Here is a 115,343-nt window from a genome sequence, read left to right on the forward strand (position 1 = left end):
ATTATAAGGGTTATTTTTCGATTCATTGTGTTTAATAAAGTTTAAAAATACACAAAATAATTATATTTTTAAAAACGCAGGTCCTTCCTGGCTTACCTCTGCTCTTATTTTACTAAGAATATGGGACTCACCGGATATCTTTTTATATTTCCCCATCAGCTGTTTTGAAATACCTAATTTACCTGACGCTGAATTTTTAATTATACTTTGTATCAATGCTTTTTTTTCTGATTTCAGTGCATACGGAAGATTGGGATTCATGATCTTGGTTTCGATGGTAAGATCACTATACCGGGTGTAATCTACTTTATCTAGAGACTGTTTGCCGTCGTGTACCACTTTGCTGCCGGGGACGAGAATGATTTTCTTTTTATGGAAATGAAGCCTGTTGACATATTCGTTATCCTCGCCGTAATGAAAAAAATAAGGATTGAAGCCGCCTACAGTTTCTATTGTTTTTTTAGGCAGCAGCCAATGGGCGGCATTGACAAAATTAATTTCATAATAAGGCTTCAGGGTCTGAAAATACAGATCAGAAATCAGTCTTGTTTTTTCGTAATTATGCGCAATGTATTTATCTAAAAACAGATCAAGCCTCTTTTCGGTCCCGTCTACATGGATAGGGCTTATGATGCCTATTTCTTCTTTATTGGGATGGGAATGGTAAACTTCCAGCAGCTTTTTCATGCTGTCTTCATACAGCCATGCGTCCTGATTCATCAGATAAAAAAAATCCGCTCCTTGTCTGTATGCTGTTTCTATCCCGATATTATTAGCTTTTCCAAATCCGAGATTCTGCTCAGACTGTATAAAATGAACCTCAGGGAAATGGGTTTTTATATATTCCTGCGAGCCGTCCGAAGAGCCGTTGTCTATCACAATACACTGTACCGGAACCGATGAATGCTTTAAACTGGTAAAACATCTCTCGGCCCATTTCATGGCATTGTAGGTAACAATAATAACGTGGATACTGAACATACCGGGTTTTTAAATATACTTTCGGGTTATAGATTCCAGATACGCCTCAGGATTTATTCCCGAAAAGAACGCTTCCGTATCTTCATCAAAATTGACTTTATAAAAATCACCTTCATCAATCTCTGAATAGCAGGCTGTGTCTCCGGTTTCTTTCTCTATGGCACCGATAATCTCTTTCAGATCATAATAATAAGGGAAGGCGAAACTGAGCGTCTTATTATTCAGTCCCAAACAGTGGGAGTCTAAAAATTTTGAAATATCTTCAATATCTACAAGCAGCCTTCTTGCTTTAAGGTGCAGGGAGAATTCTTTTTTCGCTGCAATCTGTGCCTTCAGAAAATTGAAAAGCGTATTCGGATTTCCTCCTTTGCCTACAATATTTCCTATTCTTAAAATAAGAAAACTGCCGGCATTGCTTTCAATATAGTTTTCGACGGACTTTTTGTGAATTACATAAGGACTTTCCTGTTTGGACTGGTCGTAAATGCTTAATGTAGAAAAATAGATCAGTTTTTTATCTTTATTTTCTTCATGTACGGCCTTTAAAAGGGAAAGTTCTCTTTCAAATTCTGCGTCTCTGGTTTCCAGGGAGTTTGAAACCCCGGAAGCAAAGAAGATCGTGTCATTTCTGTCATAAGATTTTACAGCGTTGGCTATAATACCATTTCCGATAATCATACGTTGGTTTTTTTCATTAGTTGTGTTATATATAAGGAACAAAATTTCATGTCATGTCTTGTGAATCAGCGGTTTTTTATTTTAAAAAATCAAATATATGAAAATAGTATTTCATTTTTATTTGGGTTATAAAACGATCAGGAAAAGAGAGCTTTTCAAGATAGTCCCTGTATTTTTTGTGGCAGTAATGAATGTAATCTAAAGTCAGATCAGCATTTAAATTTAATCCGGAAACTGCTTTTTTCACAAAAGGAAATCTTTTGAATGCTATAAAAAGATCTTCACGGCTCAGCGGTTTTTCATCTTCAGCAGAGAACTTTGTGAAGGTATTAAACCCGATATTCTGTTTGGGATGAATTCTGTATTCCCCCAGGACCGAATTCTCGATCCAGACCGAATTTGTATCACTGGCAAGGAGGAGCAGTTCATAATCGTGAATGATTGTTTCATTGAGTCTTTTCAAAGGTAAATGCTGTTTGAGAAAGATATTCCGGACGGCCATGCCCATTCCCGGGAATACATTCCCCTGATACAGTAAGCGCTTAACGATTTCCTGCGAATTTTTAAAATGTTCAGGATTAAAATGTTCAATATCCCAATAGGTGAGGTCCTTCCGGCTGTCCAGAGATTCACCGAAAAGTTTAGTGTTGTGGCATACGGCATTCATGTCCGGATGTTTTTCGAAGATCCCGGTGATCACTTCAGTTTTATTGTTGTACCAACGGTCGTCCTGATCGCATAGCAGTACAATATCACCGGTGCATAAGCTCAGTGCTTTTTCAAAATTCCGCACATATCCCAGATTTTCAGTGTTTTGATTCACCTTAATGATCTCCGGGTACTGTTCTGCATAATGGGAAAGTATCTTTAATGTGCCGTCTGTAGAGCTGTCGTCACAGATGATGATCTCAGAAACCGGCAGAGTCTGGCTCAGAATACTGTCCAGCTGTTCGGCAATATAAGCTTCGCCATTATAGGTGCATAGTGCTACAGATGAGGTCATAATATATAAATTTCTCAGTTTTTTTTCTGAAAAAGGCTGTAATAATATCTTTTCAGGGCAAGGTATCCGGAAACTACCCTGCCTCCGGTTGCTTTATTAAATTCGTACTTCAATTGTGAAAGCTGAGTCATTTGAAAATTGATCATATGATAGGCAAGCCTGTCGTGAAGATCTTCTCCATACAGTTTCTTTACTATGGGAAGCAGACCTGTTCTTTGGCGCAGGACTTTGTAGGGATCGGAGGATAAGCTTTTTTTATCATCTTCTTTCCGGTAATGGGCCAGCGGTTCATCAATCAGAAGAACTTCGGGATTATTTTTCGTGATATACATCCACATCAGCCAGTCTTCGTTAATGCTTAGAGAAGTGTCAAATGTAAATCCTTCAAGAAGTTCCCTGGAAATTAAAGCACAGTGTATAGGAATCGTAAATTGAAGATTCCACCCGAATACAATATTTTCAAATGTTGCAAAATCTTTTTCAATACGGTTATAGCCGGGATAATGAATGTTATTTTTATACATCGTGAACTGGCTTATAATCAGAGGATAATCTTTGTCGTGGGCGAGACTTTTTGTAAACTTTTGACGATCTATGATATCGTCAGCATCCAGAAACTGTATATAGCCTCCGGAAGCTTTTTCAAGCCCGGCATTCCTCGCAGAAGATATCCCTCCATTTTCTTTATATACATAATGAAATCGGGGATCTTTATCGGTCCAGTTTTTTGCTGAAGCCTCTGTATTGTCGGTAGAGCCGTCATTGACGATAATACATTCCCAGTTCATATAGGATTGCTCTGATACGGACAGCAGGCATTCATCAAGATAAGGCCCTTGATTATAGCATGGTACTATGATGGATATTTTTGGAGACATTTCTTTTTGATGTAATAAATTTTTTTGAGTGCTTTTAAAAAAGTTTTAATTTTTAAATGTTTAAGGTAATAGAAAATTACTGTATAACGGGCATTGTATTTTTTGTAATAACTAAAATTTAAATAATCTTCCACCACTTTTGACATAAACGGATAGTCAAACAATGAAGAGTATTTTGAGATAAGTATTTCTCTTAATTCAAAATAGGCTTTTTGTTTTTCGTCAGACAAATATAATGATCCTGAAATACTTGATCCTGAAATCCGGACCTTTACGATACTGTTTTTAATATATAAAATAGAATTCCCGGCAGCGAATAAAAGGATGGCCAAATCATCACTTCCCCAGGCTAATGTTATTTTTTCAAATTTAATTTTTTTATAAATATCAAGTTTAAAAATATTCTCGGAAAGACTGCTCTGTATTTCGTGGTTGTATTTTTTGATAAAAAACTCTGAAGGTTTCAGCTCTGAAAAATGATAAGCAAAATTTTCTATGACCTTATTTTTCTCATCAATCCACTGATGGGAAAATTTCATGACAGATATATTTTTAGATGTTGCGGTTTGAAGATGATTATAAAATTCTTCTACAAAGTTTTCGGAAATAACATCGTCATCACCCAGAATCTGAAACCATTCTTCTTTTACATTTTCTAAAACTCTCTCCCACTGCAGAGCCAGATTTTTACCGCCTACGTTGTCTTTATATTCAAAATAATGATAACTTTCAGGGGGAAGGTGTTTTTCAATGATGCGGGCAGGATCATCCGGGCTGGCATCATTTCCTATATACAAAACAAAATTTTTGTTAGTCTGTGCAGCAACAGATTGTATTGTTTCCTCAAAAAAATCTATTTTATAGTAAGGAATAACTATGGCAAGCTTGTTTTGATGGATCATTTTATCAGATTTTTATACGTTAACATTCTTTTTTCGATCAGATGCCACGAGCCGTATGCAAAGATGCAGGTAATAACGATATTTGCCAGCATAAGCCTTATAGTTCCTAATCCAAAATAATACATTAATGTTTGCTGTATGATGAATGCATAAATATAAACTCCATAAGAAATATCTCCTGTTTTTGAGCCTATACTGCTTATATACCGGGTTTTGTGAACACCGATGAGTAAAATTAATAAAGGCAAAAGGACAGGACTTACGTATTTATAGAATTCAAAATATAAAGAGATTATTAATGCTAAAAAAAGCATAAGAAAATCGAAATTATTACTCCTGTTAATTTGTGTAGCGATATTCATTCTTTTTTACGAAAGTAATTGATTAATTGTTTCTTATGAAAATAATTAATATTAGGATTTTTAGGCTTTGTCATTTTATAAACAAAATATTTTCCGAGTAATGACATGTTTTCTGTAAAACTATAATGTGAAAATGCTCTTTTATCAATCGTTACAAGAAGTTTTTCATTCTCACCGTTATAATATCTGTCCGGGTTAGGCATCCGGTAAGTATGTTCTTTCTTGTCTATTATTTGATAAAGCTCCTGAATACGGGATTTCCATACTTCTATACTGTAACTGTTCAGGATATATCCGTGTTGTTTCTGTGAGGTTTCTTTTCTGTATTCCTTGTCCCGAATCAGCTTTCTGATATTGGAATGCCATTCGTCCAGATTTTTTGGATACACTATATGATGCTCATTATTGTCACTGAAAAGTTTAAATAGAGGGAGTGGATTATAGTGAAGAGCAAAAGGGATCTTACGTAAAGCAGCCTGAAGTAGAGCTGTAAAAGAAGGCATAGGATAACCTTCAATATAAATGTCTGTTGTTTTTTCAATTTCAGCTAATCTCTGCGGAGATACAATTCCGTGTAAAACAATCCTTTCATGCTGATATTCTTTAGCATACTCATAATCGGAATCAATCCCTACAATATGAAATATGACATCAGGATTTTCCTCTGCAATTTTATAAGCCTCTCTCAGAAAATTGTAATGCTCATTAGGATTGTATTTGTAAGCCGTTCCCGTGCTTAGCAGGTTGATGAAATGAGTTTCGTGGCCAGTATTTTCTTCTTCCATCTGATGAACAGTTTCGATAGGAATTGGCAAAAAAAACTGTCTTTCCTTCAGAATATCCCGTCTTTCCTCATCAACCGGTATGCTGGATTCTCTGATTTGAAGGACAATATCTGCAACAGATGTTCCCAGCCAGAATACATGATCTGCATGGTTGATAAAACATACAGGTGTTGTGATGTCTTTTTGAGATAAAACTATATTGGTAATCGTTTCGTCCGGATGAATATGAAGCGCTATCGCATCGTAACCGTTTAGAAGCTGCCGGTTTAAAAGCTTGGCCGACTCTATTTTAGATGGGGATTTTACGCTGATATGCTCCGCATCAATATGGTCTGCCAGATAGAAATGACTAATTTCTGTTAATTCTTCAAGGGAAAGGCGCGTACTTAAAATAGTATGCTTTTTTGAAGAGTCGTTTTTGATCCAGTTATAAAGCAATTTAGAATGTCCGCCCGATGTATAAACTATAGAGCAGATATGAAGTATTTTATTTGTTTTTTTCTGTTTTTTCTGATGAGATGCTGGTGGTAAAATCTTTTGCTGAATTTTGGCTAAAAGTACTTCCAAAGGCCCGCTCTTGTAATACCCGGAAAAATTAAACCATCCGAAAGAGGCGGTTTTTTCAATATAATTTATACAATCCTCATAAAGCTTTTCTTCAAATAATTTTTGTGCAATCCGGATGCATGATTCGAAATACACCTTATTTGAGTATAATGCCTTTTCTGGATCGTTATGTACATCTTTTTCTGCCAAGCTCTTGCGTTTTTGAACGTTTATTGATATTGATTTTAGAATCATCACCGGAGGAACACGACAGCATTATCAGAATTGAATATTCCTCCGGACTAATTTTGGTAAGTATGATCTCCGCAGTAACCTTTTGTAGTTTTAATCCTTTATGTTGTTTCCGGAATCAGTTTAAAGTATTTTAAAATCAAATTCAGGTCTGATAATTCCCGGAAGAAGTGCAATGTTTTTTCCAAGCTTTACATTTTCAACTTCAAAACCGATTATACTGGGAGCAATATATAACGGAATTCTTTGATCCTCACCGAAAATCAATTTGAAATAATAGTTCCCTGCATTTAATAAATGCTTTGGAAGGGTGAATTCTACACTGTATTCTTTCGCTTCCGAATCATTATTGGTCGTAATTAAAGCTCCTGTATGAAAAACGGGAACCTCTTCGTAGGTTCTGAGCTCAAATGTAGTATCCAGATTGATTCCTGCTCTTGAATTAAAGAATCTTAACTTTATCAGAATCCCGGATTCTATATCTATTAATTCGCCTTGAGCCGGCTCGGCAGAGAATTCAAGGATTCTTATATTTTCATTGCCCATTGCTGTTTCAACAGTGCCTTCGTGTAGATATCTGCTTTGGGTATCAGAGTTTTTTTGGTATTCTACAATAGTATCAAGTATGCTGCCGCTGTAGGTCAGCTGCCCCTGGTTCAGCAATATCCCGGTACTGCAAAGCTCTTTAATGGCCGTCATATTATGGCTCACAAACAAAATGGTTCTTCCTTCACCTTTCGTCACGTCACCCATTTTTCCGAGGCATTTTTTCTGGAAATCTGCATCTCCCACTGCTAAAACCTCGTCGACAATTAAAATTTCAGATTCCAAATGTGCTGCCACGGCAAACGCCAGACGCACATACATTCCCGAAGAATATCTTTTTACCGGGGTATCTATATATCTTTCCACTCCTGAAAAAGCGACAATTTCATCAAATTTTCTTGTGATCTCTTTTCGGGTCATCCCGAGAATGGCTCCGTTGAGAAATATATTTTCACGTCCTGTCATTTCAGGGTGAAAGCCTGTTCCTACCTCCAGTAATGAGGCAATTCTGCCGTTGGTGTAAATTTTCCCGGTAGTGGGTTGCGTTACTTTACTCAGGATTTTCAGCAGGGTAGATTTTCCTGCTCCGTTTCTGCCAATGATGCCTACGGCACTTCCTTGCTCGATTTCAAAGTCGATATCACGAAGTGACCATATGTATTCAGATTCTCCTTTCGTTGTTCTGTCATTAACTTCCCCGATTTTTAAATACGGATCTTCTTTGCCTCTTACTTTGTGCCAGAATCTGTTCAGATCGTGAGAAAGCGTCCCTGTTCCCACCTGTCCCAGACGGTATTGTTTTGATATGTTTTCTGCTTTTAAAGCCAGCATAGTTTAATTGGAATTTAAATTAATAAAAGATGATGGTTCCTAAACGGTGTCCATGAACGTTTTTTCAACCTTATTGAAAACGACAACGCCTATCATCAGAAGGATCAGGATAATCACTGAACTGATTCCCAGCATTGCAGGTGAAAAATCTCCGGCACCGATCCATGCATATTTAAAGCATTCAAAAATACCCGTCAGCGGGTTATAGTATGCCAGCTTTCTGAAAATACCTGTCAGTGCAGATACCGGATAAATGACCGGAGTTGCATACATATACAGGCTTATCCCGAATCCCAGCAACATGCTGAGGTCTTTGTATTTTGTAGTAAGTGAAGAAAAAATCATTCCTACCCCTAAAGCGAAGAAAGCCATAAGAATAATAAGGAATGGCGTGGCAAGAATCCAGATATTCGGGTGAACTTCTCCTTTAATGAGATAGTATACCCAGGCGAGGATAAATAAAAGGAACTGTACCCCAAACCGCATCAGATTGGATATTACGATTGACAACGGTGTTACAAGCCTTGGGAAATAAACTTTTCCGAACATTCCTGCATTTCCTGCAAAGGTATAAGAAGTGGTAATAAGGGATGTGGAAAAATAATTCCAGAGGGTAACTCCTGCAAGATAGAATAAAAGAGGAGGTCCGTCTGTAGGAAGTTTGGCTATTCCACCGAAAATAACCAGGTAGACAATCGTAGTCAAAATAGGATTGATAAAAAACCAGACCGGCCCCAGCACAGTTTGCTTAAAGCTGGAAACAAAATCTCTTTTTACAAACATATAGACCAGGTCTTTATATCTCCAGACCTCTTTAAGCTTCAGATCGAATAAAGAATGATCAGCACCAATCGTCTCTGTCCACTTCTGTTGTGGTTCATTCATTTGTGTAAGTTTTTGCAAATTTAAAATATTTAATTCTTATTTAACTTTTCGATCAGTGAATAATCATTCACATAAAACAGAAAGTAACAACTAATATATTAATATTTGTCATTATGAACAAAAAACTATTAACTGTAAAGCTAATAGTTGTTGAAATTTATAATAAGAATCTTATTTGTTCACGAATTATTTGGGATATTCACTGTGGCAGATTCTTAGAACTTGACCTGCTTACAGTCTTGATTATTGATTCTAAAATTCGTTAACTGCTTTTATAATGGACTGGATCTCCGCCTCTTCTAAAACAGAAGAAATAGGAAGGCTAAGCACTTCATTGTGCATTTTTTCAGTAATTGGGAATGAAAGACCGCTATATTCTTTGTATGCTTCCTGCTTGTGAGGCGGGATAGGATAGTGGATGATGGTACTAATACCTTTTTCCGTTAAATAAGCCTGAAGTTCATCTCTTTTTTCAGTTCTTACTACAAAAACATGCCATACATGCTCATTTTCGTCAGCCGGATTTTCAGGAAGGATGATCTTAGGATTGTTGATTTCAGAGATAAATCTTTTGGCGATTTCTCTTCGGGTACCGTTTTCGTGGCCGATGTATTTCAGCTTTACATCTAAAACAGCAGCCTGAATCTCATCCAGTCTGGAATTTAAGCCTTTGTAAATATTGACATATTTCTGGTTTGAGCCGTAGTTGGCTATAGCGCGTATCGCCTCAGACAATTCTTTGTCGTTCGTAGTTACTGCTCCGGCATCACCTAAAGCTCCGAGATTTTTTCCGGGATAAAAACTGAAACCCGCAGCATCGCCAAGATTTCCTGATTTGATACCGTTCCATTCTGCGCCGATGGCCTGTGCGTTGTCTTCTACGATCTTTAGATTATACTTTGATGCTATATTTTTCAGATCTTCTGAAAAAACAATTCTTCCCTGAAGGTGAACAATGAGAATGGCTTTTGTTTTCGGCGTTATTTTTTCTTCAATTTTTGCAATATCAATATTGTATGTATTGACGTCCGGTTCCACAAAGACAGGGATCAATCCGTTGTCTGATAAAGCCAGAACCGAAGCAATATATGTGTTGGCCGGAACAAGAACTTCATCGCCGGGCTCCATGATACCCAGTTCAATATAGGCGCGGAAGATAAGACGCAGGGCATCCAGTCCGTTGGCCACTCCTAAAGCATATTCTGAACCGATATATGATGCAAGGTTGGTCTCGAAATTTTTAAGCTCGCCTCCCATCAAATACCAGCCGCTGCGGAAAACACTTAAAAGCTTGTTCTCAATTTCTTCCTGATATGTAAGGTTTATTTTTTTTAAATCTAAAAAATTAATCATTTTAGTAACCGTTTTTAATTTTCAATTTTTAAAGCCCTCACTTTCCCAAGGCATATTTCTTGAGAAATGATAAGGTCATAAATAAAGAGATTGATCTGAATTTTGGTTTAAGTTTTAGTATTTCTTTAACCCTTATCTGTCGTCTTTTTAAATTCTTCATAATCTCTGAAGTAATCCTCCTCATCATAAACTTCCGAAGCCAGGCACAACAGGACAGCATTATGCGAAAACTGAATGTCTCTCCATACCAGTTTTGGAATATATAAACCTTTTGTAGGGTGGTCTAAAGTAAAGATTTCTTTGCTGCCATCTTTATCCTCTGTATTAAAGGTAATGGTTCCTGAAACAGCAAATATGAACTGATGTAATGCCTTGTGGGCATGCCCTCCTCTGGTTACATCATGAGGTGTGTAATAGGTCCAGTAGACACGTTTTATCTCAAAAGGAACATTTTTCTGCGTTTCGGCTATGGTTATATAGCCCAGCTGCGATGATCCTATTTTGTCAAATGTGATGATTTGCGGTTTATCGTATTCCATTAATGTTTATAAAAAATTCTTTAAGCCCTCAAAGTTAATTATAAAATTACTATCGGAGTATGTCCTGCTCTTATTATGTAACAGTGCATAAAAATTTACATCAAATAAGTATTCCGGATTAGAGAAAATATGAGATGATCTTGTATTAAAAAACTATCGGCTATAAAGCCAATAGTTGCTGGGATTTATAATAATATAAAATTATTTCCTGACGAGCTGCTTAAGGTATTCGCCATAACCGCTTTTACCATATTTTTCAGCGGTTTCAAGCAGTTTTTCTTCGTTGATGAATTTATTCCGGAATGCAATTTCTTCAATGCAGCCTATCTTGAAGCCCTGTCTTTTTTCAATAACGCTTACGAATTCAGAAGCATCATTAAGAGAATCAAATGTTCCGGTATCTAACCAGGCTGTTCCTCTGTCCAGAACCCCGACTTCAAGTTTTCCTTTTCTTAGATACACATTGTTGACATCGGTAATTTCAAGCTCTCCTCTTGAAGAAGGCTGAATGTTTTTTGCTATCTCCACTACCTCATTATCGTAGAAATATAAGCCGGGAACTGCATAATTCGATTTTGGCTTTAAAGGTTTTTCCTCAATAGAAACAGCCTTGAAATCATCATCAAATTCTACAACACCGTATCTTTCCGGATCGGAAACATGATAGGCAAAAACCACCCCGCCATCCGGATTGGTCTTATTCCTCAGTAAAGTGCCCATTTCAGAACCGTAGAAAATATTGTCGCCCAAAACCAATGCAACAGGATCATTGCCGATGAATTGATCACCCAAAATAAAGGCCTGTGCCAAACCGTCCGGGCTTGGCTGTACAACATACTTTATATTACATCCGATCTGAGAACCATCACCTAATAGTTTGACAAATCCTGCCTGGTCGTGAGGAGTTGTAATGATCAGGATATCTTTAATCCCCGCCAGCAACAAAGTGGAAAGAGGATAATAGATCATGGGTTTGTCGTAAACAGGCATCAGCTGCTTGCTTACGGCGATTGTAAGAGGGTAGAGTCTTGTTCCTGATCCTCCGGCTAATATAATTCCTTTCATATTTTGTGTTTGTTAATTATACTGATTTTCGTAGTATTTTTGATAATCGCCGCTTGTAACATTTTCCAGCCACTCTTTATTTTCAAGATACCAGTCGATGGTTTTTGAAAGCCCTTCCTCAAAAGTCACAGATGGCTTCCAGCCTAAATCTTTATTAAGTTTAGTGGCATCAATAGCATAACGCTTGTCATGTCCCGGTCTGTCTTTTACGAAAGTAATTAGTTTTTCAGAATGGCCTTCAGGTTTTCCTAGTTTGGAATCCATTTGTTTGATTAATTCTTTCACTAAATCAATATTTTGCCACTCGTTGAAACCTCCGATATTGTACGTTTCTCCGGTTTTAGCTTCATTAAAGATCTGATAAATACCTTTTGCATGGTCAATTACAAACAGCCAGTCTCTGGTGTACTTTCCGTCCCCATAAATTGGCAATGGCCTTTCATTGATAATATTTGAAATACAAAGCGGAATTAATTTTTCAGGAAAATGATTCGGCCCGTAATTGTTTGAGCAATTGGATATGATGAACGGCATCCCGTAAGTATTTCCATAAGCCCTCACCAAATGGTCGGAAGCAGCTTTTGAAGCAGAATATGGGGATTGCGGATCGTAAGCCGTAGTTTCCAGAAAGAATCCTGTTTCACCAAGACTTCCATATACTTCATCCGTAGAAACGTGGTAAAACAAATTGTTTCTTTTTTCATCAGGAAATCTTCCATGGGTATGATCAGGATTCAGGGTCCAGAATTCCTTACACAAATTAAGAAGGTTGGCGGTTCCATTTACATTGGTGTTAATAAATGCCATCGGATCCGTGATACTTCTGTCTACATGACTTTCTGCTGCCAGATGCACAACGGCATCGGGATTATATTTTTCGAATACTTTTCTTAATTCTTCAGGTTTTGTAATATCTGCTTTTTCGAAAACATAATTAGGTTCATTTTCAATGTCCTTCAGGTTTTCTAAATTTCCGGCGTAGGTGAGAGCATCAAGATTGATAATGGTGGTGTCAGGATTGTTTTTCACAAATTCTCTTACAACATGAGATCCGATAAATCCGGCTCCTCCGGTAATAATTATATTTTTCATCTATTTATTTTCTATGGTCTTTCTTCCTATACTTTTATAATGAAATCCATTCTGTTCAGTAATTTCCAGCGGATACATATTTCTTCCGTCGAAAATGACTTTATTTTTCATTTTCTTAGCCATCAGTTCAAAATTCGGATTTTTAAATTCAGGCCATTCCGTAGCGATGAATAAGGCGTCTGCATCTTCAAGGGCATCATACATTCCTTTTGCGTAATGTATTTTGTCACCAAGAAGTTTCCGTACATTTTTTTCTGCTACCGCGTCATACGCAGCAATTTTTGCGCCTTTTTCCAATAATAGAGCAATATTGTCCAAAGACGATGCCTCTCTGATATCGTCCGTGTTGGCTTTAAATGCCAGCCCCCACATGGCAATTTTCTTTCCGCTGATGCTGCCTCCGAAGTATTTCTCGATCTCTGAAACCAGAATTACTTTCTGTGAAGTATTTACTTTTTCCGTGGCCTCAAGGATCTGGAAATTGAAATCTTCCTGTATTCCGGATTTTATAAGCGCCTTTACATCTTTAGGAAAGCAGCTTCCGCCGTATCCTATACCCGGGAATAAAAACCGGTGCCCGATTCTGTCATCACTTCCCATTCCAAGTCTTACTTTGTCCACATCGGCACCTACTTTCTCACAGTAATTGGCAATTTCGTTCATGAAAGTGATTTTTACGGCAAGAAATGAGTTGGCTGCATATTTCGTAAGTTCAGATGATTTCTCATCCATAAAGATGATCGGAATTCCTGTATTGGTAAATGGCTGGTAAATCTTAGCCATAATAGTTTTTGCTTTTTCAGAGCTGGCGCCCACGACTACTCTCGAAGGATTCATGGAGTCTTCTACAGCAAAGCCTTCCCTCAGGAACTCCGGGTTGGAAACCACATCAAAAGGAATGTCTGTCTTAGAAGCGATCACTTCTCTTACTTTGTCTGCGGTTCCTACGGGAACGGTGCTTTTATTTACGATGACTTTATATTCTGTCATCATTTCTCCGATATTATTGGCAACCTGGATGACATATGAAAGATCAGCAGAACCGTCTTCTCCCGGTGGCGTTGGTAGCGCCAGGTAAATGACTTCACTTTTGTCTAAAGCTTCTTTAAGGTTGGTGGTGAAAAATAATCTTTCAGATTGGATGTTTCTCAGAAACATTTCTTCAAGGTTCGGCTCATAGATGGGAACAATGCCGTTTTTCATACCTTCTACTTTCTTTTCATCAATGTCAACACAGTATACTGAATTGCCAAGTTCTGCCAGGGTAGTACCTGTAACCAGCCCTACATAACCTGTTCCTACAATTGTTATATTCACAATGTTTGTTTTAAATTTTAGGACAAAAATAATAAAAATACTTTCACCTGTCCGTTTAATTTACTTTAATGGAAATTTAAAGGTATTTACTTGATAACGAACTAGATTTTGCTTTTTTAGAAAAAATGCGTATATTTGCAGAGGATTTACGGGAAAAATGAGAAGGCTTCGGAAGAAAGCCTTTTTTCGTACTGGTAAATCAAGATAATTAATGTATGGAGTTTAGAAAAAGAATTGAAGAATTATTAAACGAATTCCTTGAGACCAGAGAGGATTTGTTTCTTGTTGATCTGAAGATTTCTGCAGGGGATGATATTACTGTGATCCTGGATGGAGATAATGGAGTGACTCTTCAGGACTGCCTTGATGCAAGCCGTGCGATAGAGTTTAATATGGACCGTGAAGAGCATGATTTCAGCCTTCAGGTAATGTCTGCGGGACTAAGCGAGCCGCTTTCCGCTCCGAGACAGTTCAGGAAAAATTTCGGAAGAGAAATAGAAGTATTGCTGAATGATTCTTCCAAAATTGAAGGCGAGCTGGCAAAAGTGGATGATGAAAAAATCACACTTATTTTACGCTACCGGAAACCGAAAGATGTCGGAAAAGGGAAAGTGGATGTGGAGGAGGAAAAAGAAATTCCGTACTCTGAGATGAAAAAAGCATTAGTAGTAATTAAATTTTAAAAGAAAAAAAAATAGATGGATAATATAGCGTTGATTGAATCCTTTGGTGATTTTAAAGACGAAAAAGGGATCAGTAAGATTGATCTTATGGCAATTATTGAAGATTCACTGAAGACCCTTTTGAGAAAAAGATTTGATTCAGACGATCATTTTGATGTAATTGTGAACCCTGATAAAGGAGATTTTCAGATATTTTTAAATAAAACGATTGTAGAGGACGAAATGTCTGAAGATGATGATCTGGAAATTGAGCTTTCTGAAGCTAAAAAAATTGACCCTACTTTTGAAGTAGGTGAAGATTTTACGATGGAAATTCCTGTTGCCCAATTGGGTAGAAGAAATATTCTTACCTTAAAGCAGATCCTGGCTACAAAACTTCAGGAGCATAATAATGCAATGCTTTACGAGCAGTTCAGAGATAAAATCGGGGAAATCGTTATCGGAGAGATCCACCACATCCGTCACAAACATGTGATCTTACTGGATGATGAGGAGAACGAATTCATTTTGCCAAAAGAAAACCAGATCCCGTCCGACTTCTTTAAAAAGGGCGAAAATATCAGAGCTATTGTTGAAACAGTAGATTTTAAAGGTTCAAAACCACAGATTATTATTTCCAGAACTGCACCTAAATTCCTGGAGAAATTATTAGAGCTGGAAATTCCTGAAATCCAGGACGGAACCATCATGCTTAAGAAAGTAGTGAGAATTCCTGGTGAAAAGGCGAAGATTGCAGTAGATGCTTATGATGACAGAATAGATCCTGTAGGTGCCTGCGTGGGAGTGAAAGGATCCAGAATTCATGGGGTTGTAAGAGAGTTGAGAAATGAAAACATCGATGTGATTCAGTGGTCTAAAAACCCTGAAATCATGGTGAAGAGAGCTTTAGGAAATGTTACCATCAACAAGATTGACATCAACGAGGATGCAAACTATGCGTTAGTTTATACTCCGGTTGAAGAAATTTCCAAAGTAATCGGAAAACAGGGACAGAATATCAGACTGGCTTCCTGGTTATCCGGATATGAAATAGATGTTTATAGAGAATCCAGCGAGGATGACGATGTTGATTTGAGAGAATTTAATGACGATATTGAGCAGTGGATTTTGGATGAATTTAAGAAAGTAGGTCTTACTACTGCGAAGTCAGTATTGGATAAGGATACCGAAAGCCTCCTGAATATGGTAGATCTTGAAGAAGAAACCATTGAAGATGTAAAACGTATTCTGAAAGAAGAATTTGAAGATTAAGATTTTAATGAATTTTAATAAACAGTAAAAAGAAATACTTTAATTTTAAGAATTAAAAAAAATAGTAAATAATATAGATGCCAAAAATAAGATTAAATAAAGCGGTTAAGGAATTCAATATCTCGATGTCCAGATTAGTAGAGTTTTTACAGTCAAAGGATTTCGAAGTTGAAAGCAATCCTAACGCTCAATTAGAAGAAGCGGCATATTCTGCATTGGAGGCTGAGTTTGCCAAAGACGGTGAACAACGAAAGGCTTCCCATGAGGTGGTGATCACTAAAGTTCCGGAAGAAAAACTGGAAATTGAAGAAAAGAAAACCCCTGAAGTAATAAGAGCTAAAGCAAACAAACCGGAAACTAGAATTTTAGGTAAAATAGATCTTGAATCTAAAACCCCTGAAGTTGAACAAACTCCTGCAGCCCCAGCACCTGTAGCAGCCCCACCGGTTGAAGAAAAGAAAGAAGAAGTTGTGGCTGAACCGGAAGTTAAAGCAGCTCCTGAAAAACAGGAATTCAAAGTTCTGGATAAAATTGATCTGTCCCAGATAGAATCCAGAAATAGACCTGTAAAAAAAGATAAACCCAAAATGGAGGAGAAAAAAGAAGAGGAAAAACCGGCAGAACCTGTGAAAGAAACTCCAAAACAGCCAGCACCTGTTGCTGAAAAGAAAGCAGAACCTCAAAAACCAGCTGAGCCTGAATCCCAGGAACCTCAGAAAATAGAAACTGTTTATCAGAAGCTTGACGGTCCTAAGATCGTTGGTGAAAAGATTGACTTAACGCAGTTTGCACCAAAACCTGGTTCAGGAGCTAAAAAGAAAAGAAAGAGAATTGAAAAACCCGGAGGTCCAAACCAACAGGGCCAGGGTAACAATCAAAACTCTGGAAATAATAACAATAACCAGGGAGGTCAGAACCGTCCACAAGGACAGGGAGGTCCGGGAGGCAATCGTCCACCAGGACAAGGCGGCCCGGGAGGTAACCGTCCGCCAGGCCCGGGAGGTCAGGGAGGCAACCGTTTTGGAAATAACCAGGGAAGCCGTCCACCAGGTCAGGGAGGCGGATTCAAAAAAGGTCCGGGCGGAAATACCAATAACAGACCAGGGCAAAGAACAATGCCTGTTGAGCTTACCGACGAACAGGTTAAAAACCAGATCAAGGAAACTCTTGAAAAATTAACCAATAAAGGAGGTAAGTCTAAATCTGCGAAACACAGAAAAGACAAAAGAACTTACCGTAGAGAACAGGATGAACGCCAGCAGGAAATTGATGCTCAGGACAGAACGTTAAAAGTAACCGAATTTATCACAGTAGGTGAACTGGCCAGCTTAATGAACGTTTCTCCTACAGAAGTGATCTCTGCTTGTTTCTCACTTGGTGTAATGGTAACCATGAACCAAAGACTGGAAGCTGATACCTTATTATTAGTTGCCGACGAATTTGGATTTAAAATTGAATTCTCAGATGCTGATCTGGAAGAAATAGAATCTGAAGAAGATATGGATACCGAGGAGGATCTTTCTCCAAGAGCACCAATTGTTACAGTAATGGGTCACGTTGACCATGGTAAAACATCTTTACTTGACTACATCAGAAAAACCAACGTTATTGCCGGTGAATCAGGAGGTATTACCCAGCACATTGGAGCATACAACGTAAAATTAGAAAACGGACAAAGAATCACATTCTTAGATACACCTGGTCACGAAGCGTTTACCGCGATGAGAGCCAGAGGTGCTCAGATCACCGATATTGCCATTATTGTAATTGCTGCCGATGATGATGTAATGCCGCAAACGAGAGAAGCAATTTCTCACGCACAGGCTGCAGGAGTACCAATGATTATTGCACTGAACAAAGTGGATAGACCAAGTGCCAATCCAGATAATATCCGTCAACAACTTTCCGGGATGAATATCCTGGTAGAAGAATGGGGTGGAAATGTTCAGGCACAGGAGATTTCAGCTAAGTTTGGTAACAATATGGATGTTCTGTTGGAAAAAGTATTACTTCAGGCGGAAATGCTTGATTTAAAAGCTAATCCCGATAGAGCCGCTCAGGGTGTTGTTATTGAAGCTTCATTGGATAAAGGTAGAGGATATGTTGCTACAATGCTAGTGCAGGCCGGTACCTTGAAGGTTGGAGATTATGTAGTTGCCGGTAAAAACCACGGTAAGGTAAAAGCAATGCTTGATGAAAGAGGCAGAAACCTTAAAGAGGCCGGTCCTTCAATTCCTGTTACTATTTTAGGTTTAGATGGAGCACCGACTGCAGGTGATAAGTTTAAAGTATATTCTGATGAGAGTGAAGCTAAAACTATCGCTAATAAGAGAGAACAGTTGCAAAGAGAACTTTCAATAAGAACTAAGAAGCATACAACACTTGAAGAACTTGGAAGAAGAATTGCATTAGGTGAGTTCAAGGAATTGAATATTATCCTTAAAGGTGACGTGGATGGTTCTGTAGAAGCATTGTCTGATCAGTTACAGAGATTATCTACAGCAGAGATCAATGTCAATATCCTTCATAAAGGAGTTGGACAGATCACTGAATCTGATGTTAACTTAGCCACTGCTTCCGATGCGATTATCATTGGATTTAATGTAAGGGCCGGTGCTAATGCTAAAGAGTTGGCTGATAAAGAAGAAATCGAGATCAGAACATACTCGGTAATCTATGCTGCGATTGATGAGGTTAAAGAAGCCATGGAAGGCATGCTTTCCCCTGAGATCAAAGAACAGGTCATCGGTAATGTTGAAATCAGAGAGGTATTCAAAATCTCTAAAGTGGGTACGATTGCAGGATGTATGGTTCTTTCAGGAAAAGTAACCAGACAGTCTAAAGTAAGAGTACTGAGAGATGGCATCGTTAAATTTGACGGAGAGCTGGAAAGCTTGAAGCGTTTCAAAGATGATGTAAGAGAGGTAACCAAAGGTTACGAATGCGGACTGAACCTCAAAGGCTATAACGATATTGAAGTCGGAGATATTCTTGAAGTTTACGAAGAAGTAGCTGTTAAGAAGAAGCTAAAATAATAGCTTTTAACTATATGAAAACCACTTTTTTATAAAGTGGTTTTTTTTATTTTTAACTGATTTTAATTTATAATGATTCTAAATAATATTTCTATTTTTAGAAAATATATGTTAAATGTTTTTTTTGATATAAAAAAAATACATTTTATGAAATAATAACTAACTATTATTGTTGAATCCTATTTGTTTTGTATGAAATTTAGAGTTTGCATTAAAAAAAACTAACATATATATAGTTAAAAAACTTGCAAGTGTTAATATTTATTAACATATTTGCCCATTAAATATATTAAAATTTGTTAATATGAATGTTAAACTACGTGTATTAAGTGCGGGAGCTCTGTTTTTCTTAGGACAGGCTGCTTTTGCACAAACGACGAAAAAAGACACAGCTACTACTAAAATTGATGAGGTAGTTGTTGTTGCTTTTGGTAAGCAAAAAAGAGAAGCACTTGTTGGTTCAGTTTCAGTTATCGACAAAAAGGTATTGGAAACTCAGCAGCTAACATCCGTTACTTCAGCTATTCAAGGAAGTGTTCCGGGAGTTCAGCTTATTAGTGCGGGAGGTCAGCCTGGAGAAAATCCGCAAATTAAAATCAGGGGTACTGCATCTATTAATGCATCAACTAACCCTTTGATTATTCTTGATGGTGTACCGTATAACGGAAATATAAACTCTATTAGCCAGGATCAGGTTGAATCAATCAACGTTTTAAAAGATGCATCATCTACTTCACTGTATGGGTCTAGGGGTGCGAATGGTGTAATTTTGATTAATACCAAAAAAGGTAGAAAAAATCAAAAACCTCGTTTAGAGTTTTCTGCTCAAACAGGTATTTCTTCACCAGCAGTAAAAATGTATAAGTTTGTTGATGGTGCAAAATATATGGAATTATATTGGGAAGCATTAAGGAACTCTAGAGTGGTAGCAGGAGACGCTCCTGGAGTTGCTGCTACTTACGCGACGAACAATTTGATTCCTAATTTAGGTTACAACCCTCTTGGTGTAAATAATCCAGTTGGTTTGGATGGGAAAATAGTTCCTGGAGCTAAAATGCTTTGGGATACAGATTGGGAGAAGGAAATATTAAATACTGCTTCTGTAAGAAATGACTACAGATTGTCATTACAGGGCGGAAGTGAGAATACAACTTACTTTTTCTCAACAGATTACCTTGATCAAGAAGGTTCAGTAGTAAGTTCTTATTTTAAAAGATTTACAACCAGACTTAACTTAGAAACTCAGGTTAATAACTGGTTAAAGGCTGGGGTTAATACCTCTTTCGGGGTGTCTTCACAAAACTATCCTACTCAGTCAGGAAATTCATTTACTTCTGCAATCCAGTGGATTTATAATGTAGCAAGTATTTATCCTGTTTACAGAAGAGATGAGAATGGGAATATGATGACAGATGCTAAAGGTAATCCTATCTATGATTATGGAGCTAACGGAAACGGTCAAAACCAAAACAGACCGGTTTTCAACAACGAAAACGTACCGGGAGTATTTTATAATAACAAAATCAATAACAAAAGATACGATATTAACTTATCAGGATACCTAGAAGCTGAAATCTTCAAGGGGTTAAAGAATAAACTACAGGTAGGATACCAGATGTATACATTTGACGGATATTCATATGATAACAGTTTGTATGGTGCAGCGGCTAGTGTAGGCGGAAGAGTTACAACTAACAGAGATATTACTCAGACAATCAACTTAACGAACATCTTGAACTATCAAAAGTCATTCGGAGATCACAACTTCAATATCGATGGGATCTTTGAATCTTACCAGTTAGATTATTCTCCAATCGGGGCGCAGACAACAGGTTTCCTACCTGATGTTTACTATCATTCTGGATCTACTAAACCGGAAAGTGTTTATGGAAATTTATCTAAAGACAGAATTGTTTCTGTTTTAGGAAGATTAGCCTATAACTATAAAAACAAATATTTCATTGAAGGATCTTACAGAAAAGATGGATCATCAAGATTCTCTGCAGATACAAGATGGGGTAGCTATTACTCAATCGGTGGTTCTTGGGTAGCTTCAAAAGAAGAATTCTTTAAAAATAATGCAGTTACTTACCTTAAATTCAGAGGTTCTTATGGTGAACTTGGAAATAATGGTACTTTAAATGCACAAGGAGCTGCGAACTCTGAAGGTGCTACTTCTTCAGAATTTTTCCCTTACGTAAATGGATATGGTACAGGATATTCCAACCTGGACCAGGCGGGGATTTATATGTTGAATACTAGATACCCTGGTTTAACTTGGGAAACTACTTCTTCATTAAACGTCGGTGTTGATTTGGAATTATTCAAAAGAGTAAATGTAACGGTAGATTATTATAAAAAAGCATCTGTTGATCTATTATATCCTAAACCACTTTCTCCTTCAGTAGGATTCTCTTCAATCCTTCTTAACACAGGAAAAATTGAAAATTCTGGTTGGGAATTTGGAATCAACTCTACCAATATTAAGAATGATAATATTACATGGACTACCAATCTTAACTTCTCATTTGATAAAAATAAAATTACAGAACTTGAAGGTGGTAATTTTGTAAGTGGAACAAAAAGATGGGAAGTTGGAAGAAGTTTATATGATTTCTGGATCCAGGAATATGCTGGGGTAGATCCAAACGATGGATTTATGATGTGGTATCAGGACGTTAAAGATGCAGGTGGTAATGTAACTGGTAGAAAAACAACCAAGGTATATGCAGATGCAACAAGATACTTCAATGAGAAAAGTGCATTACCTGACATTCAGGGTGGTTTCTCAAACTATTTTAAATATAAGGCATTCGATTTAAATTTCTTATTTAACTATAGTTTTGGTTCATATATCTTGGATACTCAATATGCAAACCTGCTTGTGGCAGATAGTCCAGGAAGGCAAATTTCTGCGGATATTGACGGAAGATGGCAGAAGCCTGGTGATATCACTGATATTCCAGTTTTACTTTCAGCACAAAATGACTTTAGTAGTTCTTCAACAAGATGGTTGTTCAAAAATGATTATATCAGATTGAAAGCTATTACTCTAGGATATAATATTCCTCATCAGTATGTGGAGCAACTTGGTATAAGTGATCTTAGACTATATGTACAAGCTGATAACCTTTGGACATGGCAGTCTCATAAAGGGATTGACCCTGAGCAGTCGTTTGCAGGAACAGTAAATAATAGATCATATAACCTTAAGACGATCTCTTTTGGATTTAAACTAGGGTTCTAATCTTTCTAAATTTAATTAACAATGAAAAAAATAATTTTAATAATAGGTGTAGTAGCTTCTTCTCTTGGAATGACGAGCTGTTCAAATGACTTTTTGGATGAGCCTACTGCTACAGACATGGTTAGTGAACAAGTGGCATTTGGTTCTAGAGAGGGAATTACTGCTGTTATGGCAGGGATAATTAGACAGTCAAGAGGTCAATATACCAATGTAGATACAGCAAACCTTGGATCTATTTTCTTTACCAGATCTCTTAAAGGAAACGACCTTATCCAGTCTAATAACTGGTTTGGAAGTGATTACGAACAGATCAATAGGGAACCTACCTATAGAAGAACCCTATTTACATGGCAGTTTCCTTACGAGCTGGCAAGTAGATTCACTCTATTTATTGAAGGAGTACAGAAAAGTACAGCTGATATTACAGAAGAGGAAAGAAATGCTTTCTTGGCACAGGGATATGCATACCGAGCTTTTTATTATTTCCAGCTAGGTTTAGAATTTCAGCAGACTTATACTTATGATCCTAACTTACCGGCACCTCCTATATACAAAGAAGGAGGATCTCTTGAGGGTAGACCAATGTCTACAATGAAAGAGTTCTATGAATTTATTTTATCTGATTTACAAAAGGCTGTTGACCTGGGTTCAGAAGATAGGATAGATAAATCTTATATGAACAAGGAAGTTGCTTACGCATTACAGGCACAGGTATATCAGGTAATGGGTAACTGGGCTAAAGCTGAAGTAGCTGCTCATAATGCTTATGGAGGAGATCCCGCTGATGTACTTAACGCAGGTCAGTACGGAGGTGGATTTAATGATATGGATAATGATGAATGGATTTTTGCATCACCCCAAAGTGATGATCAGTCTGCTTATTATTACACTGCTATATTCCCTTTTACAGATTTTACAACAACAGGATATAGAACAACCTATGTGAATAGTAATTTTGTGAATCTTTTCTCCAATACAGATGTTAGAAAACTATTTACTAAAATGCCTCAAAATGACTGGAGATCTTACACTACTACTAAATTCAAATTTAATTTTGGATCTGATGTACCAATCATTAGAACTCCTGAAATGATCTTAATTGAAGCTGAAGCTATGCTACAACAAGGAAGAGATGCTGATGCTCATACTTTGTTATATGCATTACAAAAGAATAGAGATGCGGCTGCAGTGAAATCTACAAATACAGGTGCTGCTTTGCGTGAAGAAATTCTTGTTGAAAGAAGAAAAGAACTGTATGGAGAGAATGGTGTTGAATGGTTCGATGCTAAGAGATTAAGACGAGGAATTACAAGATCTTCTAATCACAGAACGGTTGTAAATCTTACTCCGGATGATAAGAGGTTTGTACTGAAAATACCTCAGGCAGAAATCGATGCGAACCCAAATATCGATGAATCGGTAAACATTGGTAAATAAGTTATAATTATCATAATATACACCCCTGCTCAAAGCAGGGGTTTTTTATTTCCTTTTATTTCTTATTTTTGCCTTACAATAAAGAATAATGAAGTACATCCTTTTTATAATAATCTTCTTCGGTATTATTGCCAGGGCTCAGGTCGTTAATAAAACAGATATTAAAAGCCCGCAAACAGAAGAAGATACCCTTGTCATAGACTCAGGTAAAAAAGATTCCCTGAAAATTTTTAAACCTACCATTAATGATTATCAGTATCAGACTCAGTTTTCTGAAAAGAAGTTTTTTGATACTGTGATGACTTTTGATAAGACGCATATCTTTTCACAATATAACAATACAGACAACTTTGGAAGAGCTCAGGTGGCAAATATTGGGGCAGGATTCAATCCTTTGATTTATGAAGTAAATCCGGAACAGAACCTGTCTTTACTTCCTTCCAACAAAGCATATATGATCATCGGAGCTGATGACGTAAAATACTATGACGTAAAAACACCTACTGCCGCCTTCATTTACCATACAGCCATGAAAAATGGAGCAGCATTGAAATCTACCTATACTCAGAATATCGGGAAAAGATTCAATTTTGCTCTTGAGTATATGGGGCTTCGTTCCCAGGGATTTTACAGAAATTCATTAGCTTCCAATAACAATACTCTATTTTCAGGGCATTACATTTCCAAAAGTGGAAATTATGAATTGTTCGCTCATTATCTTCATCAGAATGTCAATAACCAGGAAAGTGGGGGGATCACAGAAGATAATCTCTTTCAGAGTGGTGACAGCAACTATAAAAACCGACAGAACGCCCAGGTTAATCTGGCTTCATCAAGCTCTCAGTATTCATACAGAAGATATTATTTGAGCCATCAGTTTACGCCATTCAATTCAGAAAAATTTCCTTTCAGCATAAGACATACACTATCTCATCAGGGGAATAAATATTTTTATAATCAGGGAGCAGCAGAAACCTATTGGTATGATAACGTTTCGGAATTAACGAACGGTTTTCCCCTTACCACAAAAAAATATTCAGATAACTTCAGCAATACCGTAAGTCTTGTTTTTAATAATGAGAAATTCAAGCTTGACGGAGGAGTACGTTATCAGATGCTGAAATTTGGAGTGAGAGATATTGCTACAGTCAACGGAACAACGCTTCCGGGTGAACTTAAAGAAAATAGAATTGGAGCCGTAGGAAACCTTCAGGTAAAGCTTTGGGATAAGTTCCAGCTGAAGTCCTTTCTGGAATTTTCAAACGGAAGCCAGTTCGGAAGCTATCTGAGAACAGCCAATAATATAAAGTTTGAGCCGATAAAAGATTATTTCGTGAATGCCAAAGTGAACTTCCAGAGTTCATATCCTTCATTTAATTATCTTTTAAACACTTCTGTTTACAATAAATACAATTACTATCTGGAAAACGCCAAAAACCAAACGGTAACAGAAATTGGAGGAAGTATCAACCTGAAATGGTTCAAAACAGAAATTTTCGCCAACTATTTCAGGATAGATAATTACACTTATTTCAATGCTGACGGAGCTCCGGCACAGAGCAGCAACTCACTGAACATTTCCCAGATCGGGGGAGATGCTACATTCAGTTTCGGAAAATTCCACCTGAATACAAGACTTCATTTCCAGAATGCGCTGACCAATAAAGAGCTTCTTCCAATGCCAGGTTTCATAGGAAGAGCCAATTTCTTCTTCCAGAGCCAGGCATTTAAAAAAGCAGCCGAAATCCAGGCAGGTTTGAAAATCTATTATTTCTCAAAATTTGCCTCAAGAGATTACTTCCCGATTTTAAACGAATACATTCTGCCTAATGCAGATTCATTCTCCATCGGCGGACAGCCTATTGCCGATCTTTATATTAATATGAAGGTGAAAAAAATGTTCTTCTATGTAGAAGGCCAGCAGATAGGAACCGTTATTTCCAGCAATAAAGCATACGCATTTCCACATTATCCTGTTTACGATTTTAGGCTGAACATCGGAATTGTGTGGTATTTGTTCAACTAAAAGCAAAACAGCGTTGAAAACAATAAATAAGATATCATTTAACGATATAGAAAGCATTCCTCAATTGGTAAAAGATTTTCTGAATCAAAAAATTGAGGGCTTTGAAGACAATACCTTTTCTTTAGATCACTTTAAAGATCAGATTCATCTCAAACAGAATTCGTTTACACAGGATCAAAGGAATATCCTCTCTGATGTACTGGAAAAACAGCTTTCAGGTCTTACACTTTCCTCAATACAGAAAGAAAACCTGGAAAACCTGAAGTCACCCAATACATTTACCATAACCACCGGACACCAGCTAAACCTGTTTTCAGGTCCTGTTTTCTTTGTCTATAAAATTTTGCAGACCATTAAAACATGTACTTATCTGAAAGAAAACTTTCCGGACTTTAATTTTGTTCCCCTCTACTGGATGGCGTCGGAAGACCATGATTTTGCCGAGATCAATCACTTTAAAACAGAACATAATTATTATGAGATCAACGAAAAATCCGGCGGACCGGTAGGCAGAATTACCATCAGTGATACCTTTTTTATTTCAGAGTTTGAAAAAGAATTTAAAGATTCCGTATTCGGTACAGAACTGATCCTGATGATGAAAGAAGCCTATAAAGTGGGAAATACACTCACAGAGGCTATTAAAATCTTGGTAAACAGACTTTTTTCTGAATTTGGATTGCTCATTGTCGATGGCGACTCCAAAGAACTTAAAAACCAGATCAAAGATATTTTCAAAGATGAGCTGCTGAACTTCAGCCTGCAGAAAAACTCAAAGGAAAAAGTAGATTTTCTGACAGAGAAATATGGAAAGGTCCAGGTGAATCCCCGTGATATTAACCTTTTCTATCTTTCTGAAACCAGAGACAGAATCGACTTTGACGGAGAAAAATATAATATAGTAGATACCGGTAAAAAATTTACAGAGGAAGAAATACTTCAGGAACTGGAAAACCATCCCGAAAAATTCAGTCCTAATGCTTTAATGCGTCCGGTTTATCAGGAAAAAGTGCTTCCCAACTTAGCTTACATTGGAGGGAATGCTGAAATCATGTACTGGCTGGAGCTTAAAGACTATTTTAAATCGATCGGAATTCCATACCCTGTTTTGATTCCAAGAAATTCCATGCTTTTCATTAAAGAAAAAACAGTTGGAAAAATTGAGAAACTGGATCTTAACATTCAGGACTTTTTCGAAAGCTTCACGGCCATTACCAATCAGAAAATTCTCAAAGACAGCATTGTAGCATCGCTGCTTGAAGAAAAAGAAATACTTTTAGAGAAAAATTTCTCTGAACTGAAGGCTGTAGCAGAAACTACGGAACGCTCTTTCGGAAATATGGTAAAGGCAGAAGAAGTAAGGCAGTTGAAATCATTTAAGAGAATGAAAAAACGTCTGCTGCATGCAGAAAAAATAAAGCAGAGTGAATTGCTTGAAAGGCTGGAGAATCTTTTTTTAGATGTTCATCCTCTAAAAACATGGCAGGAAAGAATCTATAATTTCAGCGTATTCTTTTCAGACTACGGCTATTCATGGCTTGAAAATTGTTGGGAAGAGATGGTGGTTCAAGAATCCAAATTAATAATTGTTGCCATTTAATTTTAAAGAAGTATTTTTGTAAATTATAATTATCGAATATGATAAAAAGGTTTTTTATTTTGTCCAGTTTATGTATGGTTTTGGGAGCATCTGCTCAAAACTCACACACCGTTGTAAAAGGAGATAACCCTTATAATATTGCAAAAAAATACGGAATTACTGTAGATGAACTGTTAAAGCTGAACCCAAAATTCAAAGACGGTAAGCTGGCAATAGGAGATGTGGTTACGGTGAAAGCCGAAAAGCCTGCTGCTCCGGTTTCCAAACCTGCAGTCGCAGAAAAAGCAAAACCAAATCCTTCAGGTGCCCAGGTTGGAAAAATCATCCTGCAGCCTAAGCAGACCATTTACGGAATTACAAAACAGTACCGTATTTCTGAGACAGATCTGAGAAAATTGAATCCAGAGCTCGATGGTCATATGAAAATCGGGGATGAGATCATTTTACCACTGGACAGTATTAAAAAATATGGAGGAGATCAAGTAAGTATAGATCCTAAACCGGCGGAACCTCATAGTGGGATTCCGGCAACTTCTTCTGTAGAAGGAGAGCTTTATATGATCCAGTCAAAAGATAATTATTACAGAATTACAAAACAGTTTGGGATCAGCCAGCAGGAACTTTTTGCTTTAAATCCCGGATTGGAAGAAAAAGGTCTTAAGCCTGGGGAAACCATTAAAGTAAAAAAAACAAATACGGATGCAGCTGTGGTTTCCGAACCCGTAAATCCGAAAACAAAAATAGATTCCGGTAATGAAAAATCTACAGCAACTGTAACTACAGTAGTTGACGATTATGTTACCTATACCGTTCAGCAGGGAGACACCGTGTTCTCTATTGTAAACAAATTCGGAGTTTCAATCGATGAACTGATCGCTTTGAATCCTGATCTTTCCAAAGGACTGAAAGCAGGAATGGTCTTAAAAATCAAAAAACAGGACCCTGCTTATGTAAAGAAAAACGGAGATGCATTGAGCGTTGTTTTAATGCTTCCTTTCGGATACAGTACCAACGAAACCCAATACAGGGCAATGGCACTGGATTTCCTTACCGGGGCTAAACTGGCTATTGAAAGAAATGCCAGAGGCGGACAGAAGCTGGATATTAAAATTGTAGATTCAGGGAATGAAGCCTCATTCAAAAATTCAATGACCCAGATCAATCCGGATAATACAGACCTGATCATCGGTCCCTTCTTTAAATCCAACGTGATTGACGTTCTTGATTTTACAAAGAATCAGAAAATTCCGGTTGTAGCTCCTTTTGCCAACTCTCCGGAACTGTACAATTATAACAACCTGATCATCGTTGAAACCAATGATCAGACGTACGCAGAGAAAATTGTAGAAGAAGTAAAAGCTGTTTATTCAAATCAGAAAATATATGTAGTGGCAGATACCAAAAAAGAAATTGCAAACTACATTAAAGGAGGTCTGGAGAAAGCGGTTAAAAATCCGAATATCATTATCGTTAACTCTCCCACGGAGATCCAGCTGGATCAGAATATGATGACAGGACAATCCGCTCCGGTTATTGCAATTCTTGCCAGTGATAATGATGCTGCCGGAGAAGCTTTTGCCAATAAAACCATTGCTCTTTCCAAAGAAGTACAGGGAATAAAAGCCTTCAGTATCTACTATTCTCCTGTTTTCGAGAAAAAAGTAGACGATCTGAGCCAGGCAAGCCTTGTCTATCTGATGGACAGAAAGATCAATGCAGACGGGAATTTTGAGAAAGAAATACTGGCCGCTTATAAAAGCAAGTACTGCAAAATACCTCCAAAATATGCAATCGTAGGTTTTGATGTTGTGAATGATATGCTGACGAGAGAAAACAAAAAAGGAGAGATCTTTAAACAGATGAATAAAGTTCAGACCCAGCTTGCTACCAAGTTTGAATTTGTAAAATCTAAAGCAAACGGGGCTTACGTAAACACCGGATACCGTGTGATCAGATTAGTCCCTTAACCGATTTAGGCCTTTTTTAAAGGAATATTTTTAACATTATCTTTATATTTGCATAATATTTAATTCAATACATGAAAGCACTTGTATTTCCTGGGCAGGGTTCTCAGTTCGTAGGAATGGGAAAAGAATTGTACGATTCTAGAAAAGACATTAAGGACTTGATGGAATCTGCCAATGAAATTTTAGGTTTCGATATTCTTTCGTTGATGTTCAACGGTACGGATGGAGATCTTAAGAAAACAGAGGTTACCCAGCCTTCAATCTTTATACATTCAGTAGCTGCTTTAAAAGCAGTGAACGGTCTTGGAGCCGAAATGGTTGCAGGGCATTCTTTAGGAGAATTTTCAGCCTTAGTAGCCAATGGAGTTTTATCCTTTGACGATGGTCTGAAACTGGTATTCGAGAGAGCAAAAGCAATGCAGGAAGCCTGTGATGCCAATCCAAGTTCTATGGCTGCCATTTTAGGTCTTGAAGACGCTAAGGTGGAAGAGATCTGTGCACAGATCAGCGGTATTGTGGTGCCTGCCAATTACAACTGTCCCGGACAATTGGTAATTTCAGGAGAAACCTCTGCAGTAGAGGAAGCCTGTGTAAAGCTTAAAGAAGCGGGAGCAAAAAGAGCACTCTTACTTCCGGTAAACGGAGCATTTCACTCTCCACTCATGCAGCCGGCACAGGAAAGACTGGCAGCGGCGATTGAAAAAACAAAATTCAGAAAAGCAACTATCCCCGTATATCAGAATATTACGACTACAGCAGTGATCAATCCCGAGGAGATCAAACAAAACCTGATCGCCCAGCTTACAGGTCCTGTAAAATGGACACAGTCTGTTCAGAATATGATCAAAGACGGTGCATCCAATTTCGTAGAAGTAGGTCCTGGAAAAACGCTTCAGGGGCTGATCAAGAAAATTGATGCTTCCGTAGATGTTGCTTCTGCAATCTAATTAAAAAAATATGAGCGGAATATTTTCACCGGGAAAGCTTATGCTTACTTCAGAATATTTCGCAATAGACGGAGCTCTTGTCCTGGCGGTACCCACTAAGCTTGGACAAGAGTTTTTCTTTGAAGAAAACGATGATGAAAGATCCCTGATCTTTTGGGAAGCCCATCATCAGAACAAATTATGGTTGAAGGCTGTCATTGATTATAAAAACTGGCAGATCCTCGAAACCAATCTTCTTTCAGGCGCTGAATTCATTCTGAAAACCCTAAAAAACGTTCAGCAGCTTTCTGAAACCAAATTCAGACATCATTTTACTTATCATCTGAAGACCAATCTTCAGTTTCCTGCAGATTACGGATTGGGCAGCAGCTCTACTTTAATGAATAACCTTGCGGAGTGGGCGGATGTTGATCCTTTCCATCTCAACAGTATTAGCCTGGGAGGAAGCGGTTATGATATTGCAGTTGCCAAAGAGAAATCCGCTGTTCTTTTCCAGAGCCAGCCCCAAATCAGTTATAAGAAAGTAGATTTCAATCCGCCGTTTAAAAATGAACTGATTTTTATTCATTTAAATCAGAAGCAGGACAGCCGGGAAGGAATCCGTTTTTACAAGTCAAAACAAAAGTCCCAAATCCTCATTGATGAATTTTCGGATATCACAAAGAAAGTTTTATTATGCAGTGAATTGGAAAATTTTTCTCAACTGCTGGTAACTCATGAACAGAAAATTTCAGAATTCCTTGAAATTTCCACAGTTAAGGACACATTTTTCCCAGACTGTCCCGTTTTTGTCAAAAGTTTGGGGGCCTGGGGTGGAGATTTTGTAATGAGTGCTAAATTTCAGGGTTATCATGACTATTTTTGGGGAAAAGGTTTCAATACTGTTTTTGAATGGTCTGATATAATTAATTTATAATCAGTAATTTACAGCTCTTTTTTTTTATTTGTCATTCTGACTTATATCATTATATTTAAACCACCTTTAACAAATAATTAATATTAATTTTGTTGAACCCAATAAAGAAATAGAAAATATAAGTAAAATGAAACACGCTAAAATCATCCAGGATTTAGAAAAATTAGGGATTAAAGGAAATTATGAGGTCGTCTATAACCCGTCTTACGAAGAGTTATATCAGGCTGAAATAGCTCCTGAAAATCAAGGCTTTGAGAAAGCTGAACTTACAGAATCCGGTGCAGTATCAGTAAAAACCGGAATTTTCACAGGTCGTTCACCTAAAGACAGATATATAGTTCAGGATGATGTTACAAGAAACACAATTTTCTGGGATGGGAAAGTAAATCTTCCTACTACAGCGGAAAACTTTGATTCCTGTAAAGGATTAGTGGTGAACCAGCTTTCTGAAGCTAAAAAAATCTATGTAGTTGATGCTTTTTGTGGTACCAATACAGATACAAGGCTAAAAGTAAGGTTCATCGTTGAAGTAGCGTGGCAGGCGCATTTCGTTACTAATATGTTTATCCGTCCGTCTCACTATGAGCTTGAAAACTTCGGGGAGCCGGATTTCACAGTAATCAACGGTTCCAAAACAACCAACCCTAATTGGGAAGCTCAGGGACTGAATTCTGAGAACTTCATCATGTTCAACCTTACAGAAAAGTTACAGATCATCGGAGGTACCTGGTACGGCGGTGAAATGAAGAAAGGAATGTTCGCGATGATGAATTACTACCTTCCATTGAAAGGAATGGCTTCTATGCACTGTTCTGCCAACGTAGGTGAAGAAGGTGATGTAGCTCTTTTCTTTGGTCTTTCAGGAACAGGAAAAACAACTTTATCTGCAGATCCGAAAAGATTCCTGATCGGAGATGATGAGCACGGTTGGGATAACAATGGGGTATTCAACTATGAAGGAGGATGTTATGCTAAAGTAATCGACCTTTCGGCAGAAAAAGAACCGGATATTTTCAGAGCGATCAAAAGAGATGCACTTCTTGAAAATGTAGTGGTAAACAACGGAATCGCTGACTATACTGACGGCTCTATCACAGAAAATACAAGAGTATCTTACCCAATTTACCATATCAACAAGATTGTTCTTCCTTCCAAAGCAGGACACGCTAAAAAGATTGTTTATCTTTCCGCTGATGCATTCGGAGTATTGCCTCCTGTTTCTATTTTGGATGATGATCAGGCACAGTATCACTTCCTTTGCGGGTACACTTCCAAACTGGCGGGTACAGAAAGAGGAATCACTGAACCTGAACCGTCTTTCTCTCCTGCATTCGGAGAGGCGTTTCTTACCCTTCATCCAACCATGTACTCTAAAACATTGATCGGGAAGATGAAAGAGCACGGTGCTAAAGCATATTTGGTAAACACAGGATGGAACGGAACCGGAAAGAGAATTTCTCTGAAAGATACAAGAGCAATCATTGATGCAATCATTGACGGTTCTATTGAAAACGCACCTAAAACTCAGGTTCCAATCATGAACCTTGAAATTCCTACACAGCTTCCGAATGTTTCTGAAGGCATCCTGGATCCGAGAGAAACTTACAGCAATGCTGCAGAATGGGAAGAAAAAGCAAGAGATCTTGCCGCGAGATATATCAAAAACTTTGAACAGTACTGCGATACAGAAGAAGGGAAGAAATTAATTTCTTCAGGACCTCAGCTTCAGCAGCAGACAACTTAATACAACAAAAGCCTCATCACTGATGAGGCTTTTTTATTTAGGTAAGCTCCGGTATTTTCGATTAAATATCAGTCTGTAAAATCAGCGGAAAATAAAAATCAGGATTGTAAGCTTAATAATGCTAGTCTGTACCCATCCATTCCAAAACCCGATAATACGGCATCTGTATTAGCTGCCGTTACAGACTTCTGCCGAAACTCTTCCCTTTTGTAAATATTGCTGATATGCACTTCCACTTTCTGTTTCTGAATATTCTTTAAACAATCGGCAATCGCATAAGAATAATGCGTAAAAGCTCCAGGATTGATCACCAGTGCATCAAAATCATCTTCCTGAAGACGGTTGATAAGCTCTCCTTCTATATTCGACTGATAATATTTTATTTCGTGAGAAGAGAATTCGGACTTTAATTTCTCCAAATATATTTCCATAGAAATATTCCCGTAGATCTCCGGTTCTCTTGTGCCTAAAAGATTCAGGTTGGGTCCGTTTACAATTAAAACTTTCATTCTATAAATTTAAAAAGTTTAGTTGGATTATGCAGCTTTTTTTGCATTAATGAGAGTTTTGGTTCATTACGTTATATGTAATGATATAATCGGAAAGTTATTGCCAGGGCTTTATGGCAGATACTTTCTACGATTATTTATTGATAACAGATTACCACTCCGTACGGAACTAAAGACAGTGGACGGAAGAGGACACTATATCTTTAATTTTCCCGATCAGACTGCTTTTGCCCCGAACAGTAAGTATTATCTGTTTAGTATTCCGCAAAAGGAGGTGGAGAATAACCCGAATTTGTAGTTTTAATTGGATTTGATTTTGAAAAAGCTACGATATTAAAACATCGTGGCTTTGTCATATTCTAATTAGTTTTCGCATCACGGATTATTATAAACTTCATAAATTAAAGGAATTTTATTTGAATATATTTGTCCTGTAAATATTGAACTTGTTTCTCCTTTGTGTCCTAATACTTTAAGATATTTAGAAATAATCTCATTAGGATTCTGTAAACTTATCTGAAAGAAATAAGTAGATTTATTTTTCAGATTAAAATATCTTCCTCTATAATAAGGGAAATCAATTTGGGTAATAAATGTTTTTTCTTCTTTGGGTTTTAGAGTTATTGTCTTTTTCGAAATTCTATAAGCGATTTTCATTTCATAGTCGTCAAAAGTTTTCCCGAATCGTTTATGAAAGTCCCGAAATTCTTTGGTATTTGTATCTTCTTTTTCAGAATAAATATTGCTGCCACCTCCAAAAGAGAGCATAGGGTTCAGTAATGTATTATTTTCATAAACATAATAATCAGGTAATCCTATAAAAAAGGGTTCTACTACATATTCGTCAGCCTCATTAAATTTTGCAGAATCTAAAATTAGCAGGTAGGTTTTGTTTGAATTATTTGTTATTGTATATGCAATATTGTTCCGATCATAATAAGAACCCTTTTTTATGGTATCATTTACGATTTTTATTTCGAGGTCATTTTGACCAAAACAATAATTGAAAAATAAAAAGATTAAAATGGTTAATAAAAATTTCATAAGTAATTTTTAGTATGATTTTTTTGGTGTATAGTTAATTTTATAAACGGTTCTAAGTTCATTTAATATACCCAAAAATCTTTAGGTATAAACTCTTCTAATTTAGAAATATCAACCTTCTCACTTTGCCAAAAGTGTTCAATTTTCATAAGTCTATCCAGATCTTTCCATAAGATCATCCTTCCCAAAATTTCCGAATAATATGTAGCAATATCTATTCTTATTTTTTCAATTCCTACATGATATTTTTTGATATCTGAATGAAGTGCTTCATCAAATTCAATTTTTTGGTTTTAGTCTATTAAATAAGGACTTTTCTTCAGGTATAAAATTGAAATTTTTAAAGTCAGTTTTAGGTAAATGAAAGCTACTAATAAGATATTGAGCTACTTTAGATGGTGCCATGATATTTTTAAAATAGCTTTGTAACTCATCCCAAGTAGTCCATCTGTTCCTGTCGAGAGAGAGGTTGATTAATCGAAGATAAGCATACAAAAATAGTAATTGCGAATAATTTATTTGAACTTTTTTCATGATAAAAATTAAAACTGTTTTTCCAACGATTAAAAAGTTGATTTCGTTTATTTATCTATTTTTTGAATAAAGTATTTAAATATCCTCCATCTACCTTAAAACCACCAAAGGGAACTCGAGGACATTAATTTTTCAAGATGATATTTTTACAATAGAAGGTCATCGAATCTTCAGCAATAGCTACTTTATATGTAACTCCATCTATTTGTGCAGACGATAAATCTTCTATAATTATAGAAGATTTGTCTGAACAAAAATAGTAATCTGAGTTTATATTAATACTAGATACTTTGTCAAAAAGTATCGCTTTTATACCAAACTCCACCGAATTAACTTTTATAAGTATCTCCAAATCACTATTCAAAATGGTGAAATTCTCAATAACAATTTCGAGAATCTTGAAATGACTATTTAATATCTCAATTATATTTTTCATAATTTACTTTTTTGTTTACTATCCCAAATTGCTGCTCTTCTCTAATAATTGGAATCAAATTTCTTCACAATTAATTATTACACTGTTTAATTCTTTATCGGTGAGATTATCTAAACCAAATGTAAAAAGACATTCGTTTTGTTCTGAAAAGTAAACATAATTATTTGTGAAATCCTGATCCCCACTTAAATTATAATTATATGGTTTGCCATTAAATAAAAGTTCAAACCATTTTTTATCATTTGTACTATTCACATAGGGAAATTTACTTAACAGATTATTATAAGGTTGATTCTCAAAATAACACAGTCTAATTCCGACAATCTCTGACTCAGAGAATCTGAGCCAATCAAAGAAACCTATAAAACCTTCATTTTCCTTTGAATTATAATCCTTATGGAAAAAGGAATTTTTAATTTTTATAATATCAGGTGATATTAATTCCTTTAAATAATAAAGTTTAAATGTATTTTCTAAAAAAAGTATGATTAGCATATGTTAACGTTTCAAAGTTCATTTAATATACCCAAAAATCTTTAGGTATAAACTCTTCTAATTTAGAAATATCAACCTTCTCACTTTGCCAAAAGTGTTCAATTTTCATAAGTCTATCCAGATCTTTCCATAAGATCATCCTTCCCAAAATTTCCGAATAATATGTAGCAATATCTATTCTTATTTTTTCAATTCCTACATGATATTTTTTGATATCTGAATGAAGTGCTTCATCAAATTCAAATAAGAGCTTGCAGCAATATAAAACTTCATTTTGTTTTAGTGAGAATGTTTTAAATACAATAGGTTTTAGTCTATTAAATAAGGACTTTTCTTCAGGTATAAAATTGAAATTTTTAAAGTCAGTTTTAGGTAAATGAAAGCTACTAATAAGATATTGAGCTACTTTAGATGGTGCCATGATATTTTTAAAATAGCTTTGTAACTCATCCCAAGTAGTCCATCTGTTCCTGTCTAATGAAAGATCAGTAAGCCGTAGATAAGCATACAAAAATAATAATTGTGTATAATTTATTTTTCTAATATAGACTCACAATGTTCTTTAAAAAAATCACTGCCTCCTGCTTTTTTTTAACATAAAAATAGGAAACATTCCATTTTTATGATATTCTGTTGATAGTCCATATAAATTAGAAATAAATTTATTCATATTTTCATCAATTATTTCTTTACCAATCGTTTCATCTTTTATTGAATTACTATTACAATTGATAAAAAAAAGCAGTAGAAATATAAGTTTCAGATTTCTAAAATTTCCAGCCATATTTGTATGATAAATTAATTGTTTCTTGATTTATTCCTGTAACCGTTCCAAATGTTTTCATTTCCCAATAACCTCCATAGTCTTTTTTTTTCACTTATTATCGGGGGCATCAGATGATAGAATATTGTAGGCTCTTCCCCAATGTACAAATTCGTGCAGTACTGTCACCGCTAATCTATTTTTACTTCCGACAGCTTCGTTTTTAATCATTAAAGCATTTCTTTTCCTTCTTGATCAAGCTTATCAATAATGGTAGTATTAGTAAAGCCATTATAATGCTCGTTTTCATATTTTGAAAGCCACTCATTTAATCTTTGTTTAATTAATAAACTTAAACCTAAATCTTCTGTGGCTATATAGCCTCCTTCATATTTATTTCTAATTCTATACCGCTTAATGCAGCATCTATAACTATATATTTCATTGTTCTGCAGAAGGAAGTAGGTAATAATCCAAAACTATAATAATTTAAATTTGATTTTTTAGCCATCATGTAGTGATGTGTTTTTTTTGGAAGAAATGTTAGTAAAAGTTCTGAATGGATTTTTAACGAACTTAGAATTATAAAGAAGCCTGCTTCGAATTTGCTAATTATTTTTTCATTGTTATCAATTAAAATTAAAGCGCATTTTATTTATATGTTTACAAAAAGATATTTATAAAACTTCAACATCATTTACATCAACTTTCCCTACATTATTTTCAACTAGCCAGCCAGTTGCAAAACTATTTTCAAAACCTTCTCCTTTGTTGCCTAGCAGATTAGTTCCTTTTTCGAAGATATTATTTCTTAATTCAATAACATTTTCAAATTGACAGTCAAAGAAATTTACAAAACCTGTAAAAATACTTCCATCAATCACAATAGGTTTTATATTGTGTCCCCCCATTTGGTAATCTACTGGTTTTTTGACGATAGTATTTTTTAATGATAGCCCGTTTGTAAACCAACAAGAATGAATCTCTAAATTATTAATAATACAATTTTCAATTATTAAATTTACATTTAAATCGAATACTCCAACTAAATCAATTGTGTTGATCAAGCAATTGATTAATTTATAAGTATTGTGCCCACTTAAATCTTCTTGATTTAGAATGTCTATATTTTGATTTTCCTTTACCATGTTACATTTCCAAAATTTATTACTGGTCCCTGAGTTACTCTATTAGAACCCCTGGATAAATATTTACCGATATGATCTGTCCATCTTTTACAAATGCTTTAAATGCTTTTGTATTCTATTTATATTACCAACTAAGGTATTATCTCCCGCTTTTAATAAAGGGAAGTTATTAAGCCCTTTAGCAGTAATTGTTTCAACTGACAAGCCTAAATCTACATGATGGGTTGCCAGCAAAAGCATGCTTGGTAAAACTCTCTGAAGCTCCATCTTTAAATGATAATTTATCAATGGTAATTAGTTCAAATTGTTCATTATCAGAATTGTGCTTTTATCCAACTAATTTTTGTTCAATAATTTCAACTTCTAGTTTCCCTTATTTCGGAACAGGAGGAGGCGTTCCTGTAGTAGTGGTTTGAGAAACTTTAGCAGTATTATTTAATGTCTAGGCACTTTTTCCTTGTGGCTATCGGTGCTCCTTTCAAAATAGTTCCTTGCGGAGCTCCTATTGTAGCTGACTGTACGTTTTTAAACACTTGACCTATGACCCTTGTGACTAAGGTGTGAATTTTTGAGTAAAGGAATTGTGTTTTTGCAAAAATAAATAATATCTGTATGAAAAATAGATAATAGTGATATAAATCATCTAAATAGGATATATAATATTCAAGGGGAAGTGGATAATATAGTTTTAATCAAAATCTCAATTTTATCAATAATATATTAAATCCCGCACAAACTTCCCGTTTTAGAAAAAAACTCTACCTTTGTCCATATGAATCTGTTAAGATGGATATTAGCATTCTATTTCATGGCATTATCACTGATGCCTTGCGAAGATGTGCACCGTCCTTCAGGAAAGACAAAAACTAAACTGTCATTCAATAGTAAGGAATCTCATTCAAAGGATGAAGATGATGTCTGTTCACCGCTTTGTGCGTGCAGCTGCTGTCAGATGGCAGTATCTTCTTTCAAAATGGATCCTTTATTAGAAATTCCGGTTCCGGCTTACTTTTCAAAGAAAATCCTTTTTCAGAAAAACAATTTCGCGTACCAGATGTATGACCATATCTGGCAGCCTCCTAAAATTTAATTTTTATTGATTATTAGAAAGTCAGGCTTTCTATCTGTTGAACTTTGCAATACCATTGCAGAGGTCTTCGTGATATTTTTGCAACGGCACTATTGCTGTATGCAGCTATTACCAATAAAAATTAAATACAGATCGTGTTAGATAAAATCATAAAATTCAGTATCAAAAACAAGGTGGTTGTGGGTATCATGACCCTGCTGCTCATTGTCTGGGGAGTGTGGAGTGCTACAAAACTTCCTATAGATGCTGTTCCTGATATTACCAACAATCAGGTGCAGATCATCACGGCGTGTCCCACATTGGCGGGGCAGGAAGTAGAGCAGCTTGTTACCTTTCCCATAGAGCAGAGTATTGCGAATGTTCCGGACATTGAAGAAACCAGAAGCATTTCAAGGTTCGGGCTTTCCGTGATCACTGTGGTATTCAAAGAAAATGTAGACGTTTATTTTGCCAGACAGCTGATTAATGAGCAGTTAAAACGGGCAGTGGAGGAAATACCAAAAGGAGTAGGAATTCCGGAACTGGCACCTGTAAGTACAGGCCTCGGAGAGGTATATCAGTACATTCTACACCCTAAAAAAGGAAGCGAAAAGAAATATTCAGCCAAAGAACTCCGTACCATGCAGGACTGGATCGTGCGCAGACAATTGAACGGAACTCCCGGTGTTGCAGAAATCAACAGCTTCGGAGGAGAATTGAAACAGTACGAAGTAGGTGTAAATCCTGACCGCCTTAAAGCGATGGGAGTGAGCATTACCGATATTTTTACAGCTTTGGAAAAAAATAACCAGAATACAGGTGGAGCTTATATAGACAAAAAACCAAATGCCTATTTTATCCGTGGAATCGGCTTTGTAACCTCACTGGAAGATATTAAAAACATTTCGGTTAAAAATGAAACAGGAAGCGTTCCCATTTTTATTAAAGATGTGGCAGATGTACGTTTCGGAAGTGCTGTCCGCTACGGAGCATTAACTTACAACGGAAAAGTAGATGCGGTAGGCGGTGTAGTAATGATGTTGAAAGGAGCCAACAGTAATGATGTTGTCAGCAGTATCAAAGCTAAAATCCCAACCATTCAGAAATCCCTTCCCGGTGATGTGGTCATAGAGCCCTTCCTGGATAGAACAGATCTTGTTGGAAGAGCAATCAATACCGTAGAGAAAAACCTCATAGAAGGTGCCCTGATCGTTATTTTCGTGCTGGTGGTTTTCCTTGGAAACCTGAGAGCAGGGCTTATTGTAGCTTCAGCCATTCCGTTATCCCTTCTTTTTGCTTTGGGAATGATGAATGTTTTTGGAGTCAGTGCCAATTTGATGAGCCTCGGAGCCATAGATTTCGGATTGATTGTAGACGGTGCTGTGATCATTGTAGAAGCTACACTTCACCATTTAGGCCTAAGGAAATCCGTACGGAATCTTACCCAAAATGAAATGGACGAAGAAGTTTTCCTGTCTGCATCAAAGATCAGAAGCAGTGCCGCTTTCGGGGAGATTATTATCCTGATTGTTTACATTCCGATCCTTACTCTTGCAGGTGTAGAAGGGAAAATGTTTACTCCAATGGCTAAAACAGTAGGATTTGCCATCTTGGGAGCTTTGATCCTATCCTTGACCTATATTCCGATGATGAGTGCCTTGTTTTTGTCTAAAAAAATATCGGGCAAAGAAACTTTTTCAGATAAAATGATGAATTTCCTGCAAAAGATCTATCAGCCTGTGTTGCAGAAAGCAATTAAAGTAAAGTATATCATTGTATCAGCTACGGTTTTCATTTTTATCATAAGTGCTTTCATTTTCAAAAATATGGGCGGCGAATTTATTCCGCAGCTTCAGGAAGGAGATTATGCATTCCATTGTATCCTGCCACAGGGCAGCTCACTCAGCCAGAGTATCGAAACCTCCATGCAGGCTTCAAGAATGATCAAACAGTTTGATGAGGTGAAAATGGTTGTCGGAAAAACAGGTTCCGCTGAGGTTCCTACCGATCCTATGCCTCCCGAAGCTACCGACCTGATAGTCGTATTAAAACCACAAAAAGAATGGAAATCCAAAAAATCATATACAGAACTGGCTGATGAGATCAGTGAGAAATTAGAAACTATTCCCGGTGTGTTTTTTGAAAAGAACCAGCCGATCCAGATGCGTTTCAATGAACTGATGACGGGGATCAGGCAGGATGTTGCGGTTAAGATTTTCGGTGAAAACCTCGATTCACTATCTATTTATGCAGATAAAGTAGGTAAGGTCATCCAGACTGTTGATGGTGCAACACCTCCTCAGATCGAAAGGATAAGCGGACTGCCCCAAATCAACGTAGAATACGACAGAACAAGAATGGCCAACTACGGCTTAAACATAGAAGATGTTAACAATGCTGTAAGTACAGCCTTCGCTGGAAAAGCAGCCGGACAGGTGTTTGAAAACGAAAGACGTTTCGATCTTGTAGTGCGTCTCGACAGTCTTCACAGAACCAATATCGATGATGTAAATAATCTAATGATCGCGACAGGCACGGGGGCACAGATTCCGCTTTCCCAGGTAGCCAATGTCAGCTATAAACTGGGTCCGGCACAGATCAGCCGTGAAGAAGGGAAAAGAAGAATCGTAATTGGATTTAATGTAAAAGACCGCGATGTGCAAAGCGTGGTAAAAGATATCCAGGTCAAACTGGATCAGCAGATCAAGTTACCTTCCGGATATTATTTTACCTATGGCGGGCAGTTTGAAAATTTACAGGAAGCCAGCAAGCGTCTGATGATCGCGGTTCCGGTTTCATTGTTTCTGATTTTTATGTTGCTCTATTTCACCTTCCACTCATTTAAGCAGGCTGCATTGATCTTTACAGCCATTCCGATGAGTGCTATCGGAGGTGTATTTGCCCTTCTTTTAAGAGATATGCCATTCAGTATCAGTGCAGGAATCGGGTTTATTGCTCTTTTCGGAGTCGCAGTGCTTAACGGGATCGTTTTGATCGGAACCTTTAACCAACTGGAAAAAGAAGGCGAAACGGATGTACTGAAAAGAGTATATGAAGGAACAAAAACCAGATTAAGACCGGTTCTGATGACTGCAACAGTAGCTTCACTAGGATTTCTGCCCATGGCAATTTCCACAGGAGCGGGAGCCGAGGTACAGAAGCCTTTGGCCACAGTGGTGATCGGAGGGTTGGTAACGGCTACATTCCTTACCTTATTTGTCCTGCCGATGCTCTATATTATTTTTAATTCAAAGATTTCAGGAAGAATGAATAGAATTAAGCCGGTCACTACGATTATCGTTCTTGGGTTTCTGATGTTGGGACAAACTTTCAAAGGGCAGACCAGGCAGATTTCTGTAGATCAGGCAGTAGAAATAGCTGCCGGAAATAATTTGATTTTAAAATCAAAAGATCTGAATATAAAATCTGCAGAAGCGCTGAAGGGCACAGCAAAAGAACTCCCCAAATTAAATTTTGAGGCCCAGCTGGGGCAGTACAACAGTCCAAAATTCGACCAGTCATTTGCTATTTCTCAAAGTATTCCTTTTCCTACACTATTCAAAGCCAGAAGAGAATTGATCACTGAAAATATTAGGGGCCGGCAGATGGATAAAGAGGTTTCGGCGAACGAACTGACCAAACAGGTAAGGAGTTATTATTATCAGATCGAATATCTTCAGTATAACCAATTCAAACTGAAGGAACTCGACAGTCTTTACCAGGGTTTTATCAGAATTGCAACCGTAAGATTTAAAGCAGGAGATATCAAGAAAATTGAGATTAGTACGGCAGAAACCCAAAAAGGAGAGATCAGTCTGTTATTGAAACAGAATGAAGTTTATTTAAACAATGCCTATAAAAATTTAAAGACCTTATTAAATACTTCCGAAGATTTTGAAGTTCCGTTTAAAAACAATTATGAACCTTTGAGAACAAAAAATATCCTCGACAGTTCATCTGTAGCCAACAATCCAACGGTTAAAGCTTTCTATCACGAAATGGAAATCGCTGAAAAGAATAAAAACGTGGAAAAATCACAGGGGCTTCCCGAATTCAGTCTTGGTCTGACGAGTCAGTCGCTGATAGGCTTCCATACCAAAAACGGGCAGGAAAAATTCTATAATGCAGGCGATCGTTTCAATTCGTTCTCTGTGGGTGTTGCCATTCCTTTGACCTTCGGAGCTACAAAAGCAAGAATGCAGTCTTGGGAATATGAAAAACTGGCGGCCGAAACCAATGCAAAGATGAAACAGACACAGCTTTCAACACAGCTTGAAAATGCTTTTGAACAATATCAGCAGGACCTACAGCAATACGAATATTATGTAAATCAGGCTATTCCTAATGCTGAAAAAATTGTAAAAGCAGCCCAGTTAGGCTACAAAACAGGAGAAATTTCTTACGTAGAATATCTTTTTGCCCTGCAGACCGCCACCCATATTCAGTTAAAATATTTGGAATCCATCCAGCAGGTCAATCAGTCTGTAGTTACCATTAATTCAATCATCAATAAATAACATGAAAATAAAGCACAATATCATATACCTCACCGTCATGGTTCTTTTACTTATAAGCTGCGGAAAAAAAGAAATGCCGGCAGAAAGCTCCGAAGTAAAAACTGAAAAAACAGAAGCTATTCATGAAGAAACCTCGAAGACAATTGCTTCATTAACGGAAGAACAGATCAAATCTGTCGGGATATCTTTAGGCCCTGTGGAAATGAAAGAACTGACCTCCACGGTCAAGGCAAACGGCCTTCTGAGGGTTCCGAACAATAATAAAGCAACTGTAACTTCCCTGTACGGCGGAGTCATTAAAACCCTGAATGTACAGGTAGGAAGCATCGTGAAAAAAGGACAGGTGATTGCAACCATCGCCAATCCTGAATTTATCCGGCTGCAGGAAGAATATCTTACTACCAACAGCAGAATCACCTATGCAGAACAGGAATACAGAAGACAGCGGGAACTTTTTGACAATGATGCGGGTACCAAGAAAAACCTTCAGAGTTCAGATGCAGAACTTAAAACCCTGAAAACGAAAAAAGCTTCCCTTTTAAGACAGCTTCAGATGATGGGAATTAATCCGGGGAAGGTAAATAACAGCAATATGAGATCAGGACTGGTCATTACAGCACCGATCAGTGGGACAGTCAGCAGTATTTCCGCACAGATCGGAAGCTATGTAGATGTTTCATCGCCTGTGGCGGAGATTATTGATAACAATTCTATCCACCTCGACCTGCAGGTTTTTGAAAAAGATCTTCCTAAAATGAGAGTAGGGCAAATCGTGCATTTCAAGCTGACGAATAATCCTGAAACGGAATATGATGCCAGGGTATACAGTGTAGGATCTTCTTTTGAGAACGAAAGTAAAACCGTTTCCGTACACGGCACGGTGACCGGAAATAAAGCAGGCCTGATTGACGGAATGAATATCACAGGTATTGTGAGCCTCGATAAAAATACAACACCTGCCGTTCCGAACGAAGCCATCGTAGAAGCAGACGGGAAATATTATGTCTTTATCCTTACAGACAAAAAACATGAGGAGCATGGAGAATCCGGAGACGATCACAAAAACGAAAAAGGAGAGCCTACACAACATGAAAAAAACTTGCAATTTGAAAAAGTTGAAGTCATCAAAGGAACTTCAGATATGGGCTATACAGCGATTACCCCAGTGCAGGAAATTCAAGCTGACACGAAAATAGTAGTAAAAGGAGCATTTTTCGTAAATGCGAAACTTTCCAATTCCGGCGAACATGAGCATTAAATATAGAAATGATTACGGATTTACAGGAACAGGCAGAACGAAGTACTGTTTTTTATGCCTAAATTAGAGGTGTTTACGGTCTTTTTTAATGTCAGATAGACAAGAAGGACACATACAACCAGTAAACCTTCAAATGGAAACAAAAGATCCTGTACATACAGGAAGTACATTTTAAAATTAATTGTAGAAATGAAAAAAGACATAGAAGCCAAACTTATTGATAAAAACACCAAGCCTACCAGCATGAGGATTCTGGTGTATGATTTTTTGAGCACCCAGGAAGCCGCACTGTCTCTTTCAGAAATTGAAAATCACTTTGATAATGCAGACAGGACCACAATTTACCGGACGTTGAAAACCTTTGAAGAAAAAGGGATTGTCCACAGCATACAGGAAAATACCACCACAAAATACAGATTATGTGATGACGGTTGCAACGAGAAAACACACAAAGACCGGCATCTGCATTTTTACTGTAAAATATGCAAACAGACAACATGCCGGGAAGATATTTCCTTTCCTGAAAATATACAGACCGATTTCAGAATCGATGAAATAAGACTTTTTGCCAAAGGAATCTGCGAAAATTGCCTTGAAAGTTTGCAATAGTATTGCATTGAGTATAACCCTAATTTTACATCAAAATAGTTTTTATGGAAGAATGTTGCAGTACAAAACCCAAAAAGAAAGAACAGCATACACACAATCATTCCGAAGGAGATGGGCATGATCATTCTCACGATACAGGAGACAAAACACCTTTTCAGATGTTTCTTCCTGCTATCATCTCTTTCCTGCTGTTATTGGCAGGAATAGCACTGGATAATTATATAAAAACAGAATGGTTTACAGGCTGGGTACGGTTTGTATGGTATCTGGCAGCCTATATTCCTGTAGGACTTCCGGTTTTAAAAGAAGCCTACGAAAGCATCATCCACGGAGATGTCTTTTCTGAATTTTTTCTGATGGGAATAGCTACTGTCGGTGCATTTGGAATAGGGGAATATCCCGAAGGTGTTGCCGTAATGCTTTTCTATTCCGTAGGGGAAGTATTCCAGGGAATGGCGGTTACAAGAGCAAAAGGAAATATTAAAGCATTGCTGGACCAGCGACCTGATGAAGTAACGGTCATTGAAGGGAGCCAGCCGAGAACCATTAAAGCAAAAGAAACCAAAATAGGAGATATTATCCAGCTGAAGCCCGGTGAAAAACTGGCTCTTGACGGTGAACTGATGACAGAATCTGCCTCTTTCAACACCGCTGCCCTCACAGGAGAAAGCAAACCTGATACTAAAGCAAAAGGTGAAACTGTACTGGCAGGAATGATTAATATGAACAGCATCGCTCTTGTGAAAGTAAATACCGCTTACGAAGACAGCAAGCTGAGTAAGATTTTAGAGATGGTGCAGAATGCCACCGCACAGAAAGCTCCGACCGAATTATTCATCAGGAAATTTGCAAAAGTATACACACCCATTGTCGTATTTCTCGCTATTGGTATTTGTCTTCTGCCCTACTTCTTTGTCAGTGATTATCAGTTCAGAGACTGGCTGTACAGAGCATTAATCTTCCTTGTGATCTCATGTCCGTGTGCATTGGTGATCTCCATTCCGCTGGGATATTTCGGGGGAATAGGAGCAGCAAGCAGAAATGGGATTCTGTTTAAAGGAAGCAATTTCCTGGACAGTATTGCAGAGATTCGCAATGTGGTGATGGATAAAACAGGAACCATGACAGAAGGGGTATTCAAAGTACAGGAAGTAAACATCAAACCTGAATTCAGTAAAGAAGATATTCTGAAACTGGTCAATGCCCTGGAAAGCAAAAGTACACATCCTGTAGCCACAGCCATTCACAACTATGCTGGTGAGATTGATCACTCTATTCCCCTGGAAAATGTGGAAGAAATTGCAGGGCATGGTTTAAAGGCTTCGGTCAATGGAAAAGATTTGCTGGTGGGTAATTTTAAGCTGATGGATAAATTCAGTATCAGCTACGATGTTAATCATGCCAATATTGTATACACACTCATTGCCATAGCTTATGATAAAAAATTTGCGGGCTACATCACCATTGCAGACAGTATAAAAAGCGATGCTAAGGATACTGTTGCCAATCTTCACCGGATGGGGGTAAAGGTAACCATGCTCAGCGGCGATAAAAGTACCGTTGTAAAATATGTGGCAGATCAGCTCGGGATCGAAAGTGCTTTTGGAGATCTGTTGCCGGAAGACAAAGTCAATAAAGTAAAAGAGATCAAAGCGAAACACCAAACTGTAGCCTTTGTAGGAGATGGAGTAAATGATGCTCCGGTAGTTGCGCTCAGCGATGTTGGAATAGCCATGGGAGGCCTCGGAAGTGATGCAACGATTGAAACCGCAGATGTCGTGATCCAGGATGATAAACCGGGCAAAATTCCAATGGCCATTAATATTGGAAAGCAGACCAAAAAGATAGTCTGGCAGAATATTGTGCTAGCCTTTGTTGTAAAAGCTGTTGTATTAGCTTTGGGAGCCGGTGGTCTGGCCACAATGTGGGAAGCCGTATTCGCAGATGTAGGAGTAGCGATGCTGGCTATTTTAAATGCAGTGAGGATCCAGAGGATGAAGTTTAGTTGAGTAGCAGGTTGCAGATGGTAAGGTTGCAGGTTGCAGGTGTCAGACAATAGATTTTAGGTTACTATAATTAAGTTACAAATTATTAGCATTAAAATTTTACCGGAGATAAAGCCTTGCGCCTTAAAACCACTTTTTGTAATATTCTTTGCGTCCTTGCGATTAAAAACATATCACCTGTTTGAAAATCAATCAATCAAACCTTATAGGTTTTCAAAACCTATAAGGTTTTTTTATCGCAGCAAAAAATCTGCATCATCCGCAGCAAAAAATATATCCAAACATACTCTGCTTATTTTCCCTAATCCCAAAAATAATCAATGACATTCATCATAAATAAGCCATAAACTCAATTTGAGTAGTATATTTGTACAACAGAACTGATCATTGAGACTTTTTATATCCATATTCATCATTTTTACCATTGCATTACGCCCTGTTTTGCCGTTGGTAAACTATGCCGTGAACTATGATTATATTGTAAAAAATCTCTGCGAAAACAGAAATGTTCCTCAGTCAACGTGTAAAGGGAAATGCTATGTCAGCAAAGAACTGGCTCAAACAGAAAAGCAGTCCAATAATTCCCAGGTGATCAAAATATCTGTACTGGATGTATTTGTTTCTCATAATACTTTTTCATTTTTAGTTCAGAAAGAAGCTGATACCAAAGCTAAGGCTGTACATTCGGATTATACTGTTGATCCTACTTCAGAATATTTTTCAAGGATATTCCATCCTCCTTTAGTATGATATTTCTTTAACTATTCTTTTAGTTTTTTCTCAAAATATCTTCGTATTAAGGCCTGATGTTGCTTTAAAAGCAGTGTGCGGTTAAAAACGGTGATTATTTTGCGTTAAGAATTCGCTTACCTATTTGTAACACTATCAATTTCAATTTAAAATGAAATCAAAAATTATTTTAACTGCATTATTGTCAGTTTCATTATTCGCCTGTGGCCAGGAAACCCCTAAAGTAAAGCATAAAAAAAGCACCACATCTTCAACATCGACTGTGAAAAAAGTAAAATTTGCCAATGCAGAAGATCCTATTTGTCACATGAAAACAGAAGATGATATGAAAGATACGGCAGTCTATAAAAATAAAACGTACGGTTTTTGCAGTAGCTACTGCAAGGATGAATTCAAAAAAAATCCTGAGAAATATGCCCAAAAATAATAAGACCAAAAACGGAACGAAAAGAAAGGTCATTATTCCGATTGCGATTTTTGCCCTGCTGTTTCTGGGAATAGGTGTTGGAATGGGATATTTTAAAAAGAATCTGTATACCGTAATGAAGGTTCCCAATTTTGAACTCACCGACCAGAATAATAAAAAGATCACCAATAAAGATATGCTGGGAAAAGTGTACCTGGTGGAGTTTTTCTTCAGCAGATGCCCAACGATCTGTCCTGTGATGAACCGTAACATGAGATTTATTGAAGATAAGGTGAACAGCCCTGAATTCGGGATTATTTCAATAAGCATTGATCCGGAAAACGATACGCCCACTGCACTAAAAGAACATGCTAAAAGTGTGGGAGCCAAATCCCCGGACTGGCATTTTCTTACCGGAAACAGAGATTATATCGGAAAACTCGCCGACCAGTTCAATATCTACGTCGGAGATAAGGAAGACGACAGTGAAAGCCTTAACCACAGTGGAATGATCGCTCTTGTAGACAAAGAGGGAAATATCCGGTGCAGATATAATAAAGATCATATGCCGATCCTGTATTATTCAGGGTTAAATTATGAAGACCCCGAAGGAAAGATTCCGAAGCTTAACGGGAAATACCATCCGGACCGGGAAATATTGATCGAGGATATTAAGAAATTATTGAAATAGAAGAAAAAAGCAGGAAGATGGAAGAATGAAGAGGATAACGATTGATGGAACCCATGCTTCCCTTCGATAAGCAAAAAATATTGTTAAACCATAAAACAAAACGTTATGAAGATTTTGAAAATTGCAGCTTTAAGTGCTGTATTTGCGGCGCAGTTCGCTTTTGCACAGTTTAAGCAGACTCCGCTGCCTTATGCGTACAATGCACTGGAAGGTTCGGTGGATGCACAGACTATGGAAATTCACTATTCAAAGCATGCCGCAGCTTATGTTGCCAATTTGAATAAAGCGATTGCCGGAACACCACAGGAAAAACAGACCCTGTTCCAGATCCTTTCCGGAGTTTCTAAACTTACCCCTGCGGTAAGAAACAATGCAGGTGGCCATTACAACCACGAGCTTTTCTGGACCGTTCTTACCCCCGTAAAAAACACACAGCCATCTGAAAAACTGGCTAAAGCGATCACTGAAACTTTCGGAAGCATGGATGCGTTCAAAGAAAAGATCAGCAAAGCGGGTGCAGACCGTTTCGGTTCAGGATGGGCATGGCTTTCTGTAGATAAGAGCGGAAAATTGTTTGTTTCTTCTACGCCCAATCAGGATAACCCTCTGATGGATGTTGTTGAGGAAAAAGGAACTCCCATCTTAGGAATTGATGTTTGGGAACACGCTTATTACCTGAAATACCAAAATAAAAGAGCAGACTATCTTAATGCCATCTGGAATGTGCTTAACTGGAAAGAAATAAGCAGAAGATATGATGAAGCCGTAAGCAAAAAATAATAGATGAACTTAATTTGCAGCATATTCCTTACTCTTTATATGGTGTTCAGGCCACTGATCCCACTGATAGAATATGCTGTAAATTATGATTATATTTCCACCGTTCTCTGTATCAATAAAAACAAACCTGATCTTCACTGTAACGGAAAATGCTACTTAAGCAAAGAGCTTGCAAAGACGAACGATTCCGGTTCTTCGCCTTTAAGCAAAACTAAAAATTCAGGGCAGAAAATTCTTGATATCTGTACACTTCCTGAAATTGCGTCCATAGATAAAGCGGAGAGATTTCTTTCTCTGAATTTCAATTTTCTCTACAAAACAGCCTATGCCTTTCTGTTTCTGAAACATATTTTCAAGCCACCGGTTTTTTAAGTCCAGTTTTAATCATTACAAAACCACAGAACTGATAAAGTTCTCTGAAACTTCAGAGTTCCTTAAGACAGTTTTTCAATATACTTTAAATAACTAAAGTGTCAAAAAAACTTTTGTGCTTTTTGTGGTTGAAAAAATTGAATGTTCACTCATTCAAAAGCATTTCTATTTAAAAAATTCAACTTAAAAAATCAACATGAAAATTTATAAATTTTTATCACTATTCTTCATTGCCTTCAGCTTATTCACCTTATCATCATGCCAGAACAGCGATGACGAAGATCCGCAGAATAGTACAACAGGAAATCTTCAGATAAAATTTGAGAACGGGTTCAATAACCTGGGGGATATTGTCTTAAACCAGACTGTACAGACTTCTGCTGCCGGACAGAAACATAATTTCTCAGCTTTAAAATATGTCATCAGCAATATCACACTGATTGATGAAGGCGGAAATGAATTCAAATACAATGAAAACAATCCGGATAAAGGTGCTTTCATCATAGATCAGGCAGATGCAGTGGCAGGGGTTGTCCATATTGACCTTAATAATATTCCTGCAAATAACTATAAAAAAGTAAAATTCGGGCTTGGGATAAGTCAGAAGGCTTATTTTCTCGGACAGGACGGACAGGCAGAATTCTGGACAAAAGCCAAGCAGAAAGGGATGTCGTGGTCATGGGCTGCCGGCTATGTCTTTGTAAAACTGGAAGGCAAGTACGGAACAGCCACAGCAGATACAGAATTCATGAACCATACGGGAAACATGGGAAATGTAACAGCCAATAATACACCGGATCTCTACCGGGAAATTACGTTGAATCTTCCTGTGACAGCCAGGGTAACGTCACAGATAAAGCCATCCATCCATATTCTTGCAGATTTTAATCAGTTTCTGAGCGGAAGCAAAACACTTTCCCTTACTACAGAAAACAATATGATGATGGGCTCAAGCCAGCATTTGGTAGATGTTACCAATAACCTTGCAGCGATGTTTAAAGTAGACCACGTTCACAATGATTAGGATCTTATTAAATGCAATACTGGCTGGCATTACTTTTCTGACTTGCTTATCCTGTGCAGATGAGGTGATTCAGCCACTGGAAAAAGATGAAGCCTATTCGCTGCAGTTTCCTTCCTACTTTCCTGAAATGACCTTCGATGCATCCGGCAATCCGGTTACCAAAAATGGAGTAGAGCTGGGGAGAAAATTATTTTACGAGGGAAGACTTTCAAGAAATAATACCATATCATGCGGTTTCTGTCATATCCAGGAAAATGCTTTTACACACCATGGGCATACCGTGAGCCACGGTGTTGATGACAGAATAGGTATCAGAAATGCACCACCGGTTCAAAATATGGCATTCCTGAAAAGATATATGTGGGACGGGGTGATCCATAATCTGAATGAACAGCCGATCAGTCCGATTACGGATGTGAATGAAATGGACAGCTCAATGCCTGAAGTGATTTCCAAATTAAAAGACGATCAGAAGTATAAAAAGCTTTTCATGGCAGCTTATGGTGATGAACATATTACCGGTGACAGAATATTAAAAGCCCTGTCGCAGTTTATGGCAAGTATGATCTCTGCCGACTCGAAATACGACAGGGTAAAACAGGGTAAAGAAACCTTCACAGCAGAGCAATCCCAGGGAATGGCTCTTTTTAACCAGAAATGTGCCTCCTGCCACAGCGGGGAATTATTTACCGATGAAAGCTTCAGAAATACGGGAATGTATTACAATATGCAGTTCAAAGATGCCGGACGTTATCGGGTCACCCTTGATCAGAACGACTGGATGAAATTCCGTGTACCCAGCCTGAGAAATGTAGAATATACTGCACCGTATATGCATGATGGAAGATTTTACACACTGGAAGCCGTTCTGGATTTCTATTCAGATCATGCAGAAGACAATCCCAATCTTGATCCGCAGCTGAAACAGAACGGACATATCGGAATTGCTTTGAATACACAGGAAAAACAGTTTATAATCGCTTTTTTAAAAACCTTATCTGATAAAGCATTTATTTCCAACCCAAAATTTGCAGAATGAGCATGACAAACATGAACAGAATAATTTTTGTACTCAGCCTGACATTATCAATGGTTTGTCAAGCTAAAACAATTAACGACAGTCTCTATATTGCATACCCTATGAATAGCATTGTACCGGATGACTGCGATGCTTGCGGTTGCGCAGCGGGAAACGGATCTTCCGGTTTTGAGTCTTTGCTGAATCCGCAGTTTATCGGGATCAAATATTTTGCCCAGCATTATAAAGCCAAGGAAAACCTTTTTGTAAAAGACCTTACACAGGATCAGTATTTCAATACCCTGCAGGTTTGGGGAAAAATTCCTTTGACGGGAAAATTGAGTGTATATGCCAGCCTGCCATTTCATTTTCATGAAAAAAAAACAGTGCAGGGCGATATCAACATTAGTGGAATCGGGGATATGAACCTTATGGGAATCTACCGGATCATCAACTCCAAAAATAATTTTCACCAGCTCAACGGAGGCGTGGGCGTTAAAATTCCTTTGGGAAAATTTGATGAAAAAGGAGCTTCCGGCGTCAATCCAAGTTTTCAGCTCGGAACAGGAAGCTGGGATTATCAGGCGGCTTTGAACTATAAGTTTCAAAAGAATAAACTGGCTGTGCTGGTCAATACAGATTACACCATAAAAACCGAAAACAAAAAGAATTACCGTTTCGGAAACCAGTGGAATTATGCAGCAACAGGTTTTTATCAGCTTGCAGGAAATGAAAAGACTATTTTTTCCGCTAAAGCAGGACTTCAGGGCGAAGTTTATGATAAAAACAAACAGTTTGATGAGGTATTGCCCAACACGGCGGGAAGTGCTTTATATGGAAAGCTCGGTTTTGAAGCCTCCTATAAAAAATTCAGTCTGGGAGGTGAAGTCATGCTGCCTGCCTATTCCAATCTGGCGGGTGGTGATATTGAAGCGAAATCCAGGGTGAGCATTTTCATCAATTTTGGAATTTAACGGAAACAGAATGGAAATTTTCGGTGTCCCGGACACTGACTTTTGTTTCTGATAATCAATCCGCTTTACAAACCTTATAGATTCTAAAAATCTATAAGGTTTTTTTATGGGAAGCTTTATAAAGAGGTGAGAATTTTGAAAATTGAATTTTATTAAACCGCTTTTATAGTGTTGGAAATTAATTTATTAAGTCTTTTATTACATCTGTCAATTATTTTCTATCTTTGCCGCAATCTGGTGCGCTGTAAAAAGCACTTAAAAGGGAACCCGGTGAAAATCCGGGACAGACCCGCTGCTGTAAGCTCCACATCAAAGTTTTTGAAGAGTATATCCACTGTTTTTTAATGGGAAGGATTTCAAAAACGGAGTAAGTCAGAAGACCTGCCAGAGGATGAACGTTTGATGCTTTCGTGGAATAAAGCTTAGGACAACAATGATTCTGTGCAGTAACAGCTGCGCTTTATCTTTGCTATCTTATATCCATTAGCGTCAATATTATTCTCAACGAGCTAATGGTCAGAAAATTTACTGCTTCACAGTTTAAAAAAGGCGTTATCACAGTATTTGTGACGGCATCCCAGCTTCTATTCTCACAATCCGGAGATACGATCAGGGAGAAAACCATTCTTCCTATCCGGCTTTACAAAAAAGATTTTAAAGAAATTCTGCCTGCACAGGTTCTTTCCGGTGAACAGCTTGAAAGACTGAACAGCCAGTCCGTAGCTGATGCCTTACGGTATTTTTCAGGAGTCCAGATCAAAGACTACGGAGGAATGGGTGGCCTGAAAACAGTAAATATCCGGAGTATGGGAAGCCAGCATGTGGGCGTTTTCTATGACGGGATCCAGCTGGGAAATGTCCAGAACGGGATTGTGGATCTGGGTAAATTCTCATTGGATGATATTGAATCCATTTCTTTGTACAATGGTCAGAAAAGTGAAATTTTCCAGCCAGCAAGGGATTTCGGATCTTCGGGATCCATTTATCTTCAGCCTAAAATACCTGTTTTTAAAGGAGATCAGAAAACCAATTTAACGGTTAAGTTAAAATTGGGCTCCATCAGCTTATTTAATCCTTCTTTCCGTTTAGAGCAGAAACTTTCAGATAAAGTTTCTGCAAGTTTCAGTTCAGAATTTGTACAGAGCGACGGGCTGTATAAGTTTAAATATCAAAAGAAAAATTCCGACGGATCTGTTGCCAACGATACTATTGCAAGAAGATATGACTCCTACATCCGCGCGAAACGTTTTGAAACCAGTTTAAATGGAATCATCAATGACGGAAGCTGGAGTGTACGCGGTTACGGTTATATTTCCGATCGGGGAGTTCCCACAGCCATTGTTAATAATAATTTCAAGCCTAAAGGTCAGCAAATGCTGGATGAGAATTATTTTGTTCAGGCCAGTTTCAGAAAAAAGCTGTTTCCAAAATTTGAAACCCAGGTGAAAGCTAAATTGACCTATGATTACACCAGATTCTTAGATACGGTAAATGTCGCAACAACAGTTCTGAGGATAGATAATTCTTATATCCAGAGGGAACTGTATTTTTCTACATCCAATATGTACTCCATCAATAAAGACTGGGATGTAAGTGCCAGTTTCGATTTTCAGTATAACAACCTGAATGCTGATCTCACCGATTTTTCTTATCCTACCCGCTATACCTCACTCGTTGCTTTTGCTACGACTTATCAGTGGAACCGGTTTCAATTTTTGGGAAGCCTTCTCGGAACTTTTGTACATGAAAATGTAAAAATGAATGCGAAATCTCCCGACAAAACGGAATGGACACCTTCTGCTTTCTTAAGCTATCAGCCATTTGAATCAAAAGATTTTACAGTACGTGCTTTTTATAAAAGAATTTTCAGGATGCCCACTTTCAATGATCTGTATTACACAATGATCGGGAATGTGATGCTGAAACCTGAATATACGAACCAGTACGATGCAGGTTTTACCTACCAGAAACTCTACGACCGTAAAGTTTTTAAAGGAATCTATGTGAAAGTGGATGCCTATTATAATGAGGTGGAGAACAAAATTGTGGCTGTTCCTACCAATAATCTCTTCAGATGGATGATGACGAATTTGGGCGATGTGAAAATCATGGGCGCAGATGTGAATGTTCAGGCTGAATTTGATATCCGGAAAGTTAAACTGAAACCTATGGTAAGCTATACCTATCAGCGTGCCGGGGACTATACCGATAAAAAAGAGGATTATTACGGCGATCAGATTCCTTATGTGCCGTGGCATGCCATAACCTTTACCATGATGGCGGACTATAAAGACTGGAGTTTCAATTACAGCTTTATGTACACCGGAGAGCGTTATGATGCCCAGCTAAATAATATTAAAGCCAATTATCTTCAGCCCTGGTATACCCATGATCTGTCTATTCAGAAAAAATTCAACTGGCATTCTCATCAGCTCAAAGCCGGTTTTGAGGTCAATAACGTGCTTAATCAATATTATGACGTGGTAAGGAATTATCCGATGCCCGGAAGAAATTTTAAACTTATTGTAAGCTTTACATTATGAAAAAACTAAACTTTTGCCTGCTGGCTTTCACTCTTTTCTTTCTGTTCTCGTGTAGAACGGATGACAATATAGTTCCTTCGGAGACAAAAGAGGTAAGTGCCGGAGAAGATCTGCCTATTAAAGGATTTTATCTTCTGAACGAAGGAAATATGGGGAGCAACAAATGTACGCTCGATTATTTCGATTATGCCACGGGAACCTATCACAAAAATATTTATGCAGAGATCAATCCCTCTGTGGTGAAAGAATTGGGGGATGTGGGAAACCATATCATGATCTACGGAAGCAAAATGTACGTAGTCGTCAATGTTTCCAATAAAATTGAAGTACTGGAAGCTAAAACTGCCAAACGGATCAAAACGATACAGCTGCAAAATTGCCGCTATATGTCTTTTAAAGGAAATAAAGTCTATGCCAGCAGCTATGCAGGACCCGTTGAATTGAATCCGAACTCTCCACCGGGAAAAGTAGTGGAGATCGACACCACTTCACTTTCCATCGAAAGACAGGTTGTGGTAGGGTATCAGCCGGAGGAGATGGAGATTGTCGGAAATCAGCTTTTCGTAGCCAATTCCGGAGGCTATATGTTCCCGAATTACGATAAAACCGTGTCTGTTATTGATCTCAACAGCTTTATGCAAACTAAGAAAATTGATGTAGCGATCAACCTTCACCGTATCAAAAAAGACAATTACGGAGATTTATATGTGAGTTCCAGAGGAGATTATTACAATATTCCATCAAGCCTGTTCCTGGTGGATGCAGCTACCGGAACTGTGAAAAAAGATTTTCACGTCGCGGTCAGCGGAATGACGATCGTGAATGACAAACTGTATTATTATGGCAACGAATTTAATTACAATACCCATACCTACGTCAAGACCTTTGGTATTATCGATGTAAAAACCGAGCAGGTTATTGCCAATAAAATAATTGATCAGCAGTATGTGGATGAGATTAAAGCTCCTTACGGAATTGCTGTAAATCCTTATACGGAAGACATCTATCTTACGGATGCCAGAAACTATGTCACCACCGGATATGTATACTGCTTCGACAAGAGTGGAAAACTCAAATGGAAGACCGAAGGCGGAAATATCCCTGCTCATTTTGCTTTTTTATATAAATAATCAGATCAGAAAAAATGGAAAGAAAAACGAAACATATTTTAAAAACGATACTTCTCTCTTCAGTACTGCTGGGAACGGCAGCCTGTAAAAGCGACGGTGAAGAAGCCGTGGAAGAAGTGACTTTTCCTGCAGAAGTCCTTAAAGAATCCTATACGATTGACCGCCTTAAGCTCCTTAATATAGATCCGAAAATTGAAGGAAAACTGACGTGGAATATTGATGATTCTATTATTTCCGATCATCTGCAGCTGGATTTTGTAAGTTCTGTTGTAAAAACTTATCCTTTGACATTAAAAATGGAGGTTAAAGGAGCGGTTAAAATTTACAAGTCAACAATTATTGTTAATAAAGAACTCACGCCTTACAGCAAGTATATTTCGAATGTTTTTGACTTCCGTCCTGCTGTTGGCCAGTTTACGAATGAGGTCCCGGAATATGCAACCGGAAATAGTGAAGCAGATATGCTCCAGAGAGCAAAAGAATCATTGATAGGGGGGAATTCTACAATGATCACACTTGGCGGCTTCGGTGGTTATGTTGCTTTCGGCTTCGATCATACGGTTCCTAATCTTGACGGAAGAGATTTCAAAATTCTTGGAAATGCATTCTGGGGAAATGATGCCAACACTACCAGGTCAGGATCCTGTGAACCCGGTATCATTATGGTGGGCTACGACAAAAACAAAAACGGTAAACCCGACGAAGACGAATGGTACGAGATAGCCGGGAGCGAATATTTTAAAAATTCAACAACTAAAAATTACAGCATAACCTACTTCAAACCCAATGAAAATAAGCCTCCCGTTCCCGGAAGTGAGTTTTGGCAGACTGATGTGGAGTACATCAAATGGCAGGATAATATGGGGAATTCAGGATTTAAAACTAAAAATACCTTCCATGCACAAAGCTATTATCCTTTATGGCTTACCAATGCTTCTTACAGCCTTACGGGAACCAGACTGAAGGATAATTTTTACGACCAGAGCGGAACGGGAGCTTATTGGGTGGGAACTTCTTATGATTACGGCTATGCAGACAATGCCCCGAATAACGATGAAGCGTCAAATATCGACATTTCATGGGCGGTGGACAAAAACGGGAACTATGTAAAACTTCCCGGTATTGATTTTATCAAGGTGTACACAGGAATCAATCAAGAAGCCGGCTGGCTCGGAGAAGTGTCTACGGAAGTAGCAGGAGCCTATGATCTGCATCTCAAATAATTGTATAGACTATAACAAATAAATATAATTCAAAAAATGAAAAAGTTTTACCTTTTTATCATGCTGTTTCTGTTTGCGTTCATTACGAATGCGCAGGTAACAGTACAGGGTGTGCCCCGCAATGATATTCAGAACGGAATCAGCAACCAGCTGAATACGACAGTAACGACCAATATCAGTTTTTCTGATATCCAGTATTGGGTGGGTAGCGGTACCAACGAAGCGGCTTTCGTGGTACAGTGGAATGACAGCAAAAATCCTGATGCTTTGGTTTGGGGCTTCCGATGGAACGGAAATGCTACCGGAGAAGATATGCTGAAAGCGATTGCACAGGCAGATCACAGATTTTTCACCCTGCTTTATCCGGGAACCCAGTTCGGAACAGCCATCGGAGGACTGGGTTTTGATCTGAATGGGCAGAATACCAATGCGCTTTACAAAAACGGGAATACAACATATCCTTATTATCCTGTAAATGGTATTGTTAATACATCTGCCTATGATTTTGATGATTATACGGCTGCAGATGCAGGAGATCACTGGGGATCGGGATGGTACAACAGCTACTGGTCTTACTGGGTAAAAGATCCTGCAGATGTTGATTTCGGATATTCAGGGGTAGGAGCCAGCTCGCGTGTGCTGGAGAACGGTTCATGGGATGTATGGAATTTTAACCCTGATATGGCTTCTTTTCCTGTTTCTTCCACATTGACGCCGGTATCACCTTATGCTGCTTCTGCCAATTTTACCGGCGGTTACTTTATGGTGAACGAAGACTGGTTCGGACATACCAACGGATCTGTAAATTTCATTGACAACAACGGACAGGTCAATTACCGTGTTTATAGCAATGCGAATAATAACCAGGCTTTTGGAGCTACAACCCAGTACGGAACGATCTATGGTGACCAGTTTTATTTTATCTCAAAACAGGCTGCAGATGGTGGAGATACCCAATATACTCCGGGAGGAAGGCTTGTGGTAGCCAATGCGCAGACAATGCAGAAAATCGCAGGATTTAACAATATCGGAGGCGGTGACGGAAGGTCATTTGTTGGTGTAAATGAAAATAAAGGGTATATCGGAGCTTCTAATGGTGTTTTTGTATTTGATATCGCTAATTTACAGGTTGGAAGCGTAGTAGCCGGAACAGGTGGCGGTGGCCAGTACGCGGGACAGATCGGAAATATGATCCGTTCTTCTAAATATGTATTTGCCGTGAAGCAGTCTGCCGGGATTTTAGTGATTGATCCTGCCACTGATACGCTTATTCATACAATTCCCGGGGCTTTCCATTCTGTTGTTCAGGCAAAAGACGGAAGTATCTGGGCCATTCAGGATCAGAAAGTGGTGAATATTCATCCTACCACATTCGTTACTACTTCATATACTATTCCTTCCACTAAGTATTTAGGTTCCTGGGGAGCCTGGAACGCAGGGAGTTTTACGGCGAGCAGCAAACAGAATGTTTTATACTGGATCAACTCGGTTAACAGTTTTGTTTCAGGAACACAGATTGTAAAGTTTGATGTTACCACAAAAGCATTCAACGAAAATTTCGCTGCCATTCCCGGTCAGACAGGGACTTACAAGCAGATCCCTTACGGAGCAGGACTTCGTGTGAATCCAGCCACTGATGAATTGATTCTGAATACCACCGAAAGTGGTTTTGGCGCGCATTATCAGAAAAACTGGATCCATACTATTAATGTTAATGGAACCATTACGAATACAAAAACTCTAAATGATTATTACTGGTTCCCGGCTATGGCTGTTTTCCCTGATAATACGCTTCCTGTAGTAAGCAGTACTTTCCCGTCACAGGTTAACCTTGGTTCTGCCTCTGCGATTGATCTGAAAACAATAGTTTCTGACGAAGACAATCTTTCCTCAGCCATTGTAAAATCAATTAAATCAAACTCAAATCCGGCAGCAGTTTCTGCTGTGATCAATGCCAATGACGAACTTGTTTTAACTCCGGTTGCTTCAGGAACGGCTGATATTAAGATCAGCTTTAATTCAAACGGAAAGGTAGTGGAAAAAACGCTTACTGTGAACAGTACAACTTCTACGTTAGCTACCGCAGAAGTGAAGAAAATTGAATTCAGTATCTACCCTAATCCGGTTACAGATATTCTAACCATCAAAACCCAGGAAAAGATCTTAAACGTTTCGGTTTATGATGCTTCAGGTAAATTGGTTAATACACAGCTTAATAATGGCCAGATTAATGTAAGCACGCTTCTGAACGGAGTGTACATTCTGAAAGCAGTAACTGATAAGGCAGTGTACCAACAGAAGTTAATTAAAAAATAGTTTTCACAGTCTATTTTTGTTTTAATGAATGGGCGGCCCGGAAGGGCCGCCCATTCACTTTATATTTTAACTGATAACAGAATAAAGATTCCGGCAGGCTTTAGCCTGCCGGAATCTTTGCGTGTTCAGTAGTATGACTAGTCCTGAAAAATCCAGTACAGATTACCAGGGCTGGTTAATACTTTCAATAGATGGATGAATCTATGCAGCCCTGATTTACTTTATTTTCTTAAACTTAATATTCAAAATATTGGCTCCGGATAATTCAAATTCGGTGATATGATTATTTTTATCATACTTGAAATCAAGCTGTCCAAAATATTCTGTTATCGAGTAAAAACTTGCAGGCTTTAATGGAAACAATTCAATATCACCATTTAATGGATGCCTGGCTATCAACCGATTGTTGTCAATAAGTAATTGATAGATCGTATTAAATTCTTCATTTCTATAGAACCCAACCAATTTATTAAAGACCATTTTATCTAACTTGGGAAGATTCAGGATTACTTTTTTTGCGGTATAGGTAAAATCAGCAATTCTAAGTTTAACTGATCCGTTATTGAAGGTTAAACTTGCAGTAGGAATAGACGTAATCTTAAATTTATTATCATCAATTACCTGTAAGAGCTCTTTACCTTTATGGTTATAGGTTCCCAGATAAAGGTCTTTTCCTTCCGTTGATATTTCAAGATAATTTCCTGGATTAAGCTCATAAACTCCTTCAAATTGTTTGAGTTCTGATGGAGTATAAGTTGTTTTTTGAGGCTTAACAGGAATTGTCTCTTGATCTTTAAGAAAGAAATCAACCAACTGATAAGCAATGAGCAAGCCGTCAAAACCTTGCCCATTTCCCAGCATTACAACAGAAAATTGTTGAGAAGGAACGTGAAGGATATAGGTACGATAGCCAACAGTGCCACCGCCGTGAAATACAATATCCAAACCTTTATATTTTTCAGTTTGCAGTCCCAGTCCATATTCTAAGTTTTTACCCGAACTTAACACGGTATTCTTTTGCATTGCATTATAAAGTGCATGACTTCCCTGTACTGGATTTTGAAAATTAGCTGCCCATTTACACAGATCATCCAACGTAGCATAAATATTGGATGAACCACTCACCATCTGCCCGATAGGAAGCTTTACGAAAGTGTCGCCTTTTGGCTGATAGGATTCTGCCTTATTTGGAATAATTTTATCCGGATTATCTATAGCCAGGGTATTTTTCATATGCAAAGGGTTAAAAACATATTCCTTCGCTATTTGGCTGAAATCCTTTTTATAAACCCTGCGAAGAATTTCAGCAAGCAATGTAAAACCAGTGTTATTATATTGATATTGCTCTCCCGGAGGAAAATTTACATTTTTAATTTGCAAAAGGGTATGTACAGCCTCATTATTGGTTACTTTAAACTCATCACCAAAGCCCTGCAATTTCTTAATTTCACTAAAATTCGGTAATCCATGCGTATGATTGGCTAATTGCCGGATTGTAATTTTATAGGGAAGATGGCTCAGTTCCGGCAGATAAGTTCTGATATCGTCATCTAATGATAACTTTCCTTCCTGTTCTGCCAAAAGGGCAATAAATGCGGTAAACTGCTTGGAAACAGATGCAATATTAAAAGCCGTAGAGTCGGTTATCGGTGTTTTACTTTCCAGATTAGCAAGCCCATAGGTTTTCTTATAAATTACTTTTCCATCCTTTATGACGGCGACAGCCATACCCGGAGTATTCAGTTGTTTATAAATACTCCATAAAGAGTCTGCTCTGCTGATCGGATCTTTTTGATTGGATTGTCCGAAACATAATCCAAAACTTAATACAGAAAAAAGGAACAAAGTCCATTTGATTTTTGGCTTCATTTTATTAATTTTTAATGATGAAGCAAATCTGGAATTTTGCACTGATAAAAATATCCGGGTATCGGAAATCGGACTGTTTTTATTATAGTAAATCAGCCCGACTTTAAGTCGAACCTCGTCAAACCATTGATTTTCTGTAATCTGTAGGCGTTAAGTTGGTCTCCTTTTTAAATGCGGTATAAAATGAAGATTTTGAGTTGAAGCCCACTTCGTACAATACTTCCAGTACGGTTAATTGAGACTGCTCTTTTAGAAGAGTTTTTGCATCATTAATTCTAAACTCATTGATAAAATCGAAAAAATGTTTTCCGGTATACTGATTGATCAATAATGAAAGTTGCTTTTCGGGTAAATTAAATTGTTCTGCCAATTTCTGTAATGTCAATTTATCATCTAAATAAGGTTTTTCAGCTTCCATAAATTGCATCAAATTTTTCAACTGTTCAGGTTGCTTTTTCAATTCGTCCACCGACTTTACGGGAACCACCAGGTCCTTATTGATACCTGCAAATAAATTGGGTCGGTATAAAGCGTTCAGCACAAACCAGCTGATTACAAATAATACAAATAATGATGTGAAAGTGTATAAATAGGTATGAACCGGGCTGCTTTCGTCTACAAAGCCCCTGATGAGCACAAAGAAATTTCCAATTAAAAAAAGAACAGTGGTTTGCATCAACCATTTATAAGTAAGTTGATGATTACTGGAATAATTTTCCTGATATAATCTTCTGAAGGTTCTCAGTACCAAAAACACAGCAATGATATAATAGTAATACTGAATGATAGAAATACTGTCAAACACCCGGTAGTTTTGCTTTGAAATTCCTGTAATGCTGAATAAACAAAAAAAGAATAAGAAAGGAAGCGTATGTAAAAGATGCTTCTTATGAAGTTTGAAATTATAATAACAAGCAGAATTGACATATAAATAATAGAGAGGCATCTGCAGCAATACACTGGCTAGTTTCCCTCCTTTGATTATTTTATAATCTGGTGGCGATATGAAAAAGCCGGAAAAATCAATAACAGATACGAATAGAAAAGCAGCAAATAAATAATCCGGTAATTTTCTTTTCGATTTTGCTGTAATCAAAAAAACACTTAACAATAAAAATAAAAAAACAATAATCTTACCTAAATCATTAATGAATGCCATGCTTTTTATTTTGAATAGCACAAAACTACAAATTATAGTTTCTCTTCAGATAAATAATATGTTGATCAGTAACTTTATCCCGGTTTTTAATCCTGATCGCTTATATATTAACGGATCCACTCCTACAATTAAGTCTCCGAATTAGAAAAGCAGATCAATTTCTAAAATCAAAATGGGATATGGCCTGGGGCTAGAAAGATTTCGGAAAATCGTAAGAATTCACAAGTATTCAAAACAAAAAAACTTTGATAAAAATATCAAAGTTTTTTGTAGCCCGTAGGGGAGTCGAACCCCTCTTACCAGAATGAAAATCTGAGGTCCTAACCGATAGACGAACGGGCCATCTACCAAACTGCAAATAATATCTACAGGGTTAGTTTTTTTGTTTTTATAAGTTTCAACTCTTATTAACCACCCGGTTAGTAGTGATTAAATTTGTAGCCCGTAGGGGAGTCGAACCCCTCTTACCAGAATGAAAATCTGAGGTCCTAACCGATAGACGAACGGGCCTACTATACTTTTACGCTAATTTATTAACGTGCTTTGTTAATTTGCTTTTCAAGTTAGCCGCTTTGTTCTTGTGGATAATATTTCTTTTAGCTAATTTATCCAATAAAGCGATAACTTTTGGCAGTTGCTCTGTAGCAGCAGCTTTGTTCTCTTCATTTCTCAAGATCTTAAGAGCAGTTCTAGCAGTCTTATGATAATATCTGTTACGAACTTTTCTAACTTCGTTTTGTCTAATTCTTTTTAATGCTGATTTATGATTTGCCATATCGTTCAAATGTGAGTGCAAAACTATAAACTTTTTTTTAATCTGCCAAATTATTTTTCAAAATTTTTCAATTTTCTTCTGACAGGTATTTCTTCAGTTTATCTATTGCTTGTTCTATTTTTAAGTTCTCTTGTTCTCGTTCTATTTTTCTGATTGTGCTGCTTAGCATAATCATCGCGTTGTTCCATTCTCCAGTGGTGTTGGTGAAGGTAAGTCCATCAATTGTTACTTCAAAGGCGACCCTCTCTCCAGTCCTGTAAAGTCTGAAACTTATTTTATCATCCCTGCCTGCAATCCCGTCTTCATTGATTTGTAAATCGTAACTTTTTGGGTTAGAGTGGATTTTCTTAAAAAGAAGTTGGGCTTCTTGTATTTTTAAATCCGGCATGATATCAAATTTGGTAGCCTATAGGGGAATCGAACCCCTGTTGCAAGAATGAAAATCTTGAGTCCTAACCACTAGACGAATAGGCCAAATTTTGAGGTTGCAAAAGTAATGATTAACTTTTTAACTTCAAAATTATTTTTTACGTTATTTAAAAACTTTTTGGATAACCGTATTCTTGATTCCCTTGGATTCAAGGTCTTTTTGAAGCTTTACAGCATCTTCCAAAGTGAATACTTTACCGTACGTGTAGTAAAACACTCCATTGTCTTTATTTCTCTCCACATCTTTCAATGTCTGGAGAATAAACGAGTTGCCATTCAGTTTTTCGCCCGTATACACCTCAATGGTATAATAACCTGTCAGCAGTTTTTGATTAGGCATAAATCCTACCGCATAAGCATTTCTGAACCCTGCATCCTTGGCTGTTTTAAGGTTGATGTCTTTTATAGAGGCCATATTCGTTACACCGTAGTAATATTTGTACTGCCCGTTGTCTTTGATAGGAAGAATGTAATTTAAGCCCTTTAAAGCAGGATCTCCGTCATTGTATTTCGTAGGTGAGCTCAGCAGTAAAATTCTGAAATCATTTTTCAGAGGAGATTCGGCCGGCTTTTCAGGTTCAGGTTTTTTAGTCGCAAAAGAAGATCCTCCTGTTTTTCGGTCAATTGCTTTCTTATAATCAATGATTGCGTTATAAATACTTTCCGCAATTTCGGTTTGTCCTTTTTCAGATGCCAGGTAATGGCTCTCTTCAGGATGATTGATGAAACCCGTTTCTATCAGTACAGAAGGCATGGCGTTCATACGCAATACGTGAAGATTTTTCTGGAAAACACCTCTTGAAAATCTTTTGTCCTTGTTCACAAAGTTGCCTTCCACCAGGCCGCCAAGCAGCAGGCTCGATTCCAGGTATTTGTTCTGCTGGAGTTTCAGTGCAATAAGAGATTCCGGAGAACTTGGGTTATAAGAGCCGAAAGTCTGCTTATCTTTTTCATCCAGAAAGATTACATCATTCTCTCTTTTGGCAACTTCCAGGTTTTCATCGTTCTGGTTAGGTCCCTGTACATAAGTTTCGGTTCCGTAGGCTGTAGGTCTCTGTGAAGAATTACAGTGGATGGAGACAAAAAGATCCGCTTTACTTCTGTTGGCCAGATTGGTTCTGTCTGAAAGAGAAGGGTATTCGTCAAATTTGCGGGTATAGATAACCTTGAAATCTCTGTTTTTTTCCAACATCGCTCCTATTTTTAGAGTAACAGCAAGCGTAACGTCTTTTTCAGCCACCCTTCCGATATCTGCATAACTCCTGTTCGCTCCGTGGTCACTTCCCCCATGACCAGCATCTAAAACGATGGTAAATTTCTTTTGAGAGAAGATTAAAATGCCGGAAAGAATGAAGAGAAATGATAAAATTATTTTAATTTTTTGTTTGTACATCTTACAGTTTTAAAAATTATACTAATTTTGAGCCTTAATTATAGAATAAAATTGGCCAAAACCGTCCTCAAAAATATATTACAAATTTTAATTATCCTAATTTTTAACAATTTTTTAGCACAGAAAACACCTGAAAAATTGCCTAAAAATATGGTTAATGATACTATTTCCAAAAAGGATACCATTGTTGTTAAAAAAGAAGCTCTGGATGATATTCTCCATACAAAAGCAGATGATCAGCGAAGAGATGTTCCCAAAAAAATGACATTTCTGAATAAAAATGCCCAGGTAAAGTACCAGGACATGCAGATCGACGCAGATTATATTTCTATCGACGATAATAAAAATCTGATCTATGCCCGTGGAAAACAGGACTCTTTAGGCAAGATCATCGAACCCGTAATTACCACCCAGGCCGGTAAAAAGTACGAAACCAATGAGTTCAGCTACAATACGAAAACCAAACAGGCTGTAGCTTTTAATGCCCGAACAGAAGAAAGCGAAGGAGTCATCACGGCCCAGAAAACCAAAAAGTATAATGATTCTGTTTTCGCAATGAGGAATGCAGATTATACGACTGACGAATATTATATCAAGAAAAAAGATACAGCCTCGGATTACTTTATGCGTGCATCCAACATCAAGCTGATCAAGACTAAAAATAAATCACAGATTGTTACGGGGCCCATCCAGATGTATATAGAAAGGGTTCCTACCCCTCTTATTCTTCCGTTTGCCATTCTTCCGTTTTCACAGAAAAGGGCAGCAGGTATCCTGATTCCGAGTTTCGGGGAAAGGGAAGATGTAGGGTTTTTCCTCAACGGGCTGGGGTATTATCAGCCGATAGGGGAGCATTTTGACCTTAAAGTACTCGCCGATATTTATACCAAGGGAAGCTGGAACTTAAGGCCACAGATGAATTACCTGAAGAAATACCGCTATTCCGGAACATTCACAGCAGATGTGGGAACCATGGTAAGAGGAATTAAAGGTCTGGATGATTATACCAAAAACAGTACATACAGAATTGCATGGACACACACACAGGACACTAAAGCCAATCCTTTCCTTACTTTCAGTGCTTCTGTGGATATCGTAAGTACCAAGTTTTATAACAATCCGCTTAATAACAGCTATATTTTCAACCAGAACGTTCTGAATACACAGCAGAGTTCGGCGGTAACGGTTACCAAAAGATTTTTGAAGCTGCCGGCAACGATTACCGGATCGGCATCATATTCTCAAAATTTCGCAACCGGCCTAGCGGATCTCCGCCTTCCTCAAATGAATGTGGCGATCAATCAGTTTTATCTCTTTAAATCGAAAACAGGAGTGAGACAGGGGCTTCTTGAAAATATTACGGTGAATACAGGTTTTAACCTTACCAACTATGTGAGTACTCAGGAAAATGAGCTTTTTACAAAAGCAATGTGGGATAAGATGCAGACAGGACTTAAAAATAATATAGCTCTGGGAACCAATACAACCGTAGCGAAATATTTTACGTTCAGCTTAAATGCAAATATTGATAATGCTTTAACGACTAAAACGCTTAATAAATATTATGATCCTGTAAAAAATGTGGATGTGGACGAAATTCAGAAAAATGTGGCAGGATATTCTACATTTTCTTCATCTGCCAGTCTTCAGACTACACTTTACGGGATGCTGAAGTTTAAAAAAGGTTCTGCTGTGGAAGCAGTAAGACATATGATGACCCCAAGTTTAAGCTTCACCTATTCACCGGATTTCTCTAGTCCGGGTTTCGGGTATTATAAAAATTATTACAATGCAGAAGGAGCCCTTACCCCTTATTCTATTTTTGAAAAAGGAATTGTAGGAAGTCCTTCAAGCGGTGTAGTAGGAGCCTTAGGATTTAATATTGGAAATAATATTGAAATGAAGGTGAAGTCCAAAAGTGATTCTACCGGTGTGAAGAAAGTGAAAATCTTTGAATCTCTCAACCTTTCCGGGAACTACAATTTTGCAGCGAAAGATCATCCGTGGTCTGTGTTCAGCATCAACGGACAGTCTTCTTTCTTTAATAATAAATTAAACGTTAATACCAGCCTTTCACTGGAGCCTTACAAGATTCTTTTTGCTCCGGGAGCCACGCAGGGTATAAGAACGGAACAGTTTGGACATTTCAGTGTGCAGGGATTCAACGTACAGTTATCCTATCCTTTAAGCAGTGAGCTCTTCGGCGAAAAAACGGATTATGCCAAAAAATACCCTGCCAAAGGAGAAATACGAAATGAAAACTATTACTTTGATGACGATAATTATGCCCACTTCGATCAGGCATGGACTTTAAATATCAATGCCAACTATGCTTATTCAAAAGGGCTGTCGGCACTTGGTACCAAGATTGCTTCTGTAGGTCTGGATGGGAGTATCAAGCTTACCCCGTACTGGAATATCAACGGAAGTACGCATTTTGACCTTGTGACGAAAGATCTGGCTTATACAAGAATCGGGTTCTCAAGGGATCAGCGAAGTTTTACGATCAACTTCAACTGGGTTCCTTTCGGGCAGTATAAGGTATATGACTTCTTTATCGGTATCAAAGCCAACATCTTAAGCGATGCGCTGAAATATAAGGACAGAAGTTTTACGCAGCCGGGCGCACCTTTCTAATATTGAATTGACAATTGTAAATATAAATTTTATATTTGCAACCAAAATAAATTCTGCTGAAATCACTGTTAGCGAAATTTTATAACAAATAAATACGTCAGATAGTGATTGCATATGAACTTAAAAAAAAGTAATATCCACCTATGAAAAAGATAATCAACACAGTTAATGCGCCTGCAGCAATCGGGCCTTATTCACAAGCTAATATGGCCAACGGAATTTTATACATTTCCGGACAGATCCCTGTAGATCCCGCAACTGGCAAACTGGTAGAAGGAATTGAAAAGGAAACACATCAGGTTATGAAAAACCTTGAAGCGATTCTTACTGAAGCGGGAATGACCTTTAAAAATGTAGTAAAAGCTACTATTTTCCTAAAGAGCATGGACGATTTTGCAGTAATGAATGATATTTATGCTTCATATCTTGATGCAGACAGCTATCCGGCCCGTGAAACTGTACAGGTTTCGTGTCTGCCTAAGAATGTTGATATTGAAATTTCTATGATCGCACATCAGGATTAATGAATTTTTTAAGAAATACAATTGCGGTTCTGGTAGGCCTTGGTATAGCAGGGCTTATTATTACTCTTGGTATAAGAGCTTTTCCGCAATGGATCACTTTCGATGCTTTTGCTCCCTTTGAGCACTGGCAGAGATTTCTTTTTAGTATGAAAGACGATAATGCATTTTTCGGATTTCTGCTGTTTATTTCAGGGCTTGGAACCACGGTCGGAGGTGTAGCCACTGCACTTATTGTGAAGTATGCTAAAGTGGCTTATGCTATTCTTATCGGCTTCATTATGCTTTTCATAGCCATGCTGGATGTTATTGTATTTCCGTACCATCCTACATTTTATAAGATCTCTATTTTCCTTACTTTTTTCCCGTTTTCCTGGATAGGAGGGAAGATCGTAGAGATTATTTATGAACGGAATAAGAAAAAAAAGATCGCTGAGAAAATGAACAAAACCAAATAAAAAACGCTGCAGATTCTGCAGCGTTTTTGTTATAATATAAGAAAAGACTATTGTCCGTATCTGTTAAGGCATCTTGAATCCTTTCGTATAGATTCTTCCGTAGTCATCTACAAATTTCACCTGTACATTGCCCTGGTATTTATCCAGGATTTTTTCTACGTCTTTTTGTGAATTCACAGGCTTGCCATTGACTTCTATGATGATGTAATTGTCTACAATTCCAATCTTGGCCATCTCGCTTCCTTCACTTACATTTTTAGCAACAACACCACTGGTTAGTCCGTATTCTGTTTTGAATCTTTCATTAAGCGGGTCGAAGTCTGCTCCAATTTTTTCAGCTACACTCAAGTCAGCTTTTGTTCTTGTGGAAGTTCCGCCTTTCTGGTCTTTCAGTGTTACTGTAGTGGTGCTTTCCTTGCCGTTTCTTAAATAAGTTACCTGCACCTTATCGCCTGGTCGCTTGCTTCCAATGGACATGGACAGATCTGCAAAATCTGTGATATCGTAAGCATCTATTTTAGTGATAACGTCGCCTTTTTTCAGACCTGCATCTTCTGCACCGCTGTTATCTCCAAATCCTGTTACATACACTCCTGAGCCGGCTTTAATGGTGGTTTTGAACTGCTTGTTGTAGGCAGTTACCTGCTGGTCATTGGAAAGATCTAATGAAGAAACCCCTAAGAATCCTCTCTGTACGATTCCGAATTTCTTGATATCTTCAACAATTTTTCTTGCCAAATTAGCCGGAACAGCAAATCCGTATCCCTGGTAATATCCTGTAGTGGACTGGATCGCAGAGTTAATCCCGATAAGATCACCGTTTACGTTAACCAAAGCTCCTCCTGAGTTTCCCGGGTTGATCGCAGCATCGGTCTGGATAAAGCTTTCAATAGGATTAGCCGCTTTCCCCTGACCTCCCAGGATGCCGATTCCTCTGCCTTTAGCAGAAACAATACCGGCTGTTACTGTGGAATTTAATCCAAGAGGGTTTCCTACTGCAAGGACCCATTGCCCCACTTCTATATTGTCTGAATTAGCGAAATTTAAATAAGGAAGCCCTTTCTCTTCAATCTTTAATAACGAGATATCAGTATTCGGGTCAGTACCTACAAGAGTTGCGATATAAGATTTTTTGTTGCTTAAAACAACTTCCAGTTTATTGGCTCCTGCTACAACGTGGTTGTTGGAAATGATATATCCGTCCGGTGAAATAATTACCCCGGAACCCATTCCTGATGGCATATTGTCCGGAGCCTGCTGCTTCTGTCTCTGCTGTCCTCCTCCTAAAGGATCTCCGAAGAAGAAATCAAACAGATCCTGTTCCGAAGCCCTGCTTGATGATCTGCTCTGGTAATTTTTGATGGTAACAACAGCAGGAACCGTAGTTTTTGATGCCTTCACGAAATCATCGCCTACAGTTGCCGTGTTCATTCCTACAAATGATGCATTAGGGGCTGGTGCTGTGAAGTAAGACTGGTCGCCATTGTTTGAATGATGACCGAAATATTGTAGTGTCCCAACGGTAGTAGCTCCTGAGACAACTCCCACTACTGCAAATGGTAATAGTTTTTTTAAAGTACTCTTCATTGTATATCTTTCTTTTATATTTATTGATTTTTTTGTTTTATCGTAAACAAATTTAATGCTAAATAAGTAAGCAATTAGCATGCTATGTTTCAATTTTAACTAAAATTTAACGGCTATTGTGTCATTTTATGCATTATGTCATAATATTAAATAGTGTATTAACAAAACTTAAAAAATTATTAAAGAAAAAATGTGACATTTTGTAAGCTGCAGAATAAAAATGTCATGTTTAAGATACAACAATTAATCCAAAAGCTCCTTAATTAGAGATCATTATATATCACAGATTACCCGTTACTTATTGCTCGTTACGCATCTTCATAGGGAGTGCAATTTTCCCGGATAAGCAGAAATGATTATATTTGCAAAAATTTTTCTCACTTAAAACGTTTATAGCATGCAACTGTATAACACCTTAAGCGCAGAAGAAAGAGCTCAGCTTATTGATGAAGCCGGTAAGGAACGCCTTACATTGTCTTTCTATGCGTATGCCAAAATTCAAGATCCTAAAAAATTTCGCGACGAATTATTTATAGCCTGGAACACACTTGATGCTCTCGGCCGTATTTATGTCGCACATGAAGGTATTAATGCTCAGATGAGTGTGCCTGCCGATAATTTTGAAGCCTTTCGCCATACACTGGAAGCTTACGATTTTATGAAAGGAATCCGTTTGAATGTGGCAGTTGAGCAAGACAATCATTCTTTTTTAAAGCTGACGATAAAAGTCAGACATAAAATTGTTGCTGACGGTTTGAATGATGATACCTTTGATGTTACCAATAAAGGAATTCACCTAAAGGCACAGGAATTCAATAATTTACTTGAAGACCCAAATACCATTGTCGTTGATTTCAGGAATCACTACGAAAGTGAAGTCGGTCATTTTGAAGGTGCTATTACTCCTGATGTAGAAAATTTCAGAGAAAGTTTACCAATTATCAACGAACAGTTGCAGGATTTTAAAGAAGATAAAAACCTGCTAATGTACTGTACAGGCGGAATCCGTTGCGAAAAAGCCAGCGCCTACTTCAAGCATCAGGGTTTTAAAAACGTTTTCCAGCTGGAAGGCGGAATCATTGAATATACCCGCCAGATAAAAGAAGAGGGGATAAAAAGTAAGTTTATAGGTAAAAACTTTGTATTCGATCACCGTTTGGGGGAAAGGATTACAGATGATATTATTTCCCAATGCCATCAATGCGGGAAGCCTTGTGACAACCATACCAATTGTGCTAATGATGCCTGTCATTTATTGTTCATTCAATGTAACGAATGTAAAGCCGCAATGGAAAACTGCTGTTCTGCAGAATGTTTGGAAACCATACATTTACCTTTAGAAGAGCAACTAAAGCTGAGAAAAGGATTACAGGTTGGAAATAAGGTTTTCAGAAAAGGAAAATCAGATGCTTTGAAATTTAAAAATTCAGGCGATTTACCGGTTAAACCTCTGGCAAAAGCTGAAACCAAAAATATCCGTCAAAAAATGACGGTCAAAAAAGCATTGCTTGGAAAAGCAGAACATTATTACACAAAATCAAAGATTGCACAGTTTTTAATTGAAAACAAGGAACTTTCAGTAGGCGATAAAGTACTGATTTCAGGTCCGACAACCGGTGAGCAGGAAATTACCATTACAGAATTGTATGTAAATGGAAATCCGTGTGAAACGGCAAAAATGGGAGATCAGATCACTTTTGAACTTCCGTTTAGAGTTCGTTTGTCAGATAAATTATATAAGATTCTTCAGGCTGAAAACGCGTAATTATGCTGAAAGCTGAACTTAGAAAAAAATATATGCAAAAAAGAAAAGCCTTGTCTTCTGATGAGGCTTTCCTGTTATCTGAAAAGATTTTTGAAAATTTTGTTGATTGTTTTAAACCTCTTTCAGGTCAGAAAGTCCATATTTTCATTCCTATTGAAAAGTTCAGCGAAATTGATACCCAAATATTCATTAACTATTTTTTAAGCTGGAATATCAAGGTTTTTGTGCCTAAAATTGTTGATGCAAAATTAATTTCTGTGGAAATTTTTAATGATACAAAGTTTCAAACTAATACCTGGGGTATTTCAGAGCCTGTTTCTAATGAAGATTCCGGAGAAAATGATTTCAGTTATGTAATTACTCCACTTTTGTATTGTGATAAAAAAGGAAACAGAGTAGGCTATGGAAAAGGCTTTTACGATGTTTTTTTTGAAAATATTTCCTCCGGGACAAAAAAAATCGGAGTCAATTACTTTGGCCCCGATGAAAATATCGATGATGTCCGGCAAAATGATATTCCGCTGGACTATTTGGTAACGCCTACCGAGGTGCTGTCTTTCTTTAACGGATCAGAATAGAAATCCAGGAAATAAAATTTAAATTCTTTCTTTATCATCGGGGTAGAAAGCAAAATGTACTGGGCGTTTTTCTCAAAAGTTCCCAGGGATTTATTTTTTGAATCAAAATATTCCAGATTGAATTTTGCGTAATCTAAAGTATCCTTTTTATAGAATTCTTTGTAAACATTCAGGTTATTTACTTTTACCGATTTTACTTTAAGGCTGTCCAGCTCATGGAACAGCTTTTTAAATGTAGTAGAATCCGGTTTGTGGAAATAGCTTTCCATCTGGGAGTAGATTAGCGTATCGATCTCGGTATTCCTATTTCCAGATAAGTATAATGTAGAAAGATCAAGAAGTTCCTGAACTTTCTGCTTGGTGATGGAATTGATTGCCTGCATGCTGTCCATCTGTACCGCAGGATAGCTTTTTATATTGGTGCTGTTTCTTAATTTATCCAGATCACTTACTTCCGTCTTTTTATTGTTGCAGGAAATAAATGCTAAAAAAAGTACTGCGAAAATTAAAAACTTATTTATTTTCTTCATCTGTGGATGCTATTTTAAATTTAATAGATACTATTTTTCCTTTGGTGTCCTTTTTCATCTCTATAACATTAAGATTTTTCAGAGATGTGGTAGGCGTTGTTACCAGTGTAATGTATTTTTGCTTGTCAAGCCTTTCTATACCATACGTTTTATTATCATACACCTGATAAATAACCGCACTGTTGCTGATCAGGCTTTCCAGCTGGTTTCTTTTCTGTTTAATCAGGGCTACCTGTTCCTCAGGATTACCTCCTTTCACATCTTTAATGGAGAAGTAATAGGCTGCCATCTTGTAATCATCAGGTTTCAGTTCGATCATTTCCTCATCCGGGGCATTTTCCAGGTTTCTGTTGACTTCCAGATACTCGTAGAAAGGAGCACTGATCTGCATTTTGATGTTTTTATCCTTAGTGGAATAATAAAAACACTCTCCTGGTTTTATTTTATAGAGAAGCGGAGACTCATTGGCTTTAATTACCCTGATTTCAAGAGTATTGATGACAGAAACGCCGCGGTCCTTATCGGTGAAACAGTATTTATAAGTTTTTGAGAATAGCTGGTCTTTAAATCCAAGAATTCCGGTAATGGCAATTAAAATAGAGGTAATGATGATCCATGCATTCTTTTTGACAAAATTTTTTCTCACTACAAGAGATTGTATTCCGGCTTGGACTGTCGTTGTTGTATTTTGTGTAATTATCTGATTATCATGTATTGATTTTTGTAAATCAATGTTTTCTTTACCCTGATATTCTATTTTTTTTGCCGGAATTTCAGTTTTTGGAGTTTCTAAGGTTTCGGACTCTGTTTTTTCCTGTTTCTGAATTTCTTCTTCCTCAGGATCTTCATTATCCAGCAGCAGTTCCCCGGCAAAAAGATGTTGTTTTTTAAAGTCATACCATGAGTCGTATCCCGCATAAATGCTCAATAAATTAAGCATGTCGATCCTTGGCAATTTGGTGACCGGCGAAGTTTTGAAATAAGTGTAAAATGACTTTTCACTGATGTTGCCTTTAGCTTTTTTGCGAAGGTCTTCCTGGAAATATATAATATCTATACCTTTCCATTTTGAAATATCATCATGGGAAGAGCTGGATTCTTTTAAAAATTCTGCCTGAACATCTTTTTTCAGTTGCTCAAAATGTAATAGATCTAAATCTGTCAATTTTTATAAAATAATTAAATTGTTGATTATCAGTACTCTTTTTTTGTAAAACTATTTTACAAATGTATTACAATTATTTTTCATAAACAACTTTTATATCTCGTCTACCTTTGTCTTGTTCAAATAACAGAACAGAAAGAAATTTATAAAAAACAATATTAACAAAATTAAATTTAATTTATTATGAAAAAGTCATTATTCGTAGCTGCTATCGCTGCAATCTCTCTAGTTGCTTGTAAAAAAACTGAAGCTACTTCTACTGAAGGAGCAACTGATTCTGCTGCTGCTAACGTAGCTGATTCTGCTGCTGTAGTTACTGATTCTGCTGCTAAAGTAGTTGATTCTGCTGCTAACGTTGCTGTAGATGCTACTAAAGATGCTGCTGCTGCTACAACTGCTGCTGGTGCTGATGCTGCTAAAGCTACAACTGAAGCTGCTGCTGACGCTGCTAAAGGTGCTGCTGATGCTGCTAAAGGTGCTGCAAAAGATGCTGCTAAAGAAGTTAAAGACGCTGCTAAGAAATAATTCTGGCATAAGCTTAACAATAAAAGAACCGTTTCACCCTGTGAGACGGTTTTTTTATGCTTTAAAGATTCCTTTCGGCATCAACTTTCCTTTCTGAAAATTACCCTTTCTTTTGTTTCAGCGATTCATAGCATGTAATAGCAACGGCATTGCTCAAATTTAAAGAATCAATACTTCCTGCCATTGGTATCAGCGTATTTTTTCCTTTTCCAATCCAGAAATTACTTAATCCCGAATGCTCGGTTCCGAATAATACGGCAGAACGCTGCCTGAAATCTCTTTTATAAATGTCTTCGGCGGTCTCATCCATAAGAGTTGTATAGATGCTGAAATTGTTTTTCTGCAGAAATTCAAAGGTTTCCTTATTTTCTGCATCATAAATTTTCATTCCGAAGAGGCATCCGACGCTTGAACGTATCACATTTGGGTTATAGAAGTCGGCTTTTCCGTCTGCTACAATCAGAGCATCAATTCCAAAAGCCTCACAGCTTCTCAGGATGGCTCCAAGATTACCCGGTTTTTCTGCACCTTCCACAATAATTACCGTGGAATTTTCTTTAGGTATAAATGATGAAAGAAGATTTTCTTTGGTTTTATAAATTCCGATAATTCCTTCAGAACTCCCTCTATAGGCTATTTTTTCATATACCTTCTCACTTACAGAATGGATTTTACCTTCCAGAAGCTTTCCTTTAAAGATATTTTCACAGATAAAAAATTCTACTGGTTCAAAATCATACTGTAAAGCCCTTTCATTTTCCTGCAGCCCTTCTACAACAAAAACTTTTGATTTTTTACGGAACCTGTTGTCAGCCAGAAGTTTGGTGACGTTTTTTATTTTATCGTTTTGAAAACTCTCTATCAACATGCTGCAAAATTATGCAAAATTTGTGATTACGTCTGCCTGGTTTTGATGAAAAGGTTTTTTCCGGTAACTTGAAAAGGTATTTTATTCCTGCGTTTATTATAGATAACCAAGACTATGATGAGTAAAATGGATGCAATTTTAAATAAATTTCCATACATATTGCCTGAAACATTAAAGATTGCCCAGTAGAGATTCATGAAAAGGTGAAGGAAAATTGCTGTCCAAGATTAAAGCCAGTTTCAAAATAAACCATGATAAGAAATGGTATTTGCTGAAACGATTTCGGGCAGTGCAAAAGATGTCATAACACCGATGGTTAAAATGATATGATTCTTTTTCATCTCATCAGTTTTCTGTTTCCAGAAAGTTACCGTTGTCAATAAGGCTTTGCGGAAGATCTTTTTTGTTTTTAATGCCCAGGGATTTTAGTTTCTGAGTCTGGATGACAAGATTGTCATTTCCTGTAGAAAGCTGTTTGTAAGCATCGTTGTATACATTTTTGGCCTGGTCAAGATTTTTCCCGACTTTCTCAAGGTTTTCTACAAAACCTACAAATTTATCATATAGTTTTGCTCCGCGATCAGCAATCTCCATAGAATTCCTGTTCTGATATTCCCGTTTCCACAGATCTGCGATCAGCTTTAATGAGGTGATCAGGTTGCTTGGGTTGAGGAGTAAAATTCTTCTCTCATAAGCAAAGTTCCAAAGATTCTGGTCTGCCTGCATAGCTGCAATATAGGCGGGTTCACTCGGGATAAACATCATTACGAAATCCAGAGACTTTCCATAATCGTCATAAGCCTTCTGGCTAAGCTGGAGGATATGATTTTTGATGGATCCCAAATGCTGGTTAAGCCTCATGGCATAAACATCCTGATCGTTCTCATCTACCAGTTCTGTGAAGGCTGTCAGGGAAACTTTGGAATCAATAATTACGTTTCTTTCATCCGGATATTTTATAACGGCATCAGGGCGCATTTTCTTACCGGAAAATTCGGAGAACAATGCTTTATTATCTTCGTCACGGAGTTCATGCTCCAGGAAATATTCTCTTCCTTTAACGAGTCCGGATTTTTCAAGAATACTTTCGAGGATCATTTCACCCCAGTTCCCCTGGGTTTTGCTTTCCCCTTTTAAGGCTCTTGTCAGTTTTTTGGCATCTTCTGAGATCTGCTGATTCAGTTCAGCAAGCTCTTTTACTTTTTCGGCAAGAGAGAAACGTTCTTTATTTTCTTTTTCATAAGCTTCGTTTACCCTGTTTTTAAGGTCGGTGATTTTTTCCTGGAACGGTTCAAGAATGGTTTTTAAATTATTTTGATTTAAAGTGGTAAATTTTTCCGTTTTTTCCTCTAAAATTTTATTGGCCAGATTTTCAAACTGTAGTTTTGACTCTTCCTGAATTTTGATAATTTCTTCTTTCTGGGTATCAAGAGATTTCTGTAATCCGTCGTTTTTTGCAGAAAGCTCGGAGTTTTTGGCAAAAATATGCTGTTTTTCGGATACAAGATTCTCTATTTGGGAAGCCTGTTTTAAATTAAGCTGTTTCAGTTCCAAAAATTGAGCGTTTAAAGAGGCGTATTCTGCGGAAATTTTTGCATATTCATTTTTAAGATCATTAAATAGATCGGTCTGCTGCTGATTGTGTTGCTGTTCTTTGCTGATATTCTGGTTCAGCTCCTGGATTTTCAGATTAAGATTTTCCAGATCTGAATTCTTTTTGATATGCAGGTTATTCAGTTCATCATAAGAATTTCTTGAAACCGTGGACGATTTTAAGGCAAAATACAAAATAACGGCTCCCAGTGCTCCGCCGGCAATAAATCCAATAATTAAATAGGTCATATCCATCTTTCAAAATTACAAAAACAAAAATTGATTTCTTTTACGGAAACCCTCAAAATTTTACAGGAATAAGGTTATTGTAATTTAAATAATTGATCTGACGGTAAAGAATAAAAAAAGCGGCAGTACAGGACTGCCGCTTTATATTTAAATAGAATTTAACTTCAATAAAGCTTACTATTTCTTGATTGCCTTCACAGTTTTTATACTTCCGTCTTCCATATGAAGCGAGATAAGATAAAGACCTGAATTCAAATCTGAAAGGTTAAGTTCAGTACTAGGTTTCAGCATTTTTATCTGACGGCCCGAAACATCGGTCACTGCAATAGATTTTACATCTTTTATGTCAGAAATTTTCAGAATGTCTTTAAACGGATTAGGGTAAACCGAGATATTCATTTTGTTGTCAGCATTAACATCTGAAGTTCCCAATACATTCTGTACAAGTATGGTATAATCTTCGGCCTGTCCTTGGCTAAGATCGGTACAAGGGCTGGATAATTCTGCTCTTACACTGGTCGTTGAACTGTTAAACTGATATTTTACTCTCATTCTTGTATTTCCTAAAGCAGCGGTAGCCGGTACTGCAATGCTCTTATTGACAGTCACCGTGTTACCCGTAGCTCCTGCAAAATCAGAAGTTACAAAATAGGATTCCCCTGCATCGGTGAAGCTTCCGTTCTGATTCCAGTCTATAAATACTGTAAAGCCAAATCGGTTGGTTCCTACTCCTGTTCCTGTAAGGGTTATAGGATAGGAAGTTCCTCTTGTAACAGTCGCTGTTTTGTTGGTGAAGTTTTCCTGGCCAAGACCGGTATTTGCTGTTGTGCTGGATGAATTGGTCATGTCACTCATTACAACATTAGATATAGGATACACGCCAAGTTTGGCTGTAAGCGGTCCGCAGTAAGGGGCAAAAGGATTAGCACCTGTTGTGAAAGATATTTCCTGGCATCCTGTTGCATCACCTAAAGCATTGGTTGGGGTAACTGTAACATAAAGAAGTGTATTTTGAGGGAAAACGCTTGTAGATAAGGGCGTGAATGAAGTACTAAAGGTGGTCCCTGTGTATACATTTGAAGCTCCCGGAGTTGTTCCTACTTTTATTTTGTAAGACTCTGCACCTGCTGTTGCTGCCCAGGTGATCTGTGGTCGTACTGAAACTGCGGTTGCACCACTTACCGGACTGCTGATTGTTGTACAGGCAGGTATTGCTGTTACTTCCTGTTTGATTTTCACGTTATCTATAAAGTTATAGAAATCATATGAAGTACCTGTTGTGCCTACGGTCTGTATACGTAGCATGAAGTTTCCGTTTACATTGGCGCTTTCCGGAATTGTACCTGTGAATGGTACGCATGTTTGGGCTGCGGATGTTAGCGTAACTGAGGAACCAATCGGGGTATAGGTGGTGCCTCCGTCTGTAGAATATCCTACATTAATAACGCCTCCGATGCTGCTCAATCCATCATAAGCACTGGTGCTGAACGTAAAGGAAACATCAATTTTCTTTCCATTGGCAGTGATGCCAGCAGGTTTCGTATATACTAAATTGACAGTTCTGTTGGCATCATTGGAACCATATGATTCGGCTCCAATGGCTACGGTGCCATCACAAGCACCGGAAATGTACGTCCCGGCTGTCCCGGTATAACCGCCAGTTACTGCAAAACCTGGATAGGTAGCATTTTCAAAGCTTTCCGTAACTAAAATTTGGGCATTGCTCATTGCTGCAATTGCAATAAAGCTAAATAGTAATGTTTTTTTCATACAATAAATTTTTATCTAATATAATAATTTTTTACATATTTGAAAAGGAATGTTGTTTTTTTTATTTGATAATCAGGTATTTGTGATATGTGTTTTGTGAATTATGTATTTGGAACTAAACCTGAAATCATTTTATTCTGTATGTTTAGTATTGTAGAAAGCGTTTTGCCGAGAATTTTGATAAATAGTATAGAATAAAAAAAGTGAGCCGGAAAGCTCACTTTATTTTTGTTGACCAGATTATGGAGTGATGGTAATCGGATCTGGAAAAGGTTCAAGAACCAATGGTTTGCACATGGCGGCTGGTTCGCATCTTCCCCCCATGCATACAAAATTAGTCATAGTGGTTGTACCATCAGGACATCTGATCAGGGCTTCACCATGGCATCCTCCGGGACATTGTGCCGGATATAAATACCCGCCGAATACCTCTTTCAATTCTTTTCTTGAAATTTTTTTTAAGTTCATTTTTTTCATGGAATTAATTTTTTTGATTGTTTTAATTTCTATAAGTCTGAAAATGAACGTCTAATATAGTAAAAAACAAATCACTATGTAACGTTATAGTGATTTATTTTAATATGTATTTTCCTGGGTGGATTATGAAATTGTTTGGTAAAGTACAAAGAAATAGATGCAGTTAAGTACAGTTGCTATAAACGATCCTATGAATACGGCTGGATTCTCTCGTGTTTTTCCGGTAATCAATCTTATCATCCAATAATTGATTATGTAAACAGGAATCAATAAAAAAAAATTAAAAACCATTAAAAAGATAAAATTGTAAAGACTAACAAAGATGACAATTGAACTTATAATGGAGGCAATAACAGTTCCAATGACTGTATTAATTAAAGTTTTTGAATCAACTTTTAAATTCTCAACATTCTGATGTATTTGATTGTATTTCGTCTCTACAAGAAATTGGATTGTTTTATCAGGCAGCAGATCTGAGCTTATTAATGATAAACAGTCCTGCTTGGATAATTTATTCATGTAATGTGAATGAATTTCTCTGATCATTCTGTTTTGTTCGGCCAGAAATAAATTTTTGGCTTTGATTTTAGCTTGAAAATCTTCCAAAGTACCTCTCTTTAGAATTTCTTCTACAATTTCTTTATCCGGTTTGCCTTGGTAATCAATTTGATTGGTGTAGGATTCAATCAGGTCTTTTTCTGAAAATTTGCCGTAAAAACTCATTTCTATGGTTTTTCCTTTGATATTTCCCCGTGATGTTTCAAATACAGCGGTAATGCGGCAGATCCATACCATGGGAAAATTTCATAACTGAAAACACCGGCCTGTATTGCGGGATCGGTTTTTACCCATTGTTCGGCTTCCTCTTTAGATTTTGTGTTGAAAATAAACATACCCCGGTAGTTTTCTTTATTTTGTTCTAAAAAAGGTCCTGCCACTACAATTTTTCCTTCATCAGCCAGCTTTCTGATATTGGCAAGATGGCCTTTCATCAGTTCTTCCATTTTGCCTTTATCATCCACTTTTGTGCTTCCCGTGGTGAGCATTACAATTGTGTAGGGCTTCATCCCGTATTGATCTGTGCCCAGGGATGCGGCCAGTTCCTCGTTGAATTTTGGTTTTTCTGCTTTCTTTTCCTGAGCGAAGGATAATGTTGCCACTAAAAGAGTGAGGGATAAATAAATTTTTAGTTTCATAACAAGGATTTAATGATGGCCTGAATCAGGTAGATAAATTTAATCTTTTATTCTTAAAAATTCTTTGGCCAGTTCAATCATTTTAGGATCGCCGGTATATTTTCCATGTTCATCAGAAAGTTTTACGGTGGCAATCCATTCTTTGTTAGGCGCCTGTACGCCGATCAGTTTCATTACGATATTCATTGGTTTCAAACCGACATCATTCGTAAGATTGGTTCCGATTCCGAAGGAAACGCCTATTTTTCCTTTACAGTAATTGGTGATTTCTTCTACTTTTTCAAGATTTAAAGCATCAGAGAAAATGATATATTTAAATAAAGGGTTAATTCCGTGTCTTTGATAGTGTGCGATGGTTTTGTCTGCAAATTCAAGTGCATCCCCACTGTCATGGCGAACACCGTCGAACAGCTTTGCGAATTTTTTGTCAAACTGCTGGAAGAAAACATCCGTAGTATAAGTATCTGACAGTGCAACGCCCAGATCACCTCTGTAAACATCAACCCAATGTTCCAGGGCCAGTTCATTGGCCATTTTGAATCCATACTCAGCAGCGTGGAACATAAACCATTCATGTGCATGGGTGCCGATTGGTTTTACTCCGTACTTCATAGCAAAATGCACATTTGAGCTTCCGATGAAAGTTGATTCTTTGTTTTGCGTCAGGGCTTCCATGACCAGATTCTGTACCTTGTAAGAGTGTCTTCTTCTGGTCCCGAATTCAGCAAAATTGACCTCAAGTCTTCCAAGTGAGTCCGCTTTTTCCAAAGTTTTACTCATAACAATTTCATTGGAGTCTCTTTCCATATGATTCATCTCGTAATGAAGTTCGCTGATCAGGGCAAGGAGGGGAACTTCCCAAAGGATCGTTCTGTACCAAAGTCCTTCAACGGTTACAGAAAGATCACTGCCTTCCTGGTGGATTTTCACTTCAGAGGGATCGTAATGATAGCCTTCTAAAAAATCCAGATAAGGAAGATCTATATAAGGACAGGTTTTTGCCATGAATTTTTTTTCTTCCTTGGTAAGCTTCAACTCTGCCATTTTGTTGACCGCTTCTTTTAAAGCAGCATCAAATCCTGCCGGAAACTGGTGCTTTCCTCTGTTGATGAATTCATATTTTACAATGGAGCTTGGAAATAGCTTTACCACTGCGTTTTGCATTGTTATTTTATAGAAATCGTTATCCAGTATTGAGTTTAGTCGAACGTCGTGCATGATATGTGTAATTTTAACGCAAATATAGTTATTTAAAATAAAAACCGCCTAAATGTAAGACGATTTTTTTATTTATCAGTCGATTTTTGGCGGTTACTTCCCTAAATAAGAGTTGTACATCCATACTTCTTTTTCCTGTTCTGTGATGTAATCGCTCATCTGGGAATTGGTTCCTTCATCTCCTGCGGTATCTGTGATGTCCAGAAGTTCTCTCTGGAGATCCAGAACTACTTTAAAGGAATTCAAAATATTTTCTACACTTTTTGTGCCATCCGTCACTTCTTTACTTTCTTTAATGGTAGACACCTTCAGATAATCGGAGTAATTGTGAGCTGGCGTTGCACCAAGGGTCAGAATTCTTTCTGCTATTTCGTCAATTTTCAATACAAGACTGTTGTAAAGCTCTTCAAATTTAGGATGAAGGGTGAAAAACTGATCTCCCTTGATATTCCAGTGTGAACCTCTGGTGTTTTGATAGAACACGGAATAATTGGCTAAAAGGATATTTAATTTTTCTGAAATGTTCTTACAGTCGGCTTCTTTCAGGCCGATGATACTTGCATTTTTCATAGGTTTATTTTTTATGTCAACAAAATTAGAAAATATTGTGCCGAAAACATAGGTTTACGATTGATGATACTTATCTTTGATATTTTTATAATTGATCTTAAAAATGCACTCATTCCGAAATATAGGACTAAGAAGTTTTTTTATTTCCTTTGCCGTTTTTTTTACGGTGTGTTTATTATACTATATAAACTCGGTTTTAAAAACAGGAGGTCATTATGTTTACCTTTTGGATGATGCTTATATTCATTTGGCTGTCGCGAAAAATTTCGCAATTCATCATGTCTGGGGAATTACGCAATATAAGTTTTCTTCCGCTTCTTCTTCGCCTTTATTTACATTTATTATCAGTGTTTTAATTAAAATAATTGGGAATAATGATCAGATTCCATTGTATTTTAATGCTGTTTTCAGTGTTGGGGTTATTTATTTTCTTACCCGATATTTTAGAGATATTTTTAATGATGTAAAAAAGACATTTTTAGCGGTAATCTTCACATTATTTTTCGCCGTTCTTCATTTACAGCTGCTGACCGGAATGGAGCATATCTTTCAGGTATTCCTTTTTGTAGTGAATGTCTTTTGTTTTCCCCGACGGGATAAAAATAAATTGGCACTTGTTGGATTTTATGGGACTATTCTGCTGATGGGGCTTACACGTTTTGAAAGTATGTTTTATTTTGTAGTAATGGCTTTTGTTTTACTTTTACTTAAAAAAAGTAAGGACGCTGCTGGAGTGCTGCTGGCTGGTTTTATCCCGATTATTATTTTTTGTTATTTTAATAATCAGCAGGCTGGCTACTTCTTCCCAAATTCTGTGGTGGTTAAAGGAACAAAACTGAGTTTCGATTCACAATTCTTGATCCAGCTTAAAACCATTGTATTTGATAATTTTTTATTGAATATAAGCTTTTATAAAGTAGGCTTATTTCCTCTTTTATTATGTGCAATCTTTATAGGTAGAGATTTAAAAAGCAAAACGTTCCGGGAAGCTGTTGATAATAATTTTTTTCTTATTGTATTTTCTTTAACTACGATCTGTCATTCCATGTTTGCAGATTTTAAAGGACTGTTTCGCTATGAGGCTTATCTTCTTGTGGGGCTTTCAATGGTGCTTATTCCAAAAGTTAAAGATCTTTTCTGGGATTTTAAAAAGTATTGCAGAAAAGAAATTCTAATCAGTGTAGTGATTGTCCTGAATGGTCTCCTTTGGATTTATAAAAGCTGGATCGCCCATAAGGTAATTGATAACGGAGGGAAAAATATTTATGAACAGCAGATACAGTCTGCGAGATTTTTACATACCTATTATAATACATCCAAAATAGTGGCTAATGATATTGGGGCGATTACCTACTATACAGATATCCATTTGTTAGATATTGTCGGTTTAGGTTCTAAAGAAACAATTGTTTTTAATGAAAATAGAAAAGCTTTTGATCATAATTTTGAAGATTTTCTTACCCGTTACTGTCTGAAAAACAAATACGAAATAGCAATGGTATATGATGGGTGGCTTCAGGGGCATATCCCAAAAAATTGGAAAAAAGCAGCTGTCCTGAAGATTGAAAATAAGGTAACTGTGGCCAGGCTGGAGGTGTCTGTATATTCTATCAATAGAGATAATTTGCAGCTGCTCAAACAAAATATCAAAAATTTTAACTGGGATAAAAATGTAACTGTGATATTGATGGATTAACGTAACTGGCTGTTAATTAATTTTTAATAAGAAATGTTATTTACGGCTAAGTGTTTGTTAATTAAAAAAATATTCCTATTTTTGCACCCTAAAATAAAAAGCAATTAAATGCCTACTATTCAACAATTAGTAAGAAAAGGAAGAGTCGCACTCACCAAGAAGAGTAAATCGGCTGCCCTTGATTCTTGTCCACAAAGACGAGGTGTATGTACGAGAGTATATACTACCACTCCTAAGAAACCTAACTCTGCACTTAGAAAAGTTGCAAGGGTAAGACTTTCTAACGGGAAGGAAGTCAACGCCTACATCCCGGGCGAAGGACATAATCTTCAAGAGCACTCGATAGTATTGGTACGCGGCGGAAGGGTGAAAGACCTACCGGGAGTACGTTATCATATCGTAAGAGGAGCATTAGACACTGCAGGTGTTAGCGGAAGAACGCAGAGAAGATCTAAGTATGGAGCTAAGAGACCAAAACCAGGTCAGGCAGCAGCTGCACCAGCTAAAGGAAAGAAAAAATAATCATTAAATAAGGTACAGAAACAATGAGAAAGACAAAAGCGAAAAAAAGACCGTTGTTACCAGATCCGAAATTTAATGATCAATTGGTAACTAGATTCGTAAACAACTTGATGCAGGACGGTAAGAAGTCTATCGCATTCAAAATATTCTATGATGCATTAGATATCGTAGAAACTAAAAAAGGAGAAACTGAAAAGACAGCCCTTGAAATCTGGAAAGATGCATTAACTAACGTTATGCCTCACGTAGAAGTACGTTCCAGAAGAGTAGGTGGAGCTAACTTCCAGATTCCTATGCCAATCAGAGCTGACAGAAAAATTTCTATGGCAATGAAATGGTTAATTAGCTATTCTAAAAAGAGAAATGATAAGTCTATGGCTTTGAAACTGGCTAATGAAGTTGTAGCTGCTTCAAGAGAAGAAGGTGCTGCTTACAAGAAAAAATCTGATACTCACAAAATGGCGGAAGCTAACAAAGCTTTCTCACACTTCAAATTCTAATTAGAAATGAGTAGAGATCTTAAATTTACAAGAAATATTGGTATTGCTGCACACATTGATGCGGGAAAAACTACCACTACAGAAAGAATTTTATTCTATACAGGGGTAAACCACAAAATTGGAGAAGTTCACGATGGTGCTTCTACAATGGACTGGATGGAGCAGGAAGCAGAAAGAGGTATTACCATTACTTCTGCTGCAACTACTTGTTCTTGGAATTTTCCTACAGACCAAGGTAAGCCATTAGCTGAAACTAAGCCTTACCACTTCAACATCATTGATACACCAGGACACGTTGACTTTACAGTAGAAGTAAACAGATCTTTGAGAGTATTAGATGGTTTGGTATTCCTTTTCTCTGCAGTAGATGGCGTAGAGCCTCAGTCTGAAACAAACTGGAGACTTGCTGACAACTATAAAGTGGCAAGAATGGGATTCGTAAACAAAATGGACCGTCAAGGTGCTGACTTCCTTAACGTGGTAAACCAGGTTAAGACAATGTTAGGATCAAACGCAGTTCCAATCGTTTTACCAATCGGTGCTGAAGAAGATTTCAAAGGTGTTGTAGACTTAATTAAAAACAGAGCTATCGTTTGGGACGAAGCAGGACAAGGAGCTACTTTTGAAGTAGTGCCAATTCCTGAAGACATGAAAGCTGAAGTTCTGGAATACAGAGAAAAATTAGTAGAAGCTGTTGCTGACTACGATGATACTTTGATGGAGAAATTCTTCGAAGATCCGGATTCAATCTCTGAAGACGAAATCAACGAAGCTCTAAGAAAAGCTACTATTGATCTATCTATTATCCCAATGACTTGTGGTTCTTCATTCAAGAACAAAGGAGTACAGTTTATGTTGGATGCAGTATGTAAATACTTGCCTTCTCCATTGGATAAAGATGATATCAAAGGTACTGACCCAAGAACAGATCTTGATATTACAAGAAAACCATCTGTAGACGAGCCTTTCGCAGCTTTAGCTTTTAAGATTGCTACCGATCCTTTCGTGGGAAGATTAGCATTCTTCAGAGCATACTCTGGAAGATTAGATGCAGGTTCTTATATCCTGAACACCCGTTCAGGTGATAAAGAAAGAATCTCCAGAATCTATCAGATGCACGCTAACAAGCAAAATCCTGTAGAATATATTGAAGCAGGAGATATTGGTGCAGCGGTAGGTTTTAAATCTATCAAAACTGGTGATACAATGTGTGATGAGAAACACCCGATCGTTCTGGAATCGATGGTTTTCCCTGATCCGGTAATTGGTATCGCTGTTGAGCCTAAAACTAAGGCAGACCAGGATAAAATGGGTAACGCTCTGGCTAAATTAGCTGAAGAAGATCCTACTTTCCAGGTTAAAACTGACGAAGCTTCTGGTCAAACGATTATCTCAGGAATGGGTGAACTTCACCTTGACATTCTTGTAGATCGTATGAGAAGAGAATTCAAAGTAGAAGTAAACCAGGGTCAGCCTCAGGTAGAATACAAAGAAAATCTTACAAGAGTTGCCCAGCACAGAGAAGTTTACAAAAAACAATCTGGTGGTAAAGGTAAATTTGCTGATATTGTATTTGAACTAGGACCAGCTGACGAAGGTAAAATAGGTTTAGAATTTATTAACGAGATCAAAGGTGGTAACGTTCCTAGAGAATTTGTTCCTGCTATTGAAAAAGGCTTTAAAGCTGCAATGAAAAACGGTCCTTTGGCTGGTTTCGAAGTTGAAGGTATTAAAGTAGTTCTTAAAGACGGATCTTTCCACGCAGTGGATTCTGATGCACTTTCTTTTGAAATGGCAGCTAAATTAGGATTTAAAGAAGCGGGACGTGCTGCTAAGCCAGTAATTATGGAGCCTATTATGAAACTGGAGGTTGTAACTCCGGAAGAATATATGGGTAACATCATTGGTGACCTTAACAAGAGAAGAGGTACGATCAGTGGACAAGAAGAAAAGAACGGTGCCGTTGTGATCAAAGGTTCAGTTCCACTTTCTGAAATGTTTGGTTATGTTACTACTCTAAGAACACTTTCATCAGGAAGAGCTACTTCTTCTATGGAATTGGAGAAGTACCAGGCGACTCCTCAAAACGTTGCTGAAGATATCATTGCTAAAGCAAAAGGTTAATTTTTTAAACTAAAGAAATGTCACAAAGAATCAGAATAAAACTAAAATCTTACGATTACAACTTGGTAGACAAGTCTGCTGAGAAAATCGTAAAAACGGTAAAGGCTACTGGTGCTGTTGTAAACGGACCAATTCCATTGCCAACAAATAAGAGAATCTTCACTGTATTGAGATCTCCGCACGTAAACAAGAAAGCAAGAGAGCAGTTCCAATTATCAGCTCACAAGAGACTGATGGATATCTACTCTTCTTCTTCTAAAACTGTTGATGCTCTAATGAAATTAGAGTTACCTTCAGGAGTTGACGTTGAAATTAAAGTGTGATAATTTAATTATCATTATTATAGAATCCCTTTTCGAAAGAAAAGGGATTTTTTGTACACAGAAAATAATGTTCCCAGCGGAACGGATAAAGCAATAAATACTGTTATAATAACCGGTTAATTAAACCTCAAAACTTCTTTACTTCGGCGGAGTTTTTGATTGAACATTATTAGATTAAAATATAAAAATGATAAATTCAGATAAAACTATTTTTGAAAAATTTTCAGATTGGGCAACGAAGTTTACGGGAAGTCCGTCTGCCTTTATTGGTGCGACTCTTATTGTTGTTATTTGGGCCGTTTCAGGGCCAATATTTAATTATTCCGAAACATGGCAGCTTGTTATTAATACCGGGACTACAATCATCACCTTTCTGATGGTTTTTCTCATTCAGAAATCGCAGAATAAAGATTCCAAAGCCATTCAGATAAAACTGAACGAGCTGATCGCCGCCAATGAAAAAGCCAGCAACAGGATTGTAGATATAGAAGATCTTACAGAAAAAGAATTGGATCAGTTACACTGCTATTACGAAAAGCTTTCAGATTTTGCCGAAAAAGACGAAGATATTCATACCTCACATTCCATAGATGCGGCCCTAAGAAATCAGAATTACAAACACGAATTCTTCAAGAAAAAACATGAAGAGTGGCTTCAGAAACAGCAACAAAAAAAGGAATCGTAATGATTCCTTTTTTCTTTTATATGTATTACAATTATTTTCTCAGGAAATACCCGAAATAGCTGCAGCTTCCTGACAGTCCTTTCATCGTTTCCGTATCTCCATACTGGGATTTCAGCTGGGCAAAATACGTTCTGTATTTCTGGTTTCGGATATTGTCCAGCTCAGTCTGGTGAGCCTGTTCCTTCTCAGAATACTGCGGATCTGAATAGTTTATACTGGTTGTGTTTTTAGCTTCGTACTGGTAATATTTACCCTGCTCTGCACTGGCCATCTGGAAAAGCACTCTTGCCCTCTGTTCCTTGTCTTTCGAAAGCTTCAGGGTCTTTTGATAATAATTGATGGCAAGGTCAAAATTATCCGGTTCTATATAAGTGGTATAAAGGAAGTTCTTATAATAATACCTGTAAGGATTCTTTCTGTCCGTATTCCAGAAATCGTATTTTCCTCCGTTGCTGTTGTCTATATCCATTACAAACAGCTGGCGGTAATAACCCAGACTGGAAGTGTTGTACAGTAAGTTCCCGATAAGCTGGCTGGCTTTGGCCGCCTTTTCATCCGTTCCTGTACTGATCTTTTTAAGCTGGATCAGGGCATCTGCCAGTTCCAGTTTATTCATGCTGTTTTTAATGAATGGGAATGCAGAATAATCTTCGGCTTCCATACTTTCCGTCTCCGGGCTGCCGAAACTTTCCCATACATTGTGTCCGAAAACAAGATTGGAAATGTCTCTGAACCCATTATATTCACCTGCTGCATATTGCTTCGGAGTGATTTTTTCGCCTTTATCCGTCCAGTCGTAATTCATTCTCGGAATTCCTGCAAATCCCTGTGCTTTTTCATAATAAGATTTGGCCTTTTCAAAGTCCGCCTGTTTCATGGCCCTGTCTCCGTAGATCATACTGAAGAACGCATCAATATTTCCTACATTATCCATATTCTTGGCGATGATCTGCTGTTCAAACTGAGTCTTGTCCGGCTTCCTGTAAAAGTCTTCAACACTTTTTACCAGACTTGAATTCGGGTTATACTGAAGATCCGAAAGCTTATTGTTCATCAGGAAAGATTTTCCGTCTTCACCCTGCAGGAAATAACGGTTGGCAAGAACATCTTTAAGGAAATCTACCGTAGACGGAGTTTCGCCGTAATAATCGTAATCAGAAGCCGCAGTGCTGTCTTTCTTCACCTCTTTTTTTACAAAATAATCAGCATAGTCTTTCATCAGGTGATCCTCGAACTCAGCGTCGATCTTAGGATGTGAAACGATATCATTCAGAACTTTCATTCTTTTTATTTCTTCAAGATATTCCGGGTTGGTTGTTTTAATATCATCCAGAATTTCCGAACTTGCCTTATAGTCTTTTTTCAGAAACTTAAGATAGGCATCCGCGATCTGCCAGTATTCATCCTTAGATACTTTCCTGGTTTTCTCTGTGAATTTTTCCAGATCATCCAGATAATCTTTAGTCTTCTCATCATAGCCGTAGCTGGATTTGGTATAAAACGGGATTCTGTCCGGATTGTTCAGTAACTCATCATCGCTCAGGCTGTTTTTATCTCCGTTCGCACTGTCAGATTTTGATCCTCCGAAAAGGTTTTTGAAGAATCTTACAATCTTCTGCCAGAACGAAAGCTTTTCTTCCTTTTTTACTTCTGCAGGTTCAGCCTTGGTATCCCTGGAAGTTTTGTCGTGATCATCGGCATTTCCTTTCTGCATGTACACATTGTCTGAAGCATCCGAAGTATAGTAATAGATCGGCAGATAACTTCTTTCCAGCTCATTGATGCTTCTTACTGCCATTACTTTCAGGATCTCAGAATCAGGATTGATGTCGTACATCTTTTCCATGATAGGAATAGGATTGGTAAAACCCTCATAGCCCAATAAGAAATAAGCCATGTTCTTTTCATCATTAGTGTTTGCTCTCTTCATAATATTGCTGAAAGAAGCCGTATCCGAAAGCTTCATCGAAACAAAAGCAGATTCCTTACGGTCTTTGCTGTTCATGAAAACCTGGAAAAAGTTCCAGTTCGCATCACTGTTCATCTCCTTTCCTCTCTGGGCACCTGCAAGCTGATCCAGCGCCATAAAATACACCGTACCTTTCTGCCTGATCGGTTCTATATAAGTTTTGAAAGCCTCCAGAGCAGCATCATAGTTTCTGGTGTAATGATTGAAACGTACCAGCTGATATCCGTATCGCTGTTTGATCTCCGGATTTCTTGCCGCATTGTATAAAGAAGTCAGTGCATTGACTGTTTTACCATAATCAATAGAAGTGGCATTGATATTCTTTGAAGGTCCGCCGTAAAATGAGTCCGGGCTTTCAATATAGTTAATGCTCATATAAGGTTCCAGATACTTGGCTTCAATTAAATAATCAATGCCTTCTCTGTATTTCTGATAGAATCCCGCACCCAGCTTCTGCAACAGCGGATTGGTTGGTTGTCCGTTTTTCAGGGCATTAAGATCATTCATGCTGATCTTGTACACCAGGTTTTCCGTTTCTGCATAGTTCAGCTGATTATTGAAAAACCTTTTCCATGTTTCAATATTATCATCAGGAATCTGCATCCCTTTATAATCACCATAAAACCTGTTGGAATACGTCAGAAGGAAAGGTAAATAGGATTTATCTTTTATAATGCTCTGCGTAAACAGGTTGAAATATTCATAATCGGGATCTGACCACGCACAGGCATCAGATTTTGTGTAGAAAAGCGACAGAACCGCCAGTGAAAGAATATACTTTTTCATATAGATGATGGGTGTTTTTTTATAATTAATGATCAATCAGTCTGAAGGGTTTAATTGTCTTCGTGTATTTCAACAGGATTTAAAATTTCTTTAATGTACTCAATCTATAGAAGATAAAACTTTAAAAAGTCCGGTTACTTACAAATTTACTATCTAATTGATAATAAATTACATTAAAATCCGGTAATTTTTTCTCTAGAAAACGAATGACGTCTTTCAGCTGTTCCTGCGATATTTCTTCTACTTTTATCCTGAAGCCTTTGCTTAGAAAACTTCCGAAATAGAAACCGTCCTTGATAATTTCAACCTCATGATCCGAGATCTTTTTAAATGCGGGGTTTTCAAGGTCTTTTCCGGATAGGGCATTAATCAGTTTGTGCTTTTCAAGGTGATTGGTGACAATTCCCCAGGAATAAATCGGCAGTGCAACTTCAATTTTTTTAACAGGATAATCTTCCAGTTTTGAAAGATAGCTCTTTAAAACCGTCACATCCAGAATGGAATTTTTATTGGAATTTTCCAGTGGCGAGGAAGTGGAGTAGCACATCAGGTAAACCTTTTCTACAGGTGGAATTCCTGTTTGGCTTTTATCTTTAACCTGATGAAGACGAAGCGTACAGGTAATCTCTTTTCCGGAAATTCTTTTCAGCTCCTTTAAAAATTTAAAATAATCATCCCTGGTTCCCACCGTCCAGTCACAGTCGATCTGAATTTCATTGTTTATCTTTAACCCATATTCTTTGGCTTTCTTCTGAACGAGATCATGAATGTTTTTTGCAAGAAACCTGATCTCTTCCGCTGAAATATGATACATAGACTGGTTTGTAATGAAAACAGTAGGGACAATCTGCTTCCCGGTCTGGAAACTCTTGTCTTTAGTGATAACTGCCACCGGCTGAAATTTCCCATCGACTTTGTCTATGTCAAAAAATCTTGTGTACACATAAGGAACAGAGGCCTGATCCAACGCTTTTTTCTCTTCCTGATCCAGCCTAAGCTGGGTTTTCCAATAATAAAAAGTATAAGGGTGATTCTTTTTCCCGCTGCATGAAACAACAAGAAGGAGAATGAATAGCGCCTGCAGTGTCCTCATTACTTATACAGTTTGCTTTCGCAGGTGCAGGTGTCATTGGCTGCGCTTTCCATTGCAGAACAGCAGTCTTCGGATTTCAGGATGTTTCCGTCTTTGTCTGTAAGATAGATATTATCCCTGTCGAATTTTACGTAAAAATTTTCGCCGTTTTTTTTGAAAGCTACCTTCATTACTTTGGAATTGTATTTTCCGGCATTTACTTCCTCGGACGTTTCTGTTCCGTCCGCCTGGTTGACCTGAACGAACCCGAAAGAGACATCGCCGTTTTTTTTCAGATCCAGATAATAGGAAGGGGTTCCCGTTCCACTGAATCCTTCCATGATGTTAAAACTCCTATGGCCCGCAAATGGTGCTTTTGTCTGGGCAAAAGATAATACGCTGATGCATAAGATCACTAAGCTGAAAATTTTTTTCATATATATTTTTTCAAAAGTAAAAATATTTAAGCAAAAACTAAACCGTAAAAAACCGGTGATTGCCCGTTTGAGGTAATTTCTGTAAACGAATTAAAATTTTTGTAGTTAATAAAGATACAATGATATTTATGAATCTTAATGGTTTAACAATTGTTCAGATAGATCCCGGAAATTAAAATATGGAGATTAACACAAAAACAGAAAACCACTCCGGATGGGAATGGTTTTATATCATTCAATTAAATTCAGATTAGAAAACAGTGGCTGCCAGCTGAATTCTTGCATATTTATTGGATGGATTCCACATCGCCATCATAGCAACCGGAAGACTGTAATGCTCAGTGATTTTGACAGTTTTGCTGGCTTTCACACCAACGTTGACGATATCAAAACTGTTTTTGCCATTTCCGTAGAGGAAATACCTGTCGTTAAGGGCAAATCCTGCCCCTATAAATGCATCCAGGTTTACTTTCTGTCCGGCAATGACCGGATAGCTCGCCTGGATATAGGTAGAATACTTATTCTTTTTATAGCTTCCGTCAGGTTCCAAAACTACTTCTCCCGCATTGGCTCCTCCATACAGCATAATGTCAGCTTCAATATTAAGCGGGAACGATGGTCCGAAGGTGTAATTGGTTCTAAGATCAATAATGTGAGCTGTTCTCGTTTGTGAATAATTAAATATATCTTCTGAAGCAACGGCTGTATTGATGTTTCTTGAATTGAAAAGATCCCAAAGTCCTATATAAAGCCTTCCGTCTGAATACTGGATGTAATAGTTGATCTCCTTATAATGAGTTCCGTCTTTGTCATCTGTCAGCGAAGATGCTCCCCAGATCCCGGCTTTCCATTTCTTTTCAGAATCTAAAGCATAAGATAGATTTCCCATCACTACGGGCTTATCCGTAATAATCAATCCTCTCCACAAGTGGTTGTTTTGAATATTGGCGGTAAAATCCAGTCTGTTGTTATCGTTTTTTTCCGTGTTCTCCTGAGAGAATAGCTTTCCTGTGCCCAAAATAATCAGGCATGCAATTTTTAAAACTTTCATCGCTTATTTTTAATGTATTATTCCAAAAAGAACTGCCGCAATAACAGCACCCAGGATGGGGCCGGCAACAGGAATCCAGGCGTATCCCCAGTCACTGCCGCCTTTTACAGGAAGTATAGAATGCATGATTCGCGGAGCCAGATCTCTTGCCGGATTGATGGCATAGCCAGTCGTTCCGCCTAGTGATAAACCTATAGCCCAAACCACAAAAGTAACAGGAAGTGCTCCTACAGAACCAAGTCCTACTTTAGCTGTCGGGTCATTATTCAGCGCAATGCTCGGATCCGAAAAATGAAAGATCACAAACACCAGTACAAAAGTTCCTATGATCTCACTGATGAGATTGGAAAAAGTATTCCTGATAGCCGGTCCGGTACTGAAGCATGCCAGTTTGGCGCCTTCGTCTTCCGTAATAGCAAAATGATCTTTGTTAAAAAGCCAGACCAGAAAAGCTCCAAGCATTCCACCGAGCATCTGTGCGGCAATATAAGTGGGAACCAGGTCCCATGAAAATTTTCCGGCAACGGCCAGGCCAATGGTTACGGCCGGATTCAGATGGGCGCCACTTGCAGGTCCTGCAACGGTGACACCTACAAAAACGGCCAGTGCCCAGGCGGTCGTAATGACAATCCACCCTGAATTGTTTCCTTTGGTATCTTTTAAGACAACATTGGCTACAACGCCGTTGCCTAATAATATAAGAAGCATTGTTCCTATAAGTTCTGCGGTAAATGGGGTCATGAGTAGTTTTTTATTAAGGATTAATCTTCTATCCAGCTTTGGGATCTTTTCACTGCTTTGTGCCAGAAATGGATCATATGATCTGCTTTTTCCTTATCCACTTTCGGATGGAAATCCTCATCTACATTCCATTGAGCCTGAATTTCATTGATGTCTTTCCAGTATCCTACCGCTAAACCGGCAAGATAGGCCGCTCCCAAGGCTGTTGTTTCCAGTGTTTTTGGTCTTGTGATCTTGAAACCGAAAAGATCAGACTGTATCTGCATCAGAAGATCACTTGCAGAAGCGCCTCCGTCTACTCTAAGCTCAAGGCTCGGTCTTCCTGAATCTGCTTCCATAGATTTTACGATATCGTACACCTGGAATGCTATTCCTTCCAGAGTGGCTCTTGCGATATGTCCGTTGGTGGTTCCGCGGGTTACGCCAACAATAGTTCCTCTGGCATACTGATCCCAATACGGAGCTCCCAGTCCCGTTAATGCAGGAACAAAATAAACGCCCCCGTTATCTTCAACACTTGCCGCAAGATCATTCACTTCTTCGGATGAACGGATAAGTTTCAGTCCGTCTCTAAGCCATTGTATCGCTGCTCCGCCTACAAATACACTTCCTTCCAGTGCATAATTTACTTCTCCATTGATCTTCCATGCAACGGTAGTTAACAGGTTGTTTTTAGAAGAAACGGCTTCTTTTCCTGTATTCATCAGTAAGAAGCATCCGGTTCCGTAGGTGTTCTTTACCATTCCAGGGGTGATACACATCTGCCCGAATAAAGCAGCCTGCTGGTCTCCTGCAATTCCTGCAATCGGAATTTTGGTGGAAAATAAAGTGGTGGCTGTTTCGCCGTAGATCTCGCTGCTCTGTTTTACTTCGGGAAGAACAGATCTCGGAATATCAAATAAGTCCAACAGATCCTGATCCCATTCTAAAGTATTAATGTTCAGAAGCATCGTTCTGCTGGCATTGGAAACATCGGTGATAAACATTTTCCCGCGGGTGAGTTTCCAGACAAGCCAGGTGTCAACCGTTCCAAAACATAATTTTCCTTCTGCGGCTTTTTCCCTGGCTCCTTTTACATTATCAAGGATCCATTTTAATTTGGTTGCTGAAAAGTAAGCATCCAGAACAAGTCCGGTTTTCTCTTTAATGGTTTCTGCATGGCCTTGTTCTTTTAATTCATCGCAGTACTTGGAGGTTCGCCTGTCCTGCCATACAATAGCATTGTAAATAGGTTCGCCTGTTTCTTTATCCCATACGACAGTCGTTTCACGCTGATTGGTGATCCCGATAGCGGCTACTTCCAGTCCGGAAATCCCGGCTTTGGCAATAATCTCTGCGGCAACGGATATCTGGGATGACCATATTTCGTTGGGATCGTGCTCTACCCAGCCCGGAGTGGGGTAGATCTGTTCGAAATTTTTCTGGGAGATATATTCAATAGCTCCGCTGTGGTTGAATAAGATAGCTCTAGAGGAAGTTGTACCTTGGTCCAGAGCGAGAATCAATTTTTCCTTCATAATGCAAGTTTTAATTATGAGTAATAGTTTTGGGAGAATATGGGGTTAGTAAATATCCTTTTGCTAATTCAATAAATTCTTTTTCCTGTTCATTGGCCCATTCCTGGGAATGTCCTTTTTCTTTGGCAATAAGCTGTGCAATAGTATACGCACTGTCGATAGCGGCTCTGGCGTCCAAAAATAACAGACGTACTCTTCGGGCAAGAATGTCTTCTATTGTTTCTGCCATTTCGTGTCTTATAGCCCAAACTGCTTCTGCAATGGTGAAAGCATGGTCAGGATGGATCTTTTGAGAATATTGAGGATCACTGCTCTGCAATGATTGTATGGCCGGAATATCTGATCCGTAAACATAAAGATGGCTGGTCCGGTCTACAAGCTCTGCTTTCATATTCCCATGAATAGACATGTTTTCCGTTTGGGATGGTCCGCCTTTTAAATGAAGGATCTCTACAGCTTTGTCAATGGTGTCTTCTGCCATTTTACGGTAAGTGGTCCATTTTCCACCGATAATGGAAACCAATCCTGTATCTGAAGTAATCACTTTGTGGCTCCGGGAAACTTCTTTTGTACTTTTAGCTCCTTCTTTTGGGGCTGCAAGAGGTCTTAACCCGGCGAACATAGATTTTACATCTTCTCTCGTTGGTTTTTTGGCTAAATATTGTCTGGCTGTATTTAAAACGAAATTAATTTCAGACTCCAGGGCGTGCGGCTCAAAGCTGGGACTTTCCAGAAGCGTATCCGTGGTTCCTACTAATGCCCTGTCATGCCACGGGACAACGAAAAGAACTCTGCCGTCTGATGTTTTAGGGATCATGATCGCATCGTCACTTTTCAGGAAAGATTTATCCAATACTAAATGGATACCCTGGCTCGGAACAACGAATTTACCATGTTTGGGATTATTCATATTCAGAATGTCATTCGTGAATACACCTGTTGCATTGATAACTGCTTTTGCCCGAAGCTCATGTTTTTGTTTTGAAAACTGATCTTCTGCCTGAACGCCGTTTATTTTTCCGGAATCATTTTTAAGAAGGCCAGTTACCTTCATATAATTAACAGCGCTTCCTCCTTTTTCTATAAGGGTCTGGGAAAGATTGATCGCTAATCTTGCATCGTCAAACTGTCCGTCCTGATACACCACACCGCTTGCCAGGTTGTGCTGTTCAATAGTTGGCAGCTTTTCAATAGTTTTTGCTTTGCTGATGTATTTTGTTTTTCCAAGGCTAAGCTTTCCTGCAAGGAAATCATAGACAGACAATCCTATTTTATAATAGATTCCTCCCCACCATGTATAGTTGGGAATAATGAACGACTGGTTTTTCACTACATGTGCTGCATTCTGGGCTAGCAGTCCTCTTTCTTTCAGCGCTTCTTTTACAAGTCCTATATCTCCCTGGGCAAGATATCTTACACCACCGTGTACCAGTTTGGTACTTCTGCTGGATGTTGCTTTTGCAAAATCATGGGATTCAAGGAGCAGGGTTTTGAATCCTCTGCTGGCTGCATCCAATGCTGAGCCCAGACCACTGGCTCCACCTCCGATGACGATGAAGTCCCATTCCTCTACATTGGTCAATTTACTAAGTTCTTCGTTTCGTTTCATAAATGTTTCGTTTATGTTTCGTTTTCAAATGTATAAATTAAAAACGAAACTAAAAAGAAAATAAATGAAATTTTATCGGTCTCGGAAAAAAATGGTATTTTTGATGAAAGAATCAGAATGGAAAAGTTAATACCAAGGCACGATGATATATTAAAGGAACTGGATGAAAAGGGTCATGTTCTTGTACAGGATCTGTGCGAGAAGCTGAATGTTTCGTCGGTTACGGTCCGAAAGGATCTGAATTATCTCGAAAGCCTGGGATTGCTTTTCCGAAACCATGGAGGGGCCAGCAAGCATGTAAGGTATGCGTATGAAAGGAATGTTGATGAGAAAGAAAACATCAATGTAGAAGCGAAACAGAATATTGCAAAAGCGGCTTTGCAGCTTATCCGGGAGAACGACTGTATTATTCTGGCTTCGGGAACTACGATGCATTATCTGGCAAGGATGCTGGTGAATTTCGGTCCGCTTACGGTTCTTACTTCTTCTTTGAGGGTTGCTCTTGAGCTTTGTAATAATCCTAATATTAATATCATTCAACTGGGAGGTGAGGTGAGAAAGAGTTCTACCTCTATTGTAGGATCTATTTCTGAAACCATCCTGAGACAGTTTTCCTGTAATAAACTCTTCCTTGGGGTAGACGGGATTGATATGGAATTTGGGATCAGCACTTCTAATGCTGCGGAAGCTCATCTGAACCAGCTTATGATAGAATGTTCCGAAAAAGTGGTCATTCTGGGTGATTCTTCAAAACTGAATAAAAAAGGATTCGGAAAGATTGCTCCTCTGGATAAAGTGGATTATCTGATCACGGACAGCGGCATCTTTGCCGAAGATAAACTTGCATTGGAAGAAATAGGGGTTTCGGTGATTGTAAAATAAGCTTCTTGAATTTCTTTTTTAAAAACAAAATAATTTCTCTGAAAATTTTATCCGGATTTCTTCAAAATGATCTAATTGATTAAAAATCAAAATATTTTACTTGAAATATTTGCCAGTTCTAAAAATATTCATAAATTTGCACACTCCATTTTAGGGGCGTAGTATGCCTATATCAAAAGTAGAAATTACTTCAGACCACCTAAAAATGTAGAATCAGAAAGATAAATTTTATTATAACATAAACAATGTCAGGTATTATTGGTAAAAAAATCGGTATGACGTCTTTGTTTAACGAAGAAGGAAAAAACATTCCTTGTACAGTTATTCAGGCCGGTCCGTGCTCGGTTTTACAGGTCAGAACCTTAGAAAAGGACGGCTACAAGTCAGTTCAGTTAGGTTTCGATGACAAGAGTGAAAAGAACGTAGGTAAAGCGTTAGCTGGCCATTTCAAAAAGGCTGGTTCTGCTCCAAAAGCTAAGTTGGTAGAATTCTACAGAGAATTCGTAGACGAAGTAAAAGTAGGAGAAGAAGTAAAAGTTAATTTATTCGCTGAAGGTGAATTTGTTGACGTAACAGGTACTTCTAAAGGTAAAGGTTTCCAGGGTGTTGTTAAAAGACACGGCTTTGGAGGTGTAATGCAAGCTACTCATGGTCAGCACAACAGACTTAGAGCTCCAGGTTCTATCGGTGCTGGATCGGATCCTTCAAGAGTATTCAAAGGAATGAGAATGGCGGGTAGAATGGGAGGTAAGCAGGTAACTGTACAAAACCTTCAGGTATTAAAAGTGGATCAAGAACAAAATCTTTTAGTAGTAAAAGGTGCTGTTCCGGGAGCTAAAAATTCTTATGTAATTATCAGAAAATGGAACTAGTAGTATTAAATACATCAGGAAAAGAGACCGGAAGAAAAGTAACTCTAGACGAATCAGTATTCGGAATTGAGCCAAATCAGCACGCGGTTTACTTAGAAGTTAAACAGTACCTTGCTGCACAGAGACAAGGGACTCATAAATCAAAGGAAAGAAGCGAAATTACGGCTTCTACCAAAAAACTTAAGAAGCAAAAAGGATCTGGTTCTGCTAGATATGGTGATATCAAATCTCCAACTTTCAGAGGTGGAGGTAGAGTATTCGGACCAAAACCAAGAGACTACAGATTCAAATTGAACAAAGCTCTTAAGAGATTAGCTAAAAAATCTGTTTTATCTCAGAAAATGAGAGACAACAGCATCAGAGTAATGGAAGATATGAGCTTAAACGCTCCTAAAACCAAAGATTTCATCACTATCCTAAATGCATTGGCATTGAACGATAAGAAATCTCTATTTGTTCTTCCTGAAGCTAACAAGAATGTGTATTTATCTTCAAGAAACTTACCTAAAACTAAAGTAATGAACTTCAACGAAATCAGTTCATATGACTTAATGAATGCAGGTGAGATTATATTCTTAGAAGGTGCAGTTGAAAAATTCCAGGAAAATTTAAAGAAATAAATCATGTCACTTATTATTAAACCAGTTATCTCAGAAAAGGCTAATTACCTTACAGATTTAAGAGGTTCTTATTCTTTCTTAGTAGATCCTAAGGCTAATAAGATCCAGATTAAAAAAGCTGTTGAAGCAGCTTACGGTGTAAAAGTAGCAGACGTTAACACAATGATTTATGCTCCGAAGGTTTCTTCGAAATACACTAAAAAAGGTCTTCAAGTAGGAAAGACAAACAAATTGAAAAAGGCGGTAATCAAGCTTGTTGAAGGTGAAGTTATCGATATTTTTGCTGTAAATTAATTATTAATTATAAATAATAGTAATGTCTGTTAGAAAATTAAAACCTATCACCCCAGGACAGAGATTCAGAATTGTTAACAATTTTGAGGAAATTACTACCAACAAACCGGAGAAATCTCTAACCGTTGGTATTAGTAAGTCAGGTGGACGTAACCAAACTGGTAAAATGACCATGCGTTACACCGGAGGTGGACACAAAAAGAAATACAGAATTATCGACTTCAAAAGAAACAAGCATGATGTTGAAGCAACGGTAAAAACTGTAGAATATGATCCAAACAGAACTGCATTTATCGCTTTATTAGAATACGCAGACGGAGAGAAGAGATATATCATCGCTCCAAACGGTATCAAAGTAGATCAGAAGGTAGTTTCAGGAGAAAGCGTAGAACCGAATATCGGTAACGCAATGAAATTGAAAAACATTCCATTGGGTACTGTTATTTCTTGTGTTGAAATGAAGCCTGGACAAGGTGCTATTTTAGCAAGAAGTGCTGGTTCTTCAGCTCAATTAACTTCAAGAGACGGGAAATATGCAATCATCAAATTGCCTTCAGGAGAATCAAGAATGATCCTTACTGAGTGTTATGCAATGATTGGATCTGTTTCTAACTCTGATCATCAGTTAACTGTTTCAGGTAAGGCTGGTAGAAGCAGATGGTTAGGTAGAAGACCTAGAACTAGACCGGTAGTAATGAACCCTGTAGATCACCCAATGGGAGGTGGTGAAGGTCGTTCTTCTGGAGGTCACCCAAGATCTAGAAATGGTATGCCTGCTAAAGGTTACAAAACCAGAAAGAAAAACAAAGCGTCTAACCGTCATATCATATCTAAACGTAAATAATTATGGCAAGATCACTTAAAAAAGGACCATTCATTCATCATACTTTAGATAAGAAGGTTCAGACAAACATTGAGTCTGGTAAGAAGACAGTTATTAAAACTTGGTCTAGAGCGTCTATGATCTCTCCAGACTTCGTAGGACAAACTATCGCTGTACACAACGGGAAATCTTTTATCCCAGTTTATGTTACAGAAAACATGGTTGGTCACAAGTTAGGCGAATTTTCTCCAACAAGATCTTTCAGAGGTCATGGTGGTAATAAAAACAAAGGAAGTAGATAATCATGGGATCAAGAAAAAGAGAAAGTGCATTAGCACGTAAATTAACAAATCAAGATGTAGTAAAAGCATTACATAACGATTGCCCTTCTTCTCCAAGAAAGATGAGATTAGTAGCTGATATCATCAGAGGGGTAGAAGTAGACAAAGCTTTATACATTCTAAAATATTCTAAAAAAGACGCTTCTAACAAGTTAGAAAAAGTCTTACTTTCAGCAATGGCCAACTGGCAAGCTAAAAACGAAGGTGCTGATATCGAGGAAGCTAATCTTATCGTTAAAGAAATTTTTGTAGACAGTGCAAGACAATTGAAGAGACTAAGACCAGCTCCACAAGGTAGAGGGTACAGAATCAGAAAGAGATCAAACCACATTACATTAATCTTAGGTAATAAAGAAAATTAATCAAGGTATGGGACAGAAGACAAATCCAATTGGTAACAGATTAGGTATCATCAGAGGATGGGATTCTAACTGGTTTGGTGGTAAAGATTATGGAGACAGAATCGCTGAAGACTACAAAATCAGAAGATATCTTGAAGCTAGATTATCTAAAGGTGGTATTTCAAAAATTTATATTGAAAGAACTTTAAAATTAGTTACTGTAACTATTACTACTGCCAGACCGGGACTTATCATCGGTAAAGGAGGTCAGGAAGTTGATAAATTGAAAGAAGAATTGAAGAAACTTACAGGTAAGGATATTCAAATCAACATTTTCGAAATCAAAAGACCTGAACTTGACGCAGTATTAGTAGCAGACAGCATCTCTAAGCAGATCGAAAACAGAATTTCTTACAGAAGAGCTGTTAAAATGGCGATGGCAAGTACAATGAGAATGGGTGCTGAAGGTATCAAAGTTCAGATCTCTGGTAGATTGAACGGTGCTGAAATGGCAAGAAGCGAATCTTTCAAAGACGGAAGAATTCCTTTGTCTACTTTCAGAGCTGATATCGATTATCACTGGGCTGAAGCTCACACTACTTATGGTAGACTAGGAGTGAAAGTTTGGATTATGAAAGGAGAGGTTTACGGTAAAAGAGACCTTTCTCCACTAGTGGGACAACAGAAGAAAGGAGGTCCTTCAGGAGGCGGAAACAGAGGTGGAGACAGAGATAACAGAAGACCTAGAAAGAATAATAACAATAATAACAATAATAATTAAAAATTTTAGGTTAGAAATTTTGAATTTTAAATTACCGTTACTTTTTTAAAATATAAAAAATCTAAAATCTAAAATCTAAAATCTAAAATTTAGAAATTATGTTACAACCAAAAAGAACCAAATTCCGTCGCGTTCATAAGATGAAGATGAAGGGGATTGCTCAAAGAGGTAATCAACTTGCATACGGAACATTTGGAATCAAAGCTATAGAAGGTGCTTGGATCACTGCAAGACAAATTGAAGCTGCTCGTATCGCTGCGACTAGATATATGAAGAGAGAAGGTCAGCTATGGATCAAAATATTCCCGGATAAGCCAATTACCAAGAAACCAGCCGAAGTACGTATGGGTAAAGGTAAAGGTGCTGTGGAATATTGGGTAGCTGTAGTAAAACCAGGTAAAATTATGTTCGAAATCGGAGGAGTACCTTACGATATCGCGAAGGAAGCTTTAAGACTTGCTGCTCAGAAATTACCGGTAGTTACTAAATTCGTAGTTGCTAACGATTTTGTTAAACCTCTATAATCTTTGATACAATGAAACAAGCTGAAATTAAAAATCTAAGCGCGGGTGATATTCAAGCAAAACTTGCTGAATTGAAAACTCAATATTCAAAACTGAAATTGGCTCACAAGATCAGTCCAATTGAAAACCCGATTCAAATCAGAGATTTGAGAAGATCGATCGCTAGACTAAACACTGAGTTAACCACTAAACAACAATAAGATTTTCATACATTATGGAAAGAAACTTAAGAAAAGAAAGAATCGGAATAGTTTCCAGCAATAAAATGGAAAAGACCATTGTTGTAAGTGAGACTACGAGAGTGAAACACCCGATGTACGGTAAATTCGTTCTGAAAACGAAAAAATATACTGCACACGACGAAAACAACGAATGCACAGAAGGTGATACAGTTCTTATCCAGGAAACTAGACCTATGAGCAAGAGCAAGAGATGGAGATTAGTAAGAATCATTGAAAAAGCTAAGTAATAATGTTACAAACAGAATCAAGATTAAAAGTTGCTGATAATACAGGTGCGAAAGAAGTACTGGTTATCAGAGTTCTGGGAGGAACCAGAAGAAGATATGCTTCAGTTGGTGATAAAATCGTTGTTACTATCAAGGATTCTACACCATCAGGAAACGCTAAAAAAGGTCAGGTATCTAAAGCTGTAGTAGTAAGAACTAAAAAAGCAGTCAGAAGAAAAGATGGTTCATACATCAAATTCGAAGACAATGCTTGTGTATTACTAAACGCAGCGGGAGAAATGAGAGGAACACGTGTTTTCGGACCTGTTGCTCGTGAGTTGAGAGACAAAGAATATATGAAAATCATTTCATTAGCTCCTGAAGTACTTTAATTTTTAAAATTTTTAAAAGAAAATGTCAAAGTTAAAAATAAAAAGAGGAGATAACGTCATCATTACTACTGGTAAGAAAGATATCAAAGGTAAGACAGGTGAAGTTATTGAAGTGATCAAAAAAGAAGGAAAAGATCCTAGAGTTATCGTTGCAGGACTAAACATCGTTAAAAAACACGTTAAGCCTTCAGCTTCTAACCCTCAAGGTGGAATCACTGAAAAGGAAGCTTCTATTCATATCTCAAACGTGGCTTTAGTTGGTAAAGACGGAAAAGCTATCAAAATCGGTTACAAAATCGATGGAGATAAGAAAGTAAGAATCGATAAAAAAACGGGTGAAACTTTATAATTTGAATTAACACATGGAATTTATAGCAAGACCCAAAAATATATACAGAGAGAAAATTGTTCCTGCAATGATGGAAGAATTTGGGTACAAATCTGTAATGCAGGTACCTAGATTGGAAAAAATCATCCTATCCCAGGGATTAGGTGATGCCACTGCAGACAAGAAAATCATTGATTATGCTGTAGAAGAATTAACAATGATTACCGGCCAGAAAGCAGTAGGTACTATCTCTAAGAAAGACGAAGCGGCTTTCAAACTGAGAAAAGGTATGCCTGTAGGTGCTAAAGTAACATTGAGAGCTCATAAAATGTATGAATTCTTAGACAGACTTACTTCTTCTGCTTTACCACGTATCAGAGATTTCTCTGGTATCAAGGCAGACGGGTTCGATGGTAGAGGTAATTATAACTTAGGTATTACTGAGCAGATTATCTTCCCTGAAATCGTAATTGACAAAGTGAAAAAAATCCAGGGGATGGACATCACTTTCGTTACAACTGCGAAAACAGATAAAGAAGCGAAAGCTTTATTAACTCACTTCGGTTTACCATTCAAAAAGAACTAAGAAATGGCTAAAGAATCAATGAAAGCGCGTGAGCGCAAAAGAGAAGCACTAGTTGCTAAATACGCTGACAAAAGAAAAGCTTTAAAAGAAGCTGGTGACTATGAAGGTCTTCAGAAATTACCTAAAAATGCTTCTCCTGTAAGATTACACAACAGATGTAAACTGACAGGTAGACCAAGAGGGTACATGAGAACTTTCGGTCTTTCCAGAGTAACATTCCGTGAAATGGCCAACAACGGTCTTATCCCGGGAGTGAAAAAAGCTAGTTGGTAATAATTACTAATTAATCGGGACAATTAAGTTGTCTGGATACTAAAGAATAAAAATATCAGACCCAAGTTTTTCTGAAGTCTGATATTTTGATCTTCAAGTCCCTTCAATACTGATTGTCTTTAACCAATAATTTAAAATAGAAAAATGGTAACAGATCCAATTTCAGATTTCCTAACAAGAGTAAGGAACGCACAAAGCGCAGGCCACAAAGTGGTGGAAATTCCTGCATCGAAAATCAAAAAGGAGATTACTAAGATCTTATTTGACCAAGGGTATATCTTAAACTACAAGTTTGAAGATGGCGCTATTCAAGGTACGATCAAAATCGCTTTAAAGTATGACAAGCAAACTAACAAACCGGCTATCAAGTCTATTCAGAGAGCTTCTAGACCAGGTTTAAGACAGTACAAAGGTTCTACCGAACTTCCAAGAGTACTGAACGGTTTGGGTATAGCTGTTATCTCTACTTCTAAAGGAGTAATGACTGACAAGAAGGCTAGAGAAGAAAAAGTAGGCGGTGAAGTAATCTGCTATGTTTATTAATTTTTAATCAGAGGAAAATGTCAAGAATTGGTAAAGCAATTATAACAATTCCAGCTGGAATTACAGTCACTGAAAATAACGGTGTTGTAACGGTAAAAGGTCCTAAAGGAGAACTTTCTCAGGAGCTTACAGCAGGAATTACTTTAGAACAGAAGGATGGACAGCTTACATTTAGCAGACCATCTGAATCTAAGCAACACAAAGCGCTTCACGGTTTATACAGAGCGTTAGTCAACAACATGATTATTGGTGTTGCAGAAGGTTTCGAAAAGAAACTAGAACTAGTAGGAGTAGGATACAGAGCTTCACACACAGGTCAAAAACTTGAGTTAGCTTTAGGATTCTCTCACGGTATCGTATTAGAACTTCCAAGCGAAGTAAAATTAGATACATTGACTGAAAAAGGTAAAAACCCTATTATTACTTTAGCGTCTCATGACAAGCAACTTCTAGGAATGGTGACTGCAAAGATCCGTTCTTTCAGAAAGCCTGAGCCATACAAAGGAAAAGGTGTAAGATTCGTAGGAGAAATTGTTAGACGTAAAGCTGGTAAATCTGCTTAATAAATTATAAGAAAATGGCATTAAGTAAATTAGAAAAAAGAATAAGAATCAAAAGAAGAGTAAGAGGAAAAATCTCTGGATCTTCTGAATTGCCAAGATTATCTGTATATAAAAGTAATAAGGAAATTTACGCTCAGTTAATCGATGATAAAAATGGTACAACTTTAGTTTCCGCTTCCTCAAGAGAGAAAGATGTTGATGCTAATGGTACCAAGACTGAAGTTTCTGCTGCTGTAGGTAAAGCTATCGCTGCCAAAGCTATCGCTGCAGGAATCGAAAGTATTGTATTTGACAGAAACGGATTCGTTTACCACGGTAGAGTGAAAGCTCTTGCTGATGGGGCGAGAGAAGGAGGACTTAAATTCTAATCATAAAAATTTCGGAAATATGTTAGGACTAGATAATATAGAAAGAGTAAAACCGGGAGGATTAGAATTAAAAGATCGTCTCGTAGCTGTTAACAGAGTAACAAAAGTAACCAAAGGAGGTAGAGCTTTCGGATTTTCTGCTATCGTTGTAGTAGGGAACGAAGACGGAGTAATCGGTCACGGTCTTGGAAAATCTAAAGAAGTAGCTTCTGCAATTGCTAAAGCTGTTGAAGATGCTAAGAAAAACCTTGTGAAAGTTCCTGTAATGAACCACACGATTCCTCACCAGACTACTGCCAGATACGGTGGTGCAGATATCTTCTTGAGACCTGCTTCTCACGGTACAGGACTTATCGCCGGTGGTGCGGTAAGAGCGGTATTGGAGTCTGCTGGTATTCACGATATCCTTTCAAAATCTAAAGGATCTTCTAACCCTCACAACGTGGTGAAAGCTACTTTCAAAGCGTTATTGGATATCAGAAGACCTGAAGAGATCGCTAGAATGAGAGGAGTTTCTCTAAGTAAAGTGTTTAACGGTTAATATTAGAACAATGGCAACAATCAAAGTAAAGCAAGTAAGAAGCGCTATTGGAAGAACAAAAACCCAAAAGAGAACGCTTGAAGCATTAGGATTTAAGAAACTTCACCAAGTTGTAGAGCACGAAGCTACACCTTCTATTTTAGGAATGATAGCTGCAGTTAGTCACTTACTTGAAGTTCAAAAATAATTTTTAAAAGAATTTTAAAATGAATTTAAACAACATAAAGCCTGCTGCAGGTTCTACTTTCAATTCAAAGAGAATTGGTAGAGGACAAGGTACAGGAAAAGGAGGTACTGCTACGAAAGGACATAAAGGTCAGAAAGCTAGAGCTGGTTATTCTCAGAAAATCGGTTTCGAAGGTGGACAGATGCCTTTACAAAGGAGATTACCTAAATTCGGTTTCAAAAACGTAAACAGAAAAGAGTTTAGAGGAATAAACCTTGATACTATCCAGATTTTAATCGAGAACAAATCCATCACTGGAGATATCACGAAAGAAGTTTTGATAGAAAACGGTTTAGTTTCTAAAAACGAATTAGTGAAAATTATGGGTAGAGGAGAATTGAAATCTGCGGTTTCAATCTCTGCTGACAAGTTCACTAAATCTGCTGAAGAGCTTATTGCTAAAGCAGGTGGAAAAGCAATTACCTTATAATACTTACTAATGAAAGAATTTATACAAACACTTAAAAATATTTGGAGCCTAAAGGAATTAAGAGATAAAATTCTCTTTACGTTAGGTATTATCCTTGTGTATAGATTCGCATCTTATATCTCGCTTCCCGCAATTAACCTTGCAGAGGTGGGAGATCTCTTAGAGCATTATAAAAATCAAGGCGGTAACAAGCAAGGAGCAGGTCTCCTTGGCTTGCTTTCGTCGTTTACGGGAGGAGCTTTCAGCCACGCTTCCGTAATGGCGTTGGGAATCATGCCTTATATTTCTGCTTCTATTATTGTTCAGTTGATGGGAATGGCTATTCCTTATCTTCAGAAACTTCAGAAGGATGGAGAGTCAGGTAGAAATACATTGAATCAAATTACAAGATGGTTAACTATTGGAGTGTGTCTGGTACAGGCCCCTTCTTATTTAACGTCTATTACTCAATTATTCTTACCGTATGCTCAGTTCCAGTCTGCATATTATGTAGAGCCGAATTCCATCATGTTCTGGTTGCCAAGTATTGTTATCTTGGTTGCCGGTTCAGTATTCGCAATGTGGTTAGGTGAGAAAATCACCGACAAAGGTATCGGAAACGGTATCTCCATCCTTATTATGGTGGGGATCTTATCCAGATTACCTGAAGCATTCGTACAGGAAATGGCCGTGCAGAACGGAAAAGGAGGAATGGGATCTATCATGATCCTTATTGAAGTAATATTCTGGATGCTGGTAGTTCTTTTAGCAGTAGTATTATCTGTTGCTGTCAGAAAAATACCCATTCAGTATGTAAGCAGAGCTCAAGCAAGAGGAGGTGTAAACAGAAATCTTATGCAGGGAGCAAGACAGTGGATCCCATTGAAAGTGAATGCTGCTGGTGTAATGCCGATTATCTTTGCTCAGGCATTGATGTTCGTACCAGGATTATTAACGAAATTCGATGAGTCCAATACCTTTCTTGCAGGTTTCAAGAATGTTTTTAGCTGGCAGTACAACGTATTGTTCGCGCTATTAATTATTATCTTCTCATTTTTCTATACTGCAATTACTATTCCGGTAAACCAAATGGCTGATGATTTGAAGAGAAATGGAGGTTTAGTACCGAAAGTAAGACCCGGTAAAGAAACAGCTGATTATTTAGATGATATTTTATCAAAAATAACCTTGCCAGGTGCAATATTTTTGTCTATCTTTGCAGTCCTTCCAGCAATAGTGCATGGAAGCTTTGTTCAGACAGATGCGTTCGCCCTATTTTTCGGGGGGACATCACTATTGATTATGGTTGGAGTTATTTTAGATACCGTTCAACAGATTAATACTTATCTGCTGAATCATCATTATGATGGCTTAATGCAGTCTAAATTATCAAGAACGACTGGATACTAATTTATGGCGAAACAAAAACATATTGAACAAGACGGCGTTATAACGGAAGCACTTTCGAACGCCCAGTTCCGTGTAGAGCTGGAGAATGGGCATATACTTATTGCTCACATTTCCGGTAAAATGAGAATGCATTATATTAAACTTTTACCTGGAGACAAGGTAAAACTAGAAATGTCTCCCTATGATTTATCGAAAGGGAGGATCACATTTAGATATTAAAACAAACGCCAAATGGAATGTATGTTCCGTTTGGCTCTTGTTGAAAAATAAATACTATCAAAATGAAATCGTACGGTTTTATTGGTCAGTAAAAAAAATAAATATTTCAAATGAAAGTTAGAGCATCAATTAAAAAAAGAAGCGCTGATTGCAAGATTGTACGCAGAAAAGGTGTGCTGTTCGTAATCAACAAGAAGAACCCAAAATTTAAACAAAGACAAGGCTAACATTAAATTATGGCGAGAATTGCAGGTATTGATTTACCAAAAAACAAAAGAGGTGTTATCGGTTTAACTTACATCTACGGAGTTGGAAGAAGTACTTCTTCCGAAATCCTTAAAGCTGCCGGTATCAGCGAAGACAAGAAAGTCAACGAATGGAATGACGATGAATTGGCCGCAATCAGAACCTTTATCTCTGAAAACGTAAAAGTAGAAGGAGAATTAAGATCTGAAGTGCAATTGAACATCAAGAGATTGATGGACATTGGGTGCCAACGAGGAATACGTCACAGACTAGGATTACCTTTAAGAGGCCAGAGAACGAAAAACAACTCTAGAACCCGAAAAGGAAAGAGAAAAACAGTTGCTAACAAGAAAAAGGCAAGTAAATAATCGTTAGGAATTATGGCAAAACAAAGTAAAGTAGTTAAAAAAAGAAAAGTAAAAGTTGAAGCTATTGGTGAAGCGCACATTCAGGCGTCTTTCAATAACATCATCATTTCTTTAACAAATAAAAGCGGAGAAGTTATCTCTTGGGCATCTGCCGGTAAAATGGGTTTCAGAGGTTCTAAAAAGAATACTCCATTTGCTGCTCAAATGGCAGCTGAAAATTGCTCTAACGTAGCTCATGAAGCTGGATTAAGAAGAGTAAAGGTGTATGTGAAAGGTCCTGGTGCAGGTAGAGAATCTGCTATCAGAACAATTCACAATTCAGGTATTGAAGTTAGCGAAATCATTGATGTGACTCCTATGCCACATAATGGATGTAGACCACCAAAAAGAAGAAGAGTTTAATTTTTAGAATTTATCCATTATGGCAAGATATATTGGTCCTAAAACTAAGATTGCGAGAAAGTTTGGTGCTGCAATCTACGGAGATGACAAAAACTTCGAAAGAAGAAAAAACCAACCACCGGGACAACACGGTCCTAACAAAAGAAGAGGTGCTAAAAAATCAGAATATGCAGTTCAGTTAGCTGAAAAACAAAAAGCTAAATATACTTACGGTATTTTAGAAAGACAGTTTGCAAATTTATTCGAAAAAGCACACAGAAGTAAAGGTGTAACAGGTGAAGTTCTATTACAGCTTTGTGAATCAAGATTGGATAACGTAGTATACAGATTAGGTTTTGCTAAAACAAGATCTGCTGCTAGACAGTTAACTTCTCACAGACACATTACTGTGAATGGGGAGATCCTTAACATTCCTTCTTATTTAGTTAAAGCAGGTGATGTGATCGCTGTAAGAGAGAAATCTAAGTCTCTTGAGGTTGTTACTGATTCATTAGCTTCTAAAGCTAATTATGAGTGGTTACAATTCAACGATGAGAAGAAAGAAGGTACTTTCGTTTCTGCTCCTGAAAGAATCCAGATTCCGGAGGACATCAAGGAACAGCTTATCGTCGAACTTTACTCTAAATAATTTTTTAATCAAATTTTTGCTCAACCCAATAATATGGCAATTTTACAATTCATAAAACCCGATAAAGTAATTTTACTTAACTCTGATGAATTTAAAGGTCAATTCGAATTCAGACCATTAGAACCAGGTTTCGGGCTTACTATCGGTAATGCTTTGAGAAGAGTGTTGCTTTCTTCTCTGGAAGGATACGCTATTTCATCTATCAAAATAGAAGGTGTAGAGCACGAATTTTCAACTATTCCAGGAGTAATCGAAGACGTTACCGAAATTATTCTTAACCTTAAGCAGGTAAGATTAAAAGCTACAGCAGAAGGCCAGGCCAACGAGCAGGTAATTGCTAAAGTTTCCGGTCAAACCGTTATTACTGCTGGTGATTTAGGAAAATCTGTCAATGGATTTGAGGTGCTGAACCCGGATCTTTTGATTTGTAACCTAAACAGTGATGTAACTTTCGAAATTACTTTCAATATTGAAAAAGGTAGAGGGTATGTTCCTTCAGAACAAAATAAGTCAAACAATGCACCTGTAGGTACTATTGCTATTGACTCTATTTTTACACCAATTAAGAAAGTACAGTATAGCATTGAAAATTATCGTGTAGAGCAAAAAACAGACTACGAAAAACTTGTATTAGATATAGAAACTGATGGATCCATCAGTCCTCAAAATGCTTTAACAGAAGCTTCCAAGATATTAATTTATCACTTCATGCTGTTCTCTGATGAGAGAATCACGCTTGAAACAGAAGCAGTAAAAGCATCTATCCAGTACGATGAAGAAACACTTCATACAAGACAATTACTTAAGTCTAAATTAGCAGATATGGATCTTTCAGTAAGAGCCCTTAACTGTCTGAAAGCCGCTGAAGTAGAAACTCTTGGAGAGCTTGTTTCTTACAGTAAGTCTGATTTGATGAAATTCAGAAATTTTGGTAAAAAATCTTTGACAGAACTAGAAGAATTAGTGCATTCAAAAGGTCTTAACTTCGGTTTCGACGTTGCAAAATATAAGTTAGACGCTGATAAATAATTAATAATGAGACACGGTAAAAAATTCAATCACTTAGGAAGAACAGCTTCTCATAGAAGTGCTTTACTTTCTAATATGGCTTGTTCTCTAATTGAGCATAAAAGAATCAACACTACTGTAGCTAAAGCTAAAGCTTTAAGAGTATATGTTGAACCTCTATTAACAAAGGCAAAAGAAGATACTACACACAATAGAAGAATTGTTTTTTCATATCTTCAGAATAAAGAAGCAGTTACTGAACTTTTCAGATCAGTAGCTCCTAAAATCGCGGAAAGAAACGGCGGGTATACAAGAATCATCAAGACTGGTTTCAGACAAGGTGATGCTGCTGATATGGCTCTTATCGAGCTGGTTGATTTCAACGAACTTTATAATCCTAATGCTGAGGAGAAAAAAGCTACAAGAAGAAGCAGAAGATCTGCAACTGCTAAAAAAGCTGAAGCTGTAGTGGCTGAAGCTCCAAAAGCAGAAGAGAAAGTTGAAGAGCCTAAGGCTGAAGCAACTGACTCTGCAGAAGAGAAAACTGAAGAATAATATTCATTCAGATATAAATGAAAAGCCATCCGGATTCCGGATGGCTTTTTTATTCATTATATTTTCGTTCTCTTCAGCTCAATTACATTATTGCCCTGCTCAAGATGCAGGCTGTCTCCTTTCACCCTTGCGGTCATATCATCTTTTTTATAGATGGTTTCCCCATTTTTTGTTTCCGTTTTGGGTAATGTGAACGTCTTTTTATTGCTGGTGATGGCAACATTACTTTCCTTGGAGTCATTTTTGAACACGACTTTTACCAATGTTCCGTCAGTGGCTTTGTAAACAAAATCTGTTTTCTGCGTTTTCTGGCCGTTCACTTCCATTGTTGACGAACTTTCGGTTACAGAATCAATTTTTCCGTTATTGTCTCTGATCACAGTTTCTGAACTGTCGATCTTGATCACATTTTTGTTTCCGCTTTCATTTTTTTTGCAGCTGGTTAATAATAATGCCATAGCTGCAGCTGATATTAAAAGGCTTTTTCTCATGATATTTATTTTTTAATGGATGGAGTATTAATTGTTTTTCTATTGTAACAGAAATTTAAGTAAATTTAGTAGAACAAAAAACAAACCAATAACCCTGAACTCAAGTCTCAAAATTACACAAAAGTGTAATTGTTTCTGTCTTGTTTTCTTACGAAATTTGTCTTAAACAAAAAAACAATGAGTATTTCCATCGCCATAGTAGAAGACGAAAAGAACTACAACAATGCGTTGAAGAAAGTCATCAATTACCAGGATGACATGAAAGTAGCCGCTCAGTTCTTTAACGGGAAAGATGCCTTGAAAAATCTCCCTGATATTTCACCGGATGTAGTGATGATGGATATTCAGCTTCAGGATATGCTGGGCATCGAAATCATTGAAAAGCTCAGAAAAGAAATGCCGGAAACGCAGTTCATCATGTGTACCAGCTTTGAAGATGATGAAAAGATCTTTAATTCATTAAAAGCCGGGGCTATGGGCTACCTCATCAAAGGTGAAAGTATGGACAAGATCCTGTCTTCTATCCGGGATGTATACAATGGCGGAGCACCGATGAGCCTTTCAATAGCTCGCAGGGTCTTAAACCATTTCGAAAGAAAACTTCCTGAAAGTAAAGATTTTGATGAACTCACCGAACGCGAAAAAGAAATTCTGGAACTTCTTTCACAAGGACTTCTTTATAAAGAAATAGCCGACCAGAAATTCATCACCATTGATACTGTAAAAAAACACGTAGGAAACATCTACCGAAAGCTGCATGTCAGTAATAAGGTGGAAGCCATTAATAAATTTAACCATTTTAAAAACTGAAAACTATGAAAAAAAACATTGAACTAGAAAACCTTTTAGGGAAAATTTCTCAACTTGTTAATTACAAGAAACTTAATGATGTTGAATTGGGTATGATCAAAGACTTTTGTGATGAAATGATTGAAAGTCTTAGTTTGATTGATAAACCCGAAATATTTGATTTTAGTGACTTTAAAATAAACAGGCAGGACGATGTAGATGCTG

Annotated in this window: 118 protein-coding genes, 3 tRNA genes and 1 riboswitch (2 of these 122 cut by a window edge); of the genes, 71 read left to right on the forward strand and 50 right to left on the reverse strand. The window is 37.6% G+C overall.

Features of this window, described 5'->3' with window-relative positions; all coding sequences use genetic code 11:
• From IX38_RS05455 to IX38_RS05525, 15 genes are all read right to left on the reverse strand, one after another.
• Positions 1-26: the 5' portion of a glycosyltransferase family 2 protein gene (locus IX38_RS05455; RefSeq protein ID WP_034702665.1), read on the reverse strand. 901 nt of this gene lie to the left of the window's left edge; the window shows 26 of its 927 coding nt (coding positions 1-26); its start codon is at positions 24-26; the stop codon falls past the left edge of the window.
• Positions 27-60: 34 nt separating this feature from the next.
• Positions 61-981: a glycosyltransferase family 2 protein gene (locus IX38_RS05460; protein ID WP_034702666.1), complete on the reverse strand. Its 921-nt coding sequence runs from the start codon at positions 979-981 to the stop codon at positions 61-63.
• Positions 982-990: 9 nt separating this feature from the next.
• Positions 991-1,659, reverse strand: coding sequence for an NAD-dependent epimerase/dehydratase family protein (locus IX38_RS05465; RefSeq protein ID WP_034702667.1), 669 nt, complete (start codon positions 1,657-1,659; stop codon positions 991-993).
• Positions 1,660-1,735: 76 nt separating this feature from the next.
• Positions 1,736-2,662, reverse strand: coding sequence for a glycosyltransferase (locus IX38_RS05470; RefSeq protein ID WP_051884503.1), 927 nt, complete (start codon positions 2,660-2,662; stop codon positions 1,736-1,738).
• 14 nt (positions 2,663-2,676) lie between these two features.
• Positions 2,677-3,540, reverse strand: a complete 864-nt coding sequence (locus tag IX38_RS05475; RefSeq protein WP_051884505.1) for a glycosyltransferase family 2 protein — start codon at positions 3,538-3,540, stop codon at positions 2,677-2,679.
• Positions 3,516-4,442 (reverse strand): glycosyltransferase family 2 protein, encoded by a 927-nt coding sequence (locus IX38_RS05480; protein WP_051884507.1) that lies wholly within the window; start codon positions 4,440-4,442, stop codon positions 3,516-3,518. The genes IX38_RS05475 and IX38_RS05480 overlap by 25 nt, the downstream gene beginning before the upstream one ends.
• Complete coding sequence (locus tag IX38_RS05485; protein WP_034702670.1) at positions 4,439-4,804, reverse strand: hypothetical protein; 366 nt, start codon at positions 4,802-4,804, stop codon at positions 4,439-4,441. The genes IX38_RS05480 and IX38_RS05485 overlap by 4 nt, the downstream gene beginning before the upstream one ends.
• Positions 4,801-6,345 (reverse strand): glycosyltransferase family protein, encoded by a 1,545-nt coding sequence (locus IX38_RS05490; protein WP_034702673.1) that lies wholly within the window; start codon positions 6,343-6,345, stop codon positions 4,801-4,803. The genes IX38_RS05485 and IX38_RS05490 overlap by 4 nt, the downstream gene beginning before the upstream one ends.
• Positions 6,346-6,510: 165 nt before the next feature.
• On the reverse strand, positions 6,511-7,764 hold the full coding sequence (locus tag IX38_RS05495) for an ABC transporter ATP-binding protein (protein ID WP_034702675.1): 1,254 nt from the start codon (positions 7,762-7,764) through the stop codon (positions 6,511-6,513).
• 39 nt (positions 7,765-7,803) lie between these two features.
• Positions 7,804-8,649: an ABC transporter permease gene (locus IX38_RS05500; RefSeq protein WP_034702679.1), complete on the reverse strand. Its 846-nt coding sequence runs from the start codon at positions 8,647-8,649 to the stop codon at positions 7,804-7,806.
• A gap of 252 nt (positions 8,650-8,901) precedes the next feature.
• Positions 8,902-10,002 (reverse strand): DegT/DnrJ/EryC1/StrS family aminotransferase, encoded by a 1,101-nt coding sequence (locus IX38_RS05505; RefSeq protein WP_034702682.1) that lies wholly within the window; start codon positions 10,000-10,002, stop codon positions 8,902-8,904.
• A gap of 125 nt (positions 10,003-10,127) precedes the next feature.
• The gene (locus tag IX38_RS05510; RefSeq protein WP_034702686.1) at positions 10,128-10,541 is read right to left on the reverse strand and encodes a sugar 3,4-ketoisomerase; all 414 of its coding nucleotides are present in this window, start codon (positions 10,539-10,541) and stop codon (positions 10,128-10,130) included.
• 201 nt (positions 10,542-10,742) lie between these two features.
• On the reverse strand, positions 10,743-11,606 hold the full coding sequence (rfbA, locus tag IX38_RS05515; RefSeq protein WP_034702689.1) for a glucose-1-phosphate thymidylyltransferase RfbA: 864 nt from the start codon (positions 11,604-11,606) through the stop codon (positions 10,743-10,745).
• A gap of 12 nt (positions 11,607-11,618) precedes the next feature.
• Positions 11,619-12,698: a dTDP-glucose 4,6-dehydratase gene (rfbB, locus tag IX38_RS05520; RefSeq protein ID WP_034702692.1), complete on the reverse strand. Its 1,080-nt coding sequence runs from the start codon at positions 12,696-12,698 to the stop codon at positions 11,619-11,621.
• The gene (locus IX38_RS05525) at positions 12,699-14,015 is read right to left on the reverse strand and encodes a UDP-glucose dehydrogenase family protein (RefSeq protein ID WP_034702695.1); all 1,317 of its coding nucleotides are present in this window, start codon (positions 14,013-14,015) and stop codon (positions 12,699-12,701) included.
• Positions 14,016-14,230: 215 nt separating this feature from the next.
• On the opposite strand from IX38_RS05525, the gene rimP reads away from it, so the two are divergent.
• From rimP to pckA, 11 genes are all read left to right on the forward strand, one after another.
• Positions 14,231-14,698, forward strand: coding sequence for a ribosome assembly cofactor RimP (rimP, locus tag IX38_RS05530; RefSeq protein ID WP_034702697.1), 468 nt, complete (start codon positions 14,231-14,233; stop codon positions 14,696-14,698).
• Between the two features lie 15 nt (positions 14,699-14,713).
• Entirely contained in the window at positions 14,714-15,949 is a 1,236-nt protein-coding gene (gene nusA, locus IX38_RS05535) for a transcription termination factor NusA (RefSeq protein ID WP_034702700.1), read from the forward strand.
• A 77-nt stretch (positions 15,950-16,026) separates the two neighbouring features.
• Positions 16,027-18,984: a translation initiation factor IF-2 gene (gene infB / locus IX38_RS05540; RefSeq protein WP_034702703.1), complete on the forward strand. Its 2,958-nt coding sequence runs from the start codon at positions 16,027-16,029 to the stop codon at positions 18,982-18,984.
• 304 nt (positions 18,985-19,288) lie between these two features.
• Positions 19,289-22,231 (forward strand): SusC/RagA family TonB-linked outer membrane protein, encoded by a 2,943-nt coding sequence (locus tag IX38_RS05545; RefSeq protein ID WP_034702705.1) that lies wholly within the window; start codon positions 19,289-19,291, stop codon positions 22,229-22,231.
• A gap of 21 nt (positions 22,232-22,252) precedes the next feature.
• Positions 22,253-23,668 (forward strand): RagB/SusD family nutrient uptake outer membrane protein, encoded by a 1,416-nt coding sequence (locus IX38_RS05550; protein ID WP_034702708.1) that lies wholly within the window; start codon positions 22,253-22,255, stop codon positions 23,666-23,668.
• Between the two features lie 88 nt (positions 23,669-23,756).
• Entirely contained in the window at positions 23,757-25,694 is a 1,938-nt protein-coding gene (locus tag IX38_RS05555; protein ID WP_034702711.1) for a putative porin, read from the forward strand.
• Between the two features lie 13 nt (positions 25,695-25,707).
• The gene (gene bshC, locus IX38_RS05560; RefSeq protein ID WP_034702712.1) at positions 25,708-27,294 is read left to right on the forward strand and encodes a bacillithiol biosynthesis cysteine-adding enzyme BshC; all 1,587 of its coding nucleotides are present in this window, start codon (positions 25,708-25,710) and stop codon (positions 27,292-27,294) included.
• 38 nt (positions 27,295-27,332) lie between these two features.
• Positions 27,333-29,261 (forward strand): LysM peptidoglycan-binding domain-containing protein, encoded by a 1,929-nt coding sequence (locus IX38_RS05565; RefSeq protein WP_051884509.1) that lies wholly within the window; start codon positions 27,333-27,335, stop codon positions 29,259-29,261.
• A 71-nt stretch (positions 29,262-29,332) separates the two neighbouring features.
• On the forward strand, positions 29,333-30,208 hold the full coding sequence (fabD, locus tag IX38_RS05570; RefSeq protein WP_034702717.1) for an ACP S-malonyltransferase: 876 nt from the start codon (positions 29,333-29,335) through the stop codon (positions 30,206-30,208).
• Positions 30,209-30,218: 10 nt separating this feature from the next.
• Complete coding sequence (locus tag IX38_RS05575) at positions 30,219-31,124, forward strand: GYDIA family GHMP kinase (protein ID WP_034702720.1); 906 nt, start codon at positions 30,219-30,221, stop codon at positions 31,122-31,124.
• Positions 31,125-31,251: 127 nt separating this feature from the next.
• Entirely contained in the window at positions 31,252-32,868 is a 1,617-nt protein-coding gene (gene pckA / locus IX38_RS05580) for a phosphoenolpyruvate carboxykinase (ATP) (protein WP_034702722.1), read from the forward strand.
• 98 nt (positions 32,869-32,966) lie between these two features.
• Here pckA and IX38_RS05585 read toward each other — a convergent pair whose 3' ends face one another.
• From IX38_RS05585 to IX38_RS05630, 8 genes are all read right to left on the reverse strand, one after another.
• A complete protein-coding gene (locus IX38_RS05585) occupies positions 32,967-33,377 on the reverse strand; it encodes a type II 3-dehydroquinate dehydratase (RefSeq protein ID WP_034702725.1) in 411 nt (136 codons plus the stop codon).
• A gap of 375 nt (positions 33,378-33,752) precedes the next feature.
• Positions 33,753-34,421, reverse strand: a complete 669-nt coding sequence (locus IX38_RS05595; RefSeq protein WP_034702729.1) for a hypothetical protein — start codon at positions 34,419-34,421, stop codon at positions 33,753-33,755.
• A gap of 658 nt (positions 34,422-35,079) precedes the next feature.
• Positions 35,080-35,391 (reverse strand): hypothetical protein, encoded by a 312-nt coding sequence (locus IX38_RS05605; RefSeq protein ID WP_034702734.1) that lies wholly within the window; start codon positions 35,389-35,391, stop codon positions 35,080-35,082.
• 54 nt (positions 35,392-35,445) lie between these two features.
• Positions 35,446-35,886 carry a hypothetical protein gene (locus tag IX38_RS05610; protein WP_034702737.1) on the reverse strand — a complete coding sequence of 147 codons (441 nt, stop codon included), beginning with the start codon at positions 35,884-35,886 and terminating at the stop codon, positions 35,446-35,448.
• A 22-nt stretch (positions 35,887-35,908) separates the two neighbouring features.
• The gene (locus IX38_RS05615; protein ID WP_034702739.1) at positions 35,909-36,307 is read right to left on the reverse strand and encodes a hypothetical protein; all 399 of its coding nucleotides are present in this window, start codon (positions 36,305-36,307) and stop codon (positions 35,909-35,911) included.
• 715 nt (positions 36,308-37,022) lie between these two features.
• Positions 37,023-37,163 (reverse strand): hypothetical protein, encoded by a 141-nt coding sequence (locus tag IX38_RS22890; RefSeq protein WP_165570709.1) that lies wholly within the window; start codon positions 37,161-37,163, stop codon positions 37,023-37,025.
• A gap of 163 nt (positions 37,164-37,326) precedes the next feature.
• Positions 37,327-37,797 (reverse strand): hypothetical protein, encoded by a 471-nt coding sequence (locus IX38_RS05625; RefSeq protein WP_051884511.1) that lies wholly within the window; start codon positions 37,795-37,797, stop codon positions 37,327-37,329.
• Between the two features lie 87 nt (positions 37,798-37,884).
• On the reverse strand, positions 37,885-38,064 hold the full coding sequence (locus IX38_RS05630; protein WP_034702744.1) for a hypothetical protein: 180 nt from the start codon (positions 38,062-38,064) through the stop codon (positions 37,885-37,887).
• 505 nt (positions 38,065-38,569) lie between these two features.
• Between IX38_RS05630 and IX38_RS05635 the strand changes: the two genes are divergently transcribed.
• From IX38_RS05635 to IX38_RS05720, 17 genes are all read left to right on the forward strand, one after another.
• Entirely contained in the window at positions 38,570-38,887 is a 318-nt protein-coding gene (locus IX38_RS05635) for a DUF6660 family protein (protein WP_034702745.1), read from the forward strand.
• A gap of 134 nt (positions 38,888-39,021) precedes the next feature.
• Positions 39,022-43,383, forward strand: a complete 4,362-nt coding sequence (locus IX38_RS05640) for a CusA/CzcA family heavy metal efflux RND transporter (protein WP_084680214.1) — start codon at positions 39,022-39,024, stop codon at positions 43,381-43,383.
• Position 43,384: 1 nt separating this feature from the next.
• The gene (locus tag IX38_RS05645) at positions 43,385-44,641 is read left to right on the forward strand and encodes an efflux RND transporter periplasmic adaptor subunit (RefSeq protein ID WP_034702747.1); all 1,257 of its coding nucleotides are present in this window, start codon (positions 43,385-43,387) and stop codon (positions 44,639-44,641) included.
• A 189-nt stretch (positions 44,642-44,830) separates the two neighbouring features.
• Entirely contained in the window at positions 44,831-45,250 is a 420-nt protein-coding gene (locus IX38_RS05655) for a Fur family transcriptional regulator (protein ID WP_034702751.1), read from the forward strand.
• 356 nt (positions 45,251-45,606) lie between these two features.
• Positions 45,607-47,259 (forward strand): heavy metal translocating P-type ATPase, encoded by a 1,653-nt coding sequence (locus tag IX38_RS05660; protein WP_449384743.1) that lies wholly within the window; start codon positions 45,607-45,609, stop codon positions 47,257-47,259.
• A 384-nt stretch (positions 47,260-47,643) separates the two neighbouring features.
• On the forward strand, positions 47,644-48,006 hold the full coding sequence (locus tag IX38_RS05665) for a hypothetical protein (protein ID WP_034702755.1): 363 nt from the start codon (positions 47,644-47,646) through the stop codon (positions 48,004-48,006).
• A 151-nt stretch (positions 48,007-48,157) separates the two neighbouring features.
• A complete protein-coding gene (locus tag IX38_RS05670; RefSeq protein ID WP_034702757.1) occupies positions 48,158-48,433 on the forward strand; it encodes a YHS domain-containing protein in 276 nt (91 codons plus the stop codon).
• A complete protein-coding gene (locus tag IX38_RS05675; protein ID WP_034703123.1) occupies positions 48,420-49,103 on the forward strand; it encodes an SCO family protein in 684 nt (227 codons plus the stop codon). Before IX38_RS05670 ends, IX38_RS05675 begins: the two co-directional genes overlap by 14 nt.
• Positions 49,104-49,208: 105 nt before the next feature.
• Complete coding sequence (locus tag IX38_RS05680; protein ID WP_034702759.1) at positions 49,209-49,883, forward strand: superoxide dismutase; 675 nt, start codon at positions 49,209-49,211, stop codon at positions 49,881-49,883.
• A 3-nt stretch (positions 49,884-49,886) separates the two neighbouring features.
• Positions 49,887-50,255 (forward strand): hypothetical protein, encoded by a 369-nt coding sequence (locus tag IX38_RS05685; protein WP_051884513.1) that lies wholly within the window; start codon positions 49,887-49,889, stop codon positions 50,253-50,255.
• A gap of 196 nt (positions 50,256-50,451) precedes the next feature.
• Positions 50,452-51,279 carry an MbnP family protein gene (locus IX38_RS05690; protein ID WP_051884514.1) on the forward strand — a complete coding sequence of 276 codons (828 nt, stop codon included), beginning with the start codon at positions 50,452-50,454 and terminating at the stop codon, positions 51,277-51,279.
• A complete protein-coding gene (locus IX38_RS05695) occupies positions 51,272-52,318 on the forward strand; it encodes a cytochrome-c peroxidase (RefSeq protein ID WP_034702763.1) in 1,047 nt (348 codons plus the stop codon). The genes IX38_RS05690 and IX38_RS05695 overlap by 8 nt, the downstream gene beginning before the upstream one ends.
• An 11-nt stretch (positions 52,319-52,329) precedes the next feature.
• Complete coding sequence (locus tag IX38_RS05700) at positions 52,330-53,271, forward strand: transporter (protein WP_034703126.1); 942 nt, start codon at positions 52,330-52,332, stop codon at positions 53,269-53,271.
• A 218-nt stretch (positions 53,272-53,489) separates the two neighbouring features.
• Positions 53,490-53,674, forward strand: a riboswitch (cobalamin riboswitch).
• A 109-nt stretch (positions 53,675-53,783) separates the two neighbouring features.
• Positions 53,784-55,814 carry a TonB-dependent receptor plug domain-containing protein gene (locus IX38_RS05705; RefSeq protein WP_084680216.1) on the forward strand — a complete coding sequence of 677 codons (2,031 nt, stop codon included), beginning with the start codon at positions 53,784-53,786 and terminating at the stop codon, positions 55,812-55,814.
• Positions 55,811-56,944, forward strand: a complete 1,134-nt coding sequence (locus IX38_RS05710) for a YncE family protein (RefSeq protein WP_034702765.1) — start codon at positions 55,811-55,813, stop codon at positions 56,942-56,944. The genes IX38_RS05705 and IX38_RS05710 overlap by 4 nt, the downstream gene beginning before the upstream one ends.
• 14 nt (positions 56,945-56,958) lie before the next feature.
• On the forward strand, positions 56,959-58,167 hold the full coding sequence (locus IX38_RS05715) for a hypothetical protein (protein WP_034702767.1): 1,209 nt from the start codon (positions 56,959-56,961) through the stop codon (positions 58,165-58,167).
• Positions 58,168-58,203: 36 nt separating this feature from the next.
• Positions 58,204-60,483 carry a DUF5074 domain-containing protein gene (locus IX38_RS05720; RefSeq protein ID WP_034702770.1) on the forward strand — a complete coding sequence of 760 codons (2,280 nt, stop codon included), beginning with the start codon at positions 58,204-58,206 and terminating at the stop codon, positions 60,481-60,483.
• Positions 60,484-60,699: 216 nt separating this feature from the next.
• On the opposite strand, the gene IX38_RS05725 is transcribed toward IX38_RS05720, so the two are convergent.
• The 8 genes from IX38_RS05725 to IX38_RS05760 all read right to left on the reverse strand — a co-directional run bounded on the left by IX38_RS05725 (position 60,700) and on the right by IX38_RS05760 (position 66,108).
• Complete coding sequence (locus IX38_RS05725; RefSeq protein WP_034702772.1) at positions 60,700-62,352, reverse strand: serine hydrolase domain-containing protein; 1,653 nt, start codon at positions 62,350-62,352, stop codon at positions 60,700-60,702.
• Positions 62,353-62,470: 118 nt separating this feature from the next.
• Positions 62,471-63,511 (reverse strand): helix-turn-helix domain-containing protein, encoded by a 1,041-nt coding sequence (locus IX38_RS05730; protein WP_034702774.1) that lies wholly within the window; start codon positions 63,509-63,511, stop codon positions 62,471-62,473.
• Between the two features lie 270 nt (positions 63,512-63,781).
• A tRNA-Glu gene (locus tag IX38_RS05735) sits at positions 63,782-63,853 on the reverse strand.
• 96 nt (positions 63,854-63,949) lie between these two features.
• Positions 63,950-64,021: transfer RNA gene (locus tag IX38_RS05740), tRNA-Glu, on the reverse strand.
• A gap of 10 nt (positions 64,022-64,031) precedes the next feature.
• Positions 64,032-64,286, reverse strand: a complete 255-nt coding sequence (gene rpsT, locus IX38_RS05745; RefSeq protein WP_034702775.1) for a 30S ribosomal protein S20 — start codon at positions 64,284-64,286, stop codon at positions 64,032-64,034.
• A gap of 67 nt (positions 64,287-64,353) precedes the next feature.
• Positions 64,354-64,674 (reverse strand): hypothetical protein, encoded by a 321-nt coding sequence (locus tag IX38_RS05750; RefSeq protein WP_034702777.1) that lies wholly within the window; start codon positions 64,672-64,674, stop codon positions 64,354-64,356.
• An 11-nt stretch (positions 64,675-64,685) separates the two neighbouring features.
• A tRNA-Glu gene (locus IX38_RS05755) sits at positions 64,686-64,760 on the reverse strand.
• Positions 64,761-64,818: 58 nt separating this feature from the next.
• A complete protein-coding gene (locus IX38_RS05760) occupies positions 64,819-66,108 on the reverse strand; it encodes an N-acetylmuramoyl-L-alanine amidase family protein (RefSeq protein WP_051884515.1) in 1,290 nt (429 codons plus the stop codon).
• Positions 66,109-66,159: 51 nt separating this feature from the next.
• Between IX38_RS05760 and IX38_RS05765 the strand changes: the two genes are divergently transcribed.
• The 3 genes from IX38_RS05765 to IX38_RS05775 all read left to right on the forward strand — a co-directional run bounded on the left by IX38_RS05765 (position 66,160) and on the right by IX38_RS05775 (position 69,724).
• Positions 66,160-68,745: a putative LPS assembly protein LptD gene (locus IX38_RS05765; RefSeq protein ID WP_394331178.1), complete on the forward strand. Its 2,586-nt coding sequence runs from the start codon at positions 66,160-66,162 to the stop codon at positions 68,743-68,745.
• A 143-nt stretch (positions 68,746-68,888) separates the two neighbouring features.
• Complete coding sequence (locus IX38_RS05770) at positions 68,889-69,269, forward strand: RidA family protein (RefSeq protein WP_034702780.1); 381 nt, start codon at positions 68,889-68,891, stop codon at positions 69,267-69,269.
• Positions 69,269-69,724, forward strand: a complete 456-nt coding sequence (locus IX38_RS05775; RefSeq protein ID WP_034702782.1) for a hypothetical protein — start codon at positions 69,269-69,271, stop codon at positions 69,722-69,724. Before IX38_RS05770 ends, IX38_RS05775 begins: the two co-directional genes overlap by 1 nt.
• Positions 69,725-69,787: 63 nt before the next feature.
• On the opposite strand, the gene IX38_RS05780 is transcribed toward IX38_RS05775, so the two are convergent.
• A complete protein-coding gene (locus IX38_RS05780) occupies positions 69,788-71,311 on the reverse strand; it encodes a trypsin-like peptidase domain-containing protein (protein WP_034703134.1) in 1,524 nt (507 codons plus the stop codon).
• 397 nt (positions 71,312-71,708) lie between these two features.
• Between IX38_RS05780 and trhO the strand changes: the two genes are divergently transcribed.
• Both trhO and IX38_RS05790 read left to right on the forward strand, forming a co-directional pair.
• The gene (gene trhO, locus IX38_RS05785; protein WP_034702783.1) at positions 71,709-73,076 is read left to right on the forward strand and encodes an oxygen-dependent tRNA uridine(34) hydroxylase TrhO; all 1,368 of its coding nucleotides are present in this window, start codon (positions 71,709-71,711) and stop codon (positions 73,074-73,076) included.
• A 2-nt stretch (positions 73,077-73,078) separates the two neighbouring features.
• Positions 73,079-73,654 carry a 5-formyltetrahydrofolate cyclo-ligase gene (locus IX38_RS05790; protein WP_034702786.1) on the forward strand — a complete coding sequence of 192 codons (576 nt, stop codon included), beginning with the start codon at positions 73,079-73,081 and terminating at the stop codon, positions 73,652-73,654.
• Here IX38_RS05790 and IX38_RS05795 read toward each other — a convergent pair.
• Both IX38_RS05795 and IX38_RS05800 read right to left on the reverse strand, forming a co-directional pair.
• A complete protein-coding gene (locus tag IX38_RS05795; protein ID WP_034702788.1) occupies positions 73,603-74,184 on the reverse strand; it encodes a hypothetical protein in 582 nt (193 codons plus the stop codon). The two genes, IX38_RS05790 and IX38_RS05795, sit on opposite strands and share 52 nt — an antisense overlap.
• Positions 74,168-75,349, reverse strand: coding sequence for a hypothetical protein (locus IX38_RS05800; RefSeq protein ID WP_034702791.1), 1,182 nt, complete (start codon positions 75,347-75,349; stop codon positions 74,168-74,170). The genes IX38_RS05795 and IX38_RS05800 overlap by 17 nt, the downstream gene beginning before the upstream one ends.
• Before the next feature lie 183 nt (positions 75,350-75,532).
• On the opposite strand from IX38_RS05800, the gene IX38_RS05805 reads away from it, so the two are divergent.
• Positions 75,533-75,874 (forward strand): hypothetical protein, encoded by a 342-nt coding sequence (locus IX38_RS05805; RefSeq protein WP_034702793.1) that lies wholly within the window; start codon positions 75,533-75,535, stop codon positions 75,872-75,874.
• 100 nt (positions 75,875-75,974) lie between these two features.
• Here the strand turns inward: IX38_RS05805 and IX38_RS05810 are convergent, their stop codons facing one another.
• The 8 genes from IX38_RS05810 to IX38_RS05845 form a co-directional block, all read right to left on the reverse strand.
• On the reverse strand, positions 75,975-76,742 hold the full coding sequence (locus tag IX38_RS05810; protein WP_034702795.1) for a TrmH family RNA methyltransferase: 768 nt from the start codon (positions 76,740-76,742) through the stop codon (positions 75,975-75,977).
• Positions 76,743-77,087: 345 nt separating this feature from the next.
• A complete protein-coding gene (gene rmuC, locus IX38_RS05815) occupies positions 77,088-78,590 on the reverse strand; it encodes a DNA recombination protein RmuC (RefSeq protein ID WP_394331177.1) in 1,503 nt (500 codons plus the stop codon).
• A 171-nt stretch (positions 78,591-78,761) separates the two neighbouring features.
• A complete protein-coding gene (locus IX38_RS05820) occupies positions 78,762-80,354 on the reverse strand; it encodes a GEVED domain-containing protein (protein WP_084680218.1) in 1,593 nt (530 codons plus the stop codon).
• Positions 80,355-80,594: 240 nt separating this feature from the next.
• Positions 80,595-80,876, reverse strand: a complete 282-nt coding sequence (locus tag IX38_RS22565; protein WP_316934137.1) for a bacteriocin-like protein — start codon at positions 80,874-80,876, stop codon at positions 80,595-80,597.
• Between the two features lie 78 nt (positions 80,877-80,954).
• Positions 80,955-81,554 (reverse strand): hypothetical protein, encoded by a 600-nt coding sequence (locus IX38_RS05830; RefSeq protein WP_131368644.1) that lies wholly within the window; start codon positions 81,552-81,554, stop codon positions 80,955-80,957.
• Between the two features lie 2 nt (positions 81,555-81,556).
• Positions 81,557-82,027: a YciI family protein gene (locus tag IX38_RS05835; protein ID WP_034702805.1), complete on the reverse strand. Its 471-nt coding sequence runs from the start codon at positions 82,025-82,027 to the stop codon at positions 81,557-81,559.
• Positions 82,028-82,066: 39 nt separating this feature from the next.
• On the reverse strand, positions 82,067-83,245 hold the full coding sequence (gene pncB / locus IX38_RS05840) for a nicotinate phosphoribosyltransferase (RefSeq protein WP_034702808.1): 1,179 nt from the start codon (positions 83,243-83,245) through the stop codon (positions 82,067-82,069).
• A 93-nt stretch (positions 83,246-83,338) separates the two neighbouring features.
• Entirely contained in the window at positions 83,339-83,815 is a 477-nt protein-coding gene (locus tag IX38_RS05845; protein WP_034702810.1) for a Dps family protein, read from the reverse strand.
• Between the two features lie 103 nt (positions 83,816-83,918).
• Between IX38_RS05845 and IX38_RS05850 the strand changes: the two genes are divergently transcribed.
• The 6 genes from IX38_RS05850 (at position 83,919) to IX38_RS05875 (ending at position 89,665) form a co-directional block, all read left to right on the forward strand.
• The gene (locus IX38_RS05850) at positions 83,919-85,511 is read left to right on the forward strand and encodes a hypothetical protein (RefSeq protein ID WP_034702812.1); all 1,593 of its coding nucleotides are present in this window, start codon (positions 83,919-83,921) and stop codon (positions 85,509-85,511) included.
• Positions 85,512-85,619: 108 nt separating this feature from the next.
• The gene (rpsL, locus tag IX38_RS05855; RefSeq protein ID WP_027383325.1) at positions 85,620-86,033 is read left to right on the forward strand and encodes a 30S ribosomal protein S12; all 414 of its coding nucleotides are present in this window, start codon (positions 85,620-85,622) and stop codon (positions 86,031-86,033) included.
• A gap of 23 nt (positions 86,034-86,056) precedes the next feature.
• Positions 86,057-86,533: a 30S ribosomal protein S7 gene (gene rpsG / locus IX38_RS05860; RefSeq protein ID WP_034702814.1), complete on the forward strand. Its 477-nt coding sequence runs from the start codon at positions 86,057-86,059 to the stop codon at positions 86,531-86,533.
• A gap of 6 nt (positions 86,534-86,539) precedes the next feature.
• On the forward strand, positions 86,540-88,657 hold the full coding sequence (gene fusA, locus IX38_RS05865) for an elongation factor G (RefSeq protein ID WP_034702817.1): 2,118 nt from the start codon (positions 86,540-86,542) through the stop codon (positions 88,655-88,657).
• Positions 88,658-88,674: 17 nt separating this feature from the next.
• Complete coding sequence (gene rpsJ / locus IX38_RS05870) at positions 88,675-88,980, forward strand: 30S ribosomal protein S10 (RefSeq protein ID WP_002661363.1); 306 nt, start codon at positions 88,675-88,677, stop codon at positions 88,978-88,980.
• 187 nt (positions 88,981-89,167) lie between these two features.
• Complete coding sequence (locus tag IX38_RS05875) at positions 89,168-89,665, forward strand: low affinity iron permease family protein (protein ID WP_034702819.1); 498 nt, start codon at positions 89,168-89,170, stop codon at positions 89,663-89,665.
• 31 nt (positions 89,666-89,696) lie between these two features.
• Here IX38_RS05875 and IX38_RS05880 read toward each other — a convergent pair whose 3' ends face one another.
• The 7 genes from IX38_RS05880 to IX38_RS05910 all read right to left on the reverse strand — a co-directional run bounded on the left by IX38_RS05880 (position 89,697) and on the right by IX38_RS05910 (position 98,847).
• Positions 89,697-92,420, reverse strand: a complete 2,724-nt coding sequence (locus tag IX38_RS05880) for a hypothetical protein (protein ID WP_034702821.1) — start codon at positions 92,418-92,420, stop codon at positions 89,697-89,699.
• Between the two features lie 121 nt (positions 92,421-92,541).
• Positions 92,542-93,513 (reverse strand): hypothetical protein, encoded by a 972-nt coding sequence (locus IX38_RS05885; protein ID WP_034702823.1) that lies wholly within the window; start codon positions 93,511-93,513, stop codon positions 92,542-92,544.
• Positions 93,513-93,929: a hypothetical protein gene (locus IX38_RS05890; RefSeq protein WP_034702826.1), complete on the reverse strand. Its 417-nt coding sequence runs from the start codon at positions 93,927-93,929 to the stop codon at positions 93,513-93,515. The genes IX38_RS05885 and IX38_RS05890 overlap by 1 nt, the downstream gene beginning before the upstream one ends.
• 250 nt (positions 93,930-94,179) lie before the next feature.
• Entirely contained in the window at positions 94,180-94,980 is an 801-nt protein-coding gene (locus IX38_RS05895; RefSeq protein WP_034702828.1) for a hypothetical protein, read from the reverse strand.
• A 9-nt stretch (positions 94,981-94,989) separates the two neighbouring features.
• Positions 94,990-95,721, reverse strand: a complete 732-nt coding sequence (locus IX38_RS05900) for an MIP/aquaporin family protein (RefSeq protein WP_034702830.1) — start codon at positions 95,719-95,721, stop codon at positions 94,990-94,992.
• Between the two features lie 20 nt (positions 95,722-95,741).
• Positions 95,742-97,238 (reverse strand): glycerol kinase GlpK, encoded by a 1,497-nt coding sequence (glpK, locus tag IX38_RS05905; RefSeq protein ID WP_034702833.1) that lies wholly within the window; start codon positions 97,236-97,238, stop codon positions 95,742-95,744.
• 10 nt (positions 97,239-97,248) lie between these two features.
• A complete protein-coding gene (locus IX38_RS05910; RefSeq protein WP_034702835.1) occupies positions 97,249-98,847 on the reverse strand; it encodes a glycerol-3-phosphate dehydrogenase/oxidase in 1,599 nt (532 codons plus the stop codon).
• Between the two features lie 117 nt (positions 98,848-98,964).
• Here IX38_RS05910 and IX38_RS05915 point away from each other — a divergent pair, with 117 nt between their 5' ends.
• The 29 genes from IX38_RS05915 to rplQ all read left to right on the forward strand — a co-directional run bounded on the left by IX38_RS05915 (position 98,965) and on the right by rplQ (position 113,838).
• Positions 98,965-99,729 (forward strand): DeoR/GlpR family DNA-binding transcription regulator, encoded by a 765-nt coding sequence (locus tag IX38_RS05915; protein ID WP_034702837.1) that lies wholly within the window; start codon positions 98,965-98,967, stop codon positions 99,727-99,729.
• A gap of 245 nt (positions 99,730-99,974) precedes the next feature.
• Complete coding sequence (gene rplC, locus IX38_RS05920) at positions 99,975-100,601, forward strand: 50S ribosomal protein L3 (protein WP_034702839.1); 627 nt, start codon at positions 99,975-99,977, stop codon at positions 100,599-100,601.
• Entirely contained in the window at positions 100,592-101,221 is a 630-nt protein-coding gene (gene rplD / locus IX38_RS05925) for a 50S ribosomal protein L4 (RefSeq protein ID WP_034702841.1), read from the forward strand. The genes rplC and rplD overlap by 10 nt, the downstream gene beginning before the upstream one ends.
• A gap of 3 nt (positions 101,222-101,224) precedes the next feature.
• Positions 101,225-101,515 (forward strand): 50S ribosomal protein L23, encoded by a 291-nt coding sequence (gene rplW, locus IX38_RS05930; protein ID WP_034702844.1) that lies wholly within the window; start codon positions 101,225-101,227, stop codon positions 101,513-101,515.
• A gap of 22 nt (positions 101,516-101,537) precedes the next feature.
• Positions 101,538-102,359 (forward strand): 50S ribosomal protein L2, encoded by an 822-nt coding sequence (gene rplB / locus IX38_RS05935; protein WP_034702846.1) that lies wholly within the window; start codon positions 101,538-101,540, stop codon positions 102,357-102,359.
• Between the two features lie 2 nt (positions 102,360-102,361).
• Positions 102,362-102,640 carry a 30S ribosomal protein S19 gene (gene rpsS / locus IX38_RS05940; protein WP_034702850.1) on the forward strand — a complete coding sequence of 93 codons (279 nt, stop codon included), beginning with the start codon at positions 102,362-102,364 and terminating at the stop codon, positions 102,638-102,640.
• A 2-nt stretch (positions 102,641-102,642) separates the two neighbouring features.
• Positions 102,643-103,041, forward strand: a complete 399-nt coding sequence (gene rplV / locus IX38_RS05945) for a 50S ribosomal protein L22 (protein ID WP_034702853.1) — start codon at positions 102,643-102,645, stop codon at positions 103,039-103,041.
• Positions 103,042-103,048: 7 nt separating this feature from the next.
• Positions 103,049-103,801 (forward strand): 30S ribosomal protein S3, encoded by a 753-nt coding sequence (gene rpsC, locus IX38_RS05950; protein ID WP_034702856.1) that lies wholly within the window; start codon positions 103,049-103,051, stop codon positions 103,799-103,801.
• 98 nt (positions 103,802-103,899) lie between these two features.
• Positions 103,900-104,325, forward strand: coding sequence for a 50S ribosomal protein L16 (gene rplP / locus IX38_RS05955; protein ID WP_034702859.1), 426 nt, complete (start codon positions 103,900-103,902; stop codon positions 104,323-104,325).
• A gap of 11 nt (positions 104,326-104,336) precedes the next feature.
• Positions 104,337-104,525 carry a 50S ribosomal protein L29 gene (gene rpmC / locus IX38_RS05960; RefSeq protein ID WP_034702862.1) on the forward strand — a complete coding sequence of 63 codons (189 nt, stop codon included), beginning with the start codon at positions 104,337-104,339 and terminating at the stop codon, positions 104,523-104,525.
• 11 nt (positions 104,526-104,536) lie between these two features.
• Positions 104,537-104,794 (forward strand): 30S ribosomal protein S17, encoded by a 258-nt coding sequence (gene rpsQ, locus IX38_RS05965; RefSeq protein WP_052186088.1) that lies wholly within the window; start codon positions 104,537-104,539, stop codon positions 104,792-104,794.
• 2 nt (positions 104,795-104,796) lie between these two features.
• Entirely contained in the window at positions 104,797-105,165 is a 369-nt protein-coding gene (gene rplN, locus IX38_RS05970) for a 50S ribosomal protein L14 (protein WP_007839504.1), read from the forward strand.
• A 22-nt stretch (positions 105,166-105,187) separates the two neighbouring features.
• Complete coding sequence (rplX, locus tag IX38_RS05975) at positions 105,188-105,514, forward strand: 50S ribosomal protein L24 (protein ID WP_034702866.1); 327 nt, start codon at positions 105,188-105,190, stop codon at positions 105,512-105,514.
• 13 nt (positions 105,515-105,527) lie between these two features.
• Positions 105,528-106,079 carry a 50S ribosomal protein L5 gene (gene rplE, locus IX38_RS05980; RefSeq protein ID WP_034702867.1) on the forward strand — a complete coding sequence of 184 codons (552 nt, stop codon included), beginning with the start codon at positions 105,528-105,530 and terminating at the stop codon, positions 106,077-106,079.
• A gap of 3 nt (positions 106,080-106,082) precedes the next feature.
• Positions 106,083-106,352, forward strand: a complete 270-nt coding sequence (rpsN, locus tag IX38_RS05985; RefSeq protein ID WP_034702868.1) for a 30S ribosomal protein S14 — start codon at positions 106,083-106,085, stop codon at positions 106,350-106,352.
• 144 nt (positions 106,353-106,496) lie between these two features.
• Complete coding sequence (gene rpsH / locus IX38_RS05990) at positions 106,497-106,895, forward strand: 30S ribosomal protein S8 (protein WP_034702870.1); 399 nt, start codon at positions 106,497-106,499, stop codon at positions 106,893-106,895.
• A gap of 17 nt (positions 106,896-106,912) precedes the next feature.
• Entirely contained in the window at positions 106,913-107,458 is a 546-nt protein-coding gene (gene rplF / locus IX38_RS05995) for a 50S ribosomal protein L6 (RefSeq protein ID WP_034702871.1), read from the forward strand.
• A 14-nt stretch (positions 107,459-107,472) separates the two neighbouring features.
• On the forward strand, positions 107,473-107,826 hold the full coding sequence (rplR, locus tag IX38_RS06000) for a 50S ribosomal protein L18 (RefSeq protein WP_034702873.1): 354 nt from the start codon (positions 107,473-107,475) through the stop codon (positions 107,824-107,826).
• Between the two features lie 19 nt (positions 107,827-107,845).
• Positions 107,846-108,367, forward strand: a complete 522-nt coding sequence (gene rpsE / locus IX38_RS06005) for a 30S ribosomal protein S5 (RefSeq protein WP_034703137.1) — start codon at positions 107,846-107,848, stop codon at positions 108,365-108,367.
• Positions 108,368-108,377: 10 nt separating this feature from the next.
• Positions 108,378-108,554, forward strand: coding sequence for a 50S ribosomal protein L30 (rpmD, locus tag IX38_RS06010; RefSeq protein WP_007839493.1), 177 nt, complete (start codon positions 108,378-108,380; stop codon positions 108,552-108,554).
• Between the two features lie 19 nt (positions 108,555-108,573).
• Complete coding sequence (gene rplO, locus IX38_RS06015) at positions 108,574-109,023, forward strand: 50S ribosomal protein L15 (RefSeq protein WP_034702874.1); 450 nt, start codon at positions 108,574-108,576, stop codon at positions 109,021-109,023.
• Between the two features lie 9 nt (positions 109,024-109,032).
• Positions 109,033-110,412 carry a preprotein translocase subunit SecY gene (gene secY, locus IX38_RS06020; RefSeq protein ID WP_034702876.1) on the forward strand — a complete coding sequence of 460 codons (1,380 nt, stop codon included), beginning with the start codon at positions 109,033-109,035 and terminating at the stop codon, positions 110,410-110,412.
• 3 nt (positions 110,413-110,415) lie between these two features.
• The gene (infA, locus tag IX38_RS06025; protein ID WP_027381317.1) at positions 110,416-110,631 is read left to right on the forward strand and encodes a translation initiation factor IF-1; all 216 of its coding nucleotides are present in this window, start codon (positions 110,416-110,418) and stop codon (positions 110,629-110,631) included.
• Positions 110,632-110,741: 110 nt separating this feature from the next.
• Positions 110,742-110,858, forward strand: coding sequence for a 50S ribosomal protein L36 (gene rpmJ, locus IX38_RS22310; RefSeq protein ID WP_007839480.1), 117 nt, complete (start codon positions 110,742-110,744; stop codon positions 110,856-110,858).
• 9 nt (positions 110,859-110,867) lie between these two features.
• A complete protein-coding gene (gene rpsM / locus IX38_RS06030; RefSeq protein WP_034702878.1) occupies positions 110,868-111,245 on the forward strand; it encodes a 30S ribosomal protein S13 in 378 nt (125 codons plus the stop codon).
• Between the two features lie 12 nt (positions 111,246-111,257).
• Positions 111,258-111,647, forward strand: coding sequence for a 30S ribosomal protein S11 (gene rpsK, locus IX38_RS06035; RefSeq protein ID WP_034702879.1), 390 nt, complete (start codon positions 111,258-111,260; stop codon positions 111,645-111,647).
• 19 nt (positions 111,648-111,666) lie between these two features.
• Entirely contained in the window at positions 111,667-112,275 is a 609-nt protein-coding gene (gene rpsD, locus IX38_RS06040) for a 30S ribosomal protein S4 (protein ID WP_034702881.1), read from the forward strand.
• 33 nt (positions 112,276-112,308) lie between these two features.
• Positions 112,309-113,304, forward strand: a complete 996-nt coding sequence (locus IX38_RS06045) for a DNA-directed RNA polymerase subunit alpha (protein ID WP_034702884.1) — start codon at positions 112,309-112,311, stop codon at positions 113,302-113,304.
• Positions 113,305-113,310: 6 nt separating this feature from the next.
• Complete coding sequence (gene rplQ, locus IX38_RS06050; protein ID WP_034702886.1) at positions 113,311-113,838, forward strand: 50S ribosomal protein L17; 528 nt, start codon at positions 113,311-113,313, stop codon at positions 113,836-113,838.
• A gap of 56 nt (positions 113,839-113,894) precedes the next feature.
• On the opposite strand, the gene IX38_RS06055 is transcribed toward rplQ, so the two are convergent.
• Complete coding sequence (locus tag IX38_RS06055) at positions 113,895-114,329, reverse strand: hypothetical protein (RefSeq protein ID WP_034702888.1); 435 nt, start codon at positions 114,327-114,329, stop codon at positions 113,895-113,897.
• Between the two features lie 177 nt (positions 114,330-114,506).
• On the opposite strand from IX38_RS06055, the gene IX38_RS06060 reads away from it, so the two are divergent.
• The gene (locus tag IX38_RS06060; RefSeq protein ID WP_034702890.1) at positions 114,507-115,139 is read left to right on the forward strand and encodes a response regulator; all 633 of its coding nucleotides are present in this window, start codon (positions 114,507-114,509) and stop codon (positions 115,137-115,139) included.
• 5 nt (positions 115,140-115,144) lie between these two features.
• On the forward strand, positions 115,145-115,343 hold the beginning of the coding sequence (locus IX38_RS06065; protein WP_034702891.1) for a hypothetical protein. Its footprint extends 698 nt past the window's final position; only the first 199 of its 897 coding nucleotides appear in the window; the start codon lies at positions 115,145-115,147; its stop codon lies off the right edge, out of view.

Source organism: Chryseobacterium luteum (assembly GCF_000737785.1).
Lineage (GTDB): Bacteria > Bacteroidota > Bacteroidia > Flavobacteriales > Weeksellaceae > Chryseobacterium > Chryseobacterium luteum.

What these genes read in the sequence shown, in the direction of transcription:
- IX38_RS05460 (WP_034702666.1), bottom strand. Translation starts at nt 981, where the DNA reads ATGTTCAGTATCCACGTTATTATTGTTACCTACAATGCCATGAAATGG.
- IX38_RS05465 (WP_034702667.1), bottom strand. Translation starts at nt 1,659, where the DNA reads ATGATTATCGGAAATGGTATTATAGCCAACGCTGTAAAATCTTATGAC.
- IX38_RS05470 (WP_051884503.1), bottom strand. Translation starts at nt 2,662, where the DNA reads ATGACCTCATCTGTAGCACTATGCACCTATAATGGCGAAGCTTATATT.
- IX38_RS05475 (WP_051884505.1), bottom strand. Translation starts at nt 3,540, where the DNA reads ATGTCTCCAAAAATATCCATCATAGTACCATGCTATAATCAAGGGCCT.
- IX38_RS05480 (WP_051884507.1), bottom strand. Translation starts at nt 4,442, where the DNA reads ATGATCCATCAAAACAAGCTTGCCATAGTTATTCCTTACTATAAAATA.
- IX38_RS05485 (WP_034702670.1), bottom strand. Translation starts at nt 4,804, where the DNA reads ATGAATATCGCTACACAAATTAACAGGAGTAATAATTTCGATTTTCTT.
- IX38_RS05495 (WP_034702675.1), bottom strand. Translation starts at nt 7,764, where the DNA reads ATGCTGGCTTTAAAAGCAGAAAACATATCAAAACAATACCGTCTGGGA.
- IX38_RS05500 (WP_034702679.1), bottom strand. Translation starts at nt 8,649, where the DNA reads ATGAATGAACCACAACAGAAGTGGACAGAGACGATTGGTGCTGATCAT.
- IX38_RS05505 (WP_034702682.1), bottom strand. Translation starts at nt 10,002, where the DNA reads ATGATTAATTTTTTAGATTTAAAAAAAATAAACCTTACATATCAGGAA.
- IX38_RS05510 (WP_034702686.1), bottom strand. Translation starts at nt 10,541, where the DNA reads ATGGAATACGATAAACCGCAAATCATCACATTTGACAAAATAGGATCA.
- rfbA (WP_034702689.1), bottom strand. Translation starts at nt 11,606, where the DNA reads ATGAAAGGAATTATATTAGCCGGAGGATCAGGAACAAGACTCTACCCT.
- rfbB (WP_034702692.1), bottom strand. Translation starts at nt 12,698, where the DNA reads ATGAAAAATATAATTATTACCGGAGGAGCCGGATTTATCGGATCTCAT.
- rimP (WP_034702697.1), top strand. Translation starts at nt 14,231, where the DNA reads ATGGAGTTTAGAAAAAGAATTGAAGAATTATTAAACGAATTCCTTGAG.
- nusA (WP_034702700.1), top strand. Translation starts at nt 14,714, where the DNA reads ATGGATAATATAGCGTTGATTGAATCCTTTGGTGATTTTAAAGACGAA.
- infB (WP_034702703.1), top strand. Translation starts at nt 16,027, where the DNA reads ATGCCAAAAATAAGATTAAATAAAGCGGTTAAGGAATTCAATATCTCG.
- IX38_RS05545 (WP_034702705.1), top strand. Translation starts at nt 19,289, where the DNA reads ATGAATGTTAAACTACGTGTATTAAGTGCGGGAGCTCTGTTTTTCTTA.
- IX38_RS05550 (WP_034702708.1), top strand. Translation starts at nt 22,253, where the DNA reads ATGAAAAAAATAATTTTAATAATAGGTGTAGTAGCTTCTTCTCTTGGA.
- IX38_RS05555 (WP_034702711.1), top strand. Translation starts at nt 23,757, where the DNA reads ATGAAGTACATCCTTTTTATAATAATCTTCTTCGGTATTATTGCCAGG.
- IX38_RS05565 (WP_051884509.1), top strand. Translation starts at nt 27,333, where the DNA reads ATGATAAAAAGGTTTTTTATTTTGTCCAGTTTATGTATGGTTTTGGGA.
- fabD (WP_034702717.1), top strand. Translation starts at nt 29,333, where the DNA reads ATGAAAGCACTTGTATTTCCTGGGCAGGGTTCTCAGTTCGTAGGAATG.
- IX38_RS05575 (WP_034702720.1), top strand. Translation starts at nt 30,219, where the DNA reads ATGAGCGGAATATTTTCACCGGGAAAGCTTATGCTTACTTCAGAATAT.
- pckA (WP_034702722.1), top strand. Translation starts at nt 31,252, where the DNA reads ATGAAACACGCTAAAATCATCCAGGATTTAGAAAAATTAGGGATTAAA.
- IX38_RS05585 (WP_034702725.1), bottom strand. Translation starts at nt 33,377, where the DNA reads ATGAAAGTTTTAATTGTAAACGGACCCAACCTGAATCTTTTAGGCACA.
- IX38_RS05595 (WP_034702729.1), bottom strand. Translation starts at nt 34,421, where the DNA reads ATGAAATTTTTATTAACCATTTTAATCTTTTTATTTTTCAATTATTGT.
- IX38_RS05605 (WP_034702734.1), bottom strand. Translation starts at nt 35,391, where the DNA reads ATGAAAAATATAATTGAGATATTAAATAGTCATTTCAAGATTCTCGAA.
- IX38_RS05610 (WP_034702737.1), bottom strand. Translation starts at nt 35,886, where the DNA reads ATGCTAATCATACTTTTTTTAGAAAATACATTTAAACTTTATTATTTA.
- IX38_RS05615 (WP_034702739.1), bottom strand. Translation starts at nt 36,307, where the DNA reads ATGGCACCATCTAAAGTAGCTCAATATCTTATTAGTAGCTTTCATTTA.
- IX38_RS22890 (WP_165570709.1), bottom strand. Translation starts at nt 37,163, where the DNA reads ATGATGGCTAAAAAATCAAATTTAAATTATTATAGTTTTGGATTATTA.
- IX38_RS05625 (WP_051884511.1), bottom strand. Translation starts at nt 37,797, where the DNA reads ATGGTAAAGGAAAATCAAAATATAGACATTCTAAATCAAGAAGATTTA.
- IX38_RS05630 (WP_034702744.1), bottom strand. Translation starts at nt 38,064, where the DNA reads ATGGAGCTTCAGAGAGTTTTACCAAGCATGCTTTTGCTGGCAACCCAT.
- IX38_RS05635 (WP_034702745.1), top strand. Translation starts at nt 38,570, where the DNA reads ATGAATCTGTTAAGATGGATATTAGCATTCTATTTCATGGCATTATCA.
- IX38_RS05645 (WP_034702747.1), top strand. Translation starts at nt 43,385, where the DNA reads ATGAAAATAAAGCACAATATCATATACCTCACCGTCATGGTTCTTTTA.
- IX38_RS05655 (WP_034702751.1), top strand. Translation starts at nt 44,831, where the DNA reads ATGAAAAAAGACATAGAAGCCAAACTTATTGATAAAAACACCAAGCCT.
- IX38_RS05660 (WP_449384743.1), top strand. Translation starts at nt 45,607, where the DNA reads ATGGGAATAGCTACTGTCGGTGCATTTGGAATAGGGGAATATCCCGAA.
- IX38_RS05670 (WP_034702757.1), top strand. Translation starts at nt 48,158, where the DNA reads ATGAAATCAAAAATTATTTTAACTGCATTATTGTCAGTTTCATTATTC.
- IX38_RS05675 (WP_034703123.1), top strand. Translation starts at nt 48,420, where the DNA reads ATGCCCAAAAATAATAAGACCAAAAACGGAACGAAAAGAAAGGTCATT.
- IX38_RS05680 (WP_034702759.1), top strand. Translation starts at nt 49,209, where the DNA reads ATGAAGATTTTGAAAATTGCAGCTTTAAGTGCTGTATTTGCGGCGCAG.
- IX38_RS05685 (WP_051884513.1), top strand. Translation starts at nt 49,887, where the DNA reads ATGAACTTAATTTGCAGCATATTCCTTACTCTTTATATGGTGTTCAGG.
- IX38_RS05690 (WP_051884514.1), top strand. Translation starts at nt 50,452, where the DNA reads ATGAAAATTTATAAATTTTTATCACTATTCTTCATTGCCTTCAGCTTA.
- IX38_RS05695 (WP_034702763.1), top strand. Translation starts at nt 51,272, where the DNA reads ATGATTAGGATCTTATTAAATGCAATACTGGCTGGCATTACTTTTCTG.
- IX38_RS05700 (WP_034703126.1), top strand. Translation starts at nt 52,330, where the DNA reads ATGAACAGAATAATTTTTGTACTCAGCCTGACATTATCAATGGTTTGT.
- IX38_RS05705 (WP_084680216.1), top strand. Translation starts at nt 53,784, where the DNA reads ATGGTCAGAAAATTTACTGCTTCACAGTTTAAAAAAGGCGTTATCACA.
- IX38_RS05710 (WP_034702765.1), top strand. Translation starts at nt 55,811, where the DNA reads ATGAAAAAACTAAACTTTTGCCTGCTGGCTTTCACTCTTTTCTTTCTG.
- IX38_RS05715 (WP_034702767.1), top strand. Translation starts at nt 56,959, where the DNA reads ATGGAAAGAAAAACGAAACATATTTTAAAAACGATACTTCTCTCTTCA.
- IX38_RS05720 (WP_034702770.1), top strand. Translation starts at nt 58,204, where the DNA reads ATGAAAAAGTTTTACCTTTTTATCATGCTGTTTCTGTTTGCGTTCATT.
- IX38_RS05725 (WP_034702772.1), bottom strand. Translation starts at nt 62,352, where the DNA reads ATGAAGCCAAAAATCAAATGGACTTTGTTCCTTTTTTCTGTATTAAGT.
- IX38_RS05730 (WP_034702774.1), bottom strand. Translation starts at nt 63,511, where the DNA reads ATGGCATTCATTAATGATTTAGGTAAGATTATTGTTTTTTTATTTTTA.
- rpsT (WP_034702775.1), bottom strand. Translation starts at nt 64,286, where the DNA reads ATGGCAAATCATAAATCAGCATTAAAAAGAATTAGACAAAACGAAGTT.
- IX38_RS05750 (WP_034702777.1), bottom strand. Translation starts at nt 64,674, where the DNA reads ATGCCGGATTTAAAAATACAAGAAGCCCAACTTCTTTTTAAGAAAATC.
- IX38_RS05760 (WP_051884515.1), bottom strand. Translation starts at nt 66,108, where the DNA reads ATGTACAAACAAAAAATTAAAATAATTTTATCATTTCTCTTCATTCTT.
- IX38_RS05770 (WP_034702780.1), top strand. Translation starts at nt 68,889, where the DNA reads ATGAAAAAGATAATCAACACAGTTAATGCGCCTGCAGCAATCGGGCCT.
- IX38_RS05775 (WP_034702782.1), top strand. Translation starts at nt 69,269, where the DNA reads ATGAATTTTTTAAGAAATACAATTGCGGTTCTGGTAGGCCTTGGTATA.
- IX38_RS05780 (WP_034703134.1), bottom strand. Translation starts at nt 71,311, where the DNA reads ATGAAGAGTACTTTAAAAAAACTATTACCATTTGCAGTAGTGGGAGTT.
- trhO (WP_034702783.1), top strand. Translation starts at nt 71,709, where the DNA reads ATGCAACTGTATAACACCTTAAGCGCAGAAGAAAGAGCTCAGCTTATT.
- IX38_RS05790 (WP_034702786.1), top strand. Translation starts at nt 73,079, where the DNA reads ATGCTGAAAGCTGAACTTAGAAAAAAATATATGCAAAAAAGAAAAGCC.
- IX38_RS05795 (WP_034702788.1), bottom strand. Translation starts at nt 74,184, where the DNA reads ATGAAGAAAATAAATAAGTTTTTAATTTTCGCAGTACTTTTTTTAGCA.
- IX38_RS05805 (WP_034702793.1), top strand. Translation starts at nt 75,533, where the DNA reads ATGAAAAAGTCATTATTCGTAGCTGCTATCGCTGCAATCTCTCTAGTT.
- IX38_RS05810 (WP_034702795.1), bottom strand. Translation starts at nt 76,742, where the DNA reads ATGTTGATAGAGAGTTTTCAAAACGATAAAATAAAAAACGTCACCAAA.
- rmuC (WP_394331177.1), bottom strand. Translation starts at nt 78,590, where the DNA reads ATGGATATGACCTATTTAATTATTGGATTTATTGCCGGCGGAGCACTG.
- IX38_RS05820 (WP_084680218.1), bottom strand. Translation starts at nt 80,354, where the DNA reads ATGAAAAAAACATTACTATTTAGCTTTATTGCAATTGCAGCAATGAGC.
- IX38_RS05830 (WP_131368644.1), bottom strand. Translation starts at nt 81,554, where the DNA reads ATGAGTTTTTACGGCAAATTTTCAGAAAAAGACCTGATTGAATCCTAC.
- IX38_RS05835 (WP_034702805.1), bottom strand. Translation starts at nt 82,027, where the DNA reads ATGAAACTAAAAATTTATTTATCCCTCACTCTTTTAGTGGCAACATTA.
- pncB (WP_034702808.1), bottom strand. Translation starts at nt 83,245, where the DNA reads ATGCACGACGTTCGACTAAACTCAATACTGGATAACGATTTCTATAAA.
- IX38_RS05845 (WP_034702810.1), bottom strand. Translation starts at nt 83,815, where the DNA reads ATGAAAAATGCAAGTATCATCGGCCTGAAAGAAGCCGACTGTAAGAAC.
- IX38_RS05850 (WP_034702812.1), top strand. Translation starts at nt 83,919, where the DNA reads ATGCACTCATTCCGAAATATAGGACTAAGAAGTTTTTTTATTTCCTTT.
- rpsL (WP_027383325.1), top strand. Translation starts at nt 85,620, where the DNA reads ATGCCTACTATTCAACAATTAGTAAGAAAAGGAAGAGTCGCACTCACC.
- rpsG (WP_034702814.1), top strand. Translation starts at nt 86,057, where the DNA reads ATGAGAAAGACAAAAGCGAAAAAAAGACCGTTGTTACCAGATCCGAAA.
- fusA (WP_034702817.1), top strand. Translation starts at nt 86,540, where the DNA reads ATGAGTAGAGATCTTAAATTTACAAGAAATATTGGTATTGCTGCACAC.
- rpsJ (WP_002661363.1), top strand. Translation starts at nt 88,675, where the DNA reads ATGTCACAAAGAATCAGAATAAAACTAAAATCTTACGATTACAACTTG.
- IX38_RS05875 (WP_034702819.1), top strand. Translation starts at nt 89,168, where the DNA reads ATGATAAATTCAGATAAAACTATTTTTGAAAAATTTTCAGATTGGGCA.
- IX38_RS05880 (WP_034702821.1), bottom strand. Translation starts at nt 92,420, where the DNA reads ATGAAAAAGTATATTCTTTCACTGGCGGTTCTGTCGCTTTTCTACACA.
- IX38_RS05885 (WP_034702823.1), bottom strand. Translation starts at nt 93,513, where the DNA reads ATGAGGACACTGCAGGCGCTATTCATTCTCCTTCTTGTTGTTTCATGC.
- IX38_RS05890 (WP_034702826.1), bottom strand. Translation starts at nt 93,929, where the DNA reads ATGAAAAAAATTTTCAGCTTAGTGATCTTATGCATCAGCGTATTATCT.
- IX38_RS05895 (WP_034702828.1), bottom strand. Translation starts at nt 94,980, where the DNA reads ATGAAAGTTTTAAAAATTGCATGCCTGATTATTTTGGGCACAGGAAAG.
- IX38_RS05900 (WP_034702830.1), bottom strand. Translation starts at nt 95,721, where the DNA reads ATGACCCCATTTACCGCAGAACTTATAGGAACAATGCTTCTTATATTA.
- glpK (WP_034702833.1), bottom strand. Translation starts at nt 97,238, where the DNA reads ATGAAGGAAAAATTGATTCTCGCTCTGGACCAAGGTACAACTTCCTCT.
- IX38_RS05910 (WP_034702835.1), bottom strand. Translation starts at nt 98,847, where the DNA reads ATGAAACGAAACGAAGAACTTAGTAAATTGACCAATGTAGAGGAATGG.
- IX38_RS05915 (WP_034702837.1), top strand. Translation starts at nt 98,965, where the DNA reads ATGGAAAAGTTAATACCAAGGCACGATGATATATTAAAGGAACTGGAT.
- rplC (WP_034702839.1), top strand. Translation starts at nt 99,975, where the DNA reads ATGTCAGGTATTATTGGTAAAAAAATCGGTATGACGTCTTTGTTTAAC.
- rplD (WP_034702841.1), top strand. Translation starts at nt 100,592, where the DNA reads ATGGAACTAGTAGTATTAAATACATCAGGAAAAGAGACCGGAAGAAAA.
- rplW (WP_034702844.1), top strand. Translation starts at nt 101,225, where the DNA reads ATGTCACTTATTATTAAACCAGTTATCTCAGAAAAGGCTAATTACCTT.
- rplB (WP_034702846.1), top strand. Translation starts at nt 101,538, where the DNA reads ATGTCTGTTAGAAAATTAAAACCTATCACCCCAGGACAGAGATTCAGA.
- rpsS (WP_034702850.1), top strand. Translation starts at nt 102,362, where the DNA reads ATGGCAAGATCACTTAAAAAAGGACCATTCATTCATCATACTTTAGAT.
- rplV (WP_034702853.1), top strand. Translation starts at nt 102,643, where the DNA reads ATGGGATCAAGAAAAAGAGAAAGTGCATTAGCACGTAAATTAACAAAT.
- rpsC (WP_034702856.1), top strand. Translation starts at nt 103,049, where the DNA reads ATGGGACAGAAGACAAATCCAATTGGTAACAGATTAGGTATCATCAGA.
- rplP (WP_034702859.1), top strand. Translation starts at nt 103,900, where the DNA reads ATGTTACAACCAAAAAGAACCAAATTCCGTCGCGTTCATAAGATGAAG.
- rpmC (WP_034702862.1), top strand. Translation starts at nt 104,337, where the DNA reads ATGAAACAAGCTGAAATTAAAAATCTAAGCGCGGGTGATATTCAAGCA.
- rplN (WP_007839504.1), top strand. Translation starts at nt 104,797, where the DNA reads ATGTTACAAACAGAATCAAGATTAAAAGTTGCTGATAATACAGGTGCG.
- rplX (WP_034702866.1), top strand. Translation starts at nt 105,188, where the DNA reads ATGTCAAAGTTAAAAATAAAAAGAGGAGATAACGTCATCATTACTACT.
- rplE (WP_034702867.1), top strand. Translation starts at nt 105,528, where the DNA reads ATGGAATTTATAGCAAGACCCAAAAATATATACAGAGAGAAAATTGTT.
- rpsN (WP_034702868.1), top strand. Translation starts at nt 106,083, where the DNA reads ATGGCTAAAGAATCAATGAAAGCGCGTGAGCGCAAAAGAGAAGCACTA.
- rpsH (WP_034702870.1), top strand. Translation starts at nt 106,497, where the DNA reads ATGGTAACAGATCCAATTTCAGATTTCCTAACAAGAGTAAGGAACGCA.
- rplF (WP_034702871.1), top strand. Translation starts at nt 106,913, where the DNA reads ATGTCAAGAATTGGTAAAGCAATTATAACAATTCCAGCTGGAATTACA.
- rplR (WP_034702873.1), top strand. Translation starts at nt 107,473, where the DNA reads ATGGCATTAAGTAAATTAGAAAAAAGAATAAGAATCAAAAGAAGAGTA.
- rpsE (WP_034703137.1), top strand. Translation starts at nt 107,846, where the DNA reads ATGTTAGGACTAGATAATATAGAAAGAGTAAAACCGGGAGGATTAGAA.
- rpmD (WP_007839493.1), top strand. Translation starts at nt 108,378, where the DNA reads ATGGCAACAATCAAAGTAAAGCAAGTAAGAAGCGCTATTGGAAGAACA.
- rplO (WP_034702874.1), top strand. Translation starts at nt 108,574, where the DNA reads ATGAATTTAAACAACATAAAGCCTGCTGCAGGTTCTACTTTCAATTCA.
- secY (WP_034702876.1), top strand. Translation starts at nt 109,033, where the DNA reads ATGAAAGAATTTATACAAACACTTAAAAATATTTGGAGCCTAAAGGAA.
- infA (WP_027381317.1), top strand. Translation starts at nt 110,416, where the DNA reads ATGGCGAAACAAAAACATATTGAACAAGACGGCGTTATAACGGAAGCA.
- rpmJ (WP_007839480.1), top strand. Translation starts at nt 110,742, where the DNA reads ATGAAAGTTAGAGCATCAATTAAAAAAAGAAGCGCTGATTGCAAGATT.
- rpsM (WP_034702878.1), top strand. Translation starts at nt 110,868, where the DNA reads ATGGCGAGAATTGCAGGTATTGATTTACCAAAAAACAAAAGAGGTGTT.
- rpsK (WP_034702879.1), top strand. Translation starts at nt 111,258, where the DNA reads ATGGCAAAACAAAGTAAAGTAGTTAAAAAAAGAAAAGTAAAAGTTGAA.
- rpsD (WP_034702881.1), top strand. Translation starts at nt 111,667, where the DNA reads ATGGCAAGATATATTGGTCCTAAAACTAAGATTGCGAGAAAGTTTGGT.
- IX38_RS06045 (WP_034702884.1), top strand. Translation starts at nt 112,309, where the DNA reads ATGGCAATTTTACAATTCATAAAACCCGATAAAGTAATTTTACTTAAC.
- rplQ (WP_034702886.1), top strand. Translation starts at nt 113,311, where the DNA reads ATGAGACACGGTAAAAAATTCAATCACTTAGGAAGAACAGCTTCTCAT.
- IX38_RS06055 (WP_034702888.1), bottom strand. Translation starts at nt 114,329, where the DNA reads ATGAGAAAAAGCCTTTTAATATCAGCTGCAGCTATGGCATTATTATTA.
- IX38_RS06060 (WP_034702890.1), top strand. Translation starts at nt 114,507, where the DNA reads ATGAGTATTTCCATCGCCATAGTAGAAGACGAAAAGAACTACAACAAT.